Annotated in this window: 99 protein-coding genes and 3 tRNA genes (1 of these 102 only partly in view); 74 read left to right on the forward strand and 28 right to left on the reverse strand. The window is 55.6% G+C overall.

Features of this window, described 5'->3' with window-relative positions; genetic code table 11:
- Positions 1–14: 14 nt before the first annotated feature.
- Entirely contained in the window at positions 15–1,370 is a 1,356-nt protein-coding gene (locus tag MLE19_RS05505) for a glycosyltransferase (protein ID WP_240717068.1), read from the reverse strand.
- Between the two features lie 195 nt (positions 1,371–1,565).
- On the opposite strand from MLE19_RS05505, the gene MLE19_RS05510 reads away from it, so the two are divergent.
- From MLE19_RS05510 to MLE19_RS05550, 9 genes are all read left to right on the forward strand, one after another.
- The gene (locus MLE19_RS05510; RefSeq protein ID WP_240717069.1) at positions 1,566–2,333 is read left to right on the forward strand and encodes a helix-turn-helix transcriptional regulator; all 768 of its coding nucleotides are present in this window, start codon (positions 1,566–1,568) and stop codon (positions 2,331–2,333) included.
- Positions 2,334–2,498: 165 nt separating this feature from the next.
- Entirely contained in the window at positions 2,499–2,855 is a 357-nt protein-coding gene (locus tag MLE19_RS05515) for a RidA family protein (RefSeq protein ID WP_240717070.1), read from the forward strand.
- A 1-nt stretch (position 2,856) separates the two neighbouring features.
- Complete coding sequence (locus MLE19_RS05520) at positions 2,857–3,798, forward strand: ornithine cyclodeaminase family protein (protein WP_240717071.1); 942 nt, start codon at positions 2,857–2,859, stop codon at positions 3,796–3,798.
- Between the two features lie 78 nt (positions 3,799–3,876).
- On the forward strand, positions 3,877–4,950 hold the full coding sequence (dctP, locus tag MLE19_RS05525) for a TRAP transporter substrate-binding protein DctP (RefSeq protein ID WP_240717072.1): 1,074 nt from the start codon (positions 3,877–3,879) through the stop codon (positions 4,948–4,950).
- A gap of 117 nt (positions 4,951–5,067) precedes the next feature.
- A complete protein-coding gene (locus tag MLE19_RS05530; protein WP_240717073.1) occupies positions 5,068–5,613 on the forward strand; it encodes a TRAP transporter small permease in 546 nt (181 codons plus the stop codon).
- Positions 5,610–6,884, forward strand: coding sequence for a TRAP transporter large permease (locus tag MLE19_RS05535; RefSeq protein ID WP_240717074.1), 1,275 nt, complete (start codon positions 5,610–5,612; stop codon positions 6,882–6,884). The genes MLE19_RS05530 and MLE19_RS05535 overlap by 4 nt, the downstream gene beginning before the upstream one ends.
- 21 nt (positions 6,885–6,905) lie before the next feature.
- Complete coding sequence (locus MLE19_RS05540) at positions 6,906–7,937, forward strand: histone deacetylase family protein (RefSeq protein WP_240717075.1); 1,032 nt, start codon at positions 6,906–6,908, stop codon at positions 7,935–7,937.
- Positions 7,934–9,040, forward strand: a complete 1,107-nt coding sequence (locus tag MLE19_RS05545) for a class II histone deacetylase (protein WP_240717076.1) — start codon at positions 7,934–7,936, stop codon at positions 9,038–9,040. The genes MLE19_RS05540 and MLE19_RS05545 overlap by 4 nt, the downstream gene beginning before the upstream one ends.
- Positions 9,037–9,990: a branched-chain amino acid transaminase gene (locus MLE19_RS05550; RefSeq protein WP_240717077.1), complete on the forward strand. Its 954-nt coding sequence runs from the start codon at positions 9,037–9,039 to the stop codon at positions 9,988–9,990. Before MLE19_RS05545 ends, MLE19_RS05550 begins: the two co-directional genes overlap by 4 nt.
- A gap of 232 nt (positions 9,991–10,222) precedes the next feature.
- Here the strand turns inward: MLE19_RS05550 and MLE19_RS05555 are convergent, their stop codons facing one another.
- From MLE19_RS05555 to MLE19_RS05580, 6 genes are all read right to left on the reverse strand, one after another.
- The gene (locus tag MLE19_RS05555; protein ID WP_240717078.1) at positions 10,223–11,332 is read right to left on the reverse strand and encodes a pyridoxal phosphate-dependent aminotransferase; all 1,110 of its coding nucleotides are present in this window, start codon (positions 11,330–11,332) and stop codon (positions 10,223–10,225) included.
- Between the two features lie 38 nt (positions 11,333–11,370).
- The gene (locus tag MLE19_RS05560; protein ID WP_240717079.1) at positions 11,371–12,762 is read right to left on the reverse strand and encodes an FAD-binding oxidoreductase; all 1,392 of its coding nucleotides are present in this window, start codon (positions 12,760–12,762) and stop codon (positions 11,371–11,373) included.
- A gap of 64 nt (positions 12,763–12,826) precedes the next feature.
- Positions 12,827–14,458 carry an ABC transporter ATP-binding protein gene (locus MLE19_RS05565; protein WP_240717080.1) on the reverse strand — a complete coding sequence of 544 codons (1,632 nt, stop codon included), beginning with the start codon at positions 14,456–14,458 and terminating at the stop codon, positions 12,827–12,829.
- 27 nt (positions 14,459–14,485) lie between these two features.
- A complete protein-coding gene (locus tag MLE19_RS05570; protein ID WP_008959734.1) occupies positions 14,486–15,319 on the reverse strand; it encodes an ABC transporter permease in 834 nt (277 codons plus the stop codon).
- Positions 15,316–16,296 carry an ABC transporter permease gene (locus MLE19_RS05575; protein WP_240717081.1) on the reverse strand — a complete coding sequence of 327 codons (981 nt, stop codon included), beginning with the start codon at positions 16,294–16,296 and terminating at the stop codon, positions 15,316–15,318. Before MLE19_RS05575 ends, MLE19_RS05570 begins: the two co-directional genes overlap by 4 nt.
- Positions 16,297–16,372: 76 nt before the next feature.
- Positions 16,373–17,929, reverse strand: coding sequence for an ABC transporter substrate-binding protein (locus tag MLE19_RS05580; RefSeq protein WP_240717082.1), 1,557 nt, complete (start codon positions 17,927–17,929; stop codon positions 16,373–16,375).
- A gap of 215 nt (positions 17,930–18,144) precedes the next feature.
- Here MLE19_RS05580 and MLE19_RS05585 point away from each other — a divergent pair, with 215 nt between their 5' ends.
- The 7 genes from MLE19_RS05585 to MLE19_RS05615 all read left to right on the forward strand — a co-directional run bounded on the left by MLE19_RS05585 (position 18,145) and on the right by MLE19_RS05615 (position 28,348).
- Complete coding sequence (locus MLE19_RS05585; protein WP_240717083.1) at positions 18,145–18,843, forward strand: GntR family transcriptional regulator; 699 nt, start codon at positions 18,145–18,147, stop codon at positions 18,841–18,843.
- Between the two features lie 20 nt (positions 18,844–18,863).
- Entirely contained in the window at positions 18,864–19,886 is a 1,023-nt protein-coding gene (locus tag MLE19_RS05590; protein WP_240717199.1) for a histone deacetylase family protein, read from the forward strand.
- 89 nt (positions 19,887–19,975) lie between these two features.
- A complete protein-coding gene (locus MLE19_RS05595; RefSeq protein ID WP_240717084.1) occupies positions 19,976–21,634 on the forward strand; it encodes an RNA-binding domain-containing protein in 1,659 nt (552 codons plus the stop codon).
- Between the two features lie 312 nt (positions 21,635–21,946).
- The gene (locus MLE19_RS05600) at positions 21,947–25,612 is read left to right on the forward strand and encodes an ATP-binding protein (protein ID WP_240717085.1); all 3,666 of its coding nucleotides are present in this window, start codon (positions 21,947–21,949) and stop codon (positions 25,610–25,612) included.
- Positions 25,609–26,244: a condensin complex protein MksE gene (locus MLE19_RS05605; RefSeq protein ID WP_240717086.1), complete on the forward strand. Its 636-nt coding sequence runs from the start codon at positions 25,609–25,611 to the stop codon at positions 26,242–26,244. The genes MLE19_RS05600 and MLE19_RS05605 overlap by 4 nt, the downstream gene beginning before the upstream one ends.
- Complete coding sequence (locus MLE19_RS05610) at positions 26,241–27,482, forward strand: hypothetical protein (protein ID WP_240717087.1); 1,242 nt, start codon at positions 26,241–26,243, stop codon at positions 27,480–27,482. The genes MLE19_RS05605 and MLE19_RS05610 overlap by 4 nt, the downstream gene beginning before the upstream one ends.
- The gene (locus tag MLE19_RS05615; RefSeq protein ID WP_240717088.1) at positions 27,479–28,348 is read left to right on the forward strand and encodes a DUF7281 domain-containing protein; all 870 of its coding nucleotides are present in this window, start codon (positions 27,479–27,481) and stop codon (positions 28,346–28,348) included. Before MLE19_RS05610 ends, MLE19_RS05615 begins: the two co-directional genes overlap by 4 nt.
- A 139-nt stretch (positions 28,349–28,487) precedes the next feature.
- Here the strand turns inward: MLE19_RS05615 and MLE19_RS05620 are convergent, their stop codons facing one another.
- Positions 28,488–32,048: an SIR2 family NAD-dependent protein deacylase gene (locus tag MLE19_RS05620; protein ID WP_240717089.1), complete on the reverse strand. Its 3,561-nt coding sequence runs from the start codon at positions 32,046–32,048 to the stop codon at positions 28,488–28,490.
- A gap of 1,032 nt (positions 32,049–33,080) precedes the next feature.
- Between MLE19_RS05620 and MLE19_RS05625 the strand changes: the two genes are divergently transcribed.
- From MLE19_RS05625 to MLE19_RS05645, 5 genes are all read left to right on the forward strand, one after another.
- Entirely contained in the window at positions 33,081–33,566 is a 486-nt protein-coding gene (locus MLE19_RS05625) for a hypothetical protein (protein ID WP_240717090.1), read from the forward strand.
- A gap of 93 nt (positions 33,567–33,659) precedes the next feature.
- Complete coding sequence (locus MLE19_RS05630) at positions 33,660–34,133, forward strand: GNAT family N-acetyltransferase (RefSeq protein WP_276322358.1); 474 nt, start codon at positions 33,660–33,662, stop codon at positions 34,131–34,133.
- A 51-nt stretch (positions 34,134–34,184) separates the two neighbouring features.
- Positions 34,185–34,919: a carbon-nitrogen hydrolase family protein gene (locus tag MLE19_RS05635; protein WP_240717091.1), complete on the forward strand. Its 735-nt coding sequence runs from the start codon at positions 34,185–34,187 to the stop codon at positions 34,917–34,919.
- Between the two features lie 67 nt (positions 34,920–34,986).
- Complete coding sequence (locus tag MLE19_RS05640; protein ID WP_240717092.1) at positions 34,987–35,622, forward strand: LysE family translocator; 636 nt, start codon at positions 34,987–34,989, stop codon at positions 35,620–35,622.
- Between the two features lie 89 nt (positions 35,623–35,711).
- On the forward strand, positions 35,712–36,005 hold the full coding sequence (locus MLE19_RS05645; RefSeq protein WP_240717093.1) for a HigA family addiction module antitoxin: 294 nt from the start codon (positions 35,712–35,714) through the stop codon (positions 36,003–36,005).
- A 105-nt stretch (positions 36,006–36,110) separates the two neighbouring features.
- Here MLE19_RS05645 and MLE19_RS05650 read toward each other — a convergent pair whose 3' ends face one another.
- Together MLE19_RS05650 and MLE19_RS05655 are read right to left on the reverse strand one after the other, a co-directional pair.
- Positions 36,111–36,599 carry a GNAT family N-acetyltransferase gene (locus MLE19_RS05650; RefSeq protein ID WP_240717094.1) on the reverse strand — a complete coding sequence of 163 codons (489 nt, stop codon included), beginning with the start codon at positions 36,597–36,599 and terminating at the stop codon, positions 36,111–36,113.
- A complete protein-coding gene (locus MLE19_RS05655; protein WP_240717095.1) occupies positions 36,599–37,012 on the reverse strand; it encodes a rhodanese-like domain-containing protein in 414 nt (137 codons plus the stop codon). The genes MLE19_RS05650 and MLE19_RS05655 overlap by 1 nt, the downstream gene beginning before the upstream one ends.
- Before the next feature lie 59 nt (positions 37,013–37,071).
- Between MLE19_RS05655 and ftrA the strand changes: the two genes are divergently transcribed.
- The 4 genes from ftrA (at position 37,072) to MLE19_RS05675 (ending at position 39,822) form a co-directional block, all read left to right on the forward strand.
- Entirely contained in the window at positions 37,072–38,094 is a 1,023-nt protein-coding gene (ftrA, locus tag MLE19_RS05660; protein WP_240717096.1) for a transcriptional regulator FtrA, read from the forward strand.
- A gap of 80 nt (positions 38,095–38,174) precedes the next feature.
- Complete coding sequence (locus MLE19_RS05665; protein ID WP_240717097.1) at positions 38,175–39,137, forward strand: ribonuclease Z; 963 nt, start codon at positions 38,175–38,177, stop codon at positions 39,135–39,137.
- A 108-nt stretch (positions 39,138–39,245) separates the two neighbouring features.
- Positions 39,246–39,524: a type II toxin-antitoxin system RelE/ParE family toxin gene (locus tag MLE19_RS05670; protein ID WP_240717098.1), complete on the forward strand. Its 279-nt coding sequence runs from the start codon at positions 39,246–39,248 to the stop codon at positions 39,522–39,524.
- Positions 39,525–39,534: 10 nt separating this feature from the next.
- On the forward strand, positions 39,535–39,822 hold the full coding sequence (locus MLE19_RS05675; protein WP_022520034.1) for a HigA family addiction module antitoxin: 288 nt from the start codon (positions 39,535–39,537) through the stop codon (positions 39,820–39,822).
- Between the two features lie 106 nt (positions 39,823–39,928).
- Here MLE19_RS05675 and MLE19_RS05680 read toward each other — a convergent pair whose 3' ends face one another.
- Positions 39,929–40,351, reverse strand: a complete 423-nt coding sequence (locus MLE19_RS05680; protein WP_240717099.1) for a hypothetical protein — start codon at positions 40,349–40,351, stop codon at positions 39,929–39,931.
- A 99-nt stretch (positions 40,352–40,450) separates the two neighbouring features.
- Between MLE19_RS05680 and MLE19_RS05685 the strand changes: the two genes are divergently transcribed.
- The 5 genes from MLE19_RS05685 to MLE19_RS05705 all read left to right on the forward strand — a co-directional run bounded on the left by MLE19_RS05685 (position 40,451) and on the right by MLE19_RS05705 (position 42,865).
- Positions 40,451–41,104, forward strand: coding sequence for a DsbA family oxidoreductase (locus tag MLE19_RS05685; RefSeq protein ID WP_240717100.1), 654 nt, complete (start codon positions 40,451–40,453; stop codon positions 41,102–41,104).
- Between the two features lie 168 nt (positions 41,105–41,272).
- On the forward strand, positions 41,273–41,518 hold the full coding sequence (locus MLE19_RS05690; protein WP_240717101.1) for a type II toxin-antitoxin system CcdA family antitoxin: 246 nt from the start codon (positions 41,273–41,275) through the stop codon (positions 41,516–41,518).
- Complete coding sequence (locus tag MLE19_RS05695) at positions 41,518–41,817, forward strand: CcdB family protein (RefSeq protein WP_240717102.1); 300 nt, start codon at positions 41,518–41,520, stop codon at positions 41,815–41,817. The genes MLE19_RS05690 and MLE19_RS05695 overlap by 1 nt, the downstream gene beginning before the upstream one ends.
- A gap of 69 nt (positions 41,818–41,886) precedes the next feature.
- Positions 41,887–42,069, forward strand: coding sequence for a hypothetical protein (locus MLE19_RS05700; RefSeq protein WP_240717103.1), 183 nt, complete (start codon positions 41,887–41,889; stop codon positions 42,067–42,069).
- Positions 42,070–42,115: 46 nt separating this feature from the next.
- A complete protein-coding gene (locus MLE19_RS05705) occupies positions 42,116–42,865 on the forward strand; it encodes a sulfite exporter TauE/SafE family protein (protein ID WP_240717104.1) in 750 nt (249 codons plus the stop codon).
- A gap of 94 nt (positions 42,866–42,959) precedes the next feature.
- Here MLE19_RS05705 and MLE19_RS05710 read toward each other — a convergent pair whose 3' ends face one another.
- The 3 genes from MLE19_RS05710 to MLE19_RS05720 form a co-directional block, all read right to left on the reverse strand.
- On the reverse strand, positions 42,960–44,156 hold the full coding sequence (locus MLE19_RS05710; protein WP_240717105.1) for an E22 family MetX-like putative esterase: 1,197 nt from the start codon (positions 44,154–44,156) through the stop codon (positions 42,960–42,962).
- Positions 44,157–44,448: 292 nt separating this feature from the next.
- Positions 44,449–45,708 (reverse strand): PD-(D/E)XK nuclease family protein, encoded by a 1,260-nt coding sequence (locus MLE19_RS05715; RefSeq protein WP_240717106.1) that lies wholly within the window; start codon positions 45,706–45,708, stop codon positions 44,449–44,451.
- 9 nt (positions 45,709–45,717) lie between these two features.
- The gene (locus MLE19_RS05720) at positions 45,718–46,914 is read right to left on the reverse strand and encodes a UbiH/UbiF/VisC/COQ6 family ubiquinone biosynthesis hydroxylase (protein ID WP_240717107.1); all 1,197 of its coding nucleotides are present in this window, start codon (positions 46,912–46,914) and stop codon (positions 45,718–45,720) included.
- A 98-nt stretch (positions 46,915–47,012) separates the two neighbouring features.
- Between MLE19_RS05720 and MLE19_RS05725 the strand changes: the two genes are divergently transcribed.
- Positions 47,013–47,870: an NAD-dependent protein deacetylase gene (locus tag MLE19_RS05725; protein WP_240717108.1), complete on the forward strand. Its 858-nt coding sequence runs from the start codon at positions 47,013–47,015 to the stop codon at positions 47,868–47,870.
- A gap of 9 nt (positions 47,871–47,879) precedes the next feature.
- On the opposite strand, the gene MLE19_RS05730 is transcribed toward MLE19_RS05725, so the two are convergent.
- On the reverse strand, positions 47,880–48,464 hold the full coding sequence (locus MLE19_RS05730) for a DNA-3-methyladenine glycosylase (RefSeq protein ID WP_240717109.1): 585 nt from the start codon (positions 48,462–48,464) through the stop codon (positions 47,880–47,882).
- Positions 48,465–48,586: 122 nt separating this feature from the next.
- Here MLE19_RS05730 and MLE19_RS05735 point away from each other — a divergent pair, with 122 nt between their 5' ends.
- From MLE19_RS05735 to MLE19_RS05750, 4 genes are all read left to right on the forward strand, one after another.
- The gene (locus MLE19_RS05735; protein ID WP_240717110.1) at positions 48,587–50,050 is read left to right on the forward strand and encodes a protein adenylyltransferase SelO; all 1,464 of its coding nucleotides are present in this window, start codon (positions 48,587–48,589) and stop codon (positions 50,048–50,050) included.
- A 43-nt stretch (positions 50,051–50,093) separates the two neighbouring features.
- The gene (gene dinB / locus MLE19_RS05740) at positions 50,094–51,140 is read left to right on the forward strand and encodes a DNA polymerase IV (protein ID WP_240717111.1); all 1,047 of its coding nucleotides are present in this window, start codon (positions 50,094–50,096) and stop codon (positions 51,138–51,140) included.
- 110 nt (positions 51,141–51,250) lie between these two features.
- On the forward strand, positions 51,251–52,078 hold the full coding sequence (locus MLE19_RS05745) for an alpha/beta fold hydrolase (RefSeq protein WP_240717112.1): 828 nt from the start codon (positions 51,251–51,253) through the stop codon (positions 52,076–52,078).
- Between the two features lie 9 nt (positions 52,079–52,087).
- Positions 52,088–52,336, forward strand: coding sequence for a YkoF family thiamine/hydroxymethylpyrimidine-binding protein (locus MLE19_RS05750; RefSeq protein ID WP_240717113.1), 249 nt, complete (start codon positions 52,088–52,090; stop codon positions 52,334–52,336).
- A gap of 49 nt (positions 52,337–52,385) precedes the next feature.
- On the opposite strand, the gene gabT is transcribed toward MLE19_RS05750, so the two are convergent.
- The 6 genes from gabT to csiR form a co-directional block, all read right to left on the reverse strand.
- Positions 52,386–53,663, reverse strand: a complete 1,278-nt coding sequence (gene gabT, locus MLE19_RS05755) for a 4-aminobutyrate--2-oxoglutarate transaminase (RefSeq protein WP_240717114.1) — start codon at positions 53,661–53,663, stop codon at positions 52,386–52,388.
- Between the two features lie 56 nt (positions 53,664–53,719).
- Positions 53,720–54,658 (reverse strand): sensor domain-containing diguanylate cyclase, encoded by a 939-nt coding sequence (locus MLE19_RS05760; RefSeq protein WP_240717115.1) that lies wholly within the window; start codon positions 54,656–54,658, stop codon positions 53,720–53,722.
- On the reverse strand, positions 54,645–55,454 hold the full coding sequence (locus tag MLE19_RS05765; RefSeq protein WP_240717116.1) for an EAL domain-containing protein: 810 nt from the start codon (positions 55,452–55,454) through the stop codon (positions 54,645–54,647). Before MLE19_RS05765 ends, MLE19_RS05760 begins: the two co-directional genes overlap by 14 nt.
- Positions 55,455–55,700: 246 nt before the next feature.
- Entirely contained in the window at positions 55,701–56,915 is a 1,215-nt protein-coding gene (locus tag MLE19_RS05770) for a CaiB/BaiF CoA transferase family protein (protein WP_240717201.1), read from the reverse strand.
- Positions 56,916–56,982: 67 nt separating this feature from the next.
- Positions 56,983–58,161, reverse strand: a complete 1,179-nt coding sequence (locus MLE19_RS05775; RefSeq protein ID WP_240717117.1) for an acyl-CoA dehydrogenase — start codon at positions 58,159–58,161, stop codon at positions 56,983–56,985.
- Between the two features lie 208 nt (positions 58,162–58,369).
- A complete protein-coding gene (gene csiR / locus MLE19_RS05780) occupies positions 58,370–59,074 on the reverse strand; it encodes a DNA-binding transcriptional regulator CsiR (protein ID WP_240717118.1) in 705 nt (234 codons plus the stop codon).
- Positions 59,075–59,402: 328 nt separating this feature from the next.
- On the opposite strand from csiR, the gene MLE19_RS05785 reads away from it, so the two are divergent.
- The 3 genes from MLE19_RS05785 to MLE19_RS05795 are packed head-to-tail and all read left to right on the forward strand — an operon-like array spanning position 59,403 to position 62,954.
- Positions 59,403–60,362, forward strand: a complete 960-nt coding sequence (locus MLE19_RS05785) for a TAXI family TRAP transporter solute-binding subunit (protein WP_176303226.1) — start codon at positions 59,403–59,405, stop codon at positions 60,360–60,362.
- Between the two features lie 28 nt (positions 60,363–60,390).
- Positions 60,391–60,903, forward strand: a complete 513-nt coding sequence (locus MLE19_RS05790; RefSeq protein WP_240717119.1) for a DUF1850 domain-containing protein — start codon at positions 60,391–60,393, stop codon at positions 60,901–60,903.
- Positions 60,904–60,935: 32 nt separating this feature from the next.
- Positions 60,936–62,954 (forward strand): TRAP transporter permease, encoded by a 2,019-nt coding sequence (locus MLE19_RS05795; RefSeq protein WP_240717120.1) that lies wholly within the window; start codon positions 60,936–60,938, stop codon positions 62,952–62,954.
- A 112-nt stretch (positions 62,955–63,066) separates the two neighbouring features.
- Here MLE19_RS05795 and MLE19_RS05800 read toward each other — a convergent pair whose 3' ends face one another.
- Positions 63,067–65,595: a penicillin-binding protein 1A gene (locus MLE19_RS05800; RefSeq protein WP_240717121.1), complete on the reverse strand. Its 2,529-nt coding sequence runs from the start codon at positions 65,593–65,595 to the stop codon at positions 63,067–63,069.
- A 203-nt stretch (positions 65,596–65,798) separates the two neighbouring features.
- Here MLE19_RS05800 and pilM point away from each other — a divergent pair, with 203 nt between their 5' ends.
- From pilM to eno, 12 genes are all read left to right on the forward strand, one after another.
- The gene (pilM, locus tag MLE19_RS05805; RefSeq protein ID WP_240717122.1) at positions 65,799–66,860 is read left to right on the forward strand and encodes a type IV pilus assembly protein PilM; all 1,062 of its coding nucleotides are present in this window, start codon (positions 65,799–65,801) and stop codon (positions 66,858–66,860) included.
- A complete protein-coding gene (locus MLE19_RS05810) occupies positions 66,857–67,453 on the forward strand; it encodes a PilN domain-containing protein (RefSeq protein ID WP_240717123.1) in 597 nt (198 codons plus the stop codon). Before pilM ends, MLE19_RS05810 begins: the two co-directional genes overlap by 4 nt.
- The gene (locus MLE19_RS05815; protein ID WP_240717124.1) at positions 67,450–68,109 is read left to right on the forward strand and encodes a type 4a pilus biogenesis protein PilO; all 660 of its coding nucleotides are present in this window, start codon (positions 67,450–67,452) and stop codon (positions 68,107–68,109) included. The genes MLE19_RS05810 and MLE19_RS05815 overlap by 4 nt, the downstream gene beginning before the upstream one ends.
- On the forward strand, positions 68,106–68,660 hold the full coding sequence (locus tag MLE19_RS05820; protein WP_240717125.1) for a pilus assembly protein PilP: 555 nt from the start codon (positions 68,106–68,108) through the stop codon (positions 68,658–68,660). The genes MLE19_RS05815 and MLE19_RS05820 overlap by 4 nt, the downstream gene beginning before the upstream one ends.
- A gap of 14 nt (positions 68,661–68,674) precedes the next feature.
- Complete coding sequence (gene pilQ / locus MLE19_RS05825) at positions 68,675–70,759, forward strand: type IV pilus secretin PilQ (protein WP_240717126.1); 2,085 nt, start codon at positions 68,675–68,677, stop codon at positions 70,757–70,759.
- The gene (aroK, locus tag MLE19_RS05830) at positions 70,759–71,343 is read left to right on the forward strand and encodes a shikimate kinase AroK (RefSeq protein WP_240717127.1); all 585 of its coding nucleotides are present in this window, start codon (positions 70,759–70,761) and stop codon (positions 71,341–71,343) included. Before pilQ ends, aroK begins: the two co-directional genes overlap by 1 nt.
- Positions 71,340–72,446, forward strand: a complete 1,107-nt coding sequence (gene aroB, locus MLE19_RS05835; protein WP_240717128.1) for a 3-dehydroquinate synthase — start codon at positions 71,340–71,342, stop codon at positions 72,444–72,446. Before aroK ends, aroB begins: the two co-directional genes overlap by 4 nt.
- 505 nt (positions 72,447–72,951) lie before the next feature.
- Positions 72,952–77,394 carry a glutamate synthase large subunit gene (gene gltB, locus MLE19_RS05840; protein ID WP_240717129.1) on the forward strand — a complete coding sequence of 1,481 codons (4,443 nt, stop codon included), beginning with the start codon at positions 72,952–72,954 and terminating at the stop codon, positions 77,392–77,394.
- Between the two features lie 36 nt (positions 77,395–77,430).
- Entirely contained in the window at positions 77,431–78,849 is a 1,419-nt protein-coding gene (locus MLE19_RS05845; RefSeq protein ID WP_240717130.1) for an FAD-dependent oxidoreductase, read from the forward strand.
- Between the two features lie 261 nt (positions 78,850–79,110).
- Entirely contained in the window at positions 79,111–80,766 is a 1,656-nt protein-coding gene (locus tag MLE19_RS05850) for a CTP synthase (RefSeq protein WP_240717131.1), read from the forward strand.
- A 12-nt stretch (positions 80,767–80,778) separates the two neighbouring features.
- Positions 80,779–81,630 carry a 3-deoxy-8-phosphooctulonate synthase gene (gene kdsA / locus MLE19_RS05855; RefSeq protein WP_240717132.1) on the forward strand — a complete coding sequence of 284 codons (852 nt, stop codon included), beginning with the start codon at positions 80,779–80,781 and terminating at the stop codon, positions 81,628–81,630.
- Positions 81,631–81,681: 51 nt separating this feature from the next.
- On the forward strand, positions 81,682–82,971 hold the full coding sequence (gene eno, locus MLE19_RS05860) for a phosphopyruvate hydratase (RefSeq protein ID WP_240717133.1): 1,290 nt from the start codon (positions 81,682–81,684) through the stop codon (positions 82,969–82,971).
- A 514-nt stretch (positions 82,972–83,485) separates the two neighbouring features.
- Here the strand turns inward: eno and fdxA are convergent.
- Positions 83,486–83,809 carry a ferredoxin FdxA gene (fdxA, locus tag MLE19_RS05865; RefSeq protein ID WP_240717134.1) on the reverse strand — a complete coding sequence of 108 codons (324 nt, stop codon included), beginning with the start codon at positions 83,807–83,809 and terminating at the stop codon, positions 83,486–83,488.
- A 166-nt stretch (positions 83,810–83,975) separates the two neighbouring features.
- Positions 83,976–86,537 (reverse strand): DNA mismatch repair protein MutS, encoded by a 2,562-nt coding sequence (gene mutS / locus MLE19_RS05870; RefSeq protein ID WP_240717135.1) that lies wholly within the window; start codon positions 86,535–86,537, stop codon positions 83,976–83,978.
- An 83-nt stretch (positions 86,538–86,620) separates the two neighbouring features.
- On the opposite strand from mutS, the gene MLE19_RS05875 reads away from it, so the two are divergent.
- From MLE19_RS05875 to MLE19_RS05915, 9 genes are all read left to right on the forward strand, one after another.
- Positions 86,621–87,154, forward strand: coding sequence for a CinA family protein (locus tag MLE19_RS05875; protein ID WP_240717202.1), 534 nt, complete (start codon positions 86,621–86,623; stop codon positions 87,152–87,154).
- 156 nt (positions 87,155–87,310) lie between these two features.
- The gene (gene recA / locus MLE19_RS05880; RefSeq protein ID WP_240717136.1) at positions 87,311–88,384 is read left to right on the forward strand and encodes a recombinase RecA; all 1,074 of its coding nucleotides are present in this window, start codon (positions 87,311–87,313) and stop codon (positions 88,382–88,384) included.
- Positions 88,385–88,408: 24 nt separating this feature from the next.
- Positions 88,409–88,873 carry a regulatory protein RecX gene (locus tag MLE19_RS05885; RefSeq protein WP_240717137.1) on the forward strand — a complete coding sequence of 155 codons (465 nt, stop codon included), beginning with the start codon at positions 88,409–88,411 and terminating at the stop codon, positions 88,871–88,873.
- Between the two features lie 222 nt (positions 88,874–89,095).
- Positions 89,096–91,705 carry an alanine--tRNA ligase gene (gene alaS / locus MLE19_RS05890; RefSeq protein ID WP_240717138.1) on the forward strand — a complete coding sequence of 870 codons (2,610 nt, stop codon included), beginning with the start codon at positions 89,096–89,098 and terminating at the stop codon, positions 91,703–91,705.
- A 90-nt stretch (positions 91,706–91,795) separates the two neighbouring features.
- Positions 91,796–93,046, forward strand: a complete 1,251-nt coding sequence (locus MLE19_RS05895; protein ID WP_240717139.1) for an aspartate kinase — start codon at positions 91,796–91,798, stop codon at positions 93,044–93,046.
- Between the two features lie 196 nt (positions 93,047–93,242).
- Positions 93,243–93,431 carry a carbon storage regulator CsrA gene (csrA, locus tag MLE19_RS05900; RefSeq protein ID WP_240717140.1) on the forward strand — a complete coding sequence of 63 codons (189 nt, stop codon included), beginning with the start codon at positions 93,243–93,245 and terminating at the stop codon, positions 93,429–93,431.
- A gap of 133 nt (positions 93,432–93,564) precedes the next feature.
- Positions 93,565–93,657: transfer RNA gene (locus MLE19_RS05905), tRNA-Ser, on the forward strand.
- 64 nt (positions 93,658–93,721) lie between these two features.
- Positions 93,722–93,798, forward strand: a tRNA-Arg gene (locus MLE19_RS05910).
- A 101-nt stretch (positions 93,799–93,899) separates the two neighbouring features.
- Positions 93,900–93,976, forward strand: a tRNA-Arg gene (locus tag MLE19_RS05915).
- A gap of 198 nt (positions 93,977–94,174) precedes the next feature.
- Here the strand turns inward: MLE19_RS05915 and MLE19_RS05920 are convergent.
- Positions 94,175–95,170, reverse strand: coding sequence for a tRNA dihydrouridine synthase (locus MLE19_RS05920; protein ID WP_240717141.1), 996 nt, complete (start codon positions 95,168–95,170; stop codon positions 94,175–94,177).
- 138 nt (positions 95,171–95,308) lie between these two features.
- Between MLE19_RS05920 and MLE19_RS05925 the strand changes: the two genes are divergently transcribed.
- The 3 genes from MLE19_RS05925 (at position 95,309) to MLE19_RS05935 (ending at position 98,805) form a co-directional block, all read left to right on the forward strand.
- The gene (locus tag MLE19_RS05925) at positions 95,309–95,566 is read left to right on the forward strand and encodes an OadG family protein (protein WP_240717142.1); all 258 of its coding nucleotides are present in this window, start codon (positions 95,309–95,311) and stop codon (positions 95,564–95,566) included.
- 91 nt (positions 95,567–95,657) lie between these two features.
- A complete protein-coding gene (gene oadA, locus MLE19_RS05930; protein WP_240717143.1) occupies positions 95,658–97,472 on the forward strand; it encodes a sodium-extruding oxaloacetate decarboxylase subunit alpha in 1,815 nt (604 codons plus the stop codon).
- A 10-nt stretch (positions 97,473–97,482) separates the two neighbouring features.
- Entirely contained in the window at positions 97,483–98,805 is a 1,323-nt protein-coding gene (locus MLE19_RS05935) for a sodium ion-translocating decarboxylase subunit beta (protein WP_240717144.1), read from the forward strand.
- 96 nt (positions 98,806–98,901) lie between these two features.
- Here MLE19_RS05935 and MLE19_RS05940 read toward each other — a convergent pair whose 3' ends face one another.
- Entirely contained in the window at positions 98,902–99,519 is a 618-nt protein-coding gene (locus tag MLE19_RS05940) for an IMPACT family protein (RefSeq protein ID WP_240717145.1), read from the reverse strand.
- On the reverse strand, positions 99,519–99,923 hold the full coding sequence (locus MLE19_RS05945) for a LexA family protein (RefSeq protein WP_240717146.1): 405 nt from the start codon (positions 99,921–99,923) through the stop codon (positions 99,519–99,521). Before MLE19_RS05945 ends, MLE19_RS05940 begins: the two co-directional genes overlap by 1 nt.
- Positions 99,924–100,120: 197 nt before the next feature.
- Here MLE19_RS05945 and ccmA point away from each other — a divergent pair, with 197 nt between their 5' ends.
- The 10 genes from ccmA to smc all read left to right on the forward strand — a co-directional run bounded on the left by ccmA (position 100,121) and on the right by smc (position 110,855).
- Entirely contained in the window at positions 100,121–100,753 is a 633-nt protein-coding gene (gene ccmA, locus MLE19_RS05950) for a cytochrome c biogenesis heme-transporting ATPase CcmA (protein ID WP_240717147.1), read from the forward strand.
- 144 nt (positions 100,754–100,897) lie between these two features.
- The gene (gene ccmB, locus MLE19_RS05955; RefSeq protein WP_240717203.1) at positions 100,898–101,566 is read left to right on the forward strand and encodes a heme exporter protein CcmB; all 669 of its coding nucleotides are present in this window, start codon (positions 100,898–100,900) and stop codon (positions 101,564–101,566) included.
- Positions 101,567–101,580: 14 nt separating this feature from the next.
- Positions 101,581–102,348, forward strand: a complete 768-nt coding sequence (locus MLE19_RS05960; protein ID WP_240717148.1) for a heme ABC transporter permease — start codon at positions 101,581–101,583, stop codon at positions 102,346–102,348.
- Positions 102,348–102,539, forward strand: coding sequence for a heme exporter protein CcmD (gene ccmD, locus MLE19_RS05965; protein WP_240717149.1), 192 nt, complete (start codon positions 102,348–102,350; stop codon positions 102,537–102,539). The genes MLE19_RS05960 and ccmD overlap by 1 nt, the downstream gene beginning before the upstream one ends.
- Positions 102,536–103,045: a cytochrome c maturation protein CcmE gene (gene ccmE, locus MLE19_RS05970; RefSeq protein WP_240717150.1), complete on the forward strand. Its 510-nt coding sequence runs from the start codon at positions 102,536–102,538 to the stop codon at positions 103,043–103,045. Before ccmD ends, ccmE begins: the two co-directional genes overlap by 4 nt.
- Before the next feature lie 52 nt (positions 103,046–103,097).
- On the forward strand, positions 103,098–105,107 hold the full coding sequence (locus MLE19_RS05975; protein ID WP_276322342.1) for a heme lyase CcmF/NrfE family subunit: 2,010 nt from the start codon (positions 103,098–103,100) through the stop codon (positions 105,105–105,107).
- The gene (locus tag MLE19_RS05980) at positions 105,104–105,631 is read left to right on the forward strand and encodes a DsbE family thiol:disulfide interchange protein (protein WP_240717151.1); all 528 of its coding nucleotides are present in this window, start codon (positions 105,104–105,106) and stop codon (positions 105,629–105,631) included. Before MLE19_RS05975 ends, MLE19_RS05980 begins: the two co-directional genes overlap by 4 nt.
- Positions 105,622–106,092: a cytochrome c-type biogenesis protein gene (locus MLE19_RS05985; protein WP_240717152.1), complete on the forward strand. Its 471-nt coding sequence runs from the start codon at positions 105,622–105,624 to the stop codon at positions 106,090–106,092. The genes MLE19_RS05980 and MLE19_RS05985 overlap by 10 nt, the downstream gene beginning before the upstream one ends.
- Complete coding sequence (ccmI, locus tag MLE19_RS05990) at positions 106,089–107,336, forward strand: c-type cytochrome biogenesis protein CcmI (protein WP_240717153.1); 1,248 nt, start codon at positions 106,089–106,091, stop codon at positions 107,334–107,336. The genes MLE19_RS05985 and ccmI overlap by 4 nt, the downstream gene beginning before the upstream one ends.
- Positions 107,337–107,360: 24 nt before the next feature.
- Complete coding sequence (smc, locus tag MLE19_RS05995; RefSeq protein WP_240717154.1) at positions 107,361–110,855, forward strand: chromosome segregation protein SMC; 3,495 nt, start codon at positions 107,361–107,363, stop codon at positions 110,853–110,855.
- A 31-nt stretch (positions 110,856–110,886) separates the two neighbouring features.
- Here the strand turns inward: smc and MLE19_RS06000 are convergent, their stop codons facing one another.
- Positions 110,887–112,056: a mandelate racemase/muconate lactonizing enzyme family protein gene (locus MLE19_RS06000; RefSeq protein WP_240717155.1), complete on the reverse strand. Its 1,170-nt coding sequence runs from the start codon at positions 112,054–112,056 to the stop codon at positions 110,887–110,889.
- A 98-nt stretch (positions 112,057–112,154) separates the two neighbouring features.
- Between MLE19_RS06000 and MLE19_RS06005 the strand changes: the two genes are divergently transcribed.
- Positions 112,155–113,045 carry a LysR family transcriptional regulator gene (locus MLE19_RS06005; protein WP_240717156.1) on the forward strand — a complete coding sequence of 297 codons (891 nt, stop codon included), beginning with the start codon at positions 112,155–112,157 and terminating at the stop codon, positions 113,043–113,045.
- Positions 113,046–113,507: 462 nt separating this feature from the next.
- Positions 113,508–115,343, forward strand: the 5' portion of a protein-coding gene (zipA, locus tag MLE19_RS06010) for a cell division protein ZipA (protein WP_240717157.1). Its footprint extends 39 nt past the window's final position; 1,836 of the gene's 1,875 nt are visible here — the first part of the coding sequence; it begins with the start codon at positions 113,508–113,510; the stop codon falls past the right edge of the window.

The following is a 115,343-nucleotide window of genomic DNA, read 5'->3' on the forward strand; positions in this document are numbered from 1 at the left end:
CATTCTCAAAATGTTTAACCGAATTTTTTATAAAGACTAACAAGCTCCTCGCTTTTGGCATCCTCGTGCCAGCTAGCGGCGTAAGCTTGGCCTCGCTCGGCAAGCTGCTGTCGCAAGATTTCATTGCTTAATAGCCGGTTAACTTTGGTGGCGAAATCGTCATGGTTATCCTCGGCGATGAGGCATCCTTCTCCCTCTTTTAATATATCCAGTGTTCCCATCATGGCGGTGGAAACCACCGGCGTGCCAAGCGCCATTGCTTCCAGCAATACCAGCCCCTGGGTTTCCGTGCGTGATGCAAATACGAAAATATCGGCGGCGCGGTAGGCGGCTTGCAGTGGGCCGTTGCGGTCAAGATAGCCGAGGAAGAGTACAACATCTGCCATGCCCATTTCTTGGGCGCGTTTGACTAGCGTTTCATGGGCCGGGCCTTCGCCGGTAATGATCAATCGGGTAGTTGGGTGTTCCGCTAATACCTTGGGCAGCATATCGATCAGAAAATCGATGTTCTTCTCAAAGGCGGCTCGGCCCACATAGAGCAGCAAGCGTGCTTCTTGAGGCAGGTCGTAGTGGGCGCGAAAGTCGCCTTCATGCAGGGCCCCTTGAGGGTGGCAGAACGCCTCAAGTGCTAAACCAGTGGCAACGACCGTGATGGGCGTCGTCACGCCGTAGTGGGTGAGCGCTTGTTGCATTGCCCGTGAAGGAGCGACCACAGCGTCGAGCTGCTGACACTGGTGCGCCGAGAGCCTCCGTGCAGCAAATCGCAGCCAGCGACGCGGAAACCAGCGGATATAGTGATGAATGTACTCCTCAAACAGCGTGTGATAGGTCGCCACTACCGGTAGCCCAAGACGACGCCCTAGGGTTACACCTGCATAGTGGGCGGTAAAGGGTGTGTGCACATGAATAAGATCAAAGGCTTCATCGGCAAACTGCGGTGTCAGGGCGAGTAGGTCACGGTAGCGCATCATGCGGTCTTCAGGGTCTCCGGGCACGTGGCGGGAAGGAATACGCAGCACGCCTGGTTCATCCACTTGGCCCACGGGGTAGTCGGGGCAGATCAGTGTGACCGAGTTTCCCAAGCGTTCAAGGGCGCCGCGAAAACTGGCAATGGAAGTGGAGACGCCATTGACGCGAGGATAGTAGACATCCGAAATCATGAGTATTTTCATACCGCCCAGCGGCATCGCGGTTGCGGGTGCCGTCGAGTGAAACAGCGTAAATGCTGATGACAGTCGCGCCTCACGCTCTGCTTCCCGCTGCTGGGTTATGGCGTTGCCATTGGCTAGCTGAGCGAGGGCTTGAGAGCGTGCGGCTATTTCTGATTCGCTGAGAGGGTGACTAAGAGGATGGCGTCGGCGCTGTGACATGTTGTTTAGACTCTTATGGCAGCTTACGAACACGCTATCTTGAGTCCATGACTGGCGGATGACAGCCAGCGCCCTTTTACCTGTCCCTTCTCTACCCGGCACAGCGTTAACGCACAGTTGGCTGCTTGCTCGCTTTTTCTTGCCTAGCCGTTTTATAGTGAATGAATCGCATTCGATGAAAGACGGTACTCCACCATGGCCCTTTTTGAGCTGCATAGCCGCAACTTAGCCCAGGAGCAGGTGGCCCATACCCACGATTTCCATCAGCTTATTCTGGCCACTTGTGGCGTTACGGAGCTTTCGATGGAAGGGCAAGGGGAGCGGGTCACCGCTCGCCGCGGGTGTCTGATTCCTTCGTCGCGCCATCACGAGTACCAAGGAGATGGCAGTAACCGCACCTTGGTGTTGGATATTCCTGTTGCGCATTTGGCGTCGCTTGAAAAGGGCAGTGAGATCGAGCGTCTCTTTGATAAGCCGCGCTTTTTCAGCGTCCCCCCCGCGTTAAACCAGCTTACTCACGCCCTGGCGAATCAGCTTGAGCAGTGCCCCGCACTGCAGAATGAAATCGCGATTCTGCTGTTACGGGCGCTGACCATGTACCTGCATGATGCCTCTCCTACTGAGGCCGGGCAGTTGGGCCAACACTGTATTAGCGAACGCCTAGATCTTGCTCGTCTGGATGCCTGGTTGGATCAGCATCTCGCCGATGAGGTCCGTGTTGAGCAGTTAGCTGCTTTGTGTGCCTTGAGCCCCGGGCATTTTCACAGCTGCTTTCGCGAGCTGACCGGTGTAACGCCGCTGGCCTATGTGCAACGCAGGCGCTTAGAGCATGCCCGTACCTTGGTACGCCATAGCACGCTCAGCTTGGGGCATATCGCCATGCTGGTCGGCTTTCGCGATCAAGGCAGTTTCTCCCGCGCCTATCGGCGATATTTTGAGCTTTCCCCATCTTCAGATCGTTAGGCCTCCACCTGACAGTCGGTGATAAAATTTTCTTGCCTGCATGACTTGCGGGCAAATCTACCTCAGCTTCGGGCAAGTAATTTGCCTGCTAGCGCTTTAGTCTTTGACTAATCCCTTATATCAACACCCTTTATATCAACAGCACCGCTTTCAAGGAGCAACACCATGAGCGTTACCTATCAAGACAGCAATGCACGCATGAGCCAAGTGGCGATTCACAACGGCACCGTTTACCTCGCAGGCCAAGTTCCACCTGATGCCACGGCGGATATGCGCGGTCAAACCGAGCAAGTGTTGGCGCGCATTGATCAACTGCTGGCCCAAGCAGGAACAACCAAAGAGTACCTGCTCTCAGCGCAAATCTGGGTCACCAGCATGGCGGAGTTCGACCAAATGAACGCGGCTTGGGACGCCTGGGTTGTGCCCGGTCGCCCGCCAGTGCGTGCAGCGCTTGAAGCCCCGCTCGCCAAGCCCGAGTGGAAAGTGGAAATCATGGTAGTAGCCGCGCTGCCGGAGGCCTGATATGCGGTTTGTTTCTGCTGAAGAGGTCACTCGCCACCTGACGTGGGATGGCTTGATCAAACGGCTACATACGACGTTCGTGAACGGCGTGGAGTCACCTCCCCGCCATCACCATGCGATGCACCGGCCGGATGGCGAAGCCACCATGCTGCTAATGCCCGCCTGGGAAGCGGCGGGTTACATCGGCGTGAAAATGGTCAACGTGTTTCCGCAAAACGCCGACCACGGTATCCCGGCGATCTCCGGGCTCTACTTGCTCAGCGAGGGTAAGTACGGTCAGCCGCTGGCGTGCATCGACGGCAGCGAGTTAACCCGGCGTCGCACGGCGGCCGCTTCCGCGCTTGCCGCCCAAGCCCTGGCTAATGAAAACGCAGAGACTCTGTTGGTGGTGGGAACTGGCAAGCTGGCGCCCATGGTGATTGAAGCCCACGCTAGCGTGCGGCCTATCAAGCGGGTGCTGATTTGGGGGCGTAATCCCAGCAAAGCGGCGTCGATAGCCGACGAGTACGCCGAGCGTTTTGAGACCCATGTAGTGGAAGCGTTAGCGGATGCGGTAGCAGAAGCGGACATTATTAGCTGCGTGACGCTCTCCAATCAGCCGCTGATTAAAGGTGAGTGGCTAACGCCCGGCACCCACCTGGATTTGATCGGCGCGTTTCGGCCACAGATGCGCGAAACCGATGCGCTATGTTTGCGACGCTCAGAAGTATTTGTAGACACCTTCGCCGGTGCCAAAGGCGAAGCGGGCGATATTCTGCAAGCCATTGAAGAGGGCGAATTCCAGTTCGACCAGATTCAGGCGGAGCTTGCAGAGGTGCTAGCAGGGACGAAATCGGGACGCTCTGGGCCGGAGGCCATCACACTATTCAAATCGGTAGGCGCGTCGCTGGAAGATTTAGCCGCCGCGATAGAAGTATGGGAGTCACTGCCCGCACAACCATAACAAGACCGACATCGCTACCGTTCAGGTGACACCGCCAGTCATAACGAAGACCGACTAATAATCAAAACGAGGTATGTTATGAACGCTAAAAAATCTGTACTAATCGCCGCCTTGGCGGCACTTCCGCTGGCTATTGCCAGTGCTAATGCGCAAGCACAATCCTATGAGATGGTGATCGCCACGCAGATTCCGGAAGATATGAGCAATAACGAAATCTATCCGGCGCTGGTGCACTTCAAGAATCTGGTAGAAGCGCGCACCGACGGGGACCTTGAGGTCACGATTTTCGGCGGCGGCCAGCTGGGCTCCGAAGTTGAAAACGGCTCGGAAGTGCAGGGCGGGCGTACGCTACAGTCGACGATTATGTCTGCCGGGGCGATGTCATCCTTCTACGAAGATTACCAAGTCGTCACCGCACCCTTCCTATTCACCAACTGGCGTCAGGCATGGAGCTTCTTTGATAGTGAATGGTTCGCCGACTTTATGTCCGGCACCGTCGAAGCCGCCGATATGCGTTATTTGGGCACCTTCGACGATGGCGGCGGTTTTGTTGCCTTCACCAATAACGTGCGCTTGATAGAGACCGTCGAAGACTTGGAAGGTCTTAATATTCGTACCGAAGAGAACCCCGCCCACGTGGCGATCATGCGCTCGCTGGGCGCTTCCGCTACGCCGCTGCCTTGGGGCGAGTTAATTACCGCGCTGGAAACCGGTCTTGCCGATGGCCAGTTCAATGCGCCGGTACTCAACACCACCTTCAACTTCGATGCAGTCACCGACTACACCACGCTCACCGGCCATGTGTATAACAGCGCCCCCTGGGTGGTCAGCGAGTCGTGGTACCAATCGCTGCCCGAAGAGCATCAGCAGGCGCTGGTAAGCTCAGCGCGGGAAGCGATTCAACTGAGCCACGGTATGTCTGGCGCACTGGCTACCGCGAGTTGGGTGGAGTCCTGTGAACGCTTCGAAGCGTGCTACCTGATGCCCGATGCAGAGCGTGAGCGGATGGCGGAAATTGCTCGCCCCGCTTGGCAGGAGTGGATCGTCGATGACTTCGGCATGGACGAAGCCCGCGTACAGGGGCTGCTTGATGAAGTCGAGCGTGTCGGCCAGCAATTGGCAGAAGACGACTACCGCATTTATGGCCAATAAGTTCAGGGTCAATAAATGCAGGGCCAGTAAAGCTGGGGATAAAAAGCACCTGGGCCAATAACGGTTAGCGAATGATAAACGCTGGGGCGATGTGAAGCCCCGGCGTGAGGAAAAACCATGGGCGTTCTAACTCCTTTGCGCCGCGTGAGCGACCTCGTCAATCAGGTGGCCATCGTGGTGTGTGTGGGCTGTATTCTGGCGATGCTGGGCATCTCGTTCACTGCGTTTCTCTACAAGCTGATCACCGGCAGTACGCTAAGCTGGACCTATTCGCTGGCGCGGCTGTTTCTGCCCTGGATCGGCTTTCTCTCCATGACGATTTCACTGCGCTACGGCGAACACGTCGCCATGACCCTGCTGGTTCGCAGCTTGCCCCGCGTGATGGTGCAGGTGGCTGCCGGACTCTGTTTGGCGGTGATTGGCCTGTTTGCGCTGATGCTGACGTGGTACGGCTGGGGCTATTTCACCAGCGCCACCCAGGTCTATATGGTCTCCGACCAAATCCGCATTCCCAGCAAGTTCACCGCCATTGTCATACCCATTAGCGGTTTGATTATGTTGCTGCACCTGGTGCATGGCTTTGCGCTGCTGGAGCACTTCATCGATGAGCAGGAGGTGATTGGCGAACTCATCGACACCACTGATGGGGAGCACCGCTCATGACTCCTGCGATTATTGCATTTGTCGTGCTGCTGTTTATCGGTGCACCGGTGGCGGTGGTGATGGCAATGTCGGGGCTGGCAGGCGGCTTTGCGTTAGGTGGCGAGCGCATGCTGGGGATTATCGCTGACCGCATGTTCTCCGGCGTTTCGGGCTTTCTGTTGATCGCCGTGCCCTACTTTATTTTCACCGCTGAGCTGATGAATCAGGGCGGGCTGACCCATAAGCTGATTGCGTTCAACAATGCGCTGTTTGGCCGGGTGCGCGGGTCACTCTCCCACGTGAATATCTCAGTCTCGGTGTTCTTTGCGGGTCTTACTGGCGCGGCGGTCACCGATACCGTCGCCATCGGCAAAATCATGATTCCCGAGATGAAAAAGCAGGGCTACGATGCCGAATACGCCGCTGCGGTTACCGCCTGTTCTTCTATCATCGGGCCGATTATTCCGCCCAGCGTGGTGATGGTGGTTTACGCCACGCTGCTGCGAGATATCTCGGTGATTGACCTATTCGCGGGTGGCATCATTCCCGGCCTGTTGATGGCGTTGGCGCTGCTGGGCGTTAGCTTCTTCCTCGCCTGGAAGCGCAACTACCCGAAACAGGCGCCAACACCCTTTAAGGCAGCCATCATTGCGCTGTTGGTTGCGCTACCTGCGATGGTAGTGCCGCTGATTATCCTCGGTGGGATTCTCTCGGGGCTAACCACGATTACCGAAGCGTCAGGCTTTGCGGCGGTTTACGCCATTGTGATTGGCGTGGTCTTCTACCGTAATCTTACCTGGCGCAAGATCTGGGATGCGCTGGTGACCACGGTGCGCTTCTCCGGGGTAGTGTTTTTTCTGCTGGCCACCTCGGCGGTACTGGGCTGGTTCGTTACTCGCTCGGGCATCGCCAGGGATGCGGCCAGCATGATCACCACCTTTAGCGATGTGGCCTTTGTGCAACTGATGCTGGTGTGTCTGCTACTCTTGGTGATTGGCACGGTGATGGACGTGCTGCCTGCCCTGGTGGTCATTGCGCCGGTGCTGGTGCCAGCGATGATTCAACTCGGTTTTGACCCGCTGCACTTCGCCATTTTGATGATCGTGGTGCTGAATATTTCCAATGTGACGCCGCCGGTGGGGATGACGCTGATGACCGCCGCGCGGATAGCCGAGGTGCCCTACGAACGGGCAATTGTGGCATCGCTGCCGTTTTACGTGTCGTTTTTAGTGGTGATTGTGTTACTGGCGGCGTTCCCTGCGCTCTCCACCTGGATTCCGTCACTGCTGTAATTTAGCTAAGGACTGCGACCCATGAAGTGTTTTTATCACCCTGACCAGGCGTTGCATGCGCCGCCGACCTTCTTGCTGCGCGGCCAGCCTGTGCCATCGCCGGAAGGCCCGGTGCGCGCGGAGCTGCTTACCCAAGGGCTTGCCCGTTCAGGGCTGACGCTGACCGCACCGAACGATGCCGACTCGCCGAGGCTGCGTAAGCGCCTGGAACAGATTCATACGCCGCGCTACCTAACGTTCCTGGACACTATTTACGCCCGCTGGCAGGCGTTGCCCAATGCGGCCGAATTTGTCGCGCCCAATATCCACCCCTGTGGCGGTGGCCACCACTACCCGCGCCACCCGATTGGGCAAGCAGGCTGGCATCTGCACGATATGGCCTGCCCGCTGAGTGCTACCAGTTTTCAAGGCGCGCTGGCCTCGGCGGCAACGGCGGAAGCGGCCGCAGAAGAAGTGCTTAATGGCGCCCCAACGGCCTACGCGCTGTGCCGCCCGCCGGGTCACCATGCCGGGCCGGAACGCGCCGGCGGTTTTTGCCTGCTGAACAATTCCGCACTGGCAGCCACCGTGCTGCGTGAACGCTACGGTAAAGTCGCGATCATCGATGTGGATTTGCATCACGGCAACGGCACCCAGGATATTTTTTATTATCGTAGCGATGTTTGGACAGGCTCATTGCATGCTGACCCTAGCGACTTTTATCCGTTTTTCTGGGGCGGTGCAGAGGAAGAGGGCAGCGATGAAGGCGTTGGAACCAATGTCAATCTGCCCCTGCCGGTGGGCAGTGATGGCGACGTTTATCTCGATGCCCTGGCGATCCTGATTGATCACCTGCAACGTTATGAGCCGGGTGCCGTGGTGGTAGCGCTAGGGCTAGACGCTCACAAGGATGACCCGCTAGCGGGATTGAGTGTGGAAACCGAGGCGTTCATTGAGGTAGGCAAACGCCTGGCGGCGCTCTCGCTGCCCATGGTGATTGTCCAAGAAGGCGGTTACCCCACTGAACACCTAAGCGCCAACCTGACCGCCTTTATGCAGGGTTTTACGGCATGAGCAGAACCGGTTTTTACTGGCACGAACGCTGCTTTTGGCATGATCAGGGTGCGATAGGGGTATTTTCCGCGCCCGGTGAATTCCTGCAGCCTCAAGCTGCATCAGAAAGCCCGGAAAGCAAACGGCGGCTGAAAAATATCCTAGAAGCGAGTGGGCTGATTGACGAACTCCACGTACTGAAGCCACCCGCCGCAACGCTTGATGATCTGCTGCGCTTTCATACCCCGCGCTATTTAGATGAACTGCAGGCGGGGGATAAAGCGCGTGGCGGCAATGGTGGCGACTGCGCGCCTTATATGCCCGGCAGTTGGGCAGCGGCCACGCAGTCCACTGGGTTGGCCGTCGCCGCAGTGGAAGCCGTGGCGCTGGGCGAGGTAAGCAATGCTTATGCCCTATGCCGCCCGCCGGGGCACCATGCTGAAGCTGATCAGGGTCGCGGGTTCTGCCTGCTGGGCAATATCCCCGTGGCGGTGATGCGCGCCCGTGCCTTGGGGCAGGTTAACCGTGTGGCGATACTCGATTGGGATGTTCACCACGGCAACGGCCAGCAGGCGGCGTTTTATACCGAGTCTGAAGTCTTTACCGTCTCGATGCATCAAGCGGCCAACTACCCGCTGGAAACCGGCAGCTTTGAAGAGCAGGGCGAAGGTGCAGGCCTGGGCGCCAATCTCAACCTGCCGCTACCGCCCGGCTGCGGCCTGGGCGCCTACGCGTACGCCATGGAAAAACTGGTGTTGCCCGCGCTTGAGGCGTTCAAACCTGACCTGATCGTGGTGGCCTGCGGTTACGATGCCTGCGCCAAAGATCAATTAGGCAAGATGTTGCTCAACAGCCAGGCCTTCGCCACCATGACCGCTCAGCTAAAAGCTCTGGCCGAGCGCTGCTGCGAGGGCAAGCTGGTGTTCGTGCATGAAGGCGGTTATTCCGAGGGCTATGTGCCACTCTGCGGCCACGCAGTGATCCAGACGCTGGCAGGTAGTCAGATTGCCGTGCCCGACCCGCAAAACGATGAAATTGCCGCCTGGGGCTATCAGGCCCTGCAACCGCACCAGCAGTCGTTGATAGACGACTGGTGCCAACAGTGGGAGCAACGCAAACAATGACACCGCTTTATGACCGCGATGGCTGGATTTGGCACGATGGTGAATGGCTGGAGTGGCGTGAGGCCAAGGTGCATGTCTTCACCCATACTTTACACTACGGCATGGGCTGTTTTGAGGGCGTACGCGCTTACGCTGGCCCTGATGGCACGCATCTATTTCGTGCTGCTGAACATACCCGTCGCTTGGCAGAAAGCGCCCATTCGCTCGATATGCCACTGCCGTTTAGCGAAGCACAGCTGATCGATGCCCAGCGCCAGTGCCTGACCAAAAACGGCCTGAGCAATGCCTACCTAAAGCCCACGGTGTTTTTCGGCGCGGAAGGTATGGGGCTGCGTGCGCAAGGATTAACCACCCATGTCATGGTGGCCGCTTGGGATTTGGGCCCCTATATTTCGCCCCAGGCCGCCACCCATGGTTTGCGCGTGCTAACCTCTTCCTGGGCGCGCCACCACGTCAATATCAGCCTCTGCCGGGCGAAAACCAACGGCCACTACGTCAACTCGATACTGGCACTGAATACGGCGATCAAGGCTGGGTTCGATGAAACCATCATGCTCGACCCAGAAGGCTATGTGGCCGAGGCCTCGGCGGCTAACGTCTTTTTGCTCCGTGATGGCGTGCTGCACACCCCGGAAGTAACCTCCTGCCTGCAAGGCATCACCCGGGATAGCGTGATTCAGCTGGCGCAAAAAGTGCTGGGTATTGAAGTGCGTGAGCGGCGGATTACCCGTGATGAGCTCTATACCGCCGATGAGGCGTTCTTAACCGGCACCGCCGCCGAAATACTCCCGCTTCGCGAGTTGGATGGCCGCCGAATTGGCGGTCGCGCGGGCGCACCACCCGTCAACGAACCCATCAGCCCCGACAGCGTGACGGCGCAACTGCAGGGCTTATATCGCCAGGCGGTGCGCGGCGAGCTGGATGACTTCAGGCATTGGTTAACGCCTTAGATCCATTGGGGTTGGCAGTAAGAACTATGCAACCCCTGTCACCTGCTGCGAGGGCAGGTTGAAGCGAGGGTCTTTTTCCAGGGCCGGAAAATGTTCCCAACCATTCCGGCATTCCCGCCATCCATGGCGGTCAGATGACAAAAGTAGCGCCCAGGGATGGGTTCACAGCGCCCTCGCGGAAACCTGTCCTCGATGCACCTTGCCATCCGCTTGCCCAACTTTGCTAACTGAATCAGGTGTGCTCTTTAATAGCCTGTTCAAGCGCCGCCAATCTTCCCGGCTCCAGCGCTGCTTGTACTGCCGTAATGCGTATCACATTGGCAAGCTCTGGGTGTGTCAGGCGAGTGACTAATACGCCTTCGGCGAGCAGTTGCTGGTGTACCTCGGCGGCGAGTTCGGCGCTGGGCAGGCGAATGCCGATGAAATTGGTGGCGCTGGGCAGTACATCGGCACCGAGTGCGCGAAAGTGCTCAGCCAACTGCTCACGGCGGGCTTTTACATCAGCGACATGTTGGTGAACCTCGTCAGGGTGATCAAGCACTACTTCGGCGGCGGCCAGGGTCAGTGACGACACCGCGTAGTGAATACGCACCTTCATCATCATAGCCAGCACCTCGGGGTCGGCGATGGCGTAGCCAATGCGCAGACCCGCCAGGCCATGAGCCTTGGAAAGCGTGCGAAGGCGAATCACTCCCGGTATGGCTTTGGCAGCAAACTCGCTGCCCGCGTCATCACGAAAATCTCCATAGGCTTCATCCAGCAGTAGCCAGCAGGTGTCAGGCAACGCCTCGCGCAGCTTGAGAATGGCGCTGTCGCTATGTAAGTGGCCGCTGGGGTTATCCGGGTTGGCCAGATAGACCAGCCGCGCGTTTTCCTGATGCGCCGCTGCGATAAGGGCTTCCAAATCGGGGGCTAGCACGCCCGGCGCTTCATAGTAGCTGGGCTCAATCAGGCGGCAGCCCTGGCCTTTGGCGAAATAGCCCAAGGTGGGGTAGGTGCCTGCGGTGCTCACCACGGTGTCGCCCGGTTCGCAGGTGGTGCGAAGGGCCAGGGCAATCAAACTATCGGCACCGGCATCTACCAGCATCGTTTCCAGTGGAATACCTTGCTGAGCACTTAAGCGCTGGCGCACGCCCAGAGCTTCGGCATCGCCGTAACAGTAAACGTGTTCGGCCAGGGCATCGCCAAAGTGTTCACGCAGGGCGCGGTGGGGCATATCCAGGCCTTCGTTAGAGCCCAGCCGATGGGGGATCACCTTGCCAATGCGGCGCTCTAATACTTTGATACCTGGAAAGGGGTTATGCGGGCCTTCGCCAGTTAAGTGCTCGGGATAACGGGGCATAGAAAGTCCTAAAACAGTAAACAGTGTTAATGATTAACTTAAAACGTTTCTTGAAGTACTTTACCGCGATTCAACAGATTGAGCGGATCTAGCGCTTGCTTGAGGGTATGCATCAGCTCGATCTCGGCGCTTGAGCGACAGGTGCTCAGCCAGGGGCGCTTCTCCAGGCCGATGCCGTGTTCGGCGGAAACCGAGCCGCCAAGTGCCGCCAGCGGCTGATAGACCATGGCTTCTACTTCACGGCGCACCTCGACCTTGGCGCTCCCCACGCTAACGGAAATATGCAGATTGCCATCGCCCAGGTGGCCAAACACTACCAAGCGCGCCTCGGGCCAACGCTGGGTTAACTGCGCTTCCAAGGCATCGGTGTAGCGCTGCATATCGGCAATCGGCAGGCTGACATCGAAGGTAAGTACCGGCGCCATGCCCTTGACCAACCCCTCGATATCCTCACGAATCGCCCATAGCCCATCGCGCTGGGTAGTCGACTGCGCAATCACCGCATCGACGATCAGCTCGTTCTCTAACGCGCTTTCTAACGCCTCGCTGAATTGGGTGGCGTTGCGCTCGGCGTCGCTGCCCAGGGAATCAATGATCACATAAAACGGGTGCTCGGTGGCAATCGGCGGGGTGTGGCGGCCCAGGGTTTCAGTGAGCAGCCGGTAGTGGTTTTGCCACATCACCTCAAAAGCGCCGAGGCTCCCGCCCAGTAATTTGCCCATATGGCTGAGCAGACCAGTGAGCGCCTCAAATGAAGGGCAGGCCACCATCGCCGTTTGCTCGCTGGGAGTGGGTGGCTGTAGCCGCAGCACAGCCCGAGTCACAATGCCCAGAGTGCCTTCGCTGCCGATAAACAGCTGCTTTAAATCGAAACCGGCGTTATTTTTCAGCATGCGGTTCATGGAACTGACCACCCGGCCATCGGCCATCACTGCTTCCAGGCCGAGCACCTGCTGGCGCATCATGCCGTAGCGAATGACCCGGACACCCCCGGCGTTGGTGGCGATATTGCCGCCAATGGTGCAGCTGCCCCGGGCGCCCAGATCCAGCGGAAATTGCAGCCCGACCTCTTTAGCGGCTTCCTGAACCCGTTGCAGTGGTGCCCCGGCCTGAACATTAAGCGTACCGCCTACCTGGTCTATCTCTTCAATCGCGGTCATCCGCTCTAGCGATATCACCAGCTCATCTGGGCTCGCCTCAGCGCCGTGTACCAAGCCTGTTAGGCCACCGTGGGTCACCACCGGCTGCTGCACCTGATGGCAAGCGCGCATCACCGCGGCGACTTGTTCGGTATCCGCCGGGCGTACAATAGCGCCTGCCTGGCAGGGCGCGCCGGTCATCCAATCGACACTGCGGCTAATAACATCGTCGCCCGTTAATACGTGGGTCGGGCCGACAATGGCGCGCAGAGCCTCCAGGGTTATGTGCATGTGTGTTCCTTAGCGTGTCTTGTCCATTCGGTAAACTAGCTTTTGAAAAACCTGCTTTGCAAACTTATGCGGTTGCCGCCACGGGCGCTTCGCGGCCGGGAATTGCCTTGAGCAGGTCTTGGGTATACGCCTCACGTGGGGCGAGGAAAATCTGCTCGGCGCTGCCTTGCTCGACGATGCGGCCGTGCTGCATCACCACGATGCGGTCGCAAATTTGCGCGGCGACGCGCAGGTCGTGGGTGATAAATAGCAGCGACAGGGAGAGCCGCTGTTTCAACTCTTCCAGCAGCTCTAAGACCTGGGCTTGAATCGACACATCCAAGGCTGATACGGCCTCATCCGCCACAATCAGCTCGGGGTTGAGCGCCAGCGCCCGGGCAATGCCAATACGCTGACGCTGGCCACCGGAAAATTCGTGGGGGAAGCGCTCCACGGCGCTGGCGCCCAAGCCCACCATGTCGAGCAGTTCGCCGGCCTGTTTAAGCGCCGCGGCTTTGGGTGTGCCGTTGGCAATAGGCCCCTGAGCAATCGCCATACCCACTTTGGTGCGTGGGTTGAGCGAGGCGTAAGGGTCTTGGAATATCATCTGCACCCGGTGGCGTTCCCGGCGTAGCGCATCGCCTTTGAGCTGCGAAAGATTCACGCCATCCAGCAGCAGCTCGCCGCTGTCCGGGTGCTCCAAACGCACCACACAGCGCCCGAGGGTGGACTTGCCGGAACCGGATTCGCCTACGATGCCCACCGTTTCACCCCGCGCCAAGGTGAGCGATACATCCTCAAGGGCGCGCACTTCGCGGGAAGGTTTAAGGAACCCGCCTCGGGAGCGAAAGACCTTATTGAGCTGCTTGATCTCCAGCAGCGGGGCGACTTGGCTGGTTTCACGGTGGGGCGGCACCGCATTGCTGGGAATCGCGGCAATCAGCGCTTGGGTATAGGCGTCTTGAGGATTCTCAAGCACCGACTTGGCGTCACCCAGCTCGACGATCTTGCCGTGACGCATGACGCAAACTCGATTGGCAATTTCGGCCACCACGCCAAAGTCGTGGGTGATAAACATCACCGACATGCCGCGCCGCTGCTGAAGGTCGCGAATCAGCTCCAGAATCTGAGCTTGCGTGGTGACATCCAGCGCAGTGGTGGGCTCGTCGGCAATCAGTAGAATGGGCTCCAGTGCGAGTGCCATGGCAATCATCACCCGCTGGCGCTGGCCGCCGGAAAGCTCAAACGGGTAGGCGCGAATGGCTTTCTCCGGCTGGGGAATACCCACTTCGATCAACAGCTCCAGCGCGCGGGCTTGGCGTTCTTTGGGGGTGAACTGGCCGTGGGCCTCGAACACTTCAGCAATTTGCGCGCCTACCCGCATCAGTGGGTTAAGGGCGGTCATTGGCTCCTGGAAGATCATGCCGATTTTTAGCCCACGCAGGGCGCGGTGCTGCTTTTCCGTTAAGGTGAGAAGATCCTGCCCCTCGAACAGTATCTCGCCATGGGTGGCGTTCACGCCCTTGGGCAGCAGCCCCATCACAGCGTTGGCGGCCATCGATTTACCGGAGCCGGACTCGCCCACCACGCACATGATCTCCCCGCGCATTACATCGTAGCTAACATCCTCCACCGCCAGGGCGCGATCCGCTCCTTTGGGGAGCGAAATGTTGAGGTCGCGAATGCTAAGCACGGTTTCTGTTGATGCTTCATTCATAACAGGTACTCCAGCCATAACAAACGCCTAGCGCTCGCGGGACAGTTTGGGATTCAAGGCGTCATCTAACCCTTCGCCGACGAGATTTAAAGCCAGTACAGTGAGCAGAATCGCCACTCCCGGGAAGAAACTCAGCCACCACGCCTGACGAATCACCGTTCGCGCCGCGCCGATCATATAGCCCCAGGACATCACGTTAGGGTCGCCCAAGCCGAGAAACGACAGCGCCGACTCCAGCAAAATCGCGGTGGCCACCATTAACGATGCCAGCACGATAATCGGCGACAGCGTATTGGGCAGAATCTGACGCAGAATAATCGTGGTGTTGGACTGGCCCACCAAACGCGCCGCTTCCACGTATTCTCGGTTGCGCAGCGACATAAACTCGGCGCGCACTAAACGGGCCACCGGCGGCCAGCTGACAATCGCAATCGCCAGCACAATTGAGGTGATGCTCGGCTGCATAATCGCCACCAGCACTATCGCCAGCGCGAAGTTGGGGATGGTCTGGAAAAACTCGGTAAAGCGCATCAGTACATCGTCAATGATGCCGCCGTAGTAGCCTGCAATAGCACCCAAGGGAACGCCAATCAGCAGCGCCACGCTGGTGGATACCAGCCCAATCAACAGCGACACCCATGCGCCGTGCATTAAGCCTGAGGCCACGTTGCGGCCCATGGTGTCGGTGCCCAGGGGAAAGCCATCTTGCGAAAGCGGCGGCAAAAAGGGCCGCTGAACCATGCGCCAGGGGGATTCAGGAAACAGCAGCGGCGCCAGTATCGCCATGGCGATAATCAGCAGCAGGATGATCAGCCCCACCAGGGCGCCACGGTTTTGCGCGAAGCGTGCGAAAAAGCTCATGCGGCCCCCTTCTTGATACGTGGATCAGCCAAGCTGTAGACCAGATCAGTGATGATATTGAAGACGATGACCAAGGCCGCCGAGAAGAAGAAAATACCCAGCAGCAGGTTGTAGTCGCGCTGTTGCAACGCTTCGAACATCAGCCGCCCGATGCCGGGCCAGGCAAACACGGTTTCGGTCAGGATCGCCCCGCCGACCATCTGCCCCGCCTGCAGGCCTGCTAACGTGATGATTGGCAGCAGGGCGTTACGCAACACATGACGGCGCTGGATAATGCTGGGCTTCAAGCCCTTGGCGCGGGCGGTTTTGACGTAATCCTGCTGAGCGGCATCCAACATCGACGTGCGCGTCATGCGGGTGTAAATCGCCATAAAGAACAGCGCTAATGTCGTCGCCGGGAGCACTAGGTGCTTGGCGACATCGAGCACCAGCGCAAACCCCGTATGGCCTGCCCCCACGGTGTAAAGCCCGTAGGCGGGCAGCCAGCCGAGGTAGACGGAGAATACCACCACCGACATCAGTGCGACCCAGAACAGCGGCGTGGCGTAGAACACCAGCGCCAGCGCCATGATGATCGAGCCGGAAGGCTTCTTAACCCGTGACGCGGCCATGGAACCCGCCACGATGCCCAATACCAGCGAAAGCACAAAAGCGGTGCCGGTGAGCAGTAGGGTGGCGGGTAAACGATCCATAATCAGATCAAATACTGGGACGCCCAATCGGTAGGAGTACCCGAAATCGAGCATGGCGATACCCGACACGTAGCGCCACAGCTGCACATACATCGGCTGATCGAGCCCAAAGCGCTCGCGCAGTTGGTTAAGAAACTCCTGGTCGGCGGCACCCGCTTCGCCAGCCAGAATCGCGGCCGGGTCACCGGGGGCCAGCTGAATCAGCAAGAAGTTAAAAATAACGATTAAAAACAGCACAATCACGGCTTTAAACAGCCGCATCAGAATGAGGCGCGCGTAAACCATAAGTCGTTTCCTGGCTAATACCTTCAAGACATAGCTAAAAAACCCAGGTAGCTCTCGCTACCTGGGTGGCTTGGATTTAGCGATCTAGCCAAGCATCTTTAAAGCCGTCGTTAACACCTACGCCGGAAGTAACCAGGTTCTGCACATCACAGCGGTACAGCGTCGGGAAGCCCAGCTCCATCAGCCAGCCAACGGGCACGTCTTCGTGCAGGATTTCCTGAACTTCACTGTAAAGTGCTTCGCGCTCTTCGTCGGGAAAAGCCGTGGCGGCCTCATTGAACAGCTCGTCGACACGCTCGTTTTCGTAGCCTTCCACGTTATTCCAGGGCGAGCCCTTGGCAATATTGTCGGAAAGGTAGGTGCGTGAAATGCCCAGTGCTGGGTCGCCATACTGGTAAAGATAGGTAAAGGCCAGGTCGTAATCCCAGTCGCCCAGGCGCTGGTTCCAGCCGCCCACATCGGTGGCTTGGGTTTCAACGTTAATGCCTACTTCGCGCAGGTTCTGCTGCACGGCTTCGGCCCAACGGGTCCAGGTTTCGCCGTAGGGCAGCGGCAGGATCGTGATCTCTTCACCGTCGTAGCCCATTTCATCCAGCAGCTCACGGGCGCGGTCTGGATTGTAGTCGTAGGGTTCCAGGTCATCATTCTGGAAGCGTGCATTGGAGCCAAAGGCGGAGAGCGGCACATTGCCCAGGCCGTTCCACAGAACATCTTTGGCGAACTCGCGATCCATGGCGTACATCACCGCCTGGCGGAAGCGCTTATCAGCGGTGGGGCCTTCGCGGTTGTTCATCCACAGCATGGCAAAGGGGCTGAAGTACTCATGGCCCTCTTCGGTCATACAGACGTTATCCATCTCGGCCAGGCGGGGAATATCGAAGTTCTCGACGGTACCGCTGGGCAGCACATCGATGGTCTCGTTCTCGAAGGCTACCGCACGGGAGGCGCCATCGGGAATGATGTGCCAGTTCACGCCATCCAGGTAGGGCAAGCCCTCTTCGTAATACTCTTCGTTCTTGACCAGTTCGATCACCGTGCCGCGCTCCCAATTGGAGAACTTGAACGGGCCAGTGCCGATGGGGTGGTCGTTGTGCTCGTTATTGCGGAAGTCGGTACCTGCGTAGAGGTGCTCAGGCACCATAGTAAAGGTACCCGCCTCGAAGGAGATCAGGAACGGGCCGAAAGGCTGCTTCAGGGTAAATACCACGGTGTGGTCGTCGGTGGCTTCGATGCTCTCTACATGCTGCAGCACGGCGCGGGCACTGGGGTTCAACTCACGGTGGAAGACATCGGCGGAGAATACGACGTCATCGGCGGTAAAGGCTTCGCCGTCGTGCCAGGTAACGCCTTCACGCAAATGGAAGGTGTAGGTGCGGCCATCGTCGCTGACCTCCCACGACTCCGCCAGCTGTGGCATGGGTTCAAGGTCGGTGGAGTAACGCAACAGGCCTTCGTAGATATTGCCCGAGACGGTACGTGTGGGCGCGTTCTGAACCATGCCCAGCACCAGGCCAGGCGGCTCCGGCTGGATAATGGTGTTAACCACACCGCCCTCTTTAGGGTCATCGGCCAGTGCGGCGGAGGTAAAAGCGAGTGCTGCAGCGGAAATAGCCAAAGCTAAAGGTTTTTTCATGTTTCCTGCTCCTCGGTTATTAGCACGTAATGAGGTTACGTAGTCGTTTGGCGAGCGAGGCGTGACGTGTCAGGCCCGATTGTGATGTTTATTGGGGACCTGTTTTGACCATAGCAGCAGTTGGTAAAACTGTCGACAGTCGGCAATCGTTCGTCGACAAGCAGCTTTTTTTCGTCATACTTAAGGAAACGCGTCATACCCCACGAGTGAACTTTATGGCCTTACCAACGGCGGCTCCCAGGCCCTTCATCCATCAGCAGAACCTGGTCGAGCAGGTGGCTGACTATTTGACCCAAGCGATTATTCAGCAACACTTTTTACCCGGCGAACGGCTCTCGGAAGTACAGCTTTCCCGTGACTTGGGTGTCAGCCGTGCGCCGGTTCGCGAGGCCGCTCGTTTGTTAGAAAGCCGTGGCTTATTGATCTCGAAACCTCGGCGGGGCTTCTTTGTACGCGCGTTGAATGCCGTTGAACTCGAAGATGTGTTTGATTTGCGGCTATGCCTTGAGCGTCATGCGATTCAGCGCTTAACGGAGCGCTATACGCCGGAAGCTCAGCGCGCGCTCAAGCAGCAGGTTGAGGTGCTCTGTGAGGCCGCAGCCGGTAACGATGGCACCCGCCGGATTGAAGAGGATCTGCAGTTTCACCGCCTCATGCTGCACTACGCCGGCAACGAGCGACTGTTGCGCGCCTTTGACGACCTGGCACATGAACTGCGCCTCTGCATCACCCTGATTACCAAAACTCATGAAGCCCCCGACACCATCGCCACCAGCCACTTTAAGCTGCTCGACGCGCTGGATAGCGGCAGCCCAGCCGCCTGCCGTGAGGCGATTGACTACCACATAGGCGTTGCTCGCAAATTCGTGGTGAAGGGTGTGGGCGAAACCGGAGATAGTTCTGATGAAGGATAGTTCTGATGAATATAGTGCCGATGAAGACCTTCTTCCACGCTGATCAATGTCTGCATCGGCCGCAAACCTACTTCTCCCGTGGGAAAATGCGTACGCCCCAGGAAGTGCCTGAGCGCGCCACACAACTGCTGGTAGCGGCCAAGCGGCTGAACTTCGATGTTCAAACACCTGGCGATTATGGCGTGGCCCCATTGAGAGCGGTGCATTCACTGCCCTATCTGCGCTTTCTCGAAAGCGCCCATCGTCGCTGGCATGCCCTTGGGGAAGATTGGGGAGAAGAGGTTATCTCCAATATTTTTGTGCGTTCGCCCAATGCCCTGCGCGGCATATTGGCGGAAGCCGCCCGCTACCTGGCAGATGGCAGCGCGCCGGTGGGGCAGCATACTTGGCAGTCTGCCTACTGGTCAGCGCAAAGCGCAGTCGCCGGTGCGGAGGCCTTGTTAGCCGGTGATCGGTTTGCCTATGCGTTATCGCGCCCGCCGGGCCATCACGCGGGTATCGATTCCGCAGGAGGCTTCTGCTTTCTCAACAATGCCGCCATTGCCGCGCAGCACCTTACCTCGCGCTACCCGCGCATCGTCGTGCTCGACCCCGACATGCATCACGGGCAGGGGATTCAGGAGATTTTCTATCATCGCGACGATGTGCTGTATATCTCGATCCATGGCGATACCACCAACTTTTATCCAGCGGTAACCGGCTTTGAAGACGAGCGCGGGCTGGGCGCCGGGCTGGGCTATAACCTCAACCTGCCAATGCCCCATGGATCAGAAGAGGCGGTGTTTTTTGACCGCCTGGAACAAGCTTGCCAGGCCATCCGCCTGTTCGAGCCTGACGCCATCGTGCTGGCGCTGGGGTTCGATATCTACGAACTCGACCCCCAAGCCAAGGTCGCCGTTTCTACAGCGGGGTTTGGTGAACTGGGCCGCAAGGTGGCGAGCCTGAATGTACCCACGCTGGTGGTGCAGGAGGGCGGCTACTACCTCGAAGGGCTGGAAGCCAACGCGGTGAGTTTCTTTGAGGGGCTGCTGGGTAAGGCGTAATCAGTAAGACAAGCCATCAAGGTGTCTGGCAAACTAGCCGCTTTCAGCGATCAGCAAAACGATCCGATTAGTAAACGAAAGGACACGGCATGGATCAACCAGCCTTGAATACGCTGCTTGAGGGCTTAATCCACACCTGGGAAAACGAGGTAGTGGAATTCAAGCAGGCTGATAACGATTACCCTACCAACAAGATTGGTGAGTACTTCTCGGCCCTCAGCAATGAAGCCAATCTGCGTGGGCTGGAGCGTGCCTGGCTGGTATTTGGCGTTAGCAATAAAACTCGTGGTGTAGTGGGAACCAGCTACCGCGAAGACTCTGAGCGCTTGCATAGTCTGAAACAACAAGTGGCACAAACCACCGAGCCCAGCGTCACCTTCCGCAATATCCATGAGTTGCAGCATACAGGCGGTAGGGTTTTGCTATTTGAGATACCGGCAGCACCCCGCGGCATTCCCATAGCATGGAAGGGGCACTATCACGCCCGTGCGGGTGAAAGCCTGGGGTCCCTGGGACTGGATAAACAAGATGAGATTCGTCAACAAACTCTGGCACAGGACTGGAGTGCGCAGCTAGTTCCAGCTGCCAGCTTAGCCGACCTGGACGAGGCTGCGCTGCACAAGGCCCGTGATGCCTTTGCCCAGAAATACGCCAATCGCTTTAGTGGCGAAGAGGTTATGGGCTGGCCTTTGTCCACATTCCTTGATCGGGCACGCATTACCCAGAACGGCAAAATTACGCGAACTGCGCTGTTGCTACTGGGCAAGGCTGAATCGGCTTGGCATCTCTCGCCTTATCCAGCCCAGATGACCTGGAAGTTGGAGGGTATAGAGCGTGCCTACCAGCACTTTGCTCCTCCTTTTCTGCTAACCACTTCGCAATTGTATCAGCGCATTCGTAACATCCAGTTACGCCTGCTCCCACAGGATGAGCTGTTGCCTGTTGAAGTATCGAAGTATGACCAGAAGATTGTGCTGGAGGCTCTGCACAACTGCATCGCTCATCAGGATTACATGCGCAATGGACGGGTCGTGTTAATTGAACAGCCGGATCGGCTGGTGTTTGAAAATGAGGGAAGCTTCTACGAGGGTGTGCCCGGTGACTATCTGGAAGGCAATCGAATACCCCGGCGCTACCGCAACCCCTTTCTAGCCCAAGCCATGGCCGAGCTGAACATGATCGATACTATGGGCTACGGCATTCATGACATGTTTGCCCGCCAAGCCCGTCGTTATCTCCCCATGCCCGATTATGATCTTGGTGAATCGGGTGCGGTTAGGTTGACTATCTATGGTGGTGTCGTCAATCCAGCCTACAGTCGGCTTCTGATCCAGCAAACTGACCTGCCACTTGCGGATGTGTTGGCATTAGACCGAGTTCAGAAGCAGTTACCGATTCCCGACGAGGCGGTAACTCGCCTAAAGCGCGCTGGCCTAATAGAGGGGCGAAAGCCGCGTTTTTATGTCTCGGCCAGTGTGGCCAAGGCGACTGCAAGCAAAGCGGATTATATCCGCACACGCGCGCAGGATGATGAGTTTTACGCCAAGCTGGTCATCGATTATTTGTATCAGTTTGGCCAAGCCAATCGCGCAGAAATCGACAAGTTGCTAATCGACAAGCTCAGTGATGCGCTCACTCTTGAACAAAAGCAGCGCAAAATCGGCAACCTTTTGACCAAGCTGAGGCGGCGGAAGCGCATTCTTAATACGGGTTCGAGAGGTAAGCCAGAATGGAAGCTTGCAGAATGAAAACAGTAGAAAATAAATTTATATTATCTAAAAATCAGCTATTTATGTCTTTCTGCAAAAAACGAAAGTACGCGAAATGCAGAAAGAATGCAGAAAGAAAATGCCATGGCACTGGAATTTAAAACTAAGTTTTAAATTCGGGCCAACGGATAAACACAAACGAAATGATCAGGTCATCCAGCGACGCCAGAAGATGCCGCTTTGGTCTGTGTCTGGCAAACTAGCCACTTTCAGCGATCAGCAAACCGCTCCGGCTCGTTATTGAAATAGCCATTTAGATAGCCATTGAAATAGTCATCGAAAGGACACGGCATGGCCCACCTGCTACGCATCGTGATGATTCACGGCCACCTGGAAGGGGTGGTGGAACTGAGTGTGGATGGCCACACCAATATTTGCGGCACCAACGCCTCCGGTAAAACCACGCTGCAGCGGCTGGTGCCGGTGTTTTACGGCGAGCTACCCAATAAGGTCGTGCCCAAAACGCGCATGAAGTTTGATGCGTTTTACCTGCCCAACCGCAACAGCTATCTTGTGTACGAATACCGCCGCGAAGCGGGCAACATTTGCCAGGCAGTGCTCACGCGTAAACAAGAAGGCGGGGTGGAATACCGTTTTGTCGGCGCGCCTTACCAGCCGGAAGATTATCTGGTGGAGAGCGACGCGGGCGTGGCGGCGCTGGACTACACCCAGTGGGCCAGCGGCCTGCGGCGCAACGGTACGCCGGTGTCGCCCAAGCTGGGTGCCACCTCTGAATTCCGCTCGGTCATCCAAAACGATTTTACCCAGCTGCATGGTAACAGCCGCGACGGTCTCAAACTGCGCCAGATCGCGGCGCAGTTCAGTCTGGTGAAGCCCGAACGGCGTATCCGACATATTGAAAAGTTGGTCTCCGCGGTGCATGCCAAAGAGGGCAAGATGGACACCCTCAAAACCATGCTGGCGGCGATTTTCGAAGAGGATGGCGTCGAGCTGCCGGTGACCCGGATTCGCAACACCAAGGCGCGGGAGTGGATTGCCCAGATGCGCCAATCCATGCGCCTGGAACCGCTGCAGGCATCCCTGGCCCGGCTCGCCGGTATCGACCGCGAACTCGCCGACCTAGATGCCACGCTGTGGCAACTGAAGCCCCAGCTAGAAGAGGACCGCCAGAAAGCAGAGCGCCAGATGGCCGATGTGGATGCTGAGCTGGCCCGCCATCACCGCGAGTTCCAGCAGCGGGAGAGCGACTATAGTGAGGCGCGGGATAAGCTAAACGACCGCCACAGCGAAGTGGTCAGCGATTTGCAGCAGACACAGCGCCGCCTGAATGATCTACAAACCCAGTACGAGCAATACGCCGAGGCGGACATGCCTGCCCTGGAGCGCGACATCAACGCGCTGCCCCAGTGGCGGGAACAGCGTGACCAGCTGCGCACCCACCTAAACGTGATGCAGGACGCGGTAAAAGAGAGCCAGGCGCGCCTGGATGGTCGGCTGCGCGAATTGTCTGAGGCGCTGGCCCGCCAGACCCGTGAATCCCAGGAACTGATCGACGCCCTGGTCGAAGAGAAAGCCCTGCGCCGTGAACAGCAGTGGGAATCCGAACAGCAGCTCAACGAGCGCTACCAGCAGGAGCGCCAACGCCTGGAAGGCGAGTATCAGGCGCAGCTGGAACTCGGCGTTGAACAGCTAGCCGAACTAAAAGCGCAGCTCTCGCTCTCGACCCAGACCGCCGAAGAGGCTTCCGAGGCGGAGCTTGCCCAGGCGCGCTTGGATCAGGCCCAGCAGGAGCGCAACGCATCCGCCGCTACGCTGGATGGCCTGCGCCGGGAGTTTGAAAGCCGCAAGCGCGAGCGCGACAGTGCCGAACAGCAGCTGGTGCAGCTTCGTCAGCAGTTGGAGCGCGCCGAGCAGCGCTGCTTTGCGCTCTATCAGCAGCGCGACCCGGAGCAGGGCAGCCTGCGCCACTTCCTGCGCTACCACCGCCCCGGCTGGGAGCAGCAGTTAGGCAAGGTAATTGCCCCGGAGCTGCTGGAGCGGCGTGACCTCGCCCCGCAGCTGGCAGAAGGCGCGAGCGATGACCTATTCGGGCTAGCGGTGGATCTTTCCGCCATTGCCCTGCCGGATTACGCCCAGGACGAAGCCAGCCTGCTGGCCGCCATCGAAGAAGCCGATAGCGCCAAACGCCGGGTGCAAACGGAGAGCCAAGCCGCTGAGAAATCGCTCAAACAGCATAACGAGCGGGTGCAGCAGGCCGATGAAGCCCAGGATCAGGGCCGCATGGCCCACAAGCGCGCCGAGCAGGAAGTCGAGTTTGCGCTAGAGGCCCGCCGCCAGCAGCACGAGCGCCACACCAAGCGCCAGCAGGAGCGCCGCACTGCTCATCAAACCGCGCTAGCCAGCCAGGAGCAGGCGCAAAAGGAGCTGCGTGAAGAGAAGCAGCAGGCGCTCGCCGCCCTCAGCGAGACCCATCAAAGCCAACTGCTGGAGCTAAAAGCCGACGGCCAGAGCCAGGTAGATAGCCTGGATGCCCAACTGCGCCAGTATAAGCAGCAGTTGAGCGAAGCCAATGCCGAACACCAGCGCCAGCGCGCGGAATTGGAAGAGGCCTTTAGCCAGGAACTGGCCGACCAGGGCGTCGACCCCGCCAAGCTAAAAGATACCAAGGCGCGGCTGGCCAGCCAGGAGGAACGCATTCGCGTCACCGCCGCCCGACAGGATGAACTCACCGAATACACCCGCTTTATGCGCGTTGAGTGGGGGCAGCACAAGCCGCAGCTGGTCGCGCAAGAAGCCGAGCTGGAGCAGGCGGAGCAAAAGCAGCAGCGCGATAAAGAACACCTGAAAAACGACTTTCAGGCCGCGCGCAAAACCCACCAAAGCACGGTCAGCACGCTGAAAACCCAGCGGGAGAACGAATACGCCGCCCTGGAAGCCTTGAAACCGCTGCTCACCCAGCTGGAAAGCCTTGCCATTGAACCCGACGGCCAAGCGCCCGGTGCGCCCCTGGGCGATGTGGACGAGCGCATCGAGCGCGCCCGCCAAGCGCTGGGCAATCGCCACCAGCTTATCGAGCAATTACGCCGTGGCTGCCTAGAAGTGGAAAGCCAACTAATCAAGGACGCCAGCAGCGGCTTCGCCGAAGCGCTGGAGAGCGAGCGCAGCAAGCTGCAGAGCGATAACCCGCGCCTACAGCTGCCGCTACTGCGCGACATGCTTAAACTGCTCGAAGACCAACAGCAGCAGTTGATTCAGGAAGGCCGCAACCTGAGCGACGACCTGGATAAGTTCTTCACCGTGTTCCGCGACTTGAACCGACGCATCAGCGCCCAGAGCCGCCGGCTTTCTGAAGAGGTTGCCGATGACCTGCGCCTGGAAGGCATCACCAAGGCCGAAGTGCGCATCCAGTCCACCATTGATGAACTCGGCTTCTGGGAGCCGCTGAAGCTGTTCGCCCAGCGCTACAAGGAGTGGCGCGAATCCGGCCAGACGCTGCCCAGTGACGACTACCTCAATGCCCTAGCGGACGTGGTCGATTTGCTGCGCAGCGACCAGCAGTACAGCTTCGAAAGCCTGCTGCGCCTGGAGCTGCACCTGAACGAAGGCGGCACCGATCTGGTAATCAAAAACGACCGCCAGCTGCTGGAGTCCTCCAGCCACGGCATGGCGTATTTGATTCTGTGCAAGTTCCTGCTCGCCTTTACCCGCCTGCTGCGCGGCGATGCGGAAATCGCCATCCACTGGCCGATTGATGAGATCGGCACCCTGGCGTACCACAATGTCGAAAAACTGTTCGACGCCTGCGACAGCAACCGCATTCATATCGTCGGCGCGTTTCCCAACCCCGAGTCCGATGTGCTGCTACTGTTCGCCAACCGCTACCTGATCGATCGCGATGAGGCCAACCCCAACAAGCGAGTGTTAAAACGCATCGAACCACGGCTAAGCCGCCTGGCCGAACGGCTCCATGAACGTCAGCAGGAGGTGACGGTATGATCGAACATGGCCCACTGCTAGAGCGCCTGCTGGCCGGTGAGTTTGTCTGCCCGATCAGCGATGAAAGCGGCTATCGTCATCTCACCAATGAAGAGACCCGGGAAGAGATCGATACCTACCTGCGGCCGCTTAACCGGCGGCTGGCCAGCAATGAGGATGGCAGCGTCTATTTTCTGGCCTGGCGTCAGCTCAATGACAACGCCCGGGATCAGTTGTCCCGCCAGCTTGGCGATACGCTCAATAGCCTGCTGCCGCTGCTGGAGTGGCTGCAATTGGTGCAAGAGGCGCTGGGTCGCGATACCCTGGCTGCCCCCGGCGATGTGCTCAAACCCGCCGAATTCAGCGCCAAGTGCGAAGACAACCAAAGCCTACGCGAACGCCTGGAGCGCCTGGCCACCGACAGCTTTTTTGGCTCGCAAAGTGACCAGCTCGACGCCCAGGTAAAGCAGGTCTTTAAACGCTTAAAAGAGCACGGCTACCTGCTTCAGCCGCATTCAGAGCGGCAGGTATTCGTCGTCACCGGCAAGATCGACTACCTGGTGGATCTGGTGCGCTTTATCCGCGATGAAGAGAACCTGCCCATCGAATCCGGTAGCGAGGAGGGCTCTGGCGCTCAGGAGGCCCTTCTGTGAGTGGCGGTGAGCATGCACTCGAAAGCCGTCTGCTGAAAACCGGCAGCGAACGGCTGGCGCTACTCGGCAAGCACGCCGATGTACTGATGCAGGCCTACACCCGCGATGAAGTGCCGCTGGAATCGCTCAGCGATAGTGCGCTGCGCAAGCTGCTGGCGGCGCGCATCCTATGGCGGCCGGATGAGCAGAGCGGCGTGAAGCTGGCGCCCAAGGTACGCGAACTGATCGCCGAGATGCTCGCCGACGAGACCCGCCGCCATGTGAACGCCGACGTAGCGGAAACCCTGGAGCTGATTCGTGCCCTGGTACACAGCTACCGGGAGGCGCGCAGCCGCGGCGAACACTGGCGGCTGGAGCAGCAGCTGATGCGTCTGCGCCAGGAGGTCGACGACCTGAACGGGCGCTTCGCCGATGCCATCGATAGCTTATGGCAGAGGCTGAATAGCGATTTCGGTTTCGTCAGCCAGCTCAACGACAAAATCCGCGAAAACGACCGCGCCCAGAAGCAGATCGCGCGGCTGCTGGATGGCCTGGCGTTGATCGACTTCGACGAGTTGATCGAGCTGGTGGGCAGCGACGGCGGCCTGCGCAAGCTGTTAATCAGCCAGCTACAGCAGCAGCTAAGCCACCACTACACCGGCCTGCGCGAAGTACAGCGGCGCTTGATCGAATTGATGGCGCGCTTTCGCAAGCAGCAGGCGCGCAGCCGCTTGATCAGCGGTATGGTCGCCTTTATGCGCGAACACCCCGGCTTTGTACCCGGCAACTACGCCCGGCGCAGCGAAGTGCCAGGGCTGGTCAATCAAGCCGCACCGCTAAGCGCCGCCGCCGCCCCGGCGCTGGATCGCAACCTGGATAGCCGGTTGCTCGCCGAACTGCTGCACCAACTCCCCCAGCCGCGCCACACCACGCAAACGGTTGAAGCCGCGGCCCCGGCCCAAGCGCAAGAGAGCAGCCTCGCCGCTGCCCGCCAGCAGGCGCTCAAGCAGGATGTGGAACACTTCTATTTAAGCGTGATCGACCAGCCCCAGGCGGAGCCGGTCAGTGCCCTTGAGTACCTACACGAAAGCCCGTTGGAATGGCCGGATGAAATCTGGCTCTTCCAGGTGATTTCCGAATACCAAGGCCTACCGCGTAGCGATCAGAAAGCGTTCAGGCTCAAACAGCAAGAGAGCCAGGCCAGCCAATTCAATCACCTGCGCCTGATCCACGATGTAGAACTGCAGCTGGCCGTATGAACCTACCCAGCCGCGCACGCAATGGCCTTAACGGCGTCGCCCGCGAACTTCTCCGCCAGCCCGCGGTGGAGAAGCCGCGCCGCCAGTGGGTAGACGACGTAGTGGCCTGGTGTCACCAACACGACATTGACCTGGCCACGCGAATCAACAGTAAAGCGCTGTGCTTTGATGTGGCCTTGCTGGCGCAGATCAATGACGTACTCGAAAGCGCCCGCCTAGCACCGCTAGGCCGCTCACTCAGCGGCCTAACCAGCAGCGCCCAAGCGAAAGAGGGCGTAGAAGAAGACAAGGCAACCCGCGAAAGCCCCCGTGCACGGCGGGTTCTCGTCAGCTTTCCGCCGCAGCCAATAGCAGGGCTTGCCACCGAGCCACGTGCCATTCGCGATGTGGATGTACTCGGCCTAAAGCTGAGTGCCTTTAGCGCCCTGATTCAGGTCGAAAACCTCGACAGTTTCTATGAGTTTTCGCCGGAACTCCCAGCGCTAAGCGGCTACGCAAACCCGCTAGTCGTCTACCGCGGCGACAGCCACTACGGCGGCGGCTTTGCATTACTCGCCGAGGCTTGGCACAAAACCCGCCGAACACATATCTACGCCGGTGATTTCGACGTAAAAGGCGTCACGCTAGCCCTCGACAGCAACGCCACTCACTTGCTCTTGCCCGCCTTTGAATGGCTTGCTCAAAATGCCACGCCGCTGCATGTGCCTGCTGAGCAGTTCTCCTACCAGCGTAGGCTGCGCAAGCACCTTGCTGCGCTGCCATCAGCCCACCCATTGTGTGAGTACCTGACGCTGCTGTTGGAAAAGCAGCGGGGGCTTAAGCAGCAGTGGTTTGGTGGGGAGGTGGTGTGTGTGGGGTTGGGTTAAATTTAGATGTGATAACTAGCTATACAACCGAATTTTATTTTTATGTAAAAATCGTTGAGATAGAGTCATAGTGATTGGCGTTACTTTATGCCATTAAATGAATCTATAATAATTAATGTACTTGTAAATTTAATTTCAATTAGTTCGGTGTGCCTGTGTCAACAAACCTAACTTCTGGCAGAGCATCCTGCTTAGCTTCCTCGACAATGCGCATTAACTCGCTGTCCTTATTATTGTTTTTGTATATGATGTCCCTCGCTAGCTGGACACATGCTGCACGTAGAAATGAAATGCTGACAGACTCTCGGGTGGAAGGAGCGATATTTCTATACGCTGAGCTATCAAATATTACAGGTAGAATTTCTATCAATGACTCTATGTTTTCAACAGTGAGATATTCTTTATTATACATCTCATTGGCAGTACGTATTAGCGCTGGTAAACCAATTATACGATTCGATCCTATAAGGTAAATTAACCTTAATATTAATCTATCTATAATTGGCGATTCCTTCATGTCTCTCAGTACTAAAAGAGCGTGAGAAGCGCAAGCCAATTTATTCGGATCTTGCGACTGAAACCCTTGCTTGATTAGTTTTTCCACTTGATCGATAAATATTTCATTCGAAGCGGCAAAATATGAAAATGCGATTAAAGTTGCAGGCACCTCAACTTCAGCATGAAAAGCATATAATTTCTGAAAGTTATCTTCAGTAAATTCCTTTGAAGAAAGCGCAGGAATTACTGATCGAGCTAGTGCTTCCCCGATTAATTCAGCGGTCTGTCGCTCTTCTTGTTTAGTAATTCCAAATATATCTGTGTCATTTTGTTGCGGCCTCCATGAGATCAGTTTCTGGAAGTAAGCAACAGCCTGGTTAGCTGAAGGAAGCTCCTTAATGTTTTCTGCTTGTGCAGCATTTGCTATATCCATTAGCAACTCTCGATTAAAGAGATTTAGATTTTTAGCTTCAAAGAGGTAGTTTCTGACAAGAGATTTGACAGATGAAGGGTTTTTTGAAGGAAGCGAAAGTAATACATACCTGAATAACCCCGTATCAGGAAGGGTCTGATAATCAGGCGCTATGCTCCAAATTTTATCCGCAATTTTATCTAGCTCTTTAGTAGAAAGAAATTTATTTTCAATCAACGGCAGAATACGCAAAAGAGCAGAGTAGCTTTGAGGTGAACCTGGCGTGATACCATCTATTATTTCATCTATGCGACGGTCAATAGTAGTATCTAATTTTCTTTCTCCAGGAAATTTTATTACTGGATTTGCCCACTCTATATGATCCCTAATACTTATTTCAGTTTGTAGGGGGAATGATAAGGCCTCCAGCAGTATTTCATGTTGTTGCAGTCGAGGAATGCTTTTAAGTGAAAATTCCGTTAGATGCTTAATTGCATCAAATAGCCAGAAATGATGCAGGTCAGAATTCTTGCCCAGAGATAAAGCTAAGTGGAATAATTTTTTTGCCTGTTCCGGTGTTGCACGTACGGATACACGGGCCAGAACCTCTATGAAAACCCTCAGGTAGTCAATAGCATGGATACTAACATCCCCCGATTTTTCTATTCGCTTTCCTACCCAATAGTTGATTGCGAGTGTGCATTGGTTTAGTAAGAAATTCACATCACTTTCAGGCAGGCATGCAATACCAATTCTTGAGAACACTTTTTTCAAGACGCTTGCTGTGTCGCTGTTTGCTGAACGGATAGCCAAAGAAAAACGATGGACATTATCAATCTCCTCTAGCTCAGAAAGCCTAGCCGCCTGTTCAACAAGAAAGCTGACGCCTTTCCACCGTAGTGGCATACCAACTGTGTTTGAAATACCTTCTAAAAGAAGCAAAGGATGAAGATTACTGCTAAAACTTACTGTGTTGGAATTGTCTTTATATCGTCCTGGTTCAAATGCGGGTTCTATTGCCTGTTGTTTTTGCTGTTTATCTAGCTCATCGGTAATGCGATTTCTTATATGTTCAATGTGATCCCATGGGTCACATTTAGAATCTCGATAACTGGTTGGGAAAGCCTTGATCTCATTTCTAAATGACGAAAGGTCAATGCCGCGCATTAGCCATTGCGTCCAAGCCAAACGAGAAAGTACATAGATTGAGTTTCTGTCATTGCGATAATGACCTAGTAGCTCTCGATACGCTTCTGCCACTATTACTTTACCTTTTTCAAATTGGCCGAGTTCGGCAAGCAGAGAAGCTTTTCTTAATTTCCAAATTGAATTGCTGCTTTTTATTTCTCCTACGTATATTTCTAGAGTAGCGTAGTCAAACTTATCTCGTGCCACGATAGCTTTATGGTATGCAAGCTCATTGCTACTGTCAGCCCAATGCTTTCCACCTTTCTCAAGTATATCGCTCGTTGTCTGAGCAATAGATTCAGCGTCAGAGTTGTTCATCCAACGCGTGTTTTTCAGTAGCAAAAGGGCAATTTCTAATTGCTCTTTTTTAGTTATCGCACAGGGTTTTTCTGGGTTACATACCGTTAGCAGCTCGTTAGCCAGCCAAATCGGGATGGCCTCATAAGTTTCTTTATAATGCCAAGTTATTTCGTATAGTAGCTTGCTCTTACAAGCTGCCGTCATCGAAGATAAATTTTTTGGGTTAGGCCAAGGATCGTTTATTTGTTCTTGTAATTGAAAACGCTGCATATAGGGGCAAATCAGCCAGCCAGGGTAAGACAATCTGTCTTTTTCTAAAGTTGGAAGCTTTTCCTCAAGTAACTTGGCAGCATAACTGGCATCTTGATGGGTTTTGGTGTTTTCTGCCCCAGTCTTGGTTGTTCGATGCAGCGGCGTTGGCTCCCACTCCCAAGCCTGTTTAGGCTTGTGTTCTTGTAGAGCCTTAATAAATATTTTTGTCGCTTCCAGATGTTTGGTATCAAGTTCATCATGCTCAGCGACCAGGTCGTTTAGGTCAATTGGTGCTACGTTGATGGATTCTAGATATTTCCGCTTCGAAGCATTTAGTCCCAAAGCGCCAACAAGGTAGATGCGCCTGGAATGAGTTGACAGATGATCTCTGACCCATCCGGCCCATTGGAGAAAGTTAGGATCATCGCCAGAGAAGCCTATCAAGCATAGTTCGTTTTCTATGAATACCTGCCGTGAGAAATTGACGAATGCTGCATGGCGTTGTGGATACTTTCGGTAGTCTTCCTGCGTGAAAATTAACTCTTTGGTTACATCGATGGTTCCATGTAACTTAACGATTCGTGGTGATCTGGCACTTGAGAGATCCTCCTGTTTGGAAACTACACTATAAAGAGGTTGATGAACCTCAGTGGATGCACGTTCAAGCAGGGTATCCCAGTTAGTGGTTAGAACTTCTGTCCAAGGTAATTTAAGTAGAGAATTATGTAGTTCACCCGGTGACCAAGCAGCGTCATTTACTTCTTTTTTTATTAAATCATTAAGTGTCTGTTTGCCGAAATATGCACAATATTCTTCCGCCAAGCGTAAAGGATCTTCGCTGGCTGAATCTAATTCTGCCGCAAGCGCTTTAGAGAAATCGTTCCAAAGTGGCAATTTTCTGTTGGCATCACCAGTCGATGCAGCACTTTTGCTAAAACCTGCCCCAACCATGACGGCTGCACCATGGTACGAGCTATCCTGCTGCCAAAGAGCAGACGCGAGTTTCTTTAATGCGGCGTAATCAGGGAGAGAATAAATACTATCAATCATTAAAAACCACTCGTAGTAATTTTGATAAAGAAAATAAGTGGATGAAGACCCTTAGTACAAAAAATTTAATAGAGTGCGGGTGTCACTTGGAACTTGTGGCCGCCCTTTGTGATGGTTTGCTATTCACCTGCACATCACAGGAGATATGCGTCGTTGTATTCCTATCCCGAGCTTTGTGTCTTCAGCATAGGCTGAACTCAGAACCTTGAAAAATCTATATGATGCTACCTTCTGCCAAAGGGCCATTTGTTTAAACTCAGCATGCCTAACTTCAAAGTAGAACATAGTGCGGGGTATTCGAACATAACTTCGCGTGTTAGGCCTTTGGCGTTTTCCTATCTTGGTGCCATAATGAACCCAAATATATCAATTGACTACGAAGCGATCGTCTTTAGTTTGAAACTAACTAAGCCAAACGCTGGCTTTAGGCAAAAAGCCAACGTCGAAGATCAGTTAATGCAGCAACTCCCACAGCCTATTGCTGACTTTATCCATGGAAACGGCGCCATCCAAGTGGCCCTGCGCTATAAAGACTACATTTGGCCACGACCGACACAAGCAGCTCATCCTAGATGGTGAAGGGTTTGGGAGGCGCTTCCTTCTCCACGCATCAACAAGGAGCTGATGAGGGCCCGTCATTAGAGCTTTCTGGCCTATGGTTGTACTATTGCATATCCGTCAAGCGTTAGCGGTTTTTGAAGAAAGCACTGGAGTCGAGCTTACCTCCATCGCCTCTCCCACGAGCAACCTCATCCAATCACAAAGAGCACCGCTATTGAGTATGATATAAAGCCATACTCTAACTTCTGACAAAGGGCTTGGCTATTCGGCCCGCTCACTGGTCACGGTTACGATTGTCATGGCGATGGATTTTGGCTGTCAGGCGCGATACATTGGGTTGAGTTAGACTCGCGGGCATAGAGGTGATGGCCAGTATCACGATCAAAAGGGCCAAAAGACACGCTTACGACCGACTTGGTGCTTCCGGAGGCCCTCGCGGCTCAATACAACTCCTTCTCAAATAGCCGCCTGATGGACTCGCTTGATTCCACCAGGCTTTTATCCGCCATGCTCCACACGGCGAAAATACTAAACAGTTATCCAAAAGCAGATAATTCCATGCAACAACGACTTTTTTACGTCTCTGATACGCTAGTAATAGCGGTGCCCTTTTTAGTCGCACTTATTTGGTTTGCTTTGTCTTCTAACTCTTGGTTTTCCTTGTTCGTGTTACCAGAGGCTCCTTTGTTGGCTTTCGCATTGTTTTTTAGCTGCCTGAGGATTCAAGTCTTAAGTCGCACCTCCCAACCAGATAAATATACAGCTGAAGAATGCTCGGCAGGTATAAATACCTACATGGCTGCTTCATTGATAGCTTTCGTTTTATTCGTCTTTTCTTTTGGAATGAATAACGGATTACTAGCATGGCAGCCGGCTGAAGAGGTTTTTGCCTTAGCCAACGGAGCCATGTTGGCGGTCTCTTCCATTTGTTTTACCCTTACTATATGCAGAGGTTAAAAGAAGCTAATAGCACGCTGCAGCTGACCGGCCAGAGCGCTGCCACGCTTCAGTTGGCAACTGATCTCAGGCACTAGACATATTAAAACAACTCTGCGAACACCCGAAAAAACCGATTATGAGGCTATTGCGTCTTGGATCACTGATGAGAAGTCCTGCTCCCGCTGGGCTGGCCCATCCGTGCCGTTCCCCTTTGTTGCAGCCAATTTGCCTGGGCTACTCACCGTAGAAGGGTGCTCAAGCTATTGTTTATCCGATATCGAAAACCGTTGCATTGGTTTTGGCCAGTTCTGGCCCGGAAAGCTGGGGGCTGTGCATATCGGTAGGATTATTATTTCGCCTGAAGTAAGAGGTAGTGGAGCAGGCCGCTTGCTTTGCGAAAAGCTCACCGAAAAGGCCAAACAATCAACAGGCGCATCGACGGTTACGCTGCGCGTCTATCGAGATAACCATGCGGCTCGTTCTTTGTATTCAAGCCTTGGCTTCTTTGTTATCGAGTCAGAGTCTACAGATGATGTATTGTTCATGAGTGCAGCGGCTAATAGTTCACTTAAATCAGGCGTATGAGAAGCACCCTAGGCGTAGGGTGAACTGTAGTAATTGGTCAGGAGTTCTTTCATGAAGGTATGTGCCGCTCAGTTGCGACCCGTAGCCGGTGATCTGTCAGCCAATGTTGCTAAGCATCTTGAACTCATCGAACTTGCCATTTCGCAGCAGGCCGATGTGGTATTTTTCCCTGAGTTGTCGCTCACGGGGTTCGAGCCCCGGCTCGCGGATTCTCTTGCCATGGATATAGCGGACCAGCGGCTTGATGTGTTTCAGGAACACAGCGACAAAACTAACATGCTGATCGGCGTTGGCATGCCAATCTCCATGGGCTCTGGTGTGTGTATAGGCATGGTGTGGCTCTCGCCCGGTGATGCTCGCCGCCTATACGCGAAACAACAGCTTCACGCCGATGAACTTCCTTATTTTGTGGCGGGCGGTAAACAGCTTGTATTGGAAAGAGAGGGCTCTAGGCTTGTGCCTGCTATCTGCTACGAGTCACTTCAAATGAATCATGCTGATAGCGCAGCAACCTTGTCTGCGGATATGTATTTAGCCAGTGTTGCCAAACCGTTGGGCGGTATCGCCAAAGCAATGGCGCACTATCCAGCGGTCGCAAGCAAACATAATATGCTTGTGATCATGGCGAACTGTGTTGGACCTAGCGACGACTTTATCAGCGTCGGGCAATCGGCCGCCTGGAATGGTCGTGGCGAGCTGCTTGCCCAGATGGATGCTGAATCCGAGGGCGTGGTGGTACTGGACACCAGAAACGGAAGTGCTAGCGTAAAGAAGCTTGATCATTAAGCGACCCAGTCGAGGTAGTCGGCAGCACGATAGAGCTGGTCTTAGTTAAGGACATAGGAGTGTCAAAATGTTTGATTACACAATAATTCACTGGGTGACATTTCTTGGTGCGGCGGTCCTGCTAAACCTTTCCCCAGGCCCAGATATTGCTTTCATTTTGGGGCAAACGTTGCGTAATGGGCGTCAGCATGGATTCGCTGCAATGTTTGGCATTTGGACCGGGGCAGCGTTGCATGTCGTGATGGCGGCGGTGGGGCTTTCAGCAATCCTTGCCACATCCGCTCTGGCATTTTCTATTGTTAAGTGGGTCGGCGCCGCATATTTGATATGGCTGGGTATCAAAATGCTCCTATCGCGTGGTGACTCTTTCGAGCCCAGCGGTAGCGTCAGCCAGCAACGAATGCATTCAATCTATTGGCAAGGGGCGCTGGTGTCTGCCCTTAACCCGAAAGTGGCTGTATTTTTCCTAGCTTTCCTGCCTCAGTTTGTCGTAGAGGGGGCTGGCCCTCCCGGTGCTCAGTTGCTGTTGCATGGAAGTCTGATCATTGTTGTCGCGGCTTGCATAGAGCCACCTTTAGTGATGCTAGGATCAAAGTTAGGTGCTTTCTTGAGACAAAATCAACGAGTTGGCTTATGGATGGACCGCGTCCTTGGAGCCTTGTTTGTCACCTTGGGCGCGCGCCTGGCAGCCAGTACCCGATAATATAGGTGAGCATGAAATCCATTTTCAGCTACATAACCAAGCTATGCACCAGATGACAAATCTTCCGCTTCGCTGGGGTTTTTAAACGAATGACGATGCATACTCCGCCGCATCCTGGTGAATTCATTCGGGAGATTTACCTTGAGCCTTTCGGCATCAGTTCCCGTCAGCTTGCTTCCAGTCTGGGCGTTTCACCCTCTACGTTGACGCGGTTGCTCAAAGGGATTAGTGGCATTAGCCCGGAAATGTCTCTGCGGCTATCTAGGGTGCTCGGGCGTACCCCTGAAAGTTGGCTGGTGATGCAGGACAGATATGATCTGTGGATGGCTCGCAGTACGGTCAATTTGGATGCGCTTCGCCCTTTGAATTTTGAAGCCTCTTAACGAAATCTATTCCTGGGCGCTAGAGAGATCCCGTGCAAGATATGAATTTACTCTCCCTCGACACGTTCACTGATATACCCACTAAAACCAGAAACGTCTCCAGAATCACTCTGCTTTTATTGAATGAACAAATTCCCAAAGCTCCCACGCAGTATCTTGCTGGCCTCCGACCTCCACATAAAACTGTTTGGCTGCGACGTTATCTCTTAGAACCGTCCACACAATACGCGAAGCATTAATTTCCAAGGCGTGTTTCTCTATTTGAGTCAGGAGTGCTTTCCCTGCGCCTAGGGCGCGTGCATGCTTCGAAACAAACAACTCTTTAAGAACCAGTACTGGCTTGAGATCGTAAGTCCAAGGAATTTCATAGTGGACGGCGATACCAACAATATCGCCGTCCATTTCGGCTACGAACACCCCAAAGCGGGGAGAGGAATTGAGTCCGTTTTCGATAATATCGGACTCTGTTACCCGGAATTGATCGATGTATCGCTCATATACTGCAAGTTCTCGCATCAAACTCAGAATATCAGTGACATCGCCACGCTTAAATGGGCGAACTGACACTTTAGGAGCGACGGGTGTGAGGCTCATCAGATAACCCCCGGCTCTTTCCCAGATGCGAAGGGAAGGCCTTCATCTTCCCATCCTGTGATGCCACCAATCATTATCTTCACCGGTCTACCTAGCCGGGCCAGCTTGAGTGCTGCTTGGTCGGCACCGTTGCAATGCGGGCCCGCACAGTAGGTGACGAATAGCGTGTCTTTCGGCCATTCAATCATGCTTTCGGCTGTAATCTCTCTGTGCGGAAAGTGGATGGCACCTGGAATGTGGCGTCGCTCGTAGTCTTGGAGTGCCCCTACAACATGTAAAAGCACGAAGTCTTGCTCTGAGCTTTTGAGTGCTACTGCCACGTCTGCACAGTCTGTTTCAACAGACAGTCGCCGATGAAAGTGCTCTATTGCTGTTTCCGAAGGCGCGGCAGGGATGTCGGTGACGAAGCTCATAGGTTTCTCCATTGGTTGGGTTAACCAATAGCCTATGAGAGTTGTGTTGAGCCTGGTAGATGGCAGTTTTGCCATGTATGCTCAAAATCATGCCAAAATCAGATCATGCACGAAAGCTTGCCAACCCTCTTGTCGTCGCCATCGCTTACGACGGTCTATGTACGTTTGAGCTTGGTGTGGCAGTAGAAGTATTCGGCTTGCCACGGCCTGAGATGGGGGAAAACTGGTACCAATTTGAAATAGCCGGTATTGACCCAGGCGAGATGCGAGCAATAGGTGGAATGCGGGTTGTCGTCGATGCTGGTGTGGAAACCATTGAGAAGGCTGGCACTATCATTATCCCTGGCTGGCGTGGTGCTACGGAGCCTGTGCCGACGACTCTAATTAAGGCGATATGCAAGGCACATGCTAACGGTGCTCGTGTGCTATCCATATGCTCGGGAGTCTTTGTCTTAGCCGAAGCGGGGCTGCTCAACGGTCGGCGAGCCACAACGCACTGGCGCTACACAGATACTTTAAGCCAGCGTTACCCTAAGATTGCAGTCGAGCCTGATGTTCTTTATATCGATGAAGGAGATGTAATGACGTCGGCTGGTAGTGCCGCTGGTATTGATCTCTGCCTACATTTAGTGCGTCGTGATCATGGTATGCAGGCAGCCAATATGGTCGCTAGGCGTTTGGTTGTCCCACCGCACAGAGATGGCGGACAGGCTCAGTTCATTGAGCGCGCAGTGCCTTCTTTATATGAAAGTTCTCGGATTGGGCCACTCCTTGACCATATACGAGAGGAGATTGATGGTAATTACACTGTCGCAAGTATGGCTAGCATTGTAGGAATGAGTTCTCGAACCTTTCTACGGCGGTTTGAGGCTGCGACAGGCACCACGCCTGCGAAATGGCTTCTTATAGAGCGCCTGGAAAAGGCTCGATGTTTTCTTGAAAGCTCCACGATGACTATCGAGCAGATAGCAATAGCTTCTGGTTTTGGATCTACTGCGACTTTGCGGCACCACTTTCGCAATCAACTATCAACGACCCCGAAAGCTTATAGGGAAATGTTTCAGAGTGCGTTAGAGCAGTAATTTCAAAGCTAAGGTGGCCTTTAAATTTAGCTGACTGGCAATTTGCCGCCTTGGTTTTAAAGCGAGAGCACGTAAAAGATATGAATCTACTCTTCCTAGGCACCTCCGCCGGTGTCCCCACTAAAACAAGAAACGTCTCCGGCATCGCCTTGCGTGAGAGCAAAGGAAAAGGCTGGTACCTGATCGATTGTGGTGAGGGCACCCAGCATCAGGTATTGCATACCAAGCTGTCGTTTCATTCGCTGAAAGCCATCTTGATTACCCACGTGCACGGCGACCACTGTTATGGGCTGCCGGGCATACTGGCGAGTGCGGGTATGGGGGGCCGGAAAGCGCCGCTTACCATTGTGGCGCCCGCAGGCATCAAGGCGTGGTTGGAGGCAACCTGCGAGACTACACAGCTATGTTTGCCCTTCGCCCTGGAGTTTATCGACTCGGACGAGCTGCCAACCGTTGCGTTTGAGAGCATTGCGGTGACCACGCACAGGCTTTCACATCGAGCGCCGTCCTACGCTTATGGATTTACGGAGACAAAGGTCGACGCCGCTTTAGACGTGGAGACGTTAGCGCAAAAGGGGATTCCGAGAGGGCCGTTGTGGGGGCAGTTGAAGCAAGGGTTTGATGTTGAATTTGAGGGTGAGCGGTTAAAAAGCCATGACTATCTGATCTACAAACATAAGCCGAGAAAAGTGGTGATTGCGGGGGACAATGATAAGCCTGACTTGTTGTTTGCGGCGTGCGCGGGGGCTCAGGTGCTGGTGCATGAAGCCACTTACACTGAAGAGATGGCCCAGAAGGCCGGTGATGTGGGGCATAGCTACGCCAAGCTTGTCGCCGCATTTGCCGAAACGGTACAGTTGCCCAATCTGGTGCTGACGCACTTTAGCCCCCGTTACCAGCTCAACCCCAATGCGACCCCCTCCATCGAAGATATCCGCAAAGAGGCCGAGAACGCCTATTCAGGCTCGCTTTATTTGGCGCAGGATTTTAGCGAATACACCCTGGATAAAGCGGGCTACTTTACTGAAGTGGCGGGCGAGTAGTCTTTAATCTAATCGTGCTATCTCCTGTAGCGGCATAGTCAGTTTCTTGGTTATTTTTGATTTTTATATGCTTTTGACACCTGATACGTTGCAGGGTACATTTAATGGATGATCCGAAGCTTCAAACACAAAGGCTTGGCAAAATTCTTTAAATCCGGCAGCACTGCAGGGATTCAGGCCGCGCATGCAAAGAGACTTCGGCTTATTCTTGGTCGACTCAATGCAGCGTCAGATGCCAAAGATATGGACTTACCAGGCCTTCGTTTGCACGAACTCTCGGGAAGTCGCTCTGGAATCTGGTCAGTCACGGTGAGTGGTAACTGGCGCGTGACGTTCCGGTTCGAGGACGGAGATGCCGAGATAGTGAATTACGAAGATTACCACTGAGGTAGCGCCAATGTTGATGCACAATCCACCCCACCCTGGTGAAGTATTACGCGAGCTTTGCTTGGAGCCTCTAGGCCTTACTGTGACAGCTGCTGCCGAAGCGCTGGGTGTAAGCCGCAAAACGCTCAGTGCCGTGCTGAACGGCAAGGCGGGTATTAGCCCTGAAATGGCTGTACGGCTTTCTATTGCGTTTGATACCTCTGCGGAAAGCTGGTTAAACCAGCAGTCCCAATACGAGCTTTGGCATGCCGAACAGCATCGCAAAGAGCTTAAAGTAAAGAGGCTGGTTGCCGCTTAAAGCAGTGGTGGTTTAAGTACACCCTGGATAAAGCGGGCTACTTTTTTAAAGTAGCGGGCGAATAGCCGATTTCACCTCGCCACTTCTTAATAGATCACCGAGCAGATCAGTCGCGGCAATAGCCTTCACCTGTTGCGACTACCAAGCAGTCTTCCTTTTCCAATAGCCACTTCATGCCGGTAGCTTCGCCGTCGCCCGCACGAAGCAGCTGTGGGCCGCCCTCGCGGTTGAAGCGAATGCCCTCGGCGGTGGTCTGTCCTTCGAAGGTGCCGCTTTGATCGGCATCCAGGCCGTACTGCATTTCAAGCAGATAGTGGCCGGGGCCTGCAGCCTCGTTCTTGCTGATGTCCAGAAATAGCCCTTCTACGCCTGTCCATCGGCCAACCCATTGATCGGTCTCCGGGTGGTGGGGCTGGTTTTGCTCGGTCGACGCATCTGAGTCCGGCGCGCCTGACGCGGCGGTATTGCTGTTTTGAGCGCACCCGCTGATAAGTAATAGGGTGCTTAACACTAACGCTGCTTTTGCCATATCTGTCTCCTAATCACTACTGCCGTTACTCACAATATACACGTACCATGCTTTCTTTAGTTTGATCGAATTTTGGGATATGTCGAAGGGGGAAGCAAAATGCAAAAGGTAAGAATTGACCTAGTATCCGATGTGGCCTGCCCGTGGTGCGCGATCGGCTACCGGCGCTTGGAGCAAGCGTTAGAGACACTCAATGGCGAGATCGACGTCGAGCTGGTCTGGCAGCCTTTTGAGCTGAACCGCGATATGCCGCCTGAGGGCGAGCCGATCCTGGAGCATTTGTGCCGCAAGTACGGCAAGGATGCTGCCAGCATGGAGCAGTCTCAGCGCGAGATTATGGCGGTGGCCGAAGAGCTTGGGCTGAATTTCCGTGGTGCCCTGGAGCGTCGGGCGAACAATACCTTCGCTGCTCACCGCGTGCTGGCGTGGGCCGGAACGCAACACCAAGAGACAGCCCTGCAGCTGGCACTGTTCGAGGCCTATTTCGGTGAGGCGAAAAACCCCGCCGATCCACAGGTTCTGCGGGAGAAGGCCATTGAGGTTGGGCTTGACGGTGATACCGCCGAGGCCATCGCCCGCTCCGATCAGTATGCAGACGAAGTGCGCGCGGCAGAGCAGCGATTCATGGAGGCAGGGGTAAACGCCGTACCGGCATTTATTCTCGATGGACGTTACCTGATTTCGGGCGCTCAGCCCGCTGATGTGTTGGTCGATGCGCTTCGTCAGGTGGCCGAGGAAAACGCTAGCCGCTAACGTTCCGCCGCTCTTTAATGATCACCGAGCAGGTCAGTCGCGGCAATAGCCTTCACCTGATTTCACTACCAGAAAGTTTTGCTTTTCCATCAGCCACTAGAATAGCAAATTGATGTGCTATAAATATGCGCATATAGTAAGTGCATTGTTATGTGCGAGGAGTGAATCATGCAAGCCGCCGAAGTAACCAAATCCATGCGCAAGCCGACGAATCTATCGCTAGATAGTGCTCTTCTAAAAGAGGCTAAGGCGCTGGGAATCAATGTTTCACGATCAGCAGAGGTAGGGATTGCGGAGGCGGTCAAGCTGCATAAGCAGAAGCAGTGGTTGGAGGATAATGCCACAGCCCTTGCAAGCTCGAATGCATACGTTGAAGCGAATGGATTGCCTCTTGCACGGCACCGTCAGTTCTAATGGCCCGTTTCGATATCTTTGAAAATAAGGGTGGGGATGGCTATCTGCTGGATGTTCAGACTGATCTTCTCAGTGGCTTGAACACTCGAGTGGTCGTGCCACTGCTGCCCAAATCCTTGGCACCGTCTCCTGCTCAGAGGCTAAACCCGGTGTTCAACATCAAGGGCCAAGAGGTTGTTATGGCGACTCAGTACATGGCTGCTGTGCCTGAAAGCGAATTGCGTTTGATTGCAGGTAGCCTTGCTGAGCAGCAAGACGAAATTTCTGCGGCGTTGGATATGCTGTTTTTGGGATTTTAAGGTTGAGCTTGTCGGAAGGCTCTCGGGCGTACCCTGGAAAGCAACCAAAGCCTATTTGGAACGTTCAAAATGAGTCGATTAAATAAAGAAGAGCAGGATATTCTGGACGCATTTGATTCGGGAGAGTTGCAGCGAGCAACAGATGTTGAGTACACGAATACAAGGCATCAGCAGTATGCTGAGGCGATGCTCAAGAAAGATGCCAGCGACCAGCGCGCTAACGGCCCACACCCTTTAATCTGCTGCGACTGAGTGGGCTATCCGATATATTGCTAGTGGCAATGTATCGGAGGCAGACATGGTTGATTTCGCATCCCTGCTAATAGTGGCGGGCACATTCTTGATTGCGGGAAGCGTCAAGGGCGTCATTGGCCTTGGACTCCCGCCAGTTAGCCTAGCGCTGCTTACCGTCGCGCTGGATCTGCCAACGGCCATGGCGCTAATGCTTATTCCCTCATTTGTTACGAACATTTGGCAGTCAACGGTGGGCGGAAACGCAAGAGCCATCTTGGCTCGCATTTGGCCATTCCTGGCGATGGCGACTCTTACTGTCTGGATTGGTGCGGCCGCACTGACTCGCGTCAATCTCACGTATCTGACGGCGCTTCTGGGCAGTTTGCTGATTATTTACGCTGTCGTGAACCTGGCCGGGGTCAAGATTGTTGTACCCAGCCGCCATGAGGTTTGGGCAGGGCCGTTAATCGGCTCGGCGAATGGGGTGCTTACCGGGATGACGGGGTCATTTGCGGTGCCGGGCGTGATGTTTCTTCAGGCCATTGGCCTTCCGAAGAATATGCTGATTCAAGCGATGGGCATGCTATTTATGGTTTCCACGGTGGCTCTCGCGGCGGCATTGCAACAAGCCAATTTCTTGACACTCCAAACGGGCGTAATGTCGGCAGTGGCGGTGCTGCCCGCGCTCGCTGGTATGGTTATTGGCCAGCGAATTAGAGAACGCTTATCCGAGCAAATGTTCCGCAAGGTGTTCTTCATTTCACTTCTGATTCTGGGTGCTTACATTATTGTTAATACTCTTCAGAAGCTTTAAGTGCCTTTCAAAACCAATAGTGGGCGCACTAAGTGGTTAAGACGACATCAGAGTCGAGCGCTGGCTTTTACCTAAAGCCAGCGCTGAATATCACTTAACGCAAAAACGCCCGCAACGTATCACTCGCCTGGTCAATGGATAACACACCATCCAAATGGCCTCGATTGCCTTCCAGGGTTTCAATCGTCACGTCGGTGCCGTCTGCTTCAATCAACTCGGCGGTGCGGCGCACGCCTTGAGGTGCGAAGACGAGATCGTTTTCGCTATACAGCATCAGAGTCGGTGCTTCGATGGCGGCAAGTCCTGCCTCTAGCGAATCGCCGTGGCCCGCCATAAAGGTTTGGTTGGCACGCACCAGATAGAGCAGGTGGTTGGCATCGGAGGTGGCAGCACGGGCGGCGGCGACGTCATCCAGCGTTTGTTCAATCGCGTAGCGGGCGTTGATATCCTGCGCGGGGTCGCGCGCTTCGTCGGCCCAGTCGCGATTAAACGTCTCGTTGGCCCACTGCCAGTGGTTGGCGTTGAGCGTCACCAGCTTCAGCGCTTCTTTTAGCCCGTCGGTAGGCGGTTCGCCGTCGTAGTAGTTACCTTCGTTCCAGTTGGCATCCAGTCGAATCGGCGCTGCCCAGGCGCTTAGGGTTGCCAGCAGCCATGGGTCGGCAACGCCGCCGCCAATCACTGAGATTAGCCGTTCGACTCGGTCAGGGTAGGCACTGGCCCACTCGATGGCCTGTAGCGCGCCCATTGAAGCACCCATCACCGCATGCAGCGATTCAATGCCTTGGCTCTCCAGTAGCTCGCGCTGTACCTCGACAAAGTCGCGGATGGTAACGACCGGGAAGTCCATGCCCCAAGGCTCACCGGTATCAGGGTTGAGGGAAGCGGGCCCAGTGGTGATGACATTGGGGTCATTGGCACCGAGATTGACCAGCGTATCCGAGGAGAGAATGTAGTACTCATCGGTATCCAGCGGTTTGCCGGGGCCAATGATCGTATCCCAGAAGCCGGTCGGCTGCCCATCTGCCTCATAGCGGCCTGCTGCATGGCTGGTGCCCGAGAAGAAGTGGGTAATCAGAATAACGTTATCGCGGGCGTCGTTGAGCTCGCCGTAGGCTTCCCAACCCACCGTGACGTTGGGAATCGTCTCGCCGCCTTGGGTAGTGAAGCTGTCCATTTCGAAGGTCTGCTTCTCAACGACGCCATCCCAAGCCCAAAGGGGTGACGCCAACAGTAGGCCTAGACTGGTTAACGAGGCGACCGTCACGAGCACGAGTGGTTGCTTGCGTCGCATGCGCTTTCCTTTTTTGAGGGGGTATTATGATTGTTTTAGGGCTGCTGATCGCAGCCATCTCCTCAGCATAGTCAGGGTTAGATGATTTTTGAACGGATTTTGCCCATTGGCCTGCTGCATTAGCATTTAGCACCGGTTAGCATTTCAAGTCTTAAAAGGAGCAAGTGGTTAATAACGCTCACAGAAGGAGATACTGTGAATCATATGCTGCTTTTCACCACCCTGATAATGCAGTTATTTGCTCAAGGCAAGCATCATAAGAGTCAATAGAGCGATGGTTGTCAGCAGGCTACTAGGCTTGGTCTGTGGAAAGCGTTGCCGTCTGGAAAGCGTGTTCATTCACCCATTTCGCCAAATCACCCAGCGCCTTCATGGCACCTGTCTTGGTGTATTCATAAGGCCAAGCACTTAAAACTAACCAGCGGCCCTTAGTTTCGTACCAAGTATCATGACCATTGCCATCTTTGTAACCACCATCTCTATACCAAGTGCAGCCCGACTGTTTGGTGATAGGAGTTACTTTAAGAAATGCCTGTTCGAGTTCTTTCAGCCAAGGGTCACTGCTTTTCTGACTTTCCAGATATGCTCGAATCTCGAAACCTATACTTTCATCGCCTTCCGATTCTGATGAAGGATAATAAACAAGACATATTTGAGAGCCTCCAGTGTTACTCCAAGCGCTTGGGAAAAAACGCCATACTCTCGTCTGTTCATTCAAAATATCCGGCTTATTCTTGGTGTGGATATCAGTGACCGCTCTCTGCAAAGCAGAAGCAATATGGCTTTTCCCTTCCGCCATCAACTCTTGGTCGAGTTGTTTCAGACGCTGAGATGCTTCGTATAAGTCATGGAAATGCTTTAACGAAAACTCCAGATCCTCTTTCGTCATAGTCTTCTCTTCCGTGGGTTGGGCGATAGAGGTGAGGTGCTGCAGGAATTCCTGATAGAAGATTTGCCATTTCGTCTGATCAGAGGGCGCTACATCTTCCCCATACAGTGCATAAGCCGAGGCTATTAGTTCCGAGTAGGATAGCGTCGGCCAGCCTGCTTTTTTAGCGGGTGCCCAAATGCTTTCCTTAGAGTCATCCGGACATAAAACACATTTGTAGGCTTTAACCGCATAGCTGTTCAGTAAGCTGTCGTAGGCATCAAATGGGTTATTCTCTGCCGAAGCCCATACTTTATGTTCAATGCCCAATACGAAATCGTTTCCCGAGATTACTAAGTCCAAGCGCTTGGTCGATTCGCTTTCGATATTCCAGCTCCCTGCTTCCCGTTCGGTAGTAACTGCTTCCCAGTCGACTCGCTGTAGATGATCATTATCGAGTCGCTCTTTACGAACGAGAGCATGCAAAACGGCCTTGGCTAACCAGTGAGGCGCACCGGGATAACCGCCCATAAAGAATGCCATTAAGTCGGATAGTCGATTCTCATGCTGACCAGGCCCTACAACCGAAAACAAATTGGGTGTCAGGGGTGCCGGTTTGGGTAGCAGTGCCAGCTTCTCGAAAAACCGCTCCAACGCTGCCAAATCAGTCGATTCTGAATACATTAATGAATCCTAATGGAATTTAAACGGATTCAAACCGTTGGCTTGCTGCATCATCATGCGTTTGGCGAACGGGAAGCGCTCGGCAATTTGCAGGCTTAAATCGCCTAGCTGGCGCAGCGGCTTGGCACCGGTAAACAGGTGATGAAAGCTGTCGGTGGCAGCGATCATGGCCTGGTTGGCGACGCGGCGCTGGCACTCGAAGCGGAGTAGGTCAATTGGGTCACCTGGGTCGCGACCTTTGACGATGATCTCGGCCAGGGTATCGGCGTCGTGCAGGCCGATATTTAACCCTTGGCCTGCCAGTGGATGCACCACATGGGCGGCATCACCAATCAGTGCCAAGCGTTTGCCGATATAGCGCTGGGCGTGCTGGCGCTTGATGGGAAAGCTGGCCCGCGCCACGATGCGAGTGATTTTGCCCAGGCGCTTGGGGAAGGCCATTTCGATGGCCGTTTTCAGTGCGTCATCGTCCAGCTGTTCGCGGGCTTTGGTTGTTTCGTCGCGGTCATACCACACCAGGGAAGCGCGCTGGCCGGGCAGCGGCAGCATGGCCAGCGGGCCGGTAGTGGTAAAGACCTGCCAACTGACGTCCTGCTGGGGCAGTTCGGTTTCCACGTTAATGATCATCGCCCGCTGATGGTAGTCATAGCGGGTCACGCTAATGCCGGCCAGCGAACGCAGCGTCGATGTTGCCCCGTCGGCGCCGACAATCAGGCGGGCGCTTAGGGTTTTGCCGTTATCCAGTTCCAGTAGGCGGCTGTTCGTCGCCGAGACGGTACTTAACGGCGCGCACTGGGTGTAGCAGGTGACGCTGGGCAGCTGTTCTATGCGTTGCCATAGCGCATACTGCAGGGTGCGATTTTCGATAAAGATGCCGAAGTCTTCCATGCCGCTATCTTCAGCGGAGAACAGCGAGTGGCCGGTGCCGTCCTGGTTGGAAACATCGATATGGCGAAACGGGCAGCTACGCTCTTCCGGCAGAGTGGTGCCGCTTGCCTTGATAAATGCCAGCGAGCGCGCATTGAGCGATGAGATGCGCAGGTCATAATCGCCGCTGGGTGGGGTGGGGGCATCGCCCTGTTCCACCAGCCCGACAGAAAAGCCGGTTTGGCCCAAGCGCGCTGCCAGCGCGGCGCCGACCATACCGCCGCCGACAATGATGACATCATGGTCGTGCTGCCCAGAACGTTGCTCAGACTGTTGCATCATATGCTCCTTAAAATGAGGTGCCGTTGTGCATTGCGCAGGCGTTGGTTGTCATACAGTATCGTTGAGTTTGAGCAAGATTGCCTAGAGGTGAACGATTGACGCAGGCCGTGGAAATAGTAAATAGCGTTGCCCAGGCGGGTGAGGAGCTGGCAGCGTTTATTCAACAGCACCCCAAACTGTGGGTGATTACCGGTGCGGGCGTAAGTACCGACAGCGGCATTCCGGACTATCGGGATGCGGATGGGCAGTGGAAGCGGCCGCCCCCGGTGCAGCATGGCGACTTCATGAGTTCTCATCACGTACGCCAGCGCTACTGGGCGCGGGCGCTGATTGGCTTTAGCGCTATGCGTGAAGCTCAGGCGAGTGGTGCGCACCGGGCACTGGCCGCACTGGAGTCGCGGGGCTATATCCAACAGCTGGTCACTCAAAACGTTGACCGCCTGCATCAGCGCGCTGGTTCCCGTCGGGTGATCGATCTGCATGGGCGGGCGGATATGGTGAAGTGCATGGTGTGCGACTACCAAATGATGCGCCACGCCATGCATGCCGAAATGGCGCGCATGAATCCGAGCTTTGCAAGCTTGCAGGCGGGACACGCTCCGGATGGCGACGCCGATTTAGAGACTGACTTCAGCAGCTTCCGCATTTTCGACTGTCCGCGCTGTAGCGGCATCCTAAAACCTGACGTGGTGTTTTACGGCGATGTGGTGCCCGCCGAACGGCGACTGGCAGCGCAGGTCGCGCTGGCCGAGGCGGATGCGGTGCTGGCCGTGGGCACCTCGTTGATGGTGTTTTCCGGCTATCGCTTCTGCCGCGCCGCCCATGAGCGGGGCATGCCGCTGGCATCGCTCTCGCTCGGCGTCACCCGGGCGGATGCGCTGTTGACTCATCAGTGGCGTGCGCCATTAACACCGGTGCTTGAACAGGCCGTGCGCTGTTTGCAGCCCTCTTGAATAGTGCTATTAGCGCGCTTTCGACACCCACGCATTATCTTCCAACCATAGCCGCCATGGCGCATCCCGGTGCTCGGGCTGGGCGTAATCGATACCTACGCGTGGGCCGCTGACGATTGAGGCATCGTGGGTTGCTGCGCTAATCCACAGCTTGTCACCCTGGGTCATATCATGGCCATATAGCGCTTTATCAATCGTTAAGGCACGCGTTAGCTTGCCGGGACCATTGCTGAGTTGTTTGCCCGTTGCCTGACGAATAGCGCGCATGGCGGCCTCGTTGGCGGTGGGTTCTACCGCACGAATCAATACCGCGCAGGGCGAGCCTTCCGGCTCAGTCACTACGTTTAGCAACCAGTGCATGCCGTAAACCAGATACACATAGGCGTGGCCAGCGCGGCCGAACATCGCTTCTGTGCGCGGTGAGCGGCGACGGTGGGCATGGCAGGCGGAGTCTTCCGCGCCGCAATAAGCCTCGGTTTCGACGATTCTTGCTGCCATCTGCTCGCCGTTATGCTCGCGCACCAGCCAGCAGCCGAGCATATCTCTCGCCACTTCAAGCGTGTCCCGATTATAGAAATCCCTTGGAAGTGGCATCAGTTCGCTGTTTTTAACATTTGGTATGTTTGGCAACATCGCCTCGGCGTTTAGTTGAGTAGAATGCTAGGGTATTAGCTAAGGATAGACATTAGTCATTGCCACTAAAAGCGGAGCCTATCGTGCTGCCATTCGAACATCTCTATTCCACCTTACCTGAACCCCTCTGGGTCGCCACTAAAGCAACGCCCGTCGCTAGCCCAACGCTGATCGCGTTCAACGCGCCGCTTGCCCATGAGCTGGGTGCTCAAGAGATACCTGATCCCGCCACGCTCGCCGAGTGGTTTAGCGGCAACCAGCCCATGCCGGATGCCAAGCCGGGCGCATTAGGTTACGCAGGCCACCAGTTCGGCAACTTTGTGCCGCAGCTGGGCGATGGCCGTGCGCTGCTGCTGGGCGAAGTAATCGACCAGAACGGAGTGCGCCGTGATGTGCAGCTAAAAGGCAGCGGCCGCACGCCGTTTTCCCGCGGTGGCGATGGTCGTTCACCGCTAGGCCCGGTGCTGCGTGAGTATCTGGTGAGTGAGTTCATGGCGGCGATGGGCATTCCTACCACCCGAGCCCTTGCGGCCGTCACCAGCGGCGAGCGAGTGATACGGCAAATGGCCGAGCCCGGCGCCGTCTTTACCCGCGTGGCGAGCAGCCATATTCGCGTGGGCACCTTTCAGTTTACCGCTGCTCAGCGAGATGAAGTCTTGCTCAAAGCCCTGGCGGATCATGTGATTGCGCGCCATTACCCGGAAGCCGCCAACGCGGAAGAACCCTATCTGGCGCTGCTGGAAGCGGTGGTCGCCCGCCAGGCCGTGTTGATTGCCCGCTGGATGAGCGTGGGCTTTATCCATGGTGTGATGAATACCGATAACTGCAGCATTGCCGGTGAAACCATTGATTACGGCCCCTGTGCCTTTATGGAGCAGTTCGATCCGCAGAAGGTTTTCAGCTCCATCGACCAAGGCCGCCGCTACGCCTTTGCCAACCAGCCAGCGATTGCCCAGTGGAATCTTGCCCGCTTTGCCGAAACGCTGCTGCCGCTGATGCGTGAAGAGGGCGAGGCAGTTGTGGAGCAAGCCACCAGCGCCATTCGCCGCTTCGATACGCTGTTCAGCGCCGAGCAACTCCGCCTGAATGCCGATAAACTCGGTTTAGCGGCGGAAAGCCCCCAAGCCGAAGCGCTAATGGAAGGCCTAGAAAGCCAGATGCACCAGGGGCGGATGGATATGACCGCGACCTTTGATGCGCTCACGCAATACGCTTCCTCTCCAAGTGATGAGCACCGCGAGGCGCTGCTGGCGCTAACGGCTCAACCGAATGAGCTAACCGCGTGGCTGGATACTTGGCAGGCCGTGCAGGTAGCCAGTCAGGATCGCGAACGTTTTGCCGCCATGCGTCGCGCCAACCCGGTGATTATTCCCCGCAACCACCGGGTACAGGAAGTCATTGATGCCGCTTACGACGGTGATTTTGTGCCTTTTCATACGCTGTTAGCGGTCGTCACCCAGCCATTCGATGACTCCGTGGAAGCGCGCCGTTTAGCGGCGCCCGCCACGGATAATGAGCAAGTGCTAAGGACATTCTGCGGCACCTGATGCTGTGATAAACTGTGGTTTTTTACAGTTAGAAGGGTAGCCGGTGCGCAAAATTATTCACTGCGACTGTGACTGCTTTTATGCAGCAGTGGAAATGCGCGATAACCCCGCGCTGCGGGATATCCCGATTGCGATTGGCGGCAGCGTCGAGCAGCGCGGAGTGGTGGCCACCTGCAACTATCCCGCCCGCGAGTTTGGTATTCATTCGGCGATGCCCATGGGCCAAGCGCTCAAGCGCTGCCCGCATCTCACCGTGATTCGCGGCGATATGGCCAAATACAAAGAGGTCGCCCGCCAAGTCTTCGCCATTTATCGCGATGTGACTGAGCTGATCGAACCGCTCTCCCTGGATGAGGCGTTTCTGGATGTCTCGGAGGTCACCCAGCATCACGGCAGCGCGACGCTGATGGCCGAAGCGATCCGCGAACGGGTCAGCCGCGAAGTGGGGATCACCGTTTCAGCGGGCGTAGCGCCCAACAAGTTTCTGGCCAAAATTGCCAGCGACTGGAACAAACCCGACGGTCTGTGTGTGATTACGCCGGATAAGGTCGATAGCTTCGTACAACAGCTGCCGGTGAAGAAAATCCACGGCGTTGGCCCGCGCACGGCGGAGAAGTTAGCGGGGCTGGATATTCATACCTGTGCTGACCTGCGTACCCGTTCGCTAACCGACCTGGTCGAGCACTTTGGCCGCTTTGGGCGGCGGCTGCATGAGCTAAGCTGGGGGCGGGACGAGCGCCCGGTGAAGACTCACCGTGAGCGCAAATCGGTCAGCACCGAGCAGACCTACGCCCAGGATTTACCCAACCTCGATGCCTGCCACCGAGAACTACCTGCACTGATTGAAGATCTGGAGCGTCGCTATGCGCGTCTAGACCCTCCACTGGCGGTGCGCGGGCTGATCGTAAAAGTAAAATTTAACGACTTTACTCAAACCACCGTCGAACACGCTGACCCAGCGCCCAATCTTGCTCAGTTTGAAACCTTGCTCAATATCGGCTGGTCCCGTGGCGAGCGCCCCGTGCGCCTGCTTGGTGTGGGGTATCGGCTGGCGGAAAACACGCAGGAACACCAACTGCCGCTGTTTTAATTAGCCTGTTAACCCTTTGCCCGATTGACCCCGTGGCAGGGGCGCGCTAAAACAGACGTATGATAGTTTGAGTTGTTCATTTTTCCGTTTGGTCACCCACGAGCTCCGCCATGTCTGCTGATGCCGCTTCACGCCCCCGTTTAGTGTTTGCCCACGCCAATGGTTTTCCAGGGTTAAGCTACCGCAGCCTGCTGAACCCGCTGGCAGAGATGTTTGATCTCCACCCGCTGGATCGTCTTGGCCATCACCCTGATTATCCGGTGAATCATAACTGGGGCAACCTGGTGGATGAGCTGCTGAGCTACCTGCCGCGGAGTGATAAACCGCTGCTGGGCGTGGGGCATTCGTTGGGCGGCACTTTGATGGCCATGGCCGCCGACAAGCAGCCCGAGCGTTTTTGTGGAGTGATCATGCTCGACCCACCGCTAATGCTGGGGTCGGATGCCTGGGCGATGAAAGCGGCCAAGCGGTTTGGCTTTATTGACCGAATTACACCTGCCGGTAAAACCCTGGGGCGTCGAAGTGTATGGCCCAGCCGTGAGGTAATGGCGAGTTCACTGGGACGTCGGGGACTTTTTAAGCGCTTTACCCCCCAAGCACTCAACGACTACATTGAAGCAGGGACGCGCTTGTTAGACGACGGCAGCGCTGAGCTGACCTTTGATCCTAGCATTGAGGTGGAGATTTTCCGCCATCTGCCGGATCACCTTTCGCGCTTGCCGCAGCGGCTTGGCGTGCCGCTAGAGCTGGTGGCGGGTAACGAATCGCACCTGCTGACGGCGTCGCGCATCAAACGCTTGCGGCGAAAGGGGTTATCGGTGAGCGAGGTTCCTGGAACGCACATGTTCCCAATGGAGCACCCGGATGAGACGCGTGCCGCCATTTTGACTGCCTGGCAGCGTATCGCCAACGCCAGTCACTCTTCTCACACAGCGTAAGGAGGCGTTATGTACCTTTCCGTACAGCTTAGCTATTACCCGCTGGCCGATGACTTTAAGCCGGTGGTCAAAGAGGTAGTGAAACGCTTGGAAGCGACAGGATTAGAAGTACATCCGAACCGCATGAGTACCCAGGTGTTTGGCGAGTTCGATGAGGTAATGGCAGCATTAAGTGATGTGATGAAGTGGTCGTTTGAGACCCATGGTAAAGCGGTATTTACGGCGAATTTTATTGAAGGCGACCGACGGCCTCGTTAAACCAAAACGCCGCCCGATTGGGCGGCGTTTGTTTGGGCATTGATAATACTTAGGTTAATGATTCCAAGCAGGACTCAATAATATCCAAGCCTTCGTTGAGCACATCGTCTTGAATAGTGACGGGCATCAGGAAGCGGATGGTGTTGCCGTACATACCGCATGACAGCAGGATTAAGCCCTCTTCACGAGCTTTCTTGCACAGTGCGGCAGCCAGTTCTGGGTTAGGCGTGTGGTCAGCTTTGTTCGAGACCAGCTCAAACGCTGCCATCGAGCCCATGTTGCGCACGTGATCGATGCAATCAAATTTGCCCGCCCATTCGTTGAAGCGCTTGGCTAGCTTGTCGCCCAGCGCTTGGCTCTTCTCAAGAATGTTCTCTTCTTCAAACACTTCCATCACGGCCAGCGCTGCGGCACAGGCGGTGGGGCTACCGGTATAGGTGCCGCCCAGCGAGTTAGGGCCTGATGCATCCATGACCTTGTCGGTACCAACAATCGCGGAGATAGGCATGCCGTCGGCCATACTCTTGGCCATGGTCATGATGTCCGGCTCAACGCCGCTGTGTTCGATGGCAAACATTTTGCCGGTACGGCCAAAGCCTGACTGCACTTCGTCGATGATCATTAGGATGCCGTGCTCATCGCAGATCTCACGGATCTTGGTCAGGAAGCTGGTAGAGGCTGGGTAGAAACCGCCTTCACCCAGCACCGGCTCAAGCACGATGGCTGCGGTATCTTTGGGGTTGGCATCGGTTTTCAGCGTCATCTTCAGGCCGCGAATGGCTTCATCTTCGCTAACGCCGTGGTAGGGCACTGGGTAAGGCGCGCGGAAGACGGTGCCCGGCATCGGACCGAAGTCGCTTTGGTAAGGCGCTACCTTGCCATTCATGGCCATGGTGAAGAAGGTACGGCCATGGTAGCCGCCGTCAAAACAGATAACGTTGGAACGGCCGGTAGCAGCGCGGGCGATCTTGACTGCGTTTTCCAGCGCTTCGGCGCCAGAGTTGGCAAGCATAACCTTGGCGTGGCCACGAACCGGAACGATCTGGCTGAGCTTTTCAGCGACTTTTACGTAGCCTTCATAGGGCATGACCGTTTGGCAGGTATGCATCAGCTTATCGAGCTGGGCTTTAACTGCCGCAACCACTTTAGGATGACGGTGACCCACGTTAAGTACGCCAATGCCGCCTGCGAAGTCGATAAAGCGATTGCCGTCAACGTCCCAGATTTCAGCATTTTCAGCGCGGTCGGCGAATGCCGTCGCGGGGCTAGCAGCGCCAGCAGCGACGTATTTGTGTTTCAACTCGTTCAGTTCTGCATTGCTGCTCATGGCTTACTTCCTATTGATGAGGGATGATCTTTCAGCATAGTGCTTAATAGCGTTACTTACATGGGTGACGATGCAATGACAACACGATTACGCCCCGCCTGTTTAGCTTGATACATAGCTTTGTCGGCGCGATCAAGTAGCCGCGTGCCGGAAGCTTCAACGTAGCAGGCAACTCCCGATGAGAGCGTCACCGTTAATTGATGCTCGGTAAAGGGATTCTGCGCCATGGCTTCGCGCACGCGCTCCATTGCCAGGTGGGCTTCTTCAGCGTTCACGCCCGGCATAATGATCAGAAACTCTTCCCCGCCTAGGCGGATGTGCAAATCGGTGTCTCGCAGTGCCTTGCTCACTAACGCGGTGGTTTGTTGCAGCACTGTATCACCCGTGCTGTGGCCATAGGTGTCATTAATCGCTTTGAAATCATCCAGGTCGTAAATTGCGATGCTAAAGGTGCTGCCGTATCGTTCGCAGCGTTTAATCTCTTCATCCAAGCGCTGCAAACCCGCACGGCGATTATACAATTCAGTGAGTTCATCGTGATGGGCAAGATGGTCCAGGCGTTCATTGGCCTGCTTTAAGCGCACTTCCAGCTGCTTGCGCTGGGTGATGTCGATAATAAAAGTGACTTTTCGCGACTGACCATCTTCGCCTTCAATACGTGCCGCCTCGGCAATAATGGTGTGAACGTCACCGAGTTTCGTCAGTACATCCCACTCCTGGCGCTGCTCGAACGATTCGCTGCCCTGCATAAAGTCATCGTGCAAAGCAGACTGCCGAGCACGGTAGGCTTCGGGCACGACCATCGTAAAGTGCTGGCCGAGTATTTCCTCTTCACGATAGCCATAAAACTCACAGTAGGCAGGATTGACCATCTCAAAATAGCCGGAAGGATTGGTGATACAGATGCCAATGGGGGCCGCTTTAATGACATTTTCGGTATTGCGTTTCGAACGGTTAAAAAGCTGATAAAGCTGATCGGGACTAACCTCTTTCATTCACTGCTCCTAATCCACTATTCGCTTCCCTTTTTAACCCGGCGAGTAGAGAAGAAATATCATCGCCTAACGAATTGATGGCCGGTTTTGCAAAGTAAAAACCCTGCTGACGAACAATGCCCGCGCGTGCTAGCCAGAGCGCTTCTGCTCGGGTTTCTACGCCTTCTGCAATCAGTACCATATCGAGCTCTTGGGCGAGAGAAATAATGGCGTTTAGTAGCGCTTGGCGGCGAGCGTCGCTATCGCAGTGCATGACCAATTCTCGGTCGATTTTAAGCTTGTCAGGGGTTAGGTCGGTTAGCAAATCTAAATTGGCGTACCCATTACCAAAGTCATCCAGCGCCGTTTTAAAGCCCATGGAGCGATATGCATCGATAATATTGCAGAGGTGCTGGCGATCGCGGACACGTTCGGTTTCAGTAATTTCAAATATAAGCCGATGGGCGGGCCAGCCCACACGCTTGGAGACTTCAAGCGTTGCCCGAATACAGGCTTCAGGTTCGTAGACGGCGTTGGGTAAGAAGTTAATCGAGAGGTCAGTTTGCATACCCAGTGCACTGGCCATTTCAATCGCTTTTACACGGCAGGCTTGGTCAAAACGGTAAAGTAAATCATCCGTGACTTTCGTCAGCACGCTCCACGCAGACTCTCCTTGCATACCGCGCACCAACGCTTCATAAGTGACGATTTTAGCCAGTGATAGATCCACAATCGGCTGAAAAGCCATGGTGAATTCAAAAGGCAGTTCGCCTTCACAGCGGTTACAGCTGCCGTTAACGCGTGCGCACTGGCTCATTGCTGCTCCTGATGGTGTCGGTAGAGGCGGGTGCCACTAAAGCTTTCAGTAAAAGATGTTTCTATACGCTACACCTAAGCACTTTGCGATGCTTAGTTTAAATCTTAACGCGGTAGTCGTACAGGTTTTGTATAGTATTTTTGATGAGGGTACCTCAACCTCTGTGACGTTGAACAGTTCGCATAGGCATAAAAAAAGCGCCTGGGAAGGCGCCAAAGAGGGGAAATGGGTATAACCAAAACGCGGCTAGATAATGCCCGCTTCGCGAAGCGCCGTGCGCTGTTCAGGCGTAATGCCCAGCTCTTCCAAGACGCTTTCCGTATGTTGTCCCAAGTGGGGCGGCGCAGTTGAAGCACTCATCTGTGCGCCGTTAAACCGAATGGGATTGGCCACGAGATCGACGTGCCCCGCTTGGTCATGAGGCAAGGTCTGCTTGAGCCCTCGGGCTTTTACATGGGGGTCATCGAATACCCGATCTAGCGTATTGATCGGGCCACAGGGAACACCCACGGCTTCAAAGGCCGCCAGCCAGTGATCAGTGCTGCGCTGGGCCAAGGCCGCTTCCAACTGCGGTACGAGTAGCGCGCGGTTGTTTACCCTGGCACCGTTGGTGGCGAAGCGGGGGTCTTCAGCCAAGGTCGGTAGCGAAAGCACGGTGCAAAAACGCTTGAACTGCTCGTCGTTGCCCACGGCCATGATCATGTGACCATCCTGGGTGGCAAACGCCTGGTAAGGCACGATATTAGGGTGAGCGTTACCCAACCGCTGGGGCACATTGCCCGAGGTTAGGTAGTTGAGCGCCTGATTGGCGAGCACGCCCACCTGCACATCCATTAAAGCCATATCAATATGGCAACCTTCACCGCTATCGCGGCGCTGATAAAGCGCTGCTAACACCGCATTGGCGGCATACAGGCCGGTAAAAATATCGGTAAACGCGACGCCACTTTTGACCGGGCCACCGCCAGGCTCACTATCAGGCTTACCGGTTAGGCTCATGATCCCGCCCATGGCTTGAATCATAAAGTCATAGCCCGCTCGGTGCGCGTAAGGACTTTCCTGGCCAAACCCGGTAATTGAGCAGTAGATCAGCCCTGGGTTTAACGCTTTCAAACTGGCGTAATCCAGGCCGTAGCGTTTCAGGCCGCCGACCTTGAAGTTCTCTATCAGCACATCGGACTGAGCGACTAACTGCTTAATCACCGCTTGGCCTTCGGGCTTGGCCATATCGACGGTCACCGAGCGTTTGCCGCGGTTAGCACATAGGTAATACGCCGACTCTTCGCTGCCCGCCAACCAAGGAGGGCCCCAATGGCGGGTATCGTCACCGCTACCAGGGCGCTCAACCTTAATTACATCCGCCCCCATATCCGCGAGCATCTGCCCACACCACGGTCCGGCCAGTACGCGTGAGATATCGAGTACTTTAATGCCGGCTAATGGTTTGGTTGGCTCACTCATAAGGGGCTTACTCATAAAGGTTTCTACCTTGGCTAATGGCGTTTAAAGGCGATTGATCAGCGGTCTATCAAAAGAACGACTGAATGCCTGTCTGTGCGCGGCCAAGAATCAACGCGTGCACATCGTGGGTGCCTTCGTAGGTATTCACCGACTCCAGGTTGACCATATGGCGAATCACGCCGTACTCATCGGAAACGCCGTTGCCGCCGTGCATATCGCGGGACTGACGGGCGATATCCAACGCCTTGCCGCAGTTGTTGCGCTTGATCAGCGAGACCATTTCCGGCGCCCAGTTGCCGCTATCCATCAGGCGGCCTACTTGGAGGGCTGCCTGCAAGCCAAGAGTGATCTCGGTTTGCATGTCGGCGAGCTTTTTCTGGATCAACTGGTTGGCAGCCAGCGGGCGACCAAACTGCTTGCGGTCTAAGGTGTATTGACGCGCCGCGTGCCAGCAGAATTCCGCCGTGCCCATAACGCCCCAGGCGATGCCGTAGCGTGCTTTGTTCAAGCAGCCAAACGGGCCTTTCAGGCCGCTGACGTTGGGCAGCAGGTTCTCTTCAGGAACGAAGGCATTGTCGAGGACGATCTCACCGGTAATCGATGCACGCAGCGAGACCTTGCCTTCGATTTTGGGCGTGGTGAAGCCTTCGGTGCCGCGCTCGACGATAAAGCCTTTGATCTGATTATCGTGGGCCGCTGATTTCGCCCAAACCACGGCGATATCGGCAATCGGGCTGTTGGTAATCCACATTTTGGCGCCAGTCAGACGGTAGCCGCCGTCGACTTTTTCCGCACGGGTGATCATGCCACCCGGATCAGAGCCGTGATCGGGTTCGGTCAAACCGAAGCAGCCAATCATTTCGCCGCTGGCCAGCTTAGGCAGAAATTTCTGCTTCTGCTCTTCAGAGCCGTAAGTCTCGATGGGGTACATCACTAACGAGGACTGCACGCTCATGGCGGAACGGTAGCCAGAATCGACGCGCTCTACTTCGCGGGCAATCAGGCCGTAGGCGACATGATTAACGCCTGCGCCGCCGTACTCGGGGGAAACGGTGGCGCCGAGCAGGCCAAGCTCACCCATTTCGCTCATGATCTCGCGGTCAAAGCGCTCTTCACGGAAAGCGGTCAGCACGCGGGGCTGAAGGTTTTCCTGGCAGTAATCATAGGCCGCGTCGCGAATCTGGCGCTCTTCATCGGTGAGCTGTTGCTCCAGTAGCAGCGGGTCGTCCCAGTTAAAATGTGTCATGGCGTGGATTCCTCGATTCGTTCTGTTGGCATTTTATGACGCCGACAGCAATGGATTGGTTGCAAAACTGCATGCGTTCAATGTATCGCCGTTATTTTAAAATATCTACATTTTTTTAAAACGTAGAACCTGGCTTTGGAGTGGAGAGCTGTAACGCTGAGCTTGAAAAGAGCTTAACAAGAGCTCAAAAAATAACGTGAACAACAGCTTAACGAATGCCGCGCGCCTCAAGAACGCGGGTAATAATCGGCACCGGGGTCATCAAGTGGTCGCGCATTAAGCTGTCGGCCTGGGCGGTGTCCCTGGCTAGAATGACCTCCACCAGCGCGGCGTGCTCTTGACGCTTAAGCTCTAACGCCTGGGGCGACATCACTGTTTCCTGGAGCCATAGATGACGGTAGCGCTCCACTTGATTAAACAGGGTGTCGCGCATCTGCAGCAGGTGAGGGGAGTTGCAGCCACTGGCGATAGCGGTATGGAATGCCTTGTGGCGTTGGTCCCAAATGTCGAGCAGCTCATCCGGGGTGCTGACATCGGTGACCTTGGCCAGCCGGTGGGCCGTGGCCAGCACCATGGCTTCCCAGTCGTCGTCCCCGCGCTCGATGGCTAGACGCAGGATTAGCCCTTCAAGCTGAGCTCGGGCGTCGTAAATGTCGTTGAGTTCGGCCAGCGAAATTGGGGCCACCCGGTAGCCACGCTGGCTGATCGCTACTACTAAACGGTCTGCCACCAGCTGTGAGAGCGCTTCCCGCAGCGGCCCGGTACTGGCGCCGTACTGCTCTTTCAGACGGCTCATCAACAGCTTCTGCTCTGGAGCGTACAGGCCTCGAATAATGTCATGCTTGAGTTGCTGGTAAGCACTGATGGCCAGATTCTGGCGCGGAGCGCCTTTCTCAAAAACATTGAGCTCCATAGCGGTAAGGCTCCTGGGCAACTGACGAAAGAGTAGAGTTATCGACTATTATGAGTAAATAATAACAATTTGGCATAGGGGAATATATTTATGCAGAATTTCACCATTTTTCTGCGTCGACCTCTATTAAAGCCTGATCTCAAGATCGAAGCCTAATTAAGGGTGGTGCTGCGCTGATAGCCCTCATTAGCATCCAACGCATAAGCCGTGCTAACTTCTCCACCACCGCTTCCGCATACGCCTCTACGGCATGCAGAAGTTGGGGCTTCAACACCTCCTTTTATTGTCAACCATACCTATAAGTCCAAACAGGACGGAGGAAACGCTCATGCGAACTCTAAAATATGTAGCAGCTGCATCTATGCTCGCGGTCGCGCTCCCTGCAAGCGCCCAACAACTCTCTATCGCGACCGGTGGCACAGGTGGCGTTTACTATCCTATCGGTGGTGGTTTTGCCGAAATGATCAACAACCATATCGAAGGCGCCCAGGCGACTGCTGAAGTCACCGGCGCGTCGGTAGAAAATATGGGTCTGATCATGCGCGGGGACGCTGATTTAGCATTGGTACTGGCCGACACGGCTTACCAGGCATTTACCGGCAGCGGTGATTTCGAAGGCCGTCAGATCGAAAATACGCGCGCATTGGCGTCGGTTTATCCGAATGCCGTGCAGTTAGTGACGCTGGCTGAATCTGATATCGAATCGATCGCTGATCTTGAAGGCAAGCGGGTTTCCGTTGGTGCGCCGGGTAGTGGTACCGAATTAAATGCTCGTGCTTTGCTCGAAGCCAATGGCATTAGCTATGACGACTTCACGCCCCAGCGCCTTAACTTCAACGAAACCGCTGATGCGATTCGTGACGGTGATATCGACGCCGGTTTCTGGAGCGTGGGTCCGCCGACCAGCTCTATTCTTAACCTTGCCGCAACACGCGATATTCGCCTGATTGGCCTGTCTGATGAAGAGATTGCCAACGCTCAGGAAGAAGAAGCGGTATTTGCTCCCTATGAGCTTGCAGCCGGTATGTACGACGGTATGGATGAAGCCGTTACTACCATTGGTATTCCTAATGTTCTCGTCGTTAATGCCGACATGGACGAAGAGCTGGCTTACCAATTGACGCAACTGCTGTTTGAAAACACTGACGAGCTAATTGCGGTTCACCCTGCGGCTAATGACACGACAGTCGAGTTCACCATGAACTCTACGCCTGTGCCGCTGCACCCAGGTGCGCTGCGCTATTTCGAAGAAGTGGGCGCTGAAATTCCGGATCGTCTACGTCAGTAACCGCTAAAGTGCATTGAAGGATATTGCCATGCAGTGGCAGCAACGACTGTTGGCGCTACTGATTGCATGTTTGCCGTTCGCCGAAGTGGGGGCTTCCCCCGCTTCGGCGTCGGCGTTTATGCGCCTAGCCGTCGTGACCCAACAAGGCGACACCCTGGTAGATGAAGCGGTACCTGCTGGCGGTCGCTGGTGTATTAAGTGGCAGCACTCCGTTGAGCATTTTACGGTGTTGGATTGCTATCGCAATGCGGCGGGTGTCATGCAATTGGAGCGTAGCCATCAACCCGATTTTGCCGCCGGGCTTGGGCATATTTTTGGGCGTGGCGAGCAGGTTACCGACGGTGAGGGAGGCTACTGGATTAATGCGATTAACGAGCCTGTCGCCAATAACCGTTATGTGTTGAGGGTCGGTTCTCCTGCTGTCAACCATCGCGTAGTGTGGCCAGACGGTGAGCATACACCGGTGAGCCTAAGTGAGCACGCCGCTGGGCAACGCGTGACCATTCAACTAATAGCCCCTCACGCATCCCCGCGTGGATAAAAACGACATTAGTTAACGCTTCCGAGGACTTCATGAACGAATCCAAGCAACCGCCGACCATGATGCCGGGCGGTAATGTGATTCAACCCCGCATGGTGCTGTGGTCGATCACCATTGTGGCGGTGGGTCTTTCCCTGTTTCAGCTTTATTCTGCCGGTATTCAGCCTTTAGGGCTTTTCTATCAGCGTAGTATTCACCTGGCATTGATCATGATGCTGGCATTTTTAATGTTTCCCGCTTTTGGCCCCACCCGTAAGCGTGGGGTTTTAGGATGGGGACTAGATGTCGTGTTTTTAGCCGGAGCGGTGCTGACCGGCGGCTACTTAGTGTTCAACCTGGACGAGATTTTCAGTCGTGCTGGGTTCTGGAGCGACACCGATATCCTGGTTGCCTGTATCGCCACGGTAACCGTGCTGGAAGCCAGTCGTCGTGCGGTGGGCTTTGGGATGACCGTCATCGGCCTGCTGGCCATTGTGTATGCGTTTGCCGGGCCGCGTGGGGAACTGCCGTGGCTGGGTGAATGGATGCCAGGCATTCTTGAACACCGTGGGTACACCATCGATCGTGTTGCCGGGCAATTGTACTTGGGGCAAGAGGGTATCTTTGGTTTGCCGCTGGGCGTAGCGGCGACTTACATCTTTATTTTTGTTCTGTTTGGCGCCTTTTTGGAGTGCACCGGCGCAGGCAAGTTCTTTATTGATATGGCTTATGCTGCCACGGGTCGCCAGCGCGGCGGGCCTGCCAAAGCGGCGGTATTAGCATCTGCAGGTATGGGGTCTATTTCCGGCAGCGCGATTGCCAACGTCGTCACCACCGGTGCCTTTACCATTCCGCTGATGAAGCGGTTGGGCTATAAGGCCAAGCAGGCGGGCGGTATCGAAGCGGCGGCCTCGACCGGCGGGCAGATTATGCCGCCATTGATGGGCGCCGGGGCGTTCTTGATTGCTGAGTACACCAATACGCCATACCTGGACATCGTCAAGGTCAGTATCCTGCCGGCGATCATGTATTTCGCGACGGTCTATCTGTTCGTCCATATCATCGCGCTTAAGCAAGGGATGCAGGGGCTGCCCAAAGATGAACTGCCGCAGATGCGCCAAGTCATGAAAGACGGCTGGCACTTCCTGCTGCCATTGGCTGTGTTGGTTTGGCTGCTGGCGATGAGCATGTCACCGATGCGGGTAGGCTATTACGCGGTGGTTACCATGGTGGCGGTGGCGGTGATTCGCTATGCGCTGTGGTTCTTCTTTGTGGCGCCTCGCCAAGGCCAGCCGGTGACGGCAAGTGCTACCAAAAACATGCTAAGCGCAGGTGTTGGCAAGCTGATCGAAGGCCTTGAGTTAGGTGCGCGTAATGCCGTGGCGGTTTCCATGGCCTGTGCGGTTGCCGGGATTATCGTGGGCGTTGTCGGGCTAACCGGCCTGGGGCTGAAGTTCTCTTCCATGATGCTGGCCTTCTCCGGCGGTAACATCCTGCTGGCGCTGTTAATGGTGCTGCTGGCTAGTTTGATCCTGGGGATGGGGTTACCGGTCACCGCCAGCTATATCGTTTTGATTGTGCTGGTGGGTCCCGCGCTTACACAAGAGTTTGGTATTCCGCTACTGGTCGCTCACTTAGTGGTGTTCTGGTACTCCCAAGACTCTAACGTGACGCCGCCCATCGCCTTGGCAGGTTTTGCCGGGGCCGCGATTGCGGGTAGTAAGCCAATGGAGACCAGCTTCCAGGCGTGGAAGTTTGCTAAAGGCCTCTACTTGATTCCGCTGTTCATGGTCTTCAACCCGGAGATCATCATGGGCGGGCCGGTGCCGGTGGTCATCTGGAACGGGGTGATTGCCATACTGGCACTGGGAGCCTTTGCGGCAGCCTTGGAAGGGTATCTGTTCACTCGCATGTCGTGGCTACCACGGATCGCGATTACCGCAGCGATTTGTGGCGTGTTTTACCCCAATCTGCTCACCGAAATTGCGGGTGTGGTGGTAATGATCATAGCCATTGGCGCTAACTGGCTGGCCAGTAAGCGCGAAGCCTCGGCAACGCCTGTTAGCGGGTAACTGAGTTGTTGGCAGTACACCGATAGCAAGCAACGAAAAAGGCCCGGAGAGATGATCTCCGGGCCTTTTCGTTGGTGGGTTAGAGGGGATGGCTGAGTAGGGTGCCGCTACGTTAGAAGATCGACTCAGCAGTGCCTGAGCCCTGAGAACCGCTGGCCTCTTCCAGTTCGCGGCTGATGCGGCGCTGTTGGTAGCCCGGCAAGTGGTCCTGATGGAACAGTTCGGTAATACCGCCCGTCTGGCCGTCAGCTAAACGTTGACCGGTACTTGGATCTACCTGCGCAGTCACGATAGTCTCCGGGCGCTCGGGCAAAGCACTCGGTGTACCTTCCAGGGCATCGCCCATGAACTCTACCCAGATAGGTAGCGCGGCCTGAGCCCCATATTCTGAAATGGTTTCGTTACTGTCCTTACCCACCCATACCGTGGTCACCAGATTGCTGTTGAAGCCCGCAAACCATGCATCGCGCTGGCTGTTCGTGGTGCCGGTCTTGCCGACGATATCTTCACGATCAAGGCTTAGCGCGCCGCGGCCAGTGCCCGAGGTAATAACGTCACGCAGCATGTCGCGCAAGATATAGACCGCTGCCGGATCGGCCACGCGTTTGGCGATCGGGTATTCACGGCCATCGATCTCCACCGTCTCCTGGTCTTCGGCACAGCTCGGGCAGGCGACCTGTGGAGTGGCTTCATCGATAATTTCGTTATCGTCGTCACGAGTTACACGCTCAATGAACCATGGAGCTACTTGGAAGCCGCCATTGGCGATAACGGCATAAGCATTGGTCATCTCCATGGGTGTTAAGCTCGCACTACCCAGCGCTAGTGCCAGACCGTGCGGCAAACGACCAGGCGCAAAGCCAAAGCCTTCCAGGTAATCAATGGTGTGATCCAGCCCCATGGTCTGCAGTACGCGGATCGTCACTAGGTTGCGCGAACGCGCTAGTGCCGGACGTAAGCGCATTGGGCCTTGGAAATCACGGCTAGAGTTGACCGGCCGCCACAACGAGTTGCTGCCATCGTCCAGCACCACAGGCGCATCGTTAACGACGCTGGCGGCATTCATCTCGCCATCTTCTAGGGCTGCTAAATAAATGAACGGCTTAAAGATCGAGCCCGATTGGCGCTGTGCCTGTACCGCGCGGTTGAACTTACTGGCGTTGAAATCAAAGCCACCCTGGAGCGCCAAAATAGCGCCTGTGCGCGGATCTTGAGCTACCAGCGACCCTTCTGCATCCGGGCGCTGAGAGAGGCGTAGCGAGCCGTCTTCATTCTCAACCACGCGAATCATATCGCCGCGTACCGCAATGTCAGACGCCGCGCTGGGCTCGGCACCGCGGCTACGCGGGCTAAGATAAGGACGCGCCCAGCTCAAGCCTTCCCAGGCGATTGTCTGTAGGCCACCGCGGCGGGTAAGCACCTGCATCTCGCGACCGCTGCTCTCTACCACAATGGCGGGCTGTAGAAGGCCGTAATTGGGCGTGCGTTCAAGCACCTGAACCCAGTTACTGACATCGCCATCGATTCCTTCAATTTCAGCCTGGCTGCGCTGAGCGGCCTGACGGGCGGTTTGACGAATTTCCGGCGACTCAGAGAGCTCTTCTTCAAGGCCTTGGGTCGCGGTTTGTTCCTGTGCTTCAACAAGACTTGCCGCAATTTCACGCTGCTCTGGCCCGCGCCAGCCGTGGCGCAGATCATAGTCCGTCAGCCCGTTGGCTAGCGCCTGGCGGGCAAAGGGCTGCAACTCACTATCGATAGTGGTGTAGATACGATAGCCACCGGTGTAAGCCTCATCACCAAAGCGCTCTACCGCATACTGGCGCGCCATTTCAGATACGTAAGCGGCATCGACCTCGGCTTGCGTAAAGTGGCGGCGGGCGGTGACGGGGTCCTGCACCGCGACTTGATAAGTCTCGTCGTCGATATAGCCCAGTTCGCGCATGCGGAACAGAATCCAGTTACGACGAATCAGCGAACGCTCGGAATTAGCCAGCGGGTTAAAGGCAGAGGGCGCCTTGGGCAAACCGGCAATCATCGCCGTTTGTGCCAGGTTCAGCTCGGCCAGTGGCTTGTCATAATAGGTTTCAGCGGCGGCCGCGATGCCGTAGGCGCGATTACCCAAGAAAATCTTATTGACGTAAAGCTCAAAGATTTCCTCTTTATTGAGTACCTGCTCCATTTGGAGTGCCAGCAGGATTTCGCGAATTTTACGGGTAAATGTCTGATCCAGCGTCAGCATGTAGTTACGCGCGACCTGCATGGTGATGGTCGAACCACCGGATTGGATCGTGCCGCCACTCTGCACGAGCTCTACGGCGGCCCTGATCAAGCCGCGTGGGTCGACGCCCGCGTGGTCGAAATAGCTAGCATCCTCGGCAGCGATTAAGGCATTGATCATATCTTGCGGTATTTCATCAAAATTGATCGCCATGCGGCGCTCTTCGCCAAACTCGCCAATCAATTTACCGTCATTGGTAAAAATACGTAGCGGCGTGTGCAGTTCGAAATCCTGCAATTGGCGAACATCGGGAAGGCCCGGCGCAAAGTAGATGGCGGCGCCTACCACAGCTAACGCAGTGGCACCGACCAACGATACAATCAGAAAAAATAGCGACACGATAAGGGTTCGAAGAAACGTCATGTACGAAGAGCACCCTGGGAAGAATAAAAAGATCGGCATCTAAACGGCCGTATCATGCAATTGGCTGCCATTATAGGAAGCTGAGGCGGCGGCCACCAGTGTTGATATGCCGTAAGTTCGATCGCGTGTGACTTAACTAAAAATCATGTAACCTCAAACGACATCTGAAAGACGGGCGACAAGTAGGCGGAGCCGAACCCAATATGCGCTTTCTGAAATCTGGTAAAGGGTTGATCGGCGTCGATATTACATCAGCGACCGTTAAGCTGCTTGAGCTAAAACAGTGCCACGATAATTACCAAGTAGAAAGTTATGCCGTAAGACCATTACGCGAAGGCGCAGTGGTTGAACGCCGTATCCGCGATATAGATGATGTGGCTAGCGTGCTTAGCCGTGCCGTTGAACATGCTAAACCCTCCACTCGCAAAGCTGCAGTGGCTGTTCCTGCCAGCGCAGCGATCACCAAAACGCTGAGCTTTCCAATCGGGCTGAGTGAAGAGGAGATCGAAGAGCGCATTGTGGCCGAATCAGACCGCCATATTCCCTTTCCGTTCAACGAAGTGGCGTTTGATTTTGAGTGCCTGGGGCCCGCGCCTTTTGACGATGAGCAGCAGCAGGTCGTGCTGGTGGCGTGTCGGCAGCAGGACGTCACGCAACTGACTGAAACGTTAGAACGCGCCGGTTTGGAGCCTGCGGCAGTGGATGTTGAGACCTTTGCCATGGAGCGGTCGCTCGCCGAGCTTCGCCGTCAGTTGAAGGTCGATAATGATCCCACCGCCTGCGTTGGTTTAGTGGACATCGGGGCCAATATGAACGCCTTTCACGTCGTGCGGGGCGGGCATATTGTTTACAGCCGCGACACGGTGTTTGGTGGTCGCCAGCTTACCGATGCGATTCGCGAACGCTACGATTTGAGTATGGAAGAAGCGGGCTTCGCCAAAAAGCGGGGTGGCCTTCCTGAGGATTACCATGAGCGAGTCCTGAACCCTTTTCTTGAAACCGTGGTGCAGCAAGTGGGGCGCTCCTTGCAGCTCTACTACACCGCCGGGCGTCAGCAAGAGGTGAAGCACATTGTGTTAGCGGGTGGGTCGAGCGTGATTCCCGGCCTTGCCGAACGTATTGCGGAAGATAGTGGTATGTCGGTGACCATTGCTAACCCCTTCCAACGTATGCAGGTCAATAAGCGCCTCAACCTTCAGGCGCTGACCAATGATGCCCCGGCGATGCTAACCGCAGGTGGTTTGGCGATGAGAGTGAGCCAATGAGCATGACGATTAACCTGCTGCCCTGGCGGGAAGCGCAGCGAGAGCGAAGAACGCGCAAATTTTACATCATCGTGGCAGGCATGCTGGTACTGGGCGTAGTGCTTGGTCTGCTGATCTCACACTATTACCAGCTTAAGCTAGCGGCCCAGCAGCAGCGCAATGCCTATGTTAGTGAGCATATCGAGCGCCTTAATGCTGATATTGAAGGCGTATCACGTTACGCAACCGATGCCGAACGTTTAGGTGAGCAGATCGCGGTGTTCCAGGCGCTGCAAACCGAGCAAGCGGACACCGTACAGCTATTTAATGACGTGGCGAATAGCGTCGCTAATGGCGTTATTTATCAACGCTTAGCGAAAAACGGTAGCAGTGTCAGCGTCACTGCTGTAGCCGGTAGCGAACGTCAGGTTTCCGAGCAACTGCGCCGTATTGGAGCGCTGCCAGGTTTAGGCGTGCCCTCGCTGTCAGCGGTGGAGAGTGATCAAAACAGCACCGGTCGGCTATTCCGTTTTGAGGTGGAGCAGGTGGCCGATATATCTCCGGCGGGGCTAAGCCAGGATCTCGGCCAGGATCGAGAAGGGGGAGCGCCATGAGCCTGCGTCGCGAGCAGTGGGGCATAGAGTGGCAGCGCCTGCGCGATGTTGATTGGCGCGATCTTGACATTAAGGAAGCCGGCGGCTGGCCACTGCTGTTAAAGGTGTTGTGCTGTTGTCTGGCCCTGCTGGCAGCGCTGTGTGTCATGCTGTGGTTAGTCGCGAGTGAACAGCGTGAAGCTTATATGGCGGCCCAGCGTAATGAAGTCAGGCTATTAAGCGAATACCGCAGTAAAGCCTCGGAAGCGGCCTTCTTGCCGGAAATGCGGGAGCAGTTGGCCACTCTGGAGGGGCAAATGGCCCGTTTGCGTACCATGCTGCCCACCGGTGCGGAAATCCCTGCCCTGCTCGATAGTATTAGCGATGCCGCCGTCGATAACCGCCTTACCATTGAAACGATTCGGCTGCGTCCAACGCTAACGCAGGCTCATTATGTCGAGCAGCCGCTGGATATTCAGGTGCGCGGCGACTATCACCAGTTGGCGCGGTTTAGTGCCGATATAGCGTCATTGCCCCGGTTGGTGACCCAGCATGACTTTACTCTGGAGCCCGTTGAGGGTCGCGGTGATACGCTGCGCCTTTCGCTATTAGCGCGTACTTATCGTTACGTTGAAGAGAGCGAGCAGCCTTCTGCAAATGAGGCGGATGCGCTATGAGGTGTCAACGAACAGCGCCCTATGGGGTGAAAAAGGCAGCGTTCATTGCTGCGGCACTTGTGCTGACAGGCTGCGTGGATGCCGATTTAACGCAGCTTGAAGGTACGTTAGCTGATATTCGTCAGTCGCCAGGCGGTCAGCCGCCGGTCATTGCGGTGACGCTGCCCGCAAGTCACGATGTGTCCTATTTATACAGCGAAGGCCGCAGCCCCTTTTTGCCGCCCGACGCTATTGCTCAGGAGAGCGTGAATCGTAGCGAGGGTGCGCTTGCTCCGGACCAACAGCGCTCTCCAGAGCCACTGGAGCGCTTTCCACTGCAGGATCTGCGATTGGTCGGTACGATGCGCATGGCGGGTCGGCAAGTGGCGCTGATCGCCTCGCCGGATGGCAATGTGACCAGTGTGAAAGAGGGCAACTATATGGGCACCGACTACGGACGAATTGCTCAGATCAGCGCTCAAGACATTCGTGTCACCGAGCGGGTCTTCACCCAAAGGGAAGGGTGGCAAGAGCGGCAAGTGTCGCTAGTCATCAACGAAAACAACGAGTAAGCGGACAATAGCTCATGGTAGTTACAGCTTGGCGAATCACTCTTTCTATGGCCATGGCCGCACTATTTTCACTGGCGCCTTCGCTGGCAGTGGCATCGGTGTTAACGGATGTTGATGTTCAGCCCGACGACAACGGGGGAGTCAACGTTGATCTTCGTTTCACCGGCGGCGTACCCGAGTTACGCAGCTACCGCTTAGACTCCCCGCCGCGTGTGGCGCTAGATTTGGCAGATACCCAAAATGGACTAGCCAGCCGACGCCTGAGTATCAACAGCCATGGGGTCGAGCAGATCACTGCCCTTGAGGGCAATGGCCGTACGCGTTTGGTCGTCAACCTCTCTGAGACGCAAACATTTACGTCTCGCGTGCTGGATGATCGTCTACGAATCACCTTTGCATCAGCCACAAGCCCTGCTGCCGATACCTCGCTGAATCCTTCGCCCATTCCGTCTGCCAGCGTCTCTTCAACGGGGCTGGAGACCGATGAAGGGCCACAGATTGAAAATATTGATTTTCGCCGCGGCGCAGACGGCGCCGGACGGTTGCTGGTCACCTTCGACCGTGAAGGGGTGGTGGCGAACGTGCGCGAAGGTGGCCCCGACCAGGTGATGGTGGGATTGCGCGACGTGGCAATTCCTGACTCGCTTAACCAGGTCTACGATGTCACCGACTTTGCCACACCGATTACGCGCATTACGCCCCGTGCCAGCCAGGGCGACACCCAGTTGGCCATCGCCACCCAGGGCGCTTACGCGATGATCTCTTCGCAAAGTGGCCGTACGCTGACGGTGGAGGTGCAGCCTGCCAGCCAGGAATCACAGCCCTCTCAGGCCACCGGTGAGCAATTTAATGGCGAGCGGTTGAGTCTTAATTTTCAAGATATCGAAGTGCGTTCAGTGCTAGCAACGCTGGCTGAATTTACCGGGCTGAATCTGGTTGCCAGTGACAGCGTCACCGGCCGCGTGACGCTCAACTTAAACGATGTCCCCTGGGATCAGGCGCTCGCGCTGATTCTGCAAAGCCAGGGGTTATCGAGCCGTGAGCAGGGCAATGTGATTGTCGTGGCGCCTGCCAGTGAACTGGCTGATTTGGAGCGCCAGGAGCTAGAGGCACGTAACCAGCGTGAGACGCTCTCACCGTTGGTGACCGAGTTCATCGAGATCAAGTATGCCAGAGCCGAGGATTTGGCCCTGCTACTGCGCGGAGGCGAGGGTGACGGCTTTGGTCTACTCACCGAGCGAGGACGCGTCAGCATTGATAACCGCACCAATACGCTGCTGGTGCAAGATACCGCCGACCAAGTGCGCGATATTGCCCGCACCATTGACCGCTTGGATGTCGCTGTTCGCCAAGTGCAAATAGAAGCACGCATAGTCATTGCCCGAGACACCGCCTCCCGTGAGCTAGGCATTAACTGGGGTATGTCGAGCACCCGTGGTTTTCAGGAGGGGGACGATGGGACCTTCAGCCGACGGGATATCAACCCCGATGGCATCAATCGGGCGCAGGGTGGTTTGGCGGTGGATTTAGGCGCCGCTACGGGGCCTGGTACCGGCTTTAGTTTCGGCTACTTATCCGGCGATATCCTGTTGGATTTGGAGCTACGCGCGCTGGAGAGCGAAGGCAAGAGCCAGACCATTTCTCAGCCCCGCATTATTACTGCCAACCAACGTACCGCCCGCATTAGCCAGGGTGAAGAGCGCGCGTTTCAAAGCGTGGATGGCAACGACAACCCGGATACCGAGTTCAAAGAAGCCGAGCTCTCGCTGGAAGTGACCCCGCAAATTACCCCGGATAACCGCATCATCATGGATCTGGTGATCAAAAATGACAGTTTTCGTGAGTCAGAATTTGGTGGCGAGCCCCCCATTGATACTAACCAGATCGAGACCCAAGTGCTGGTCGATAACGGTCAAACAGTGGTGTTAGGCGGTATTTTGACCACTGAAGAGCTGCGGCAAATCGCCAAAACACCGCTGTTGGGCGATATTCCTTTCCTGGGTAGACTGTTTCGCTATACCGAAGAGAGCAATGAAAAGGTAGAGTTGTTAGTCTTTATTACTCCACGACTCCTAGACGATGGCTTAACGGTTCGCTGATGCAGGATTTACCCAATTTATTTCTCATAGGCCCTATGGGGGCTGGCAAAAGCACCATTGGTCGCCTATTGGCGGCGGAGCTTTCGCGCCAATTTTATGACAGTGACCACGCCATTCAAGATCGCTGTGGGGCAGATATCCCGTGGATTTTCGATGTTGAAGGAGAGCAGGGCTTTCGGTTGCGCGAAATTCATATGATTGATGAGTTAACCCGGCTCTCCTCCGTGGTGGTCGCCACCGGCGGCGGTGCGGTGCTGCGCGAAGAGAATCGCCGCGCGCTGCGCGAGCGTGGCACGGTGGTGTATCTGTTGACCACGGTGGACCAGCAGCTTAGACGCACGGCGAAAGATCGCAATCGTCCTCTCTTACAGTGTGGCAATCGCGAGCAGGTGCTTAACGATATGTTTGCCCAGCGCGATCCGCTCTACCGAGCCACCTCGGATATTGCCGTGCGCACTGACCGGCGCAGCCCGCGGGCTGTGGTCAATGAAATCCTGCGCCGAGTGCACCGATTGGTGGATCCGCTTGAGCCCTCATCAACGCCTAATACGGCTGGAACGCTTAACCATAAGGTATCGCAATGACCTCGACCGCCAGCGCACAACGCACGCTTCAGGTGGCTTTAGACGAGCGCAGCTACCCGATCCATATTGGCACCGGGCTGATTGGGCGAGTCGATACGCTGACACCTTACCTAGCGGGCCAGCAGGTAATGGTCGTCACTAACGAGACGGTTGCGCCTCTTTATCTTGAAAAGCTCTGCGCCAGCCTGCCGGATGAGTTAGATGTGCGCACTGTCGTGCTGCCCGACGGCGAGCAGTATAAAACCATTGAGCAGGTCAGCCGAATTTGGGATGCGCTGCTGGAAGCTGGCTTTAACCGCCGCTGCACCCTGGTCGCCTTAGGCGGCGGTGTCATTGGCGATATGGTCGGCTACGCCGCTGCTTCCTACCAGCGCGGCGTGGCGTTTATCCAGGTGCCGACCACGCTGCTCTCCCAGGTGGATTCGTCGGTAGGCGGTAAGACCGGCGTTAATCATCCGCTGGGTAAGAACATGATCGGCGCTTTCTGGCAGCCCAAAGCGGTGCTGGTGGATATTGAGACCCTTAAGAGCCTGCCGCGCCGAGAACTATCGGCCGGTATGGCCGAGGTCATTAAGTACGGCTTGATCCGTGACGAAGCGTTTTTAAGCTGGCTGGAAGCCAATATGCCCGCGCTACTCAACGTTGAGCCCGAAGTAGTGGCTGAAGCCATTGCCCGCAGTTGCCAAATCAAAGCCGACATTGTCGGCGAAGATGAAACCGAGCAGGGCGTTCGTGCGCTGCTCAACCTGGGCCACACCTTTGGCCACGCCATCGAGGCCCACCAGGGCTACGGCAACTGGTTGCACGGCGAAGCGGTTGGCGCGGGCATGGCCATGGCGGCCACGCTTTCAAATCGGCTGGGCTGGATTGACGACGCGGCGCTCACCCGAAGCTTGGCGGTAATCGAAAGCGCCGAGCTGCCTTTAGCGGCACCCGCCAATATGACCAGCGATGACTTTTTAGCCCGTATGCGGCTGGATAAGAAGAATATCGATACACGTCTAAGGCTAGTGCTGCTTAACGACTTGGGTAATGCCTGCATAAGCGATGCAACGCCTACGGATGTTCTACGTGCGCTGTTGGATGAGTATCCGCGCAGCTGAGCCGTAAAACACGCAGATTACGCCTTCATTAATATACAACCCCGCCCTCACTTGCAGCCATCAATTAGGCAGGCGATGTGGAGGGTGGGTTACCCATGCAGTGTTATTTTTACCCCCAGTAGTAGAACGGTGTTTCTTTATAATCCGTATGCCTTATGCGCTATCGGCATGGACTTGTTGGTGCTATTTATACTAAAGTCTAATGGAAAATAAAAAGCTCGAAAATCACGTTTCACTTCGTTACAAGTGATTGAAGTGTATGTGTTTTTTCCTTTAGCGAGTATGCAAACACAGGATTTGAAAAGAGTTTCTCTAACGTTGTGGGTGCCAAGAGATTGCGCAAAGTGGCTACCAATCGCTATGCTGACCGGCCATTTTCTTGCGGCAGCGAATGTGGGAAACACCCCATTCTGGGCAGGTTATAAGCACTATAAAAAAAGCGAAACCGTCCTTTATACCATAAGCACGCTGCTAAAAAAATACGCTGACTAGTAGAGGCACGCCCATGAATAGAGGTCTTCACCAGCCTGGCGAGTTTCGCGATAACTGTGGTTTTGGCCTGATTGCCCATATGGAAGGCCAGGCTAGCCACGACTTGCTGAAAACTGCCATTGAATCTTTGACCTGCATGACCCACCGGGGCGGTATCGCTGCCGACGGAAAAACCGGTGACGGCTGTGGCTTGCTACTTAAAATGCCCACACCGTTTATGCAGGCGCTGGCCAAAGAGGCGTTTGATGCCGAGCTTGGCGAACGCTTTGCCGTGGGCGTCGTGTTTCTCCCCAATGATGATGCCCGTGAAGCAAATGCCCGCGATACCCTGACCCGCGAGCTTGAAGCGCGTGGCCTTAATGTACTTGGCTGGCGCGATGTGCCAACTGACCCCAGCGTTTGTGGCCCCATGGCGCTGGACTGCCTGCCGCGTATTCGTCAGTTATTTGTACAGCCAGGCCAGGGTGAGCACTTCGATGTCGACCTCTTCATGGCTCGCCGCCGTGCCGAACAGGCGCTGCGTGACGAGGAGGACTTCTACGTTGCCTCGCTCTCGTCAGAAGTCATCTCCTATAAAGGCTTGATGATGCCGGAAGATCTGCCGGCGTTTTATAAAGATTTGAACGACCCGCGCCTGGAAACCGCCATTTGCGTGTTCCATCAGCGCTTCTCGACCAACACCGCGCCGCGCTGGCCGCTAGCACAGCCGTTCCGCCTGCTGGCCCACAATGGTGAAATTAACACCATTGAGGCTAACCGTGGCTGGGCGAACTCCCGTAAAGCCAACTTTGTTAACGAGCGCCTGCCGGACATCGCCGAGCTGGACGAGATCGTCAATACCACTGGCTCTGACTCTTCGAGCATGGATAACATGCTGGAAGTGCTGCTCACAGGTGGCATGGAGCTGCACCGTGCGGTACGCATGATGGTGCCACCCGCGTGGCAGAACGTCGAAACCATGGACGCCGAACTGCGTGCTTTCTACGAATACAACTCCATGCACATGGAGCCGTGGGATGGCCCGGCAGGTGTGGTCATGACCGATGGTCGCCAAGCGGTGTGTATGCTTGACCGTAACGGCCTGCGCCCGGCGCGCTGGGTGATTACCAAAAATGGCTACATTACCCTGGCGTCGGAAATCGGCACCTACGGCTACAAGCCGGAAGACGTGGTTGCCAAAGGGCGGGTTGGCCCCGGCCAAATGCTCGCCGTGGACACCCAGACTGGCGAAGTGCTGCACACCGAAGATATCGATCAGCGGCTGAAATCTGCCTACCCCTATAAGCGCTGGTTAAAGCAGGAAGCGAATTATCTGGAGTCAGCGCTGACAGAGTTGGCGCGTTTTCAGACTATGGATACCGATTCGCTCAACGTGCAGCAGAAGATGTTCCAGGTGAGCTTTGAAGAGCGCGATCAGGTGCTGCGCCCGCTGGCGGAGAGTGGCCAGGAAGCCGTTGGCTCCATGGGCGATGATACGCCGATGGCGGTGCTGTCGAGCCGCCCGCGCCTGCTGACGGACTTTTTCCGCCAGAAGTTTGCCCAGGTGACCAACCCACCCATCGACCCGCTGCGTGAAGCGATCGTCATGTCGCTGGAAACCTGCTGTGGCGCCGAGCTAAACGTCTTTAAAGCGACGCCTGAGCACGCCCACCGCTTGATTTTGACCACGCCGGTGCTGTCACCGCGTAAATTTACCGCCCTGGTAAGCCAGGATGACCCGGCGTTTGCCAGCTATACGCTGTCGTTGGGCTACGACCCAGAGCAGCAGAGCCTGCACCAAGCGCTGAAAGCGCTGTGTGAAGAGGCCGAAGCGCAAGTGCTTGCCGGTAAAGTGATCCTGGTGCTGACCGATGCTGAGCTGGCCAAGGGGTTGATCCCCATTCAAGCCGCCTTGGCGGTGGGGGCCGTGCACTCACACTTAGGTCGTTTAGCGCTGCGCCCCAATGCCAATATCGTAGTGGAAACCGGCTACGCTCGCGATGCTCACCAAATGGCAGTGCTGTTTGGCGTGGGTGCCACGGCGGTTTATCCATGGCTTGCTTACCAGGTCATGGCGGATATGCACCGCACAGGCGAGTTGACCGGCAACCCGGCGGATGGCCGTGAGAACTACCGTAAAGGGCTACAGAAAGGCCTGTTCAAGATCCTGTCTAAAATGGGTATCTCGACGCTGGCTTCCTACCGCGGCTCAATGTTGTTTGAAGCAGTGGGCCTTGCGGATGAAGTGATGGATCTCTGCTTTGTGGGTATGGCGTCGCGCATCCAGGGCGCCGGTTTTGCCGAGCTTCAGATGCAGCAAGCGCTGCTGGCCAAAGATGCCTGGATTCCGAGGAAAGGGATCTCCCAGGGCGGCATGTTCAAGTACGTACATGGCCACGAGTACCATGCCTACAACCCAGATGTAGTGATGTCGCTTCAGGCGGCAGTTCAGGAAGGCAGCTACACCAAGTGGAAAAAGTTCGCTCAGCTTGTCAACGAGCGTCCGGTGGCCACCATCCGTGATCTGCTTAAGCTCAAGCCTGCTGAGACGCCGATTGCCCTGGAAGAAGTCGAGCCGGTTGAAGACTTGCTGCCGCGCTTTGATAGCGCAGGTATGTCGCTGGGCGCGCTCTCGCCTGAGGCTCATGAAGCGCTGGCCCAGGCGATGAACGAGGCGGGCGGTCGCTCCAACTCCGGTGAAGGCGGCGAAGACCCTGCCCGCTACGGCACTATTCGTAGTTCTAAAATCAAGCAGATCGCCTCCGGTCGTTTTGGCGTGACTCCGGCATATCTGGTCAATGCCGAAGTGCTGCAGATCAAGGTCGCCCAGGGCGCTAAACCCGGCGAAGGTGGTCAGCTGCCCGGCGGTAAAGTGAACCAGTTGATTGCCCGGCTGCGCTACGCAGTGCCCGGCGTGACGCTGATTTCACCGCCACCGCACCACGATATTTACTCTATCGAAGATTTGGCCCAGCTGATTTTCGACCTCAAACAGGTCAATCCGGATGCCCAGGTATCGGTGAAGCTGGTGTCTGAGCCGGGTATTGGCACGATCGCTACCGGTGTGGCCAAGGCCTATGCGGATCTGATTACCGTATCAGGCTACGACGGTGGTACTGCCGCTAGCCCGCTGACCTCCATCAAGCACGCGGGCTCGCCTTGGGAGCTGGGGCTTCCTGAAGTGCATCAGGCGCTGCGTATCAACGGCCTGCGCGACAAGATTCGCCTACAGACGGATGGCGGCCTGAAAACCGGCCTTGATGTTGTTAAAGCGGCGATACTCGGTGCAGAGAGCTTCGGCTTTGGTACCGCGCCGATGGTCGCGTTGGGCTGTAAGTACCTGCGCATCTGTCACCTCAATAACTGCGCGACCGGAGTTGCCACCCAGGATGATTTCCTGCGTGGCGAGCACTTCCGCGGCACCGTGGATATGGTCAAGAACTACTTCCGCTTTATCGCTGAAGAGGTACGCGAGCTGATGGCCATGCTGGGCGTGCGCAAGCTGACGGATCTTATCGGCCGTACTGATCTGCTGGAAGTGTTGGAAGGCAATACCGCGTCACAGCGCAAGCTCGATCTAACGCCGCTGCTGGCCAATGATTTTGTGCCTAAAGATGCCCCACAGTTCTGCAAGGTCAGCCGTAACGTGCCTCACGATCCGGGTGCCAAAAACCTGGAAGTACTGGCGGCGCTAAAAGATGCCATCGAAAACCAGTCGGGCGGTGAGTTTGATTTCACCATCACCAACTGCGACCGCAGCGTGGCCGCGTTAACGTCCGGCGCCATCGCCAAGCGTTATGGCGAAGAGGGGCTGGAAGCTGCGCCGGTTACTGCCCGCTTTACCGGGGTGGCGGGGCAGAGCTTCGGGGTGTGGAACGCCCGTGGACTGAACCTATACCTGGAAGGCGACGCCAACGATTATGTTGGTAAAGGCATGAACGGCGGCAGTATCGTGATCGTGCCGCCTAAAGTCAGCCAGTTTGAGAGCCATAAAACGGCCATTATCGGTAATACCTGCCTGTACGGTGCTACTGGGGGCACCCTGTTTGCGGCCGGTACGGCGGGTGAGCGCTTTGCCGTGCGTAACTCGGGCGCTTCCGCGGTGATTGAAGGCGCAGGCGACCACTGTTGCGAGTATATGACCGGCGGTTTGGTCTGCGTGCTGGGTGAAACCGGGGTGAACTTCGGTGCGGGCATGACCGGTGGGTTTGCCTATGTGTTGGATGAAGAGCGCACCTTCGTGGATAAGTACAACCACGAGCTGGTCGAAATTCATCGCGTTAACACGGAGGCCATGGAAGCGTATCGTCGTCACCTGCGTGAAATGATCGAAGCCTATGTGGCCGCGACGGGTTCCGCGCGTGGGGCGGCTATTTTGGAAGACTTCAGCGACTATGCGCGCCACTTCTGGCTGGTGAAGCCAAAAGCGGCAAGCCTGGGTAGTTTGCTGGATCAGTCTCGGCGTCAGCCGCAATAACTCGCTTATGCCCCTCACGCTGACAGGAGAGAGATCATGGCTAACCGTTTAAATAACGATTTTCAGTTTGTCGATGTGGGTCGTAAAGACCCACAGAAGAAAGATGCTCGCGCTCGGGCCAAAGAGTTCGCGGAAATTTACGAACCGTTCAAGCCCACCGATGCGGCCAGCCAAGCGCATCGCTGCCTGCACTGCGGTAACCCTTACTGCGAGTGGAAGTGCCCGGTGCACAACTACATTCCTAACTGGCTGCAGCTGGTGGTGGAAGGCAATATTATTGAAGCCGCTGAGCTTTCCCACAAAACCAACTCGCTGCCGGAAGTGTGTGGCCGTGTGTGCCCGCAGGATCGCTTGTGCGAAGGCGACTGTACGTTGAATGACGGCTTCGGCGCGGTCACGATTGGTTCGATTGAGAAGTACATCACCGATACGGCGTTCGCCATGGGCTGGCGCCCGGATATGTCTCACGTCACTTGGACTGACAAAAAAGTCGCCATCATTGGTGCGGGTCCTGCGGGCTTGGGCTGTGCCGATATTCTTGCCCGCAACGGCGTTAAGCCGGTGGTGTTTGATAAGTACCCGGAAATTGGCGGCCTGCTGACTTTCGGTATACCGGAATTCAAGTTGGAAAAAAGCGTCATGGAGCGCCGCCGGGCGGTCTTTGAGGAGATGGGCGTTGAGTTTCGCCTGAATACCGAAATCGGCACCGATATCGAGTTTGAGACCCTGATGCAGGAGTACGATGCTGTCTTCCTGGGGATGGGCACGTACAAATACATGGAGGGCGGCTTCCCTGGCGAAGACCTTCCGGGTGTCTATAAAGCCCTCGATTTCCTGATTGCCAACGTCAATCGCTGCTTGGGCTTCGAAAAAGACCCGAACGACTATATCTCCATGGAAGGCAAGCGCGTGGTGGTGCTGGGTGGCGGCGATACGGCGATGGACTGTAACCGTACCTCGATTCGTCAAAACGCGACCAGCGTGACCTGCGCCTACCGTCGTGACGAAGGCAACATGCCGGGCTCTCGCCGTGAAGTCTCCAATGCCCGTGAAGAGGGCGTTGAGTTTCTGTTCAATCGTCAGCCGGTAGCGGTTGTCGGTGAAGAGAAGGTCGAGGGCGTGAAGGTTGTGCGCACCCGCCTGGGTGAGCCGGACGAAAACGGCCGTCAGCGTCCTGAAGTGGTGCCCGGCTCTGAAGAGATCATCGCAGCGGATGCCGTGGTTATCGCCTTCGGCTTCCAGGCCAGCCCGGCGCCATGGTTCGACAGTTCTAATATCCAAGTCGACGAGCGCGACCGCGTCACCGCGCCGGAGCACGGCCAGTACGCTTTCCAAACCAGTAATGAAAAAATCTTTGCCGGTGGCGATATGGTGCGCGGCTCTGATCTGGTGGTCACGGCGATTTATGAAGGCCGCCAGGCTGCAGAAGGTATTTTGGATTACCTGGGCGTATAGAGCGCGCCTAACGCTAGAGCAGCACCAGGGATAGGTCGTAGCGAGGGTCTTTCGCCAGGGATGGCGAAAGTAGCGCCCAGGGATGGGTTCACAGCGCCCTCGCGGAGACCTATAGCTGGGGCGGTTGCAAAGTGTGATGAAGCTGAGTAGGTTTTGACTGCTCAGTTCAAATTGAGCCTTAGGTCGTAATCTGCTAGTCTGTCGACCCATCCTGGCGTGGCTTTCTGCCGTGCCTTCTGATCACGATTCGACAGGTTATCCATGACACGATATATCTTCGTGACCGGCGGCGTTGTGTCCTCTCTTGGCAAGGGCATCGCCTCCGCCTCGCTTGCGGCGATTTTAGAGGCTCGCGGCCTTAAGGTCACCATGCTCAAGCTCGACCCGTACATCAACGTGGATCCGGGCACTATGAGCCCTTTTCAGCACGGTGAGGTGTTCGTCACAGAAGATGGTGCCGAAACCGACCTTGATCTCGGGCATTACGAGCGCTTTATTCGCACCAAAATGACCCAGCGCAACAACTTTACGACCGGTCGTGTTTACGAGCACGTGCTGCGTAAAGAGCGCCGTGGCGACTATTTAGGCGGCACCGTTCAGGTGATTCCGCATATCACCGACGAAATTAAAGAGCGCGTTTACGCCGGCGGTGAAGGCTTTGATGTGGCGCTGGTAGAGATCGGCGGCACGGTGGGTGATATCGAATCGCTGCCTTTCCTGGAGTCGATTCGTCAAATTCGTAGTGAGCAGGGCGCCAACCGCGCGCTGTTTATGCACCTGACCCTGGTGCCCTACATCAAAACGGCGGGTGAGACCAAAACCAAACCGACCCAGCACAGCGTCAAAGAGCTGCGCTCGATCGGTATCCAACCAGACATTCTGATTTGCCGCAGCGAAGTTGAGCTGGAAGAGAGCGAGCGGCGCAAAATCGCCCTGTTCACCAACGTCGAAGAGCGTGCGGTGGTGCCGCTGCAGGATGCCGATACCATCTATCGCATTCCGCTGATGCTTCACGAACACGGCCTGGACGAGATCGTTTGCGATAAGCTGCGCCTGGAAGCCCCAGAAGCCGATTTGTCCGAATGGGTGAAAGTGCTTGATGCCAAGCTCAACCCGCTCAAATCTGTCAGCATCGCCATGGTGGGTAAATACATGGAGCTGCTGGATGCCTACAAGTCGCTCAATGAAGCCCTTATTCACGCCGGTATCCAGGGTCGCATTAAGGTCAACGTCGACTATATTGACTCCGAAGATATCGAGCGCCACGGCACCGAACGTTTAGCGGGCAAAGACGCTATTTTAGTGCCTGGCGGCTTTGGCGAGCGCGGTGTAGAGGGCAAGATTTTGACGGCACAGTTTGCGCGCGAAAATAACGTGCCCTATCTGGGCATTTGCCTGGGTATGCAGGTGGCGGTGATTGAGTTCGCTCGCAACGTGGCGGGTTGGAAAGACGCCAACTCTACCGAGTTCACCCACGATACCCAGCACCCGGTGGTGGGGCTGATTACTGAATGGTTGAACCCGGAAGGCAAAATCGAGCTGCGCGATGCGGCGTCCGATTTAGGCGGCACCATGCGCTTGGGTGGTCAGGTATGCCATCTTGAAACCGGCACCAAAGCGCGCGAAGCCTACGGTTCAGACGAGATCGTAGAACGCCACCGCCACCGCTTCGAGGTCAATAATCAGTTTATTGACGAGCTTGAAAAGGCGGGTCTGGTTATCTCGGGCAAGAGTGTCGACCAGTCACTGGTTGAAGTAATAGAACTGGCTGACCACCCTTGGTATGTGGCCTGTCAGTTCCACCCGGAGTTCACCTCCACGCCGCGTGATGGCCACCCGCTATTCTCGGGCTTTGTGAACGCCGCGTTGGATCACAAAACAGCGCGTAATCGCGCCCATGCGCATTCTCAGGAATAAGAGGGCAACAGCATGGCTTCTCAAGAGCGTCATATTAACGTTGCCGGCTTAACCGCCGGCAATTCCTTACCGCTGATGCTGCTGGGCGGCATGAACGTACTGGAGTCTGCCGAGCTTGCCGACGAAGTCGCCCAAGCCTACGTTACGGTGACCCAGAAGCTGGGCATGCCCTATGTTTTCAAGGCAAGCTTCGATAAAGCCAACCGCAGCTCAATCAACTCCTATCGCGGCCCCGGTCTTGAAAAAGGGCTACAGATATTAGCCGATATCAAAGCCCGCTATAACGTGCCGATTATCACTGACGTGCACGAGCCCTGGCAGGCCGAAGCGGCCGCTGACGTTGCCGATATTATCCAACTGCCGGCCTTTTTAGCTCGTCAGACTGATCTAGTGGTCGCCATGGCTAAAACCGGCGCGGTCATCAATATCAAGAAGCCGCAGTTTTTGGCGCCCCATGAAATGCGCCATATCATCAGCAAGTTTCAGGAAGCGGGTAACGATCAGCTGATGCTCTGCGAGCGTGGCTCAAGCTTTGGTTACAACAACCTTATTGTTGATATGCTCGGTTTTGGCGATATGAAGCAGACCGGCTATCCGGTGTTTTTCGACGTTACCCACGCGTTGCAGCGCCCCGGTGGGCGTGCAGACAGCGCCGATGGCCGCCGAGCCCAGGTAGCGGAATTAGCACGGGCAGGCGTGGCTGTGGGGCTAGCGGGGCTGTTTTTAGAAGCTCATCCAGATCCTGATAATGCCAAATGCGATGGCCCCTGTGCGCTGCCTTTGGATCAATTAGAGCCGTTCTTAACTCAGCTGGCCCAGTTAGATGCGCTGGTGAAAGGGTTTGAGCCGCTGACGATTCGCTAAGCAGGACGTTATATTAATAATTTTATCTGACTTATAGGAAAGGACACTGCCATGACCAAAATTGTTGCTATCAGTGCGTTGGAAGTGCTGGATTCACGTGGTAACCCGACCGTCCAGGCGCACGTGCGCCTTGCCAGTGGCGCTGTCGGCGAAGCCTGTGCCCCCAGCGGCGCCTCGACCGGTTCTCGGGAAGCGTTAGAGCTACGCGATGGTGATAAGTCGCGCTACCTGGGTAAAGGCGTGCTGAAAGCAGTCGATGCGGTCAATGGCAAAATTCGTGATGCGTTGCTGGGGATGGATGCGCGTGATCAGCGTGGCCTGGACGATGCCATGCTGGCGCTGGATGGCACCGAGAACAAAGCGAATCTGGGCGCCAACGCCATTCTAGCCGTATCACTGGCAGCAGCTAAAGCGGCCGCAAACGCCAAAGGCGTGCCGCTATATGCCCACATTGCCGAGCTTTACGGCCAGCCGGGCCAGTACAGCATGCCGGTGCCGATGATGAACATTATCAACGGCGGCGAGCATGCGGATAATAACGTCGATATCCAAGAGTTTATGGTGCAGCCCGTGGGCGCGCCTAACTTCCGCGAAGGGCTGCGCATGGGCGCAGAAATTTTCCACGCGCTGAAGAAAGTGCTTTCGGCGAAAGGCCTTTCCACCTCAGTGGGTGACGAAGGCGGCTTCGCTCCTGACTTGGCCTCTAACGCTGATGCACTGGCCGTTATTAAACAGGCCGTGGCAGATGCGGGTTACGTACTGGGGAAAGACGTTACCCTGGCGCTGGATTGTGCTTCTTCCGAATTCTATAAAGATGGCCAGTACAACCTTGCCGGTGAAGGTAAAAGCTACGACGCTCAAGGCTTTACCGATTACCTGGCAGGCCTGTGTGCGGACTATCCCATCGTCTCTATTGAAGACGGCATGGATGAATCCGATTGGGCGGGCTGGAAGGCGTTAACCGACAAGCTAGGCGACAAAGTGCAGCTAGTGGGTGACGACCTGTTCGTGACCAATACCAAGATTCTCAAGCGTGGTATTGATGAGCAGATCGGTAACTCTATCCTGATCAAGTTCAATCAGATCGGCTCACTCTCAGAGACGCTGGATGCCATTAAGATGGCTCAGGATGCAGGCTTCACTGCCGTGATTTCGCACCGCTCCGGGGAAACTGAAGACACCACTATTGCCGATTTGGCAGTGGGTACTTGTGCCGGGCAGATCAAAACGGGCTCACTATGCCGCTCCGACCGCGTTGCCAAATACAACCGTTTGCTGGTGATTGAAGCCGAGCTGGAAAATGTTCCTTACCCAGGATTAAAAGCGATCAAAGGGCAGTAATTAGCAAACTAACAGCGGTTTTTTGGCCTCTCTTGTAAGAGATGTCTCAAGATTTTGTAAGAGATGTCTTACAAAAGCCGACGAGAATCGCTCGGTTAAGGGTAAGAAAAAACGAAATTTTCCACTAATTGAAATTTAAGTGGTTGTTTTTGATTTAATTGTTGAAATAAGGCGAGCCGCGTAGGCTCGCCTTATTGCATTTTAGCTTTGTTGAGATGGCGCGGTGATCTGCCACAATGGACGCAGGACTAGGGGAGGCAGGGATGCTTCAGGCAGGATGCAACGGGATGAAGGTCGGATGCGCCGGGTGATACAGTGAGGTGAGCCCCGGCAAGGAAGTCATCTGAGGAGGTTGAACCAGGGAGTGGTCAGAGGAAGTGCTTGGAGCGGGCGGCCTACGGGCCGCCTTTTTTTGCCTGTAATTTGGTGGTTCGGTTTTAATGGCACAAAAAACAGCGCTCGCTGTTTTAAACAGGAGCGCTGGTTTTAGACGCAATACTGGTGGTGGCTAAGGCTAGCGCTCTAATTTCTCAAGCTTGCCAGGCTTGCCGTCCCACTCTTCGGCGTCAGGCAGTGGATCTTTGCGCTCGGCAATGTTGGGCCATACTTCGGCCATGTCGGCGTTAATCTCAATAAACGCCTCTTGGCCATCGGGCAACTCATCCTCCGAGAATATCGCCTCGGCGGGGCACTCGGGCTCGCACAGCGCACAGTCGATACACTCGTCAGGGTGAATGACCAGGAAGTTAGGGCCCTCGTAAAAACAGTCGACCGGGCAGACTTCCACACAGTCGGTGTATTTGCACTGGATGCAGTTCTCGGTAACGACAAACGTCATCTTGCTATCCCTCTTGCAGGGCCGAGAGTCTCTCAGCCATGGTCAATCGTGAATGGTTATAAATCAGCCGTTTTTTATAAGCTAAAAGTTTGAGCGACATTCTAGAGGTGCGCCTACCTGTCGGCAAGCGCCTTATGGGCTTCTGTATAACCTACTATATTTACCATTAGATCAGGTCTCGCCACTGATACAACAGCGCGAGCGCTTCTCGCGGCGTTAAACCATCCATATCGACATTTTCCAATGCCTCCACCACCGGGTGCGGCGCGGCTGCAAACAGGTCGTTTTGCTGGGGAGCTGTTCGCGGCGCTTGCGCTGTGTTATCTACATCGCGCTGCTCCAGGCTCATCAGCTTCTCGCGGGCCCGTTTAATCACATGGCCAGGTACGCCCGCTAATTGAGCGACCTGCAAACCGTAACTCTGGCTAGCCGGGCCTGCTTCAATGCGGTGCATAAATACAATACTATCGCCGTGTTCGGTGGCCGTTAGGTGGATGTTGGCGACGCCTTCAGTGTGCTCGGGCAGCGCCGTCATCTCAAAGTAGTGCGTTGCAAAAAGGGTTAATGCACGCCCCTTGGCGAGATGCTCTGCACTTGCCCAGGCTAGCGATAGTCCGTCAAAGGTGCTGGTGCCGCGGCCAATTTCATCCATCAAGATCAAGCTTTGCTGGGTAGCGTTGTGCAGAATATTTGCGGTTTCGGTCATCTCAACCATAAACGTTGAGCGGCCGCCTGCCAGATCATCCGACGAGCCAATGCGGGTAAATATCCGATCCAGCGGGCCGATCTCAGCGGCATCGGCGGGCACAAAGCTACCGCAGTGGGCGAGTAGGGCGATGAGCGCCGTCTGGCGCATATAGGTTGATTTACCGCCCATGTTGGGCCCGGTAATAATCAGCATATGCCGGTCAGGGTTGAGCGTCACATCATTAGGCACAAAAGGCGTTTCGCTGACCTGCTCAACCACCGGGTGCCGTCCCGCCTCAATATGAATACCAGTGGTGTCACTGAGCGTGGGACGAACCCAGCTCAGCGCCTCGGCGCGTTCGGCAAACGCGCACAGTACGTCCAGTTCCGCCAGCGCTTGCGAGGTACTCTGCAGCGCATGAAGGCTTGCGTTGAGATCGCTCAGCAGGCGGTCATAAAGCCATTTTTCACGGGTCAGCGCGCGAGATTTGGCGGAGAGTGCCTTATCTTCAAACTCTTTGAGTTCAGGAATAATAAACCGCTCGGCGTTTTTAAGCGTTTGGCGGCGAATATAGTCAGCGGGCGCCTGCTGGGCTTGGGAGCGGGGCAGCTCAATAAAGTAGCCGTGTACACGGTTATAGCCGACTTTAAGGTTGGCAAGCCCAGTGCGTTCGCGCTCACGAAGCTCTAGTTGAATCAGATAGTCGCCCGCATTTTCGGCCATGCCGCGGTGTTCATCGAGTTCTGAGTCGAAGCCATCGGCAATCACGCCACCATCGCGGATCACCACCGGCGGGTTTTCGACCAGCGCACGGCTAAGCATATCGGCCATTTCCGGGTAGGGGCGAATATGCGGGCGCAGGTTGTCCAGCGCGCTGCCGCTCTCTACCTCGCTGAGCTGCTGCTCCAACTCAGGGAGTGTCTCCAGTGCATCGCGCAGGCGCGCCAAATCGCGCGGGCGGGCGCTGTAGAGAGCAACGCGGGCCAGTATACGCTCCACATCACCCACGGCGCTTAACGTCTCGCGCAGCGGCATATAGGCCGCATCCAGGCTTAACAACGCTACGCCTGCATGGCGGGCCTGGACGATCTCGCGCTGGCGCAAGGGTCGGTTGAGCCAACGCTTAAGCAGTCGTGAACCCATGGCAGTGGTGCAGGTATCCAGCACGCTGGCCAGGGTGTTGTCGCTGCTGCCGCCAAGGTTGATATCAATTTCCAGATTACGTCGGCTGGCGGCGTCGATCACCACGGCATCGTCGCGGTTCTCAACGCTGATCGCGGTCACGTGAGGCAGGCGCGAGCGCTGAGTGTCCCGGGCGTAATCGATCAGCACGCCGGCGGCAATCAGCGCAGTGGTTAAGTGCGCACAGCCAAAGCCGCGTAAATCCTGCACTTCAAACTGGTCGCACAGGCTGCGGGTGGCGCTCTCCAGGTCAAACAGCCACTCGCCCTGGCGGCGCAGGCTGCGTTTTTGCGACCAGGCATCGGGTAGCGTTAGGCTTTCGGGCACCAGCAGCTCAGCAGGGGAGAGACGAGTAAGCTCGGCGAGCATTTCCGCTTCGCTTTCCACTTCGAGTACGTTGAAGCGGCCGCTGGAGAGCTCCAGCCACGCAAGGCCCCAGCTCTCTTTGCCGGGGGAAACGGAGACCAGCACATTGTCGCGACGCGCATCCAGCAGCGCTTCATCGTGGAGCGTGCCTGGGGTGACGATCCGCACCACCTGGCGGTCAACGGGCCCTTTGCTGGTGGCGGGGTCGCCAATCTGTTCGCAAATCGCGACTGACTCGCCGCCAGCGACCAATCGCGCTAGGTAGCCTTCAGCGCTATGGTAAGGTACCCCCGCCATTGGGATTGGCTTCCCGCCCGACTGCCCACGTTGGGTAAGCGTAATATCCAACAGCGCGGCGGCGCGCTTGGCGTCGTCAAAGAATAATTCGTAAAAATCCCCCATGCGGTAGAACAGCAGTACCTCGGGGTGTTCACGTTTGATCTTTAAGTATTGCGTGATCATTGGCGTGTTGGGGGGTATAGCCTGTGACATGGGCGTCCTGATTGAGCAATTTCTTTGAGAAAGCTAAACGCAGTATTCTACGCTTAACTGACGACTTACTTGAAGGAGCGACAATAGTGCCCAGCGTATCTAGCCTGAAAAATCTTGATTTAACGCTGTTGGCGCAGCGTTTAGGGCGACTTTGTCAGCAGTTAAATTTAGAAGTGAGCGCCGCGGAGTCATGTACAGGGGGAGGCATTGCTAGCGCAATTACCGGCGCGGCGGGTAGCTCTGCCTATTTTACTACCGGCTATGTTACCTATTCTAATGCCGCCAAAACGCGCTTACTTGGGGTGTCCGAGAGTACTCTGAGCGAACACGGTGCCGTAAGTGAGGCGGTGGTGAAGGCCATGGTGCTGGGCGCCTGTGATGAAAGTGGCGCAGACTTAGCCGTTGCCGTTAGCGGTGTTGCCGGACCGGATGGAGGGAGTGCAGAAAAACCAGTGGGCACTGTCTGGTTAGCCTGGGGGGGCGCTGCCGATCAGCAGGCTGAGTGTTTTCACTATCCCGGTGACCGCCAAGCGGTGCGTGAGCAGGCTGTGCGTCAGGCGTTGGCTGGATTGGTGGCGCGCCTGGATGCTCAGGCAAAAGCGAGCGAGAAGAAATAACTTTTAGAAACGGGCGTAGAAAAGCGGGCACAGAAAACGGTCGTAAAAAGATGCGTAAAAAAATAGTTGTGAGAAAGCGTGATCAAGGATTTGTTTACGGCGCAATCTTTGGCATACTACTGGGTAATTATACAGCTTGTTATGAGGAATCTCTGAATGGCTCAGGATGACAACCGCACGAAAGCGCTAAACGCTGCACTTACCCAAATCGACCGTCAGTTCGGCAAGGGCACCGTCATGCGTCTTGGCGACGCACCGCGTGTGGTGATGCCGTCGGTTTCCACTGGCTCGTTAGGGCTTGATATCGCCCTTGGCATTGGCGGCCTGCCGTTTGGTCGTGTTTGCGAAATCTTCGGCCCGGAATCATCGGGTAAAACGACCTTGACCCTTTCGGTGATTGCTCAAGCGCAGAAGCAGGGCAAAGTATGTGCCTTCGTTGATGCCGAGCACGCGCTAGACCCCAGCTACGCTGAAAAACTGGGCGTTAACCTGGATGACTTGCTGGTTTCCCAGCCAGACACCGGTGAGCAGGCGCTGGAAATTACCGACATGCTGGTACGCTCCGGCGGTGTTGACGTCATCGTTATTGACTCTGTCGCAGCGTTGACCCCCCGCGCTGAAATCGAAGGCGAAATGGGTGACTCCCACGTTGGTTTGCAGGCGCGTTTGATGTCGCAGGCGCTGCGTAAAATCACTGGTAATATCAAAAACGCCAACTGCCTGGTGATTTTCATTAACCAGATCCGCATGAAGATCGGCGTTATGTTTGGTAGCCCTGAAACCACCACGGGCGGCAACGCACTGAAGTTCTATGCCAGTGTGCGTCTGGATATTCGGCGTACCGGTTCGGTGAAAGTTGGCGATGAAGTTACCGGCAACGAAACCCGCGTGAAAGTAGTTAAAAACAAGGTGGCACCGCCATTTCGTCAGGCTGAATTCCAGATTCTCTACGGCAAGGGTATCTACCATGCAGGTGAGGTCATTGACCTGGGCGTGCAGTGCAACTTAGTCGACAAAGCCGGTGCCTGGTACAGCTATAAAGGCAAGAAAATCGGCCAGGGTAAAGCGAACTCAGCACTCTACCTGGAAGAGCATCCAGACATTATGATCGAAATCGAAACGCAAATTCGTGAACAGCTCTTAGCCAAGCCTGATCCTAAAAAGGAGAAGGAAGACGCGCCTGCTGAAGCAGCGGCTGAAGTGGATGCAAACGATGACGATCTGCTCTAAAACTGCTCTAACTGAGACAAGCTGATGTCCTTTATGTCTCAGCGCGATGCCACTCCCCGTGACATCGCGATTGGCTTGCTGGCTCGGCGTGAATACTCTCGCGCTGAGCTAGCTCAGCGATTGAAGAAAAAATCGTTCGACGCAACCGCTATCGACGAGTGTTTAGATGCCCTGGCCGAACAAGACCTGCAGTCCGATGCGCGTTTTGCGGCTAGTTTCGTACGCTCGCGCATTCTGCGCGGCCAGGGTGTTATTCGTATTAAAGGCGAACTGCGCCAGCGCGGTGTTGACCAGGAAACCCTTAACGCTGCTTTTGAAGAAGTGGAGGAGGGGGAGCAGGTCGACTGGTTCGAGTTAGCTCGGGAAACCCTGACGCGGCGCTTTGACAGCCCCGGTGAAACACCTAAAGAGCGCGCTCGGCGCGAGCGCTTTCTAGCGAGTCGCGGCTTCGATTTTGAGCAAATTCGCTACGCGCTCTCCTGTCTTTAATACGCTGGTTCCTGCCTGTAACACTTTTTTCCTGCCTTAAAAAAGACGCCTATTAGCTTTCTAGTAGCGCTCTAATACGCTTTTCTACCTAGTTGTTTGCCTCTCTGCCACTAAGTGCGGCTTTAGTCGTTTGACAACTGCGCTATAATGGCCCCTTTGCGACCCCTGAGGGTAGCGTCGACAGCGCCCTGGGACATCACGCTTTCTTGTTACGGATACCCTATGAAAAGCGCAGAGATTAGACAGGCCTTTCTCACCTTCTTTGAAGAGCAAGGGCATTCGATTGTACCCACCAGCTCTTTAGTGCCGGGCAATGACCCGACGCTGCTGTTTACCAATGCCGGCATGGTGCCGTTCAAAGATGTATTTTTGGGTCGCGATCCACGCCCATACGTACGGGCAACGTCTGCGCAGCGCTGCGTACGGGCGGGCGGTAAGCATAATGATTTAGACAACGTCGGCTATACCGCACGGCACCACACCTTCTTTGAAATGCTGGGTAACTTCAGTTTTGGCGACTACTTCAAGCACGACGCCATACGCTTTGCCTGGGTTTTTCTCACCGAAACGTTGGGTCTGCCTAAAGAGAAGCTATGGGTTACGGTGCATGTCAGCGATGATGAAGCCGAGCGCATCTGGAAAGACGAGATCGGCATTGATCCTGAGCGTTTTTCCAAATTAGACGAAGATAACTTCTGGCAGATGGGTGACACCGGCCCCTGTGGCCCGAGTTCGGAAATCTTTTTTGACCACGGTCCAGAGGTTTGGGGCGGCCCTCCCGGTAGCCCGGAAGAAGATGGCGACCGCTACATCGAAATCTGGAACCTGGTGTTCATGCAGTTTGATCGTGATAGCCAAGGTACGCTCAATCCGCTGCCCAAGCCCTCTATCGATACCGGTATGGGCTTGGAGCGTGTGGCTGCCGTTATGCAGGGTGTCCACTCCAACTACGAAATTGATCTGTTCCAGAGCCTGCTGCAGGCGGCCGCGAAAGCGACAGGGCATCCTGATACCACGACGCCTTCGCTGCGCGTGATCGCTGATCATATTCGCTCCTGTGCCTTCCTGATTGCCGATGGCGTGTTGCCGTCTAACGAAGGTCGCGGCTACGTCCTGCGTCGCATCATTCGTCGTGCCATTCGCCATGGCCACAAGCTGGGCGCCGTAGAGCCGTTCTTCCACAAGTTGGTGGACGCGCTGGATGCCGAAATGGGCGATGCGTATCCAGAGCTTCGCGAGGCGAATGACCAAATCACCCGAGTGCTGTTGAAAGAAGAAGAGCAGTTCGCCCGCACGCTGGATCACGGCATGGGGCTTCTAAATGCGGCCTTGGCCGAGCTGGATGGCAAGGTGCTGCCGGGTGAGACGGTATTCAAGCTTTACGATACCTACGGCTTCCCGTTTGATCTTACCGCCGATGTATGCCGCGAGCGTGGCGTTACCCTGGACGAAGAGGGCTTTCAGCAGGCCTTAGAAGCCCAGCGCGAGCGTGCTCGCGCGGCTAGTCAGTTCGGTGCCGACTACAGCGCCTCTATCGAACTGGAGGGCGAAACGGCTTTCACCGGCTATGATCGCCTGGAAGATCACGCCAAGGTAACGGCACTGGTCGACAGCGAAGGCAACGAACTGGCCGCGCTAGAAGACGGGCAGAAGGGCGTTGTGGTGCTAGACCGCACGCCATTTTACGGTGAGTCAGGCGGTCAGGTGGGCGATACCGGCTATTTGTATGTCGACGGCGGCCGTTTCCAGGTCACCGATACCCAGAAGCAGAGCGGTCACCACCTGCACCAGGGCATCATGGTTGAGGGCTCGCTGAGTGTGGGCGCCAGCGTGCGCGGCGAAGTAGATGCCAGCCTGCGTACGGCCACCATCCGCAATCACTCGGCGACCCACCTGCTACACAAAGCGCTGCGTATGGTGCTGGGTGATCACGTGCAGCAGAAAGGTTCGCTGGTTAATGCCGAGCGCCTGCGCTTCGACTTTAGCCACTTTGAGCCGATGACCGCTGAGCAGTTGGCGGAAGTCGAACGCTTGGTCAATGAGCAGATCCTGGCCAATGCGCCGACCAAAACCGAACAAATGAGCCTGGATCAAGCCAAGGCCAAGGGCGCAGCAGCACTGTTTGAGGCCAAATACGCCGAAAACGTACGCGTGTTGACCATTGGTGCAGACGACTTCTCCATCGAGTTGTGCGGTGGTACCCACGTCACACGCAGTGGGGATATCGGCTGCTGCCATGTCATGAGTGAAGTAGGCATTGCCTCTGGGGTGCGTCGTATCGAAGCAATCACCGGCGAAAACGCGCTGGCCTACTTCCGCGAGCAGGAAGCCCGCCTTGAGCGCTTGGGAGAGCGTTTGAAGACCAAGCCAGAGCAGGTCGAAGCGCGGGTAGAGTCACTGGTTGAGCGTAACCGCAGTCTGGAAAAGGAGCTTGAGCAGCTTAAAGCCAAGCTCGCCAGCGCCGCAGGTAGCGACATGCTGAGCCAAGTGCAGGAGATCAATGGCGTTAAGCTATTGGCGACGCAGTTGGAAGGGGTTTCGGGCAAGGACCTGCGAGGTGTCCTTGATCAGCTTAAGAATAAGCTCAGTTCTGGCGTCATTATTCTTGGTGTTGCCGATCAGGCGGCGGGTAAAGTCAGCCTGATTGCTGGGGTAACCCAAGACCTGACCGGCCGAGTGAAAGCCGGAGAACTGGTTAACCATGTTGCCTCTCAAGTGGGAGGTAAGGGCGGTGGTCGCGCGGATATGGCTCAGGCAGGAGGTAGTCAACCCGACGCCCTGCCGGATGCGTTGAAGAGCGTACCAGCATGGTTGGAAAACACGCTTAGCTAAACCCCAAGGCCGATGGCATGATTGTCACCGGCCTTATTTATTTCAATACAATTTCACCCTCCATTCCCGAACGCATAGGAAAAACGGCATATGGCACTATACGTACAGAAGTTCGGCGGCACTTCGGTGGGCTCTGTCGAGCGTATCAAGGCCGTAGCGGAAAAGGTTAAGGGCTTCCGCGATCAAGGCCACCAGGTGGTCGTCGTGGTCTCCGCTATGAGCGGCGAAACCAACCGCCTTACGGATATGGCTCAGGCACTTAACGAAGATCCCGCGCCGCGCGAGATGGATATGCTGCTCTCCACTGGCGAGCAGGTGACGATCTCACTACTCGCCATGGCGCTGCAGCAAATTGGCGTGCCAGCCACTTCGCACACTGGTGCCCAAGTAGGTATTCATACCGATAGCGCTTATACCAAAGCGCGTATTCAGCGTATCGAAACCGACGACTTAAAAGCTGACCTGGAAGCAGGGCAGGTGGTGGTTGTGGCCGGCTTCCAAGGGGTCGATGAGGACGGCAATATCACCACCCTGGGCCGCGGTGGGTCTGATACCACTGGTGTTGCCCTGGCCGCCGCGCTAGGCGCCGATGAGTGTCAGATTTACACCGATGTTGACGGCGTATACACCACTGACCCTCGTGTTTGCTCTAAAGCGCAGCGCTTAGAAAGCATTACGGTGGAAGAGATGCTGGAACTCGCCAGTCTCGGCTCGAAAGTGCTGCAGATCCGCGCGGTAGAGTTTGCCGGTAAATACAACGTACCCCTGCGGGTGCTGTCGAGCTTTGAAGACGGCCCCGGAACCCTAATTGTTGCAGAAGCAGACAAAGATGAGGACGCTATGGAAGAACCACTGATCTCCGGTATCGCCTTTACCAAGAATGAAGCCAAACTGACTTTGCTCAATACACCAGATGTCCCAGGTGTAGCTTCACGTATTCTTGGCCCAATTGCCGATGCCAATATCGAAGTCGATATGATCGTTCAGAACGTTGCCCCTGCCGGCGACTATACCGATTTCACTTTTACAGTGGCCAAGGGCGACTATAAAGCGACTAAAAAGCTGCTCGAAGAGACGGTGATCCCGGATCTGGGTGGTGGTGAACTGCGCGGTGACGACAATATTGCCAAGGTTTCTTTGGTGGGTGTCGGTATGCGTTCTCACGCGGGCGTTGCATCGAAAATGTTCCGCGTGTTGGCCGATGAAAACGTCAATATCCGGATGGTTTCTACCTCTGAGATTAAAATCTCAGTCGTCATTGATGAGAAACATATGGAACTTGCCGTCAATGCATTACACAAAGCTTTTGGTTTAGATAAGGCAGATATCGAATCTGAATAACATTTATGCCTTAAACCTTCTACGCTGAAGGGGTACTTGCTGCCTTGTGGTGGTGAGCTTTCTTTCAACGGGAGGTTATAAGGTGTCATGGAGCCGGTGCTTTTGGTGACAGGCAACACTATGCCGCATAATGGTGTGGTGTTGCCTCCGGCTGACATATCCCGTTGCAATAAAACGTCTGAAAAGGAGATCAGCCATGCTCATCCTAACTCGCCGTGTTGGCGAAACCCTGATGATTGGTGATGAAATCACCGTCACTGTACTAGGTGTAAAAGGTAATCAAGTGCGGATTGGTGTTAATGCGCCTAAAGATGTCGCGGTTCACCGTGAAGAGATTTACCAGCGTATCCAGCGTGAACGAAGCAGTGAAAACGAAGTGGAATAGAACTTGCGGGCTTGCATTATGATTCGATGTTCAAGACGTAAGCGTATATGTAAGCTATGGCCGGTGCGAAAAAAATCCGCAGAGGACTAGACACAAGATCCCTAAATCGGTAATATTCGCGCCGTGCCGTTGAGGAGAGGTGGCCGAGTGGCTGAAGGCGCTCCCCTGCTAAGGGAGTATAGGGTTTATAGCCCTATCGAGGGTTCGAATCCCTCTCTCTCCGCCAATTGCATGGCCATAGAGCACTTGGTTAAAAGTGCTTAGTTAGAAAATATATGGTCACAAGGTATGCGCCCGTAGCTCAGCTGGATAGAGTACCTGACTACGAATCAGGGGGTCGGAGGTTCGAATCCTCCCGGGCGCGCCACCTTATTAGCAGTAATTGACAGCATGTATTGATAGCTTATAGACGCTTTGCATCAGTTGATGTAAATGCCAAGTGTCAGTAAACGCTAGTTGCAACATCACGCGCCCGTAGCTCAGCTGGATAGAGTACCTGACTACGAATCAGGGGGTCGGAGGTTCGAATCCTCCCGGGCGCGCCAGATTTCAAAACCCGCTCTCCTATCGAGAGCGGGTTTTCTGTTTCCAGCCTGACTTTCTATTTTCAGCCTGACCGCCAGTTTCTAGTCTGACCGGAAGTAGCTCGCGCTCCGGTCTTGCGATCGTTTGTAGCGCCCCCGCTTTGCGGTAGGGCGCTTTTTTTTGCCTGTTGATAAGGATGGGGGCGATCTAGAGAAGGGCTAAGCCAGCGCGGCGTGCTGCTCGTCGACGATAAGGCTGTCGAGTAGCTGGTCTAGTTCGGTGAGGCGCTTCACTCGCTGGAAGTTTTGCTCGGCTTCGGCGCTGCCTTGGCGCATTTGGGCAAGCCACTGCTTTACCAGAGAGACGACAACGCGGTCAGGCAGCTGCTGGCGCTGCAGAGCGGCGTACTCTTTGAGTACGTTGGCACGCATGGACCAACTGCTTTCGGGCAACCGTTCGCCGGTCTGTAGCCAGTGGCGAATGCGCGGAGCCAGCCAGGGGTCGGCCAGCGCGCTGCGGCCTAACATCACATCGCGACAGCCTGAGAGTGTCCTGGCTTTCCAGTAATCCTCCAGTGTCCAGATATCGCCATTGGCGACAACGGGAATGCTCACATGGCGGCGAATCTTGCCGATCCACTCCCAGTGCGCAGGCGGCCGGTAGCCTTCATCGCGAGTTCGCGCATGTACCACCAGTTGCGCTGCCCCACCCGCTTCAGTGGCCTGGGCGCAGGCAACCGCAAGGCGGCGGTTAGCGAAACCCAGGCGGATCTTGGCGGTGACCGGGATTTGCCCGTCTAACGCATCATGAACGGCTTTAACCGCTTGGTAGACGCGATCGGGCTGGCGTAACAGCGAAGCGCCGCCATCGTGGCGATTAACTAGTTTGGCTGGGCAGCCGAAATTAAGGTCAACGCTTACTGCGCCAAGCTTGAGCGCCTGCTGTGCATTCGCCGCTAGAGCAGCAGGATCAGAGCCCAGTAGCTGTAAATGCACAGGAATTCCGCTCGGCGTTGCCACCGGCGGTTGCGCAAGTTCAGGACAATGCTTATAAAACACTCTTGGCGGTAGGCGTGCATCGACAACACGGACAAATTCGGTAACCGTCCAGTCGAACCCGGCATGGCGAGTCAACAGGTCTCGCGTCAGTGCATCGATGACCCCTTCCATCGGGGCTAGGCCAATTCTGCCGTTTTGTAGTAAATTAACAACCATGACTTCCACTATCGCGCCATTGCATTCTATTCTGGGTGTGGCAGGTTAGAGTATTCCCCTCACTGCGCCAAGGGCCTTTAATTGCCGTTGGTGAAATAACGTGTCTAGCAACTGTACTTTAAGACGTAGGAGCGCCTTATGCAGGATTATGAACTATTGCAGGACGGGTTGGCGTTAATGGCGCTAGGTATGGGTGTTGTATTTGTTTTTCTTACTATTTTAGTTATTAGCGTTACGCTAATGTCGAAGCTGATCGGGCGTTTTGAGCCTGCGCCCGTTGTGGCGGAGACGAGTAAGTCATCGCCGCAATCAGCCGCGCCTTCTGGTCAAAATGACGAGATGATGGCGGTGATTAGTGCTGCAGTGCACCGTTATCGCTCAACGCGGCGTCGTTAACTTTCTCAATTTTATTCATCTCAGCCCTCTTTAGGCTATTTTTTTGTTATTTTTACTACAAACTTACAACTCTCTACTGTGAGCCAAGACCATGAACGAGACAAAACGCCCTTTAGGCATTACCGATGTCGTGCTGCGCGATGCCCATCAATCGCTATTCGCGACGCGTATGCGCTTGGACGATATGTTGCCGATCGCCGAAAAGCTTGATCGCGTAGGCTACTGGTCACTGGAAACCTGGGGTGGGGCGACTTATGACGCCTGTATCCGCTATTTGGGTGAAGACCCATGGGAACGTATTCGTGCCTTGAAGGAAGCGATGCCGAATACGCCGCAAGCGATGTTGCTACGTGGTCAGAACCTGCTGGGTTACCGCCACTACGCGGACGACGTTGTCGATAAGTTTGTCGAGCGCGCTAAGACCAACGGTGTTGACGTCTTCCGTGTCTTTGACGCTATGAATGATCCGCGTAATTTGGAACGCGCCATTCAGGCGGTGCGTAACGTAGAGGGCCACGCCCAGGGCACCATCTCTTATACCGTGAGCCCGGTACATACCCTGGATAGCTGGGTCGATCTCGCCAAAACCATTGCTGGTTTGGGCGCGGATTCATTGGCTATCAAGGATATGGCGGGGCTGCTGACGCCCTACACGGCGTTTGATCTGGTGACGCGGCTCAAAAAAGAGCTGTCGATCCCGGTGCATTTGCACTGTCACGCCACTACCGGCCTCTCTACATCGACCATTTTGAAAGCGGTAGAGGCAGGGATTGATAACGTCGATACCTCGATCTCGTCAATGTCGATGACCTATGGCCACAGCCCGACCGAGTCCGTCGTCGCCATGTTAAAAGATACCGGCCGCGATACCGGGTTGGATCTGGAGCTGCTAGAAGATATCGCCGGCTATTTCCGCGAAGTACGCAAGAAGTACGCCGCTTTTGAAGGCTCGCTGCGCGGTATTGATTCGCGCATTCTAATTGCCCAGGTGCCGGGCGGCATGCTGACCAATATGGAAGGCCAGCTCAAAGAGCAGGGCGCGGGCGATAAGCTGGACGACGTGCTGAGTGAGATCCCCCGCGTCCGCGAGGATCTTGGCTTTATCCCGCTGGTAACGCCCACCTCGCAAATCGTCGGCACCCAGGCGGTGATGAACGTGATGATGGGCGAGCGTTACAAGTCGATTTCCAAGGAAGTGCAGGCGCTACTCAAAGGTGAGTATGGCGCTGCCCCCGCGCCCTTCAACGCAGAACTGCAAAAGCGCGTGTTAGAAGGCGGCGAGCCGATTACCTGTCGCCCAGCGGATAACCTCTCACCGGAAATGGAGAGACTGGCAACCGAACTGAAAGAGAAGGCCAGCGCCGAGGGTATCCGCTTGGCGGAAGGCAAGCGTGAAGTCGATGACGTGCTGACCTATGCGCTATTTCCCCAGATTGGTTTGAAATTCCTGAAGAACCGCGACAATCCAGACGCCTTTGAGCCTGTTCCTCAAGCAGCTGAAGCCAGCGCTGAAAAAGCTCCTGCCAAGGTAGAAAGCCAAGCGTCTGCACCTAGCAGCGGATCAGAGACCTATACCGTTAAGCTCAACGGCAAATCGTTCGTAGTGGAGGTTTCTGAAGGCGGTGAGCTGGGCGAGGTGCAAGAGCAAACGGCAGCCAGCACTAGCGCACCCAAAGAGGAGGCGCCTGCACCCAGTGGTGAAACCATTGATGCACCGCTGGCGGGTAATATCTTTAAGGTGAACGTTCGCCCCGGTGAGCAAGTCGCTGAAGGTGAAGTGGTCATCATCCTGGAGGCGATGAAAATGGAAACCGAAGTGCGTGCCAGCAGCGCAGGTACTGTGTCTAAGGTGAACGTCAGCGAGGGCGACAGCGTAGCCGTAGGCGATACGCTGATCGAGCTCTAAGGGCCCAGTAATGGATAAATTAGTAACGTTATGGGAAGGCTCGGGGCTGTATAACCTTGAGCTTGGTCAAGCGGCCATGATCCTGGTGGGTCTACTGCTGCTCTACCTTGCCATCTATAAGAAGTTTGAGCCGCTACTGCTGGTACCCATCGGTTTTGGCGGTATTCTCGCCAATATTCCTGAAGCTGGGTTGGCTATTTCAGCGCTAGACCAAGCAATTGAGGTTGCAAGACCCGCGGTGCTTCAGCAGATGGCAGCAGCGCTCGGCGCGACGTTGGATCCGCTGGCGAACTTGGACGCATGGCGTGAGTCGCTAAAAGCGATTGCCCACGATTCTGCGGCGCCGGATCAGGTGCGCGCCGCGAAAGATATCGCCATGAGTGTGGGTTACGGTGACGGCATGCTCTACAGCTTTTATAGCGTAGCGATTGCTTCGGGTATTGCCCCCCTGATTATCTTTATGGGCGTAGGCGCCATGACCGATTTCGGCCCGCTGCTGGCCAACCCGCGCACGCTGTTTTTAGGTGCGGCCGCTCAGTTTGGTATTTTTGCCACGCTGTTTGGCGCTGTAGTGCTCAGCTCAATGGGCATCATGGATTTCTCGCTTAATCAGGCCGCCGCTATAGGTATTATTGGCGGTGCTGATGGCCCGACCTCCATTTACGTCTCCAGCGTGTTGGCGCCGGAGTTGCTGGGGGCTATCGCCGTGGCCGCCTACGCCTACATGGCGTTGGTGCCGCTGATTCAGCCGCCGATCATGCGTTTGTTGACCACCCAGAAAGAGCGTGAGATCAAGATGACCCAGCTGCGGCCGGTGTCCAAGCTGGAAAAAGTGGTCTTTCCACTGGTGTTGCTGATTCTGGTTGCGCTGTTTCTGCCCGATGCTGCACCGTTGCTGGGTATGTTCTGCTTCGGTAATTTAATGCGGGAGTGCGGCGTGGTTGAACGCCTGTCGGATACCGCGCAAAACGCCCTGATCAATATCGTCACCATTATCCTCGGTCTGTCGGTGGGCTCCAAGCTGATGGCCGAGAGCTTCCTGTCGTTTGAGACCCTGGGGATCTTAGGCTTGGGTATTGTCGCCTTTGGCATTGGCACGGCGGCAGGGGTATTGATGGCAAAGCTGATGAATTTAGTGAGTAAAATGCCGATCAATCCGCTGATTGGTGCTGCCGGTGTTTCTGCGGTACCGATGGCTGCCCGGGTGGCCAACAAGGTGGGGCTGGAGTCGAACCCGCATAACTTCCTCTTGATGCACGCCATGGGACCCAATGTGGCAGGTGTTATTGGGTCGGCGGTTGCGGCCGGTGTGATGATTAAATACCTTGGGTAATGCTTAAAGAGTGAGTATCCGTGCGCGGCGTACTGACACGTTCAGTATGTCGCGTTTTTTTATGGGCTATTTCTAAGAGCTATTTCGATGGGCTATCTAGTGAGTGAGAATGTCGATAGCGCTCTTCAAGCGGTTTTCTAGCGGGGAAAGGTCAAGTGGGTTGTCCCGAGGCCAACCAATGGTTAGACGGACACCATCGCCATCGTAATCCGCTTGCTCAATAGGGATATCTTGCTCTTCGCACCAGGCGCGGGCAATCGCTTCGTTGGCAAAACTGAGCCGCAGGGTATAAAGATCGCGCTCGACCACTTCCCGGGTAGGTAGCGTCTCCAAAGCATGACTAACCGCCTGGGCGTAAGCGCGGGCCAAACCGCCGGTACCCAGCTTTGTGCCGCCAAAATAGCGAATCACCACACAGCCAATATGACCTAGTTGGCTGCCCAGGAGGACTTGATACATTGGTCGTCCAGCGGTGCCGCCAGGTTCGCCATCATCCGAGAAGCCAATCATATTTTGCTCACCGGGGGGGCCAGCAATATAGGCAGTGCAGTGATGGCTAGCATTGGGGTGTTCAGCTTTAGCCGCCGTCAGCATGCGGGCGAATGCATCAATATCAGTGGCGAAGCAGGTCCAAGTGATAAAATGGCTTTTTTCTACTTCAGTGTCAGTCGTATGCCAGGACGAAGGTGAGAGCTCTGGAACCCGGTAGCGCATTAATGCTCCGTGACGGTATGCTTCCTTGTCAGGCAAGCCTTGGGATGAGATTCAACACCCATCACCATGCCGAGCACCTGAATATCACGGTTGTGCAAAAAGAGCGCTGGTTGCAGGCTATCTTCAGGCCATAGCTCTACGCCAAGACGACTGATAGCGAGCTGCTTTAACGCTATTTTTTGCTGGTTGATCTCGGCAACGGCGGTTTCTGTTTGGGTATCGTGTTGATAACGGCGAATAATAATGACATCGCCATCGAATAAGTTGCAATCACGCATTGCGTTACCGCGCACTTTGAGCGCATAGGTATTACGCCGTGTCACGCTAGGCACCATCGAATATGCACGTGGCACAGAGTGTAGGTGGTTACGTTTAGCGGTAGGTGCTGCCATCGATATCGTCATCAGGAAGTCTCCATTGCATGTTCTTTCATACAGTGGTTTTTAGTATAGACCTGTTTTTGCATACAGTGCCAGCAGTAATTGGTCTTAGGACAGATTGATTGACATCAAGCTGCGACCCAGCGCCGCATTGTGTTAGTGGCGAGAAACGGCCTTTCCGTGTAGAGTTCGACGCGAAATCAATGTGCCTGGAGAGTCTCTTGAGCCTGTGTCTACAAGCCCGAAAGCTGTCCTGCGAACGTGATGATCGCTCGCTTTTCAAGGGGTTGGATCTCGACATTCGCAGCGGTGAAATCGTGCGTATTGAAGGGCCTAATGGCAGTGGTAAAACAAGTCTGCTAAAAATCCTCTCCGGGCAGCTAAGCGACTATGAAGGCGAGCTGTTCTGGAATGGCGCTGCGATGAAAAGCGTCCGTGAACATTTTCTCGCTAATTTGCTCTATTTAGGACACGCCCCAGGCATAAAATCAGGGCTCTCTCCGTTAGAAAATTTAGCCTGGTACCAAGCCCTGAGTGGCGAGAGCAGCGAAGGGAAAGGGGGCGAAGAGCAGCGCCTGGAGGCGCTTGAGCAAGTTGGCCTGGCGGGCTTTGAAGATATTCCCGCCGGGCAACTCTCGGCAGGCCAGCAGCGCCGTGTGGCGCTAGCGCGTTTAACGCTGACACCGCGAGCGCTGTGGGTGCTAGACGAGCCCTTCACCGCCATTGATCGCCACGGCGTCGCGGCCCTTGAAAGGCAACTGATTGAGCATGCTCAGGCGGGTGGCTGCGTACTAGTAACGACTCACCACGAGTTAGCCGCTTCAACGCCTATAAGGCGGATCGCGCTGGGGTAGAAGGAGACCGGATTGCAGGAAACAGGGTTGCAGGAAACAGGGTCGCACAGCTCTTCACATAGCTCTTCTAGTAGCTCTCTATATGGAGCCGACGCCACCGCAGATGTTCTGCCAGTGCCGCTGCTTGAGCACAAAGGTGGGCTGATGATCGCGGTAAAGGCCACGCTAGTGCGTGATTTGACGCTGCTGCTTAGACGTCGCGGGGAAGTGCTCAATCCGCTGGTGTTTTTTGCCCTGGTGATCACCCTGTTTCCAATCGCTATTTCACCGGATCCAGAGCTGCTGGCGACGATTGCACCAGGTTTGCTTTGGGTGGCGGCTCTGTTGGCCGCGCTGCTGTCGTTAGACAGCCTGTTTCGTAGCGACTATGACGATGGCAGCCTTGAACAGCTGCTACTGGCTCCCCAGCCGCTGGCGGCATTAAGCGTGGCCAAAGTAGCGGTGCATTGGCTACTGACGGGGCTGCCATTGGCACTCATGGCGCCGCTGCTGGGCATTATGCTCGCCTTGCCAGTGGGTAGTTACGCAGTGCTGGCGCTGTCGCTTGCACTGGGTACGGCCAGCTTGAGTCTGATTGGTGCCATTGGTGCGGCGCTAACGGTCGGCTTGGCGCGGGGCGGCGTACTGCTCTCGCTACTCGTGCTGCCGCTGTATATTCCGGTGCTCATTTTTGGCGCAGGTGCGGTGCAGGCGGCTATTTTGGGTGACGGCGTCTCTGCGCACTTGGCTATTTTAGGCGCACTGCTGGCCGCCTCACTAATGTCAGCGCCTTGGGCGATTGCCGCATCGCTGCGTATCAGTATTAACGGTTAAGGACAGGACACGCTATGTGGGCCTTTATACACAAACTGGGATCACCCAAGTGGTTCTATGGCATTAGTGCTAAATTACAACCCTGGTTTTGGGCCGCAGCGGCGCTGCTATTAATCACTGGCTCGCTATGGGGGCTGGCGTTTGCGCCTGCGGATTATCAGCAGGGCAACAGTTTCCGGATCATTTACGTCCATGTGCCGGCGGCTTTTTTAGCGCAGTCCATTTTTATCTCCATGGCGGTGTCTGGGCTCGTGTTTATGGTCTGGAAAATTAAGGTCGCCGATATGGCCGCGGCAGTTATGGCACCGCTGGGCGCTGCCATGACCTTTGTCGCGCTATTTTCGGGCGCCGTTTGGGGTGTGCCGACCTGGGGCACCTGGTGGATGTGGGATGCGCGCCTCACCTCAATGCTGATTCTGCTGTTTTTGTATTTGGGCGTGATCGCCCTGCGTGGTGCCTTTACCAGCCGTGATAGCGCATCTCGGGCAGCCTCGGTGCTGGCCATGGTAGGCGTGATCAATATTCCTATTATCAAATACTCGGTGGATTGGTGGTACACCCTGCACCAGCCCGCCTCGTTTACGTTAACCTCGCGTCCGACAATGCCCACCGAGATGTGGCTGCCACTGGTCATTATGGTGCTGGGCTTCTACAGCTTTTTTATAGCCTTGACGCTGATGCGCACGCGCAGCGAGATTCTGCGCCGCGAGGCGAGCAAGCGCTGGGTACAAGAGTTGGTTAACGGCCAGATGATGAAAGTACCGGCAGAGGAGACGCGCTAATGGCATTTGCCTCATTTTCCGAATTTCTTGCCATGGGCGGCCATGCCCCTTACGTATGGTCGGCTTGGGGGGTAACAGCGCTGTTGCTGGTGGCCACCGTTTGGCATGCGCGCGTTGAACAGCGTCAGTTAATCAAGGGCTTGAAGCGTCGGGCGCGGCGCGCAAATAGCTTAAAAGGAAACACCCCATGACACCTAAACGTAAACAGAAACTCTTCGTCATTTTGGGGTTGGTGTCGCTAACGGCGATTGCAGTCGGGCTAACGCTTTACGCACTACGCGCCAACATTAATCTGTTTTTTAGCCCGGTGCAGATTGCCCAGGGTGATGCGCCTATGAAACGGCAAATTCGCGCGGGTGGCATGGTAAAAGAGGGCTCGGTTTCCCGTGATCCTGAAAGCCTGGACGTCGAGTTTACCGTAACGGATTACGTCGATGACCTAGAGGTCTACTACAGCGGCATTCTTCCCGATCTGTTCCGCGAAGGCCAGGGCGTGGTGGTGGTCGGTGAACTGCAAACCGATGGCCGTTTGTATGCCGATAAAGTGCTGGCGCGTCACGATGAGAACTACATGCCACCGGAAGTAGCACAGGCACTTGAAGAGGCGGGCTATTCGCCGGCCGACTACCAGGCCAAGGCTGCCGAAGTGGGTCAGCGTCTTGAGGAAGAGGGCGTCCCCCAGGCAAGCGAGTATTAACACTCATCGTTTAACCGACTTGCCCTACCGCCAGTGCTAATTCGGAGCGCACATGCTTATCAAAATGATCCCTGAGATTGGCCACTTTGCTCTCATTATTGCGCTCTTAATGGCAATGATGCAGGCAGTGATGCCGCTGGCCGGTGCAGCGACTAGACGGCCTTTGTGGATGGCCTATGGCCAGCCTATGGCGGCCGGGCAGTTTCTGTTTGTTGCTATCGCCTATGCCTGTTTAACCGCAAGCTATATGCTCGACGACTTCAGCGTAGCGAATGTGGCTAACAACTCTAATTCGCTCCTGCCGTGGTACTACAAATTCAGTGCGGTGTGGGGCAACCATGAAGGCTCAGTGCTGCTATGGAGTTTAATGCTGGCGGGCTGGGGCTTTGCAGCCAGCGTGTTTACCGGCAGCTTGCCGCGGGATATGGTCGCTCGGGTAATGGGCGTGATGGGCATGGTGTGCGTCGGTTTCTTGCTGTTCATCCTGATCACCTCTAATCCTTTCGAGCGCTTACTGCCCGATATGCCCCAAGACGGTGCTGATCTTAATCCGCTGCTACAAGATTTTGGGCTAGTGGTGCATCCGCCCATGCTCTACATGGGTTACGTGGGCTTTTCCGTGGTCTTTGCTTTTGCTATCGCGGCGCTATTGGGTGGCCGCCTAGACGCCGCCTGGACGCGCTGGGCACGGCCTTGGACAAATTTGGCCTGGGCATTTCTTACCGTGGGTATTGCCCTGGGTAGCTGGTGGGCCTATTACGAGCTTGGCTGGGGCGGCTGGTGGTTCTGGGATCCGGTCGAAAACGCGTCGCTACTGCCTTGGTTAACGGGGACTGCACTGGTGCACTCGCTGGCGGTGACGGAAAAGCGCGGCTCGTTTAAGAGCTGGACGGTGCTACTGGCAATCTCAACCTTTTCACTGTCGCTAATGGGAACCTTCCTGGTGCGCTCTGGCGTGCTTACCTCGGTACATGCGTTTGCCAACGACCCTGCCCGTGGCTTCTTTATCCTCATGCTGCTGGCGATCACGGTGACGCTCTCGCTGCTGGTATTTGCCCTGCGTGCTCCGCGCGTCAGCCATAAAGTCGGTTTTAACTGGCTCTCCCGGGATGCGCTGCTGCTGGTCAACAATATCTTCCTAGTCATCATGACGGTTACCGTTTTGCTAGGCACCGTCTATCCGCTGATTCTAGACTCCCTGGGGCTGGGTAAAATCAGCGTGGGGCCGCCTTACTTTAACGCTCTTTTTGTGCCGCTGACCGTGTTGATGTGTATCTTTATGGGGCTTGGCTCTGTTACTCGCTGGAAGGGCATGGCGGCGCGTGACTTAGTGCGCAAGCTCTGGCTGGCGGGCGCTGCGGCGCTGGTGTTGGGGGTGCTAATGCCGCTGCTGTATCGCGGAGAGTGGAACCTGTTTGTCTCCCTGGGGATCGTCTCTGCGCTGTGGATTGTGCTGCCGATGCTGCGCGATGTGTTTGATAAAACCCGTCACGCCAGCTCGTTTGTCGCCGGGGTACGCAAACTGTCACTCTCTTACTGGGGCATGGTGTTAGGACATATTGGTGTGGCGGTCACGATTGTGGGTGTTGCCGTGGTGTCCAACTACAACATCGAGCGCAATGTGCGGATGTCACCAGGCACCACGGTAGAAGTGGCCGGTTATCAGTTTACGATGACAGAGTTGATAGAGCGTCGCGGCCCTAACTTCCTGGCGGATACCTCGATTATTCAGGTACAGCGTGGCGAGACTGGAAGCAGCTTCACCATGCGGCCCGAAAAGCGTCTCTATTTAGCCACCGGTATGCCGATGACCCAGGTAGCTCTGCGGCCGGGGCTGTTTCGCGACCTCTATGTTGCCATGGGCGAAGATCTTGGCGACGGCAGCTGGGCGATGCGGGTTCAATACAAACCATTTGTGCGTTGGCTGTGGCTGGGTGCTCTGTTAATGGCAACCGGTGGGCTTCTTGCCGTGCTCGATAAACGCTATCGCCGGGCAGCGGTCACCCGAGAGGCTCCCCGCACCATCAATAAAGGTGATTCACCGCAGGAGGCCGTGGTATGAAGCGCCGGCTACTGCTGTTACTGCTGCCGGTTGGGTTTTTAGGGCTGGCACTGTTTTTTTACCAAGGTTTATCGCTGGATCCATCTCAGCGCGACTCCGCGTTGATGGCGCGTGACTTTCCTGCTTTTGAAGCCACCACGCTGCGGGATGAAAATCGGCGCGTGGATCAATCGTTGCTGCAAGGCGACGTTACCCTAGTGAACGTTTGGGGCGAGTGGTGCCCTGCGTGCAAGCAGGAGATGCCACAACTGCTGGAGCTAGCCGATCGGGGCATTCGCATGGTGGGCGTTAACTACCGTGATACCCGCGAGAAGGGCATGGAGTTTCTCAGTGAATTTGGCGATCCGTTTGAAACCAATATTTTCGATCCAGAAGGCGAGCTAGGCTTTGACCTCGGCGTCTACGGCGCGCCGGAAACTTTTCTGGTTGATGCCGACGGTGTGATCCGCTATCACCATAAAGGCTACGTATCGCCGCAAGACGTCCGCGAACGAATCCTGCCGGAGGTGGAAAAATGGCGCTAATCCGCATTGTCGCAGCATTAATGCTGCTGGTTATGGCGTCAGGCGCAGTGGCGGCCGGTATTGAGTTACGCGAGTTTGACGATCCCGTTACGGAGAAGCGTTACCGCGACTTAACCGCCTCAATGCGTTGCCCGCTGTGTGAAAATCAGGCCATTAACGATTCCGATGCGCCTATTTCGGCGGACATGCGCGAGCGGGTCTATCAACTGTTGCAAGACGGCCAGTCGGACATCGAAATTGTTAACCATATGGTGCAGCGGTTTGGTGAATATATTCTCTACAACCCGCGATTAGAGAGCCGTACCTACCTGCTTTGGGGATTGCCTATTGCGCTGGTGCTACTAGGCGCGCTGGTGGTTGTGTTGATGATTCGTGCCCGCCGAAATGCCTCTGCTAAAGCGTTGAGCGCCGAAGAGCGCCAGCGGATAGATGCGCTGATTAACCGTAAGAGGTCTTCATGACGCTGCTCTGGATTGCGATTGCCGTTTTACTGCTCCCTGCGCTATGGCTGCTGGTAGCGCCGCTAAGAAACGCGCGTCGATTACATGATCAACAACACGCGTTTGAAACCAATGACACTTCTGCCGAGCAGAACGTGGCGATTTTTAAGCGTCGTTTGAATTCATTAGAAGCGGCGCGCGAGCGAGGCGACATAGACGCCGAGCGCTTTGAAGAAGACCGGCTGGAGCTTGAGCGTAGCCTGCTGGAAGACACCGCGGTGCGTACGCGTCGGCCGCTCAAACCAGCAGGGGCGGGTCGCCTGGTGGTGCCTATCGTTATGGTGGCCGTGGTAGTGGTCAGCGTGCTCTGGTATCAGCAGAAAGGCGCCGAGGGCGACCTTGTGTTACTCGCCGTTCAGCAAGAAGTACAGAATGACCCCGAAGGCTCGCTGGACATGTATATTAAACGCATGGAAGAGCAGGCCGAGCGTCAGCCAGACAACCCCAACGTATGGAGCGCGCTGTTTCCGGTCTATCGCGAAACCGGGCAGATGCCCCAGGCCGTCGATGCGCTTGAACGCTTGATCGAGATTGAAGGCCGTATTCCACCGTTGCTGGCTCAGCTAGCGCAAATTCGCTTCTTTATGGCCGAGCGCGAACTCACCGATGAAGTGCAGGCGCTGGTCGATGAAACGCTGGAACAAGATCCGCGCCAACCTACCGTGTTGGGTATGCTAGGTATTCACGCCTTTGATAACGGTGATTATGAACAGGCCATCGACCGCTGGCGCCGTGCGGTTGCCAATATCGAAGACCCCAATACCGCCGCCTCGCTGCGCGATGGTATTCGCGTTGCCCAAGAGCGAATGGGCGTTGCGCCCGAAGAGGCCGCCGTGGAAGCGGCAGAGAGTTCAGGTATTCGTGTGAGTGTCTCGTTAGACGAGGCGCTTGCCGATCGCGTTGATGGCGATGACACGGTGTTTATTACCGCTCGCGATGTGGAAGGCGAGCTACCACCGCTGGCCGTGGTTCAGGCACAGGTGGCTGAACTTCCCATGACCGTGGTATTAGATAATAGCGTGGCCATGTCACCCCAAGCGCAAATTTCCCAGGTACGTGAAGCGCGGTTGATGGTGCGTGTTTCGCCTTCCGGCCAAGCCATGCCCCAGCCGGGAGATCTGTTTGGCGACCTTGAAGGCGTCAGCGTCGGTCCTATTTCTGATGAAGAAGCCGCTGAAGTGGTGATTAACCGTGTCTTTGAATAATCGCAACGGGAACGCGGCCTAAGTATGCGCTTAACGTCGATTCGCTTAGTCGGGTTCAAGTCCTTTGTGGACCCCGTCACGGTACCCTTCGATGGCAATATGACCGCCATCGTGGGTCCCAACGGCTGCGGTAAATCCAATATTATTGATGCCGTGCGCTGGGTCATGGGGGAATCCTCCGCCAAAACTCTGCGCGGCGAATCAATGGCTGACGTTATTTTCAACGGCTCCACTGGTCGAAAACCGATAAGCCAAGCCTCCATCGAACTCAAGTTTGATAACCGCGACGGCGGTATGGGCGGCGTTTATGCGCAGTATGCCGAAATCGTCGTTAGGCGCCTGGTAACGCGGGATGGTCAATCCAACTACTTCTTCAACGGCCAAAAGTGCCGTCGGCGGGATATCGCCGACCTGTTTATGGGCACCGGCCTGGGGCCGCGTTCCTACGCGATTATCGGCCAGGGCATGATTTCGCGGTTGATCGAAGCTCGCCCTGATGATTTACGCTCAACGCTGGAAGAAGCCGCGGGTATCTCCAAGTACAAAGAGCGCCGCCGGGAAACTGAAAACCGCATGCGGCGCACCCAAGAGAACCTGGAACGTCTGGACGATATTCGCGAAGAGCTGGATAAACAGCTAGAGCGCCTTAAACGACAGGCCGAAGCTGCCAAGCGCTACCAGGAACTAAAAGAACAGGAGTACCGGCTCAAGGGCGAGCTGGCGCTGCTGCGGGGCCGCACTCTTCGCGCGGAACAATCGCACCAGGAGAGCCGCGTTCGCGAGTTGGAAATCGCGGTCGAAAAAGACGTCTTCGGGGTTCGTCAGTGCGAAACCCGCTTGGAACAAGCCCGCGAACAGCACGACGAACTCTCTGAAGTGCTCGACCGCCACCAACAGCAGTTCTTTGAAACCACCACGCGCATTGCCCGCCTCGAACAAGATCAGGCTCATCGCCGTAGCCGTGAAGCTCAACTGGCTAGCGATATTGCTACCGCCAGGCGTGACCTGGACGAGCAGCGCCGAGTGAGCGAAGGCGATCAGGAACGCTTAGCCGCGATCGATGAGCGCTTTGACGATCTGCTTCCTGAGCACGAAGCCTTAGAAGAGCAGCTCGAAAGTTTGGAACAGTCGCTAGCCGACGCATCTCCTGCCCTGGAAGCCGCTGAACAGCAGTGGACCGATGCTGAAACCCGCTGGCGGGATGCTAGTCGCAACGCTGATCGCAGCCAGGATCAACTGCGCGACTTGGAGCAGCGTATTCAGCGGCTGCAAGCCGAAAATCAGCGTCGCCGCCAGCAGCGTAGTGAGGTCGCCGACCTCACCGGGCTACGCGAAGAGCATGCCGTATGCGAAGAGCAGTTAGCGGAAGCCCAGCAGCAGGCGGAAGGCTTTCAATCCCAGCGCGATCAATGGCAGCAGCGCTATGGCGATGCCAAGGCGGCCCAGCAGCAGGCGACTCAAACCCGCGATCATCAACGCGCTGAACTAAGCCAGCGTCAGGGGGAACTGGCCTCCCTACAAGCGTTAATCGACGCTGCACTGGTGGATCACGACCCCGCGATAGGCACAACCCTGGAAGCGCACGGTTTGGCAGAGGCTCCCCAGCTGGGTGAGGTATTACAAGTAGCGCCCGGTTGGGAAGCGCTTACTTCCTGGTTGCTTGCGCCGTGGCTCAATGCACGTTTAGTCACTCGCCAGCAGTTGGCGGCCTTGCCCGAGGCCTTAGCCACCGATTGGCGTTTGATCGATCAAACCTCGCCAACTCCCTCTACCTCGGGTCAGCGATTAGACAGCTTGGTCAAAGGCGCAGGCGCGCTGGGCGAATGGTTAGCAAGTATTCACTATACGCAAACGGCCGAAGAGGCAGAGGCACAGGTAGCGCATTTGGCACCTGGCGAAAGCGTGGTGAGCCAGGATGGGGTTTGGTTGGGCCGTGGCTGGCTGCATCAGCAAGCCAACGGTGAAGGCATCGACGGGCTGCTATTGACCCGCCGCCGCTACGCCGAGCTTTCCGCTCAGCGCGAGAGTGAAGAACAGGCCTTGGCGCTGGCAGAAGAGCAGTGTGAGATGGCTAGTGAGACGATTGAAGCGCTAGAGCAGGCTCGAGAGCAGCAGGCCGAACAGGAACGTGCCCACGCCAGCACCTTGCAGCAGTTGGCGGTGAAAGAGCGCAGTTTGGCTCAGCGCTTGGAGCATCTTGAAAGTCGTGCGACGGAGCTTGATGCAGAGCTTGCCCAGCTACAAGAGGATGAAGCAGAGTTAGCGCTTACTCTTGATGAGCAGCGCGCCCGCTGGCATGTGGCGATGGAGCAGCTAGAGAGCGCCGCCGAAGCCCGGGAAACCAGTGCCGAGCAGCGCAATCGCCAGCGTGGGGCGCGTGACCAGTTGACGCAACAGCATGCCCCGCTTAAAGCCCAGCAGCAGGCGTTGGCACTTGAGCGTGAACGCTTAAGCGCTGAGCGGGATAGCCTGCGCTCTCAGCAGGCGCGCTCGAGCGACTCGGAAGAGCGCCTCTCGCTGCGTATTGCCGAGCTTGAAGAGTCTCGGGAGATGTTGGTCGAGCCCGACGAGCTGGCAGGGGAAGAGCTTGAAGAGTTGCTTCATCAGCGTGAGCAGCAGGAAGGTCGCTTGAATGCGACGCGTCAGCAGGCCCAGGCGCTGGCAGAACAGTTGCGCAATGATGAACTGGCTCGCCAGCAACATGAGCGCAATCTTGAACAGAGTCGCGAGCAGTTACAGCAGCGGCGTATGGACGTTCAAGCGCTGGCACTTAAAGCAGCCACCCAGGATGAGCAGCTAACGGAGCTTGGCCATAACGTCGAGACCCTCGCCGAACAGTTGCCCCAGGAAGCGACGGAAACACGTTGGCAGGAGCGCCTGGAAAGCACCACCGACAAGATCCGCCGCTTGGGGGCGATCAACCTCGCCGCCATTGAGGAGTACGACCAACAGGCCGAACGGCGCAATTACCTGGAAGCGCAGCATGCCGAACTCACCGAAGCGTTGGAAACCCTGGAACGGGCGATTAAGCGTATTGACCAGGAAACTCGGGTGCGCTTCCGCGAGACCTTTGACCAGGTCAATGCCGGGCTGCAGGCGCTGTTCCCTCGCGTGTTCGGTGGCGGTGCGGCATGGCTAACGCTAACGGGCGATGATCTATTGGAAACCGGCGTGGCGATTATGGCCCGCCCGCCGGGTAAGAAGAACAGCACCATTCATCTGTTATCGGGCGGTGAAAAAGCGCTTACTGCACTGTCGTTGGTATTCGCAATCTTTCAGCTCAACCCTGCGCCGTTCTGTATGCTGGATGAAGTGGATGCCCCGCTGGATGACGCCAACGTGGGTCGTTATGCAAGGCTGGTAAAAGAGATGTCTGAAAACGTGCAGTTTATCTATATCACTCACAACAAGATTGCCATGGAAGCCGCCGAGCGCTTGATGGGGGTGACCATGCAAGAGCCCGGCGTGTCGCGGTTAGTCTCGGTGGGTATCGAAGAAGCGGCAGCGCTGGTCGATTAAGCAGCTTTACCCTTAACCTCGGCCCTTTACTTTAACCTTCACCAAGCTCGCGCATCACCGCATAAAGCTTCGACTTCGCTTCAAAGCCTACGCCGGGAATCTCCGGCAGCGCCACATAGCCATTCTCCACCTGAATACCATCTGCAAAACCGCCAAAGGGTTGGAAAACGTCCGGGTAGGATTCGTTGCCGCCAAGCTGCAAGCCTGCGGCGATATTCAGCGACATCTGGTGGCCGCCATGGGGAACTACGCGGCGCGAGGACCAACCTAGTTCGTCCATGACTTTTAATGTGCGCATATACTCCACCAAGCCATAGGAGAGCGCGCAGTCAAACTGCAGGTAGTCGCGGTCGGCGCGCATACCGCCATGGCGGAGCAGGTTTCTCGCATCCTGATGCGAGAACAGATTCTCGCCGGTGGCCATGGGCAACTCGTAGTGATTAGCAAGCTCCGCCTGCAGGGCGTAGTCGAGCGGGTCACCGGCTTCTTCATACCAGAACAAGTTATAAGGCTTCAGCGCTTCGGCATAGGCGATGGCCGTTTCCTGGTCAAAGCGGCCATTGGCATCCACGGCTAAACGGCTGCCGTCACCAACGACTTTAATGACTGCCTCTATCCGGCGCAGGTCTTCATCTAATGGGGCCGCACCTATTTTCATTTTGACCACGTTATAACCACGGTCTAGGTAGCTACGCATTTCATCTTGAAGCTTGCTGTGGTCTTTGCCGGGATAGTAGTAGCCGCCCGCCGCATAGACCCAAACTTTATCGTCCGCCTGCCCGTTGCGGTAGCGATCAGCCAGTAGCCGGTAGAGCGGTTTGCCTTCAATTTTGGCCACCGCATCCCAAACGGCCATGTCGATCGTGCCTACCGCCACTGAGCGCTCGCCGTGGCCACCGGGCTTTTCGTTGGCCATTAAGGTTTTCCAGATGGCAAAGGGATCCAGGTTGTCATTGGCCTGATCAATCAGGCTTTCCGGGTCAGCCTCGCTGATACGGTCGAGAAAACGGTCACGCATCAAGGCGCCCTGGCCATAACGTCCATTGGAGTTAAACCCGTAGCCAATCACAGGCTTACCATCGCGAATAACGTCGGTGATGACCGCCACCACCGAACAGGTCATCTTTGAGAAGTCGATGTAGGCATTGGCAATGGGTGAGGCGATGGAAACGGTTTTTTCGCGTATTTCGACGATGCGCATGGTGTACTCCTTAATGGGTGATGGCATTACATTAAGCGTGACAATTCGGCGCTACCAATGCTATTACTATGCCGCCCCATGCTGAAACGGCATTGCCTATGGAACTTGTTTGGCTCGAAGACTTTAACGCCCTGGCAGAACACGGCAGTTTTGTACGCGCGGCAGAGGCGCGTCACATCACTCAGCCAGCGTTCAGCCGACGCATTCGCTCGCTAGAGCAGTGGATGGGCGTTAAGCTATTTGTAAGAACCCCGCAGGGCACCACACTGACCGAAGCAGGCAGTCATATTCAAGTCCATGCGTTTGAAGCGATAGGGCGTCTTTATAGACTGCGCGCAGAAGCGCAAGAGGTGGCAGGCAAAGCGGCAAAAACGCTTCAATTTGCCGCCACTCATTCGCTCTCTTTTAGCTTTTTCCCGCGATGGATTCGGCGCATCGAGAACGGTGCGCCGATTGAAGCGATTCAGCTCCACTCAGACAGCATGCTTGGTTGCGAACAGCTGTTGGTACAGGGTGAGGTGCCATTCTTGCTCTGTCACCTTCATCCGGAGGTGCCTTCGCCGCTGATCCAAGACCAGTTTGTTAGTCAAAAAGTAGGAGACGATACCCTCATAGCGCTAGTGGCCAGCTCTTTGCTGGGTACTCATGCGCCCAATCAGCTACCTTATTTGGCCTATACAGAAGCGTCGGGTCTTGGGCGTATTGTGGCGCACCGTTTATATGGCAGTAGAGACGTTTTAGCGCTTAAGGCTCAATTTAGTAGCCACTTGGCAGCGGTGTTAATGTCGATGGCATTAGAAGGGAAAGGGGTGGCCTGGTTGCCAAAAAGCCTTGCAGAGCAAGAGATTAGAGATGGCCGTTTAGTGCGGGTGCTTGATCCCTGTTGGGATATAGACATGCAAATACATCTTGTCCGACCAAGAACTTCTTTAAGCCCAGCGGCCGAAAACTTTTGGACTCGTGTCGCGGATTTAAGCGCAGATGTTTAACACGGCGTAATTAATGATAGGCTGAACACGTAAAAAAATGTCCTAAAGCGTTCAAGTTAACTATATTACCCCTATTAAGAGTGCGCTTGAGATGGCTAAGGTTTTATACAGTGATTAGATAGGTGAGCTGAGTTGGCTGTCAAAACGACTTTTCTTGCCTCTGTGATTCCTTTATAAAGCTATTTATAAATGTTAGCGCAAATGGGTGTGGCACTATTGTTCGAAGTTAAGGTCGGAAGTTTAGGTCGAATATTCTCGCCTTAAGCAGCGCCAAAAAATTGCCTAGGCGTGAAAATCACGTTAAATACAGCAAAAATTGGCCTTTTTCTTAACATTCGCGCTATGCTTGGTCTTATTGATGGCTTGCATTTATTCAATAGCCATTACCCATATTCAGATTTAGGCATGAATTTTTAGACACAGTGCCTTAGCAACCGGCAAGATGACCATGGAACGTTCGACATGGAACTAAGAGAGTGGCTAATCATTTTAGGGCTGGCGTTGGTATCGCTCATCGTTATAGACGGTGCGCGAAGATTACAACGACAGCGTCGTGTACCCCGTTTGGATCAGGCGGGACAGGATCTTTCAGCTGAAGATCCTGATGAGGCTGCTAAAGCAGCGGAAATCAATTGGGAACTTCCTAACGGGGGCGCCCGAGTTGTTAAGCCTGCAGACTATAGTGGCTTAGGTAATAAACCAAAATTAGAACGTCAAGAGCATCCTGGTCCTTCCAGGGTGCTTTCTGAGTTTAGGCGCTCTGCGTCTGCTAAAGCAGCCAAGCGTAAAGCGGATAAAACCGAAGCAATTGCTAAATCGCAATTAAAGGCCGCTGAAAAATCAGCCAAGCCGGTGACCGCTACCGCACATACGGCGACTTCACCTTCGATGCCGACTGAGCATGAGCGTCGTGAGCCAAGCATCACCATGGCCAACACTTCACGGGCTGAAGTTGTTCAGACCAGCACTACACATAGCACTGCACATAAAGAAACGACGCAACCAGTTACGTCGCAGACAGATATCGCTCAGTCCGAGAGTCCAGAACAGTATACTGATACAGCGGTTAACCCAACGACTGCTAACGCTCGTGTTGATGCCCCGGAACCAGCTCCTGCTGCGGCGATGAATGAAGCGCCCGTAACCCAGGAAGCGGCGACCTCAACCGACGCGTTCTCCATCAGCGCAAGCGATACGGATACTGAAGCAGCCGTTCAGCCGCATCTCGACGCTGAGCCGGTACTGCGTGCAGAGCCTGAAGATGCCGTATTTGCTAAACACGCCTCCAGTGATCATTCACCCAAGCGGCGTCAGTTACGCTCTGACACCGTAGGCGAGCACGACGAGCTGGATGATGACGAAGTAGATGAGTATCGACTCGTCGATTTCGAAGGCATGGGCCGTTCGCTGAAACGTCGTTTGATCGAGCGACGTAAAGAGAAGCAGCGCAAGAAAGCTGAAAAAGCGGTACGCGACAAAGCGTTGGCTAAGCAGAAGGCTGAGCGCAAAGCGCTTGAAGCCGAGCAGCGGCGCGAAGCGAAAGAAGCGGCTGATGCAGAGCGGGTTCGCCTTGCACAAGAGCAGGCGGAGGCGCGTGAAGCGGCGGCTAACGCGGCAGCGGCAGACAGGCTCGCTACCCAGCAGCGTATGGCTGACGATGAAGCGCGTCACTTTGAGCTTAACGGCCATGCCGCCAGTGAAGAGTCTTATTATGAAGAACGCTATCAGGCGGACTTCGATGAAGGCGCTGATTATGCAACCGGCTCAGCAGATAATGACCGCACAGGTGACAAGCGGGCTACTGACGAGAGGGTGCGCGCTCATCCCACATTAGAAAAAGCCTTACGTCACGATGTAAGCGGCGAGCACGCTAAAGAGACGCTCTCTAGCGCTGAAGAAGTCGTGGTGATCAGCGTTCTTTCCCGTGATCCGGAAGGCTTCGATGGTAGTAAGCTGCTTGAACTCATGATGGTGTGCGGATTGCGTTATAGCAGCGAAATGGGCATTTTCCACCGTTTTGAAACAGAGAGTGAAGACAGCGAACTGCAGTTCTCAATGGTTAATGTGGTCAAGCCCGGCACCTTCCCCATTGAAGAAATGGGTGAGTTTATGACCCCTGGCATCACTTTGCTGATGCCGCTACCAGGTGCAGTCGATAGCTCTGCCGCCTTTGAAGCGATGGTCGAAACTGCGATGGTCTTGGTGCGTCATATGGGCGGCGAGTTGAAAGATGAAAATCGCAGCGTCATGACCGCACAAACAATTGAGTTCGCCCGTCAGCGGGTGCGTGAATTCGAA

The organism is Vreelandella neptunia, assembly GCF_022489065.1.
Lineage (GTDB): Bacteria > Pseudomonadota > Gammaproteobacteria > Pseudomonadales > Halomonadaceae > Vreelandella > Vreelandella neptunia_A.

What these genes read in the sequence shown, in the direction of transcription:
- gltB (WP_240717129.1), top strand. Translation starts at nt 72,952, where the DNA reads ATGAATAGAGGTCTTCACCAGCCTGGCGAGTTTCGCGATAACTGTGGT.
- MLE19_RS05940 (WP_240717145.1), bottom strand. Translation starts at nt 99,519, where the DNA reads ATGCGCTACCGGGTTCCAGAGCTCTCACCTTCGTCCTGGCATACGACT.
- MLE19_RS05535 (WP_240717074.1), top strand. Translation starts at nt 5,610, where the DNA reads ATGACTCCTGCGATTATTGCATTTGTCGTGCTGCTGTTTATCGGTGCA.
- smc (WP_240717154.1), top strand. Translation starts at nt 107,361, where the DNA reads ATGCGCTTAACGTCGATTCGCTTAGTCGGGTTCAAGTCCTTTGTGGAC.
- MLE19_RS05710 (WP_240717105.1), bottom strand. Translation starts at nt 44,156, where the DNA reads ATGCGACGCAAGCAACCACTCGTGCTCGTGACGGTCGCCTCGTTAACC.
- MLE19_RS05985 (WP_240717152.1), top strand. Translation starts at nt 105,622, where the DNA reads ATGGCGCTAATCCGCATTGTCGCAGCATTAATGCTGCTGGTTATGGCG.
- MLE19_RS05750 (WP_240717113.1), top strand. Translation starts at nt 52,088, where the DNA reads ATGTACCTTTCCGTACAGCTTAGCTATTACCCGCTGGCCGATGACTTT.
- MLE19_RS06005 (WP_240717156.1), top strand. Translation starts at nt 112,155, where the DNA reads ATGGAACTTGTTTGGCTCGAAGACTTTAACGCCCTGGCAGAACACGGC.
- MLE19_RS05760 (WP_240717115.1), bottom strand. Translation starts at nt 54,658, where the DNA reads ATGAAAGAGGTTAGTCCCGATCAGCTTTATCAGCTTTTTAACCGTTCG.
- MLE19_RS05775 (WP_240717117.1), bottom strand. Translation starts at nt 58,161, where the DNA reads ATGACACATTTTAACTGGGACGACCCGCTGCTACTGGAGCAACAGCTC.
- MLE19_RS05670 (WP_240717098.1), top strand. Translation starts at nt 39,246, where the DNA reads ATGATCCGAAGCTTCAAACACAAAGGCTTGGCAAAATTCTTTAAATCC.
- MLE19_RS05720 (WP_240717107.1), bottom strand. Translation starts at nt 46,914, where the DNA reads ATGCAACAGTCTGAGCAACGTTCTGGGCAGCACGACCATGATGTCATC.
- MLE19_RS05765 (WP_240717116.1), bottom strand. Translation starts at nt 55,454, where the DNA reads ATGAGCCAGTGCGCACGCGTTAACGGCAGCTGTAACCGCTGTGAAGGC.
- MLE19_RS05665 (WP_240717097.1), top strand. Translation starts at nt 38,175, where the DNA reads ATGAATCTACTCTTCCTAGGCACCTCCGCCGGTGTCCCCACTAAAACA.
- kdsA (WP_240717132.1), top strand. Translation starts at nt 80,779, where the DNA reads ATGGCTTCTCAAGAGCGTCATATTAACGTTGCCGGCTTAACCGCCGGC.
- MLE19_RS05815 (WP_240717124.1), top strand. Translation starts at nt 67,450, where the DNA reads ATGAGCCTGCGTCGCGAGCAGTGGGGCATAGAGTGGCAGCGCCTGCGC.
- MLE19_RS05635 (WP_240717091.1), top strand. Translation starts at nt 34,185, where the DNA reads ATGAAGGTATGTGCCGCTCAGTTGCGACCCGTAGCCGGTGATCTGTCA.
- aroB (WP_240717128.1), top strand. Translation starts at nt 71,340, where the DNA reads ATGACCTCGACCGCCAGCGCACAACGCACGCTTCAGGTGGCTTTAGAC.
- MLE19_RS05975 (WP_276322342.1), top strand. Translation starts at nt 103,098, where the DNA reads ATGCTTATCAAAATGATCCCTGAGATTGGCCACTTTGCTCTCATTATT.
- MLE19_RS05620 (WP_240717089.1), bottom strand. Translation starts at nt 32,048, where the DNA reads ATGATTGATAGTATTTATTCTCTCCCTGATTACGCCGCATTAAAGAAA.
- recA (WP_240717136.1), top strand. Translation starts at nt 87,311, where the DNA reads ATGGCTCAGGATGACAACCGCACGAAAGCGCTAAACGCTGCACTTACC.
- pilQ (WP_240717126.1), top strand. Translation starts at nt 68,675, where the DNA reads ATGGTAGTTACAGCTTGGCGAATCACTCTTTCTATGGCCATGGCCGCA.
- MLE19_RS05685 (WP_240717100.1), top strand. Translation starts at nt 40,451, where the DNA reads ATGCAAAAGGTAAGAATTGACCTAGTATCCGATGTGGCCTGCCCGTGG.
- MLE19_RS05895 (WP_240717139.1), top strand. Translation starts at nt 91,796, where the DNA reads ATGGCACTATACGTACAGAAGTTCGGCGGCACTTCGGTGGGCTCTGTC.
- csiR (WP_240717118.1), bottom strand. Translation starts at nt 59,074, where the DNA reads ATGGAGCTCAATGTTTTTGAGAAAGGCGCTCCGCGCCAGAATCTGGCC.
- MLE19_RS05730 (WP_240717109.1), bottom strand. Translation starts at nt 48,464, where the DNA reads ATGCCACTTCCAAGGGATTTCTATAATCGGGACACGCTTGAAGTGGCG.
- MLE19_RS05655 (WP_240717095.1), bottom strand. Translation starts at nt 37,012, where the DNA reads ATGAGCTTCGTCACCGACATCCCTGCCGCGCCTTCGGAAACAGCAATA.
- MLE19_RS05560 (WP_240717079.1), bottom strand. Translation starts at nt 12,762, where the DNA reads ATGCACATAACCCTGGAGGCTCTGCGCGCCATTGTCGGCCCGACCCAC.
- fdxA (WP_240717134.1), bottom strand. Translation starts at nt 83,809, where the DNA reads ATGACGTTTGTCGTTACCGAGAACTGCATCCAGTGCAAATACACCGAC.
- MLE19_RS05590 (WP_240717199.1), top strand. Translation starts at nt 18,864, where the DNA reads ATGAAGACCTTCTTCCACGCTGATCAATGTCTGCATCGGCCGCAAACC.
- MLE19_RS05790 (WP_240717119.1), top strand. Translation starts at nt 60,391, where the DNA reads ATGCAGTGGCAGCAACGACTGTTGGCGCTACTGATTGCATGTTTGCCG.
- MLE19_RS05575 (WP_240717081.1), bottom strand. Translation starts at nt 16,296, where the DNA reads ATGGTTTACGCGCGCCTCATTCTGATGCGGCTGTTTAAAGCCGTGATT.
- MLE19_RS05960 (WP_240717148.1), top strand. Translation starts at nt 101,581, where the DNA reads ATGTGGGCCTTTATACACAAACTGGGATCACCCAAGTGGTTCTATGGC.
- MLE19_RS05675 (WP_022520034.1), top strand. Translation starts at nt 39,535, where the DNA reads ATGTTGATGCACAATCCACCCCACCCTGGTGAAGTATTACGCGAGCTT.
- MLE19_RS05585 (WP_240717083.1), top strand. Translation starts at nt 18,145, where the DNA reads ATGGCCTTACCAACGGCGGCTCCCAGGCCCTTCATCCATCAGCAGAAC.
- MLE19_RS05770 (WP_240717201.1), bottom strand. Translation starts at nt 56,915, where the DNA reads ATGAGTGAGCCAACCAAACCATTAGCCGGCATTAAAGTACTCGATATC.
- csrA (WP_240717140.1), top strand. Translation starts at nt 93,243, where the DNA reads ATGCTCATCCTAACTCGCCGTGTTGGCGAAACCCTGATGATTGGTGAT.
- MLE19_RS05645 (WP_240717093.1), top strand. Translation starts at nt 35,712, where the DNA reads ATGACGATGCATACTCCGCCGCATCCTGGTGAATTCATTCGGGAGATT.
- pilM (WP_240717122.1), top strand. Translation starts at nt 65,799, where the DNA reads ATGCGCTTTCTGAAATCTGGTAAAGGGTTGATCGGCGTCGATATTACA.
- MLE19_RS05520 (WP_240717071.1), top strand. Translation starts at nt 2,857, where the DNA reads ATGCGGTTTGTTTCTGCTGAAGAGGTCACTCGCCACCTGACGTGGGAT.
- MLE19_RS05690 (WP_240717101.1), top strand. Translation starts at nt 41,273, where the DNA reads ATGCAAGCCGCCGAAGTAACCAAATCCATGCGCAAGCCGACGAATCTA.
- MLE19_RS05510 (WP_240717069.1), top strand. Translation starts at nt 1,566, where the DNA reads ATGGCCCTTTTTGAGCTGCATAGCCGCAACTTAGCCCAGGAGCAGGTG.
- gabT (WP_240717114.1), bottom strand. Translation starts at nt 53,663, where the DNA reads ATGAGCAGCAATGCAGAACTGAACGAGTTGAAACACAAATACGTCGCT.
- MLE19_RS05650 (WP_240717094.1), bottom strand. Translation starts at nt 36,599, where the DNA reads ATGAGCCTCACACCCGTCGCTCCTAAAGTGTCAGTTCGCCCATTTAAG.
- ccmI (WP_240717153.1), top strand. Translation starts at nt 106,089, where the DNA reads ATGACGCTGCTCTGGATTGCGATTGCCGTTTTACTGCTCCCTGCGCTA.
- MLE19_RS05545 (WP_240717076.1), top strand. Translation starts at nt 7,934, where the DNA reads ATGAGCAGAACCGGTTTTTACTGGCACGAACGCTGCTTTTGGCATGAT.
- MLE19_RS05980 (WP_240717151.1), top strand. Translation starts at nt 105,104, where the DNA reads ATGAAGCGCCGGCTACTGCTGTTACTGCTGCCGGTTGGGTTTTTAGGG.
- MLE19_RS05570 (WP_008959734.1), bottom strand. Translation starts at nt 15,319, where the DNA reads ATGAGCTTTTTCGCACGCTTCGCGCAAAACCGTGGCGCCCTGGTGGGG.
- ccmE (WP_240717150.1), top strand. Translation starts at nt 102,536, where the DNA reads ATGACACCTAAACGTAAACAGAAACTCTTCGTCATTTTGGGGTTGGTG.
- oadA (WP_240717143.1), top strand. Translation starts at nt 95,658, where the DNA reads ATGAACGAGACAAAACGCCCTTTAGGCATTACCGATGTCGTGCTGCGC.
- MLE19_RS05785 (WP_176303226.1), top strand. Translation starts at nt 59,403, where the DNA reads ATGCGAACTCTAAAATATGTAGCAGCTGCATCTATGCTCGCGGTCGCG.
- MLE19_RS05795 (WP_240717120.1), top strand. Translation starts at nt 60,936, where the DNA reads ATGAACGAATCCAAGCAACCGCCGACCATGATGCCGGGCGGTAATGTG.
- MLE19_RS05945 (WP_240717146.1), bottom strand. Translation starts at nt 99,923, where the DNA reads ATGACGATATCGATGGCAGCACCTACCGCTAAACGTAACCACCTACAC.
- ccmB (WP_240717203.1), top strand. Translation starts at nt 100,898, where the DNA reads ATGATCGCGGTAAAGGCCACGCTAGTGCGTGATTTGACGCTGCTGCTT.
- MLE19_RS05745 (WP_240717112.1), top strand. Translation starts at nt 51,251, where the DNA reads ATGTCTGCTGATGCCGCTTCACGCCCCCGTTTAGTGTTTGCCCACGCC.
- MLE19_RS05580 (WP_240717082.1), bottom strand. Translation starts at nt 17,929, where the DNA reads ATGAAAAAACCTTTAGCTTTGGCTATTTCCGCTGCAGCACTCGCTTTT.
- MLE19_RS05550 (WP_240717077.1), top strand. Translation starts at nt 9,037, where the DNA reads ATGACACCGCTTTATGACCGCGATGGCTGGATTTGGCACGATGGTGAA.
- MLE19_RS05680 (WP_240717099.1), bottom strand. Translation starts at nt 40,351, where the DNA reads ATGGCAAAAGCAGCGTTAGTGTTAAGCACCCTATTACTTATCAGCGGG.
- MLE19_RS05885 (WP_240717137.1), top strand. Translation starts at nt 88,409, where the DNA reads ATGTCCTTTATGTCTCAGCGCGATGCCACTCCCCGTGACATCGCGATT.
- MLE19_RS05555 (WP_240717078.1), bottom strand. Translation starts at nt 11,332, where the DNA reads ATGCCCCGTTATCCCGAGCACTTAACTGGCGAAGGCCCGCATAACCCC.
- ccmD (WP_240717149.1), top strand. Translation starts at nt 102,348, where the DNA reads ATGGCATTTGCCTCATTTTCCGAATTTCTTGCCATGGGCGGCCATGCC.
- MLE19_RS05800 (WP_240717121.1), bottom strand. Translation starts at nt 65,595, where the DNA reads ATGACGTTTCTTCGAACCCTTATCGTGTCGCTATTTTTTCTGATTGTA.
- ftrA (WP_240717096.1), top strand. Translation starts at nt 37,072, where the DNA reads ATGGCAGTTTTGCCATGTATGCTCAAAATCATGCCAAAATCAGATCAT.
- MLE19_RS05845 (WP_240717130.1), top strand. Translation starts at nt 77,431, where the DNA reads ATGGCTAACCGTTTAAATAACGATTTTCAGTTTGTCGATGTGGGTCGT.
- MLE19_RS06000 (WP_240717155.1), bottom strand. Translation starts at nt 112,056, where the DNA reads ATGCGCATCGTCGAAATACGCGAAAAAACCGTTTCCATCGCCTCACCC.
- MLE19_RS05605 (WP_240717086.1), top strand. Translation starts at nt 25,609, where the DNA reads ATGATCGAACATGGCCCACTGCTAGAGCGCCTGCTGGCCGGTGAGTTT.
- MLE19_RS05625 (WP_240717090.1), top strand. Translation starts at nt 33,081, where the DNA reads ATGGACTCGCTTGATTCCACCAGGCTTTTATCCGCCATGCTCCACACG.
- MLE19_RS05540 (WP_240717075.1), top strand. Translation starts at nt 6,906, where the DNA reads ATGAAGTGTTTTTATCACCCTGACCAGGCGTTGCATGCGCCGCCGACC.
- MLE19_RS05700 (WP_240717103.1), top strand. Translation starts at nt 41,887, where the DNA reads ATGAGTCGATTAAATAAAGAAGAGCAGGATATTCTGGACGCATTTGAT.
- MLE19_RS05565 (WP_240717080.1), bottom strand. Translation starts at nt 14,458, where the DNA reads ATGAATGAAGCATCAACAGAAACCGTGCTTAGCATTCGCGACCTCAAC.
- alaS (WP_240717138.1), top strand. Translation starts at nt 89,096, where the DNA reads ATGAAAAGCGCAGAGATTAGACAGGCCTTTCTCACCTTCTTTGAAGAG.
- mutS (WP_240717135.1), bottom strand. Translation starts at nt 86,537, where the DNA reads ATGTCACAGGCTATACCCCCCAACACGCCAATGATCACGCAATACTTA.
- dctP (WP_240717072.1), top strand. Translation starts at nt 3,877, where the DNA reads ATGAACGCTAAAAAATCTGTACTAATCGCCGCCTTGGCGGCACTTCCG.
- MLE19_RS05705 (WP_240717104.1), top strand. Translation starts at nt 42,116, where the DNA reads ATGGTTGATTTCGCATCCCTGCTAATAGTGGCGGGCACATTCTTGATT.
- MLE19_RS05505 (WP_240717068.1), bottom strand. Translation starts at nt 1,370, where the DNA reads ATGTCACAGCGCCGACGCCATCCTCTTAGTCACCCTCTCAGCGAATCA.
- MLE19_RS05640 (WP_240717092.1), top strand. Translation starts at nt 34,987, where the DNA reads ATGTTTGATTACACAATAATTCACTGGGTGACATTTCTTGGTGCGGCG.
- MLE19_RS05820 (WP_240717125.1), top strand. Translation starts at nt 68,106, where the DNA reads ATGAGGTGTCAACGAACAGCGCCCTATGGGGTGAAAAAGGCAGCGTTC.
- aroK (WP_240717127.1), top strand. Translation starts at nt 70,759, where the DNA reads ATGCAGGATTTACCCAATTTATTTCTCATAGGCCCTATGGGGGCTGGC.
- MLE19_RS05715 (WP_240717106.1), bottom strand. Translation starts at nt 45,708, where the DNA reads ATGTATTCAGAATCGACTGATTTGGCAGCGTTGGAGCGGTTTTTCGAG.
- MLE19_RS05920 (WP_240717141.1), bottom strand. Translation starts at nt 95,170, where the DNA reads ATGGTTGTTAATTTACTACAAAACGGCAGAATTGGCCTAGCCCCGATG.
- MLE19_RS05530 (WP_240717073.1), top strand. Translation starts at nt 5,068, where the DNA reads ATGGGCGTTCTAACTCCTTTGCGCCGCGTGAGCGACCTCGTCAATCAG.
- MLE19_RS05515 (WP_240717070.1), top strand. Translation starts at nt 2,499, where the DNA reads ATGAGCGTTACCTATCAAGACAGCAATGCACGCATGAGCCAAGTGGCG.
- MLE19_RS05695 (WP_240717102.1), top strand. Translation starts at nt 41,518, where the DNA reads ATGGCCCGTTTCGATATCTTTGAAAATAAGGGTGGGGATGGCTATCTG.
- MLE19_RS05850 (WP_240717131.1), top strand. Translation starts at nt 79,111, where the DNA reads ATGACACGATATATCTTCGTGACCGGCGGCGTTGTGTCCTCTCTTGGC.
- MLE19_RS05595 (WP_240717084.1), top strand. Translation starts at nt 19,976, where the DNA reads ATGGATCAACCAGCCTTGAATACGCTGCTTGAGGGCTTAATCCACACC.
- MLE19_RS05615 (WP_240717088.1), top strand. Translation starts at nt 27,479, where the DNA reads ATGAACCTACCCAGCCGCGCACGCAATGGCCTTAACGGCGTCGCCCGC.
- MLE19_RS05810 (WP_240717123.1), top strand. Translation starts at nt 66,857, where the DNA reads ATGAGCATGACGATTAACCTGCTGCCCTGGCGGGAAGCGCAGCGAGAG.
- MLE19_RS05935 (WP_240717144.1), top strand. Translation starts at nt 97,483, where the DNA reads ATGGATAAATTAGTAACGTTATGGGAAGGCTCGGGGCTGTATAACCTT.
- MLE19_RS05925 (WP_240717142.1), top strand. Translation starts at nt 95,309, where the DNA reads ATGCAGGATTATGAACTATTGCAGGACGGGTTGGCGTTAATGGCGCTA.
- MLE19_RS05600 (WP_240717085.1), top strand. Translation starts at nt 21,947, where the DNA reads ATGGCCCACCTGCTACGCATCGTGATGATTCACGGCCACCTGGAAGGG.
- eno (WP_240717133.1), top strand. Translation starts at nt 81,682, where the DNA reads ATGACCAAAATTGTTGCTATCAGTGCGTTGGAAGTGCTGGATTCACGT.